At 37.2% G+C, this 113736-nt stretch carries 132 protein-coding genes, 2 pseudogenes and 2 riboswitches (1 of these 136 only partly in view); of the genes and pseudogenes, 37 read left to right on the top strand and 97 right to left on the bottom strand.

All coding sequences use genetic code 11. The features are described 5' to 3' along the window. Positions 1-494, top strand: partial view of a copper amine oxidase N-terminal domain-containing protein gene (locus GJU32_RS06195; RefSeq protein WP_155591066.1) — the 3' portion only. The gene continues 352 nt to the left of window position 1, outside the view; 494 of the gene's 846 nt are visible here — the last part of the coding sequence; its start codon lies beyond the left edge, outside the window; the stop codon is at positions 492-494. A gap of 94 nt (positions 495-588) precedes the next feature. Further along, positions 589-762 (top strand): hypothetical protein, encoded by a 174-nt coding sequence (locus tag GJU32_RS23110; RefSeq protein ID WP_196426612.1) that lies wholly within the window; start codon positions 589-591, stop codon positions 760-762. Between the two features lie 52 nt (positions 763-814). On the opposite strand, the gene GJU32_RS06190 is transcribed toward GJU32_RS23110, so the two are convergent. Together GJU32_RS06190 and GJU32_RS06185 are read right to left on the bottom strand one after the other, a co-directional pair. Further along, positions 815-1198, bottom strand: coding sequence for a VOC family protein (locus tag GJU32_RS06190; protein ID WP_155591065.1), 384 nt, complete (start codon positions 1196-1198; stop codon positions 815-817). 124 nt (positions 1199-1322) lie between these two features. Next, positions 1323-1793, bottom strand: a complete 471-nt coding sequence (locus GJU32_RS06185) for an Lrp/AsnC family transcriptional regulator (RefSeq protein ID WP_155591064.1) — start codon at positions 1791-1793, stop codon at positions 1323-1325. 214 nt (positions 1794-2007) lie between these two features. Between GJU32_RS06185 and GJU32_RS06180 the strand changes: the two genes are divergently transcribed. After that, positions 2008-2874 carry a DMT family transporter gene (locus GJU32_RS06180; RefSeq protein ID WP_196426632.1) on the top strand — a complete coding sequence of 289 codons (867 nt, stop codon included), beginning with the start codon at positions 2008-2010 and terminating at the stop codon, positions 2872-2874. Positions 2875-2962: 88 nt separating this feature from the next. Here GJU32_RS06180 and GJU32_RS06175 read toward each other — a convergent pair whose 3' ends face one another. From GJU32_RS06175 to GJU32_RS06160, 4 genes are all read right to left on the bottom strand, one after another. Next, complete coding sequence (locus GJU32_RS06175) at positions 2963-6034, bottom strand: hybrid sensor histidine kinase/response regulator (protein ID WP_155591062.1); 3072 nt, start codon at positions 6032-6034, stop codon at positions 2963-2965. A 316-nt stretch (positions 6035-6350) separates the two neighbouring features. After that, positions 6351-6689 (bottom strand): hypothetical protein, encoded by a 339-nt coding sequence (locus tag GJU32_RS06170; RefSeq protein WP_155591061.1) that lies wholly within the window; start codon positions 6687-6689, stop codon positions 6351-6353. Between the two features lie 270 nt (positions 6690-6959). Further along, positions 6960-7571: a histidine phosphatase family protein gene (locus GJU32_RS06165; RefSeq protein ID WP_155591060.1), complete on the bottom strand. Its 612-nt coding sequence runs from the start codon at positions 7569-7571 to the stop codon at positions 6960-6962. A gap of 11 nt (positions 7572-7582) precedes the next feature. Beyond that, positions 7583-7939: a hypothetical protein gene (locus GJU32_RS06160; RefSeq protein ID WP_155591059.1), complete on the bottom strand. Its 357-nt coding sequence runs from the start codon at positions 7937-7939 to the stop codon at positions 7583-7585. Between the two features lie 106 nt (positions 7940-8045). Here GJU32_RS06160 and GJU32_RS06155 point away from each other — a divergent pair. Together GJU32_RS06155 and GJU32_RS06150 are read left to right on the top strand one after the other, a co-directional pair. Beyond that, positions 8046-8375: pseudogene (locus GJU32_RS06155) on the top strand (DUF6176 family protein). Positions 8376-8510: 135 nt separating this feature from the next. After that, a complete protein-coding gene (locus GJU32_RS06150) occupies positions 8511-8921 on the top strand; it encodes a DUF4275 family protein (RefSeq protein WP_155591058.1) in 411 nt (136 codons plus the stop codon). A gap of 50 nt (positions 8922-8971) precedes the next feature. On the opposite strand, the gene GJU32_RS06145 is transcribed toward GJU32_RS06150, so the two are convergent. After that, positions 8972-9175, bottom strand: coding sequence for a transcription initiation factor TFIIIB (locus GJU32_RS06145; protein WP_155591057.1), 204 nt, complete (start codon positions 9173-9175; stop codon positions 8972-8974). 66 nt (positions 9176-9241) lie between these two features. Continuing rightward, complete coding sequence (locus tag GJU32_RS06140; RefSeq protein WP_155591056.1) at positions 9242-9712, bottom strand: hypothetical protein; 471 nt, start codon at positions 9710-9712, stop codon at positions 9242-9244. 131 nt (positions 9713-9843) lie between these two features. On the opposite strand from GJU32_RS06140, the gene GJU32_RS06135 reads away from it, so the two are divergent. Both GJU32_RS06135 and GJU32_RS06130 read left to right on the top strand, forming a co-directional pair. Further along, positions 9844-10323: a DUF6530 family protein gene (locus GJU32_RS06135; RefSeq protein ID WP_155591055.1), complete on the top strand. Its 480-nt coding sequence runs from the start codon at positions 9844-9846 to the stop codon at positions 10321-10323. A 20-nt stretch (positions 10324-10343) separates the two neighbouring features. Beyond that, on the top strand, positions 10344-11720 hold the full coding sequence (locus GJU32_RS06130) for an MATE family efflux transporter (protein ID WP_155591054.1): 1377 nt from the start codon (positions 10344-10346) through the stop codon (positions 11718-11720). Positions 11721-11931: 211 nt separating this feature from the next. Here GJU32_RS06130 and GJU32_RS06125 read toward each other — a convergent pair whose 3' ends face one another. The 4 genes from GJU32_RS06125 to GJU32_RS06110 all read right to left on the bottom strand — a co-directional run bounded on the left by GJU32_RS06125 (position 11932) and on the right by GJU32_RS06110 (position 15220). Then, a complete protein-coding gene (locus tag GJU32_RS06125) occupies positions 11932-12207 on the bottom strand; it encodes a hypothetical protein (RefSeq protein WP_155591053.1) in 276 nt (91 codons plus the stop codon). Between the two features lie 101 nt (positions 12208-12308). Then, the gene (locus tag GJU32_RS06120; protein WP_155591052.1) at positions 12309-13106 is read right to left on the bottom strand and encodes a PhzF family phenazine biosynthesis protein; all 798 of its coding nucleotides are present in this window, start codon (positions 13104-13106) and stop codon (positions 12309-12311) included. Between the two features lie 282 nt (positions 13107-13388). Next, positions 13389-13913, bottom strand: a complete 525-nt coding sequence (locus tag GJU32_RS06115; RefSeq protein ID WP_155591051.1) for a GNAT family N-acetyltransferase — start codon at positions 13911-13913, stop codon at positions 13389-13391. A gap of 269 nt (positions 13914-14182) precedes the next feature. Continuing rightward, positions 14183-15220, bottom strand: a complete 1038-nt coding sequence (locus tag GJU32_RS06110; RefSeq protein WP_155591050.1) for a serine hydrolase domain-containing protein — start codon at positions 15218-15220, stop codon at positions 14183-14185. 173 nt (positions 15221-15393) lie between these two features. On the opposite strand from GJU32_RS06110, the gene GJU32_RS06105 reads away from it, so the two are divergent. Further along, positions 15394-16095, top strand: a complete 702-nt coding sequence (locus GJU32_RS06105; RefSeq protein ID WP_155591049.1) for a DUF421 domain-containing protein — start codon at positions 15394-15396, stop codon at positions 16093-16095. A gap of 97 nt (positions 16096-16192) precedes the next feature. Here GJU32_RS06105 and GJU32_RS06100 read toward each other — a convergent pair whose 3' ends face one another. From GJU32_RS06100 to GJU32_RS06085, 4 genes are all read right to left on the bottom strand, one after another. Beyond that, complete coding sequence (locus GJU32_RS06100; protein WP_155591048.1) at positions 16193-16843, bottom strand: DUF2306 domain-containing protein; 651 nt, start codon at positions 16841-16843, stop codon at positions 16193-16195. A gap of 92 nt (positions 16844-16935) precedes the next feature. Then, positions 16936-17364, bottom strand: coding sequence for a GNAT family N-acetyltransferase (locus tag GJU32_RS06095; RefSeq protein ID WP_155591047.1), 429 nt, complete (start codon positions 17362-17364; stop codon positions 16936-16938). 195 nt (positions 17365-17559) lie between these two features. After that, positions 17560-18060: an NUDIX hydrolase gene (locus GJU32_RS06090; protein WP_155591046.1), complete on the bottom strand. Its 501-nt coding sequence runs from the start codon at positions 18058-18060 to the stop codon at positions 17560-17562. A gap of 15 nt (positions 18061-18075) precedes the next feature. Then, entirely contained in the window at positions 18076-18462 is a 387-nt protein-coding gene (locus GJU32_RS06085) for a hypothetical protein (protein ID WP_155591045.1), read from the bottom strand. Between the two features lie 87 nt (positions 18463-18549). Here GJU32_RS06085 and GJU32_RS06080 point away from each other — a divergent pair, with 87 nt between their 5' ends. Beyond that, entirely contained in the window at positions 18550-18801 is a 252-nt protein-coding gene (locus GJU32_RS06080) for a DUF3923 family protein (RefSeq protein WP_155591044.1), read from the top strand. 161 nt (positions 18802-18962) lie between these two features. Here GJU32_RS06080 and GJU32_RS06075 read toward each other — a convergent pair whose 3' ends face one another. The 3 genes from GJU32_RS06075 to GJU32_RS06065 all read right to left on the bottom strand — a co-directional run bounded on the left by GJU32_RS06075 (position 18963) and on the right by GJU32_RS06065 (position 22461). Then, a complete protein-coding gene (locus GJU32_RS06075) occupies positions 18963-19610 on the bottom strand; it encodes a hypothetical protein (RefSeq protein ID WP_230874958.1) in 648 nt (215 codons plus the stop codon). Between the two features lie 165 nt (positions 19611-19775). Further along, positions 19776-20744, bottom strand: coding sequence for an ABC transporter substrate-binding protein (locus GJU32_RS06070; RefSeq protein WP_155591043.1), 969 nt, complete (start codon positions 20742-20744; stop codon positions 19776-19778). 118 nt (positions 20745-20862) lie between these two features. Next, positions 20863-22461, bottom strand: coding sequence for a helix-turn-helix domain-containing protein (locus GJU32_RS06065; RefSeq protein WP_155591042.1), 1599 nt, complete (start codon positions 22459-22461; stop codon positions 20863-20865). A gap of 340 nt (positions 22462-22801) precedes the next feature. Here GJU32_RS06065 and GJU32_RS23105 point away from each other — a divergent pair, with 340 nt between their 5' ends. Continuing rightward, the gene (locus GJU32_RS23105) at positions 22802-23032 is read left to right on the top strand and encodes a hypothetical protein (protein ID WP_230874957.1); all 231 of its coding nucleotides are present in this window, start codon (positions 22802-22804) and stop codon (positions 23030-23032) included. 73 nt (positions 23033-23105) lie between these two features. Here the strand turns inward: GJU32_RS23105 and GJU32_RS06060 are convergent, their stop codons facing one another. Next, complete coding sequence (locus GJU32_RS06060; protein ID WP_155591041.1) at positions 23106-23654, bottom strand: GNAT family N-acetyltransferase; 549 nt, start codon at positions 23652-23654, stop codon at positions 23106-23108. A gap of 145 nt (positions 23655-23799) precedes the next feature. Next, positions 23800-24693, bottom strand: a complete 894-nt coding sequence (locus GJU32_RS06055) for a TetR/AcrR family transcriptional regulator (RefSeq protein ID WP_155591040.1) — start codon at positions 24691-24693, stop codon at positions 23800-23802. 441 nt (positions 24694-25134) lie between these two features. Between GJU32_RS06055 and GJU32_RS06050 the strand changes: the two genes are divergently transcribed. Together GJU32_RS06050 and GJU32_RS06045 are read left to right on the top strand one after the other, a co-directional pair. Continuing rightward, on the top strand, positions 25135-26175 hold the full coding sequence (locus GJU32_RS06050) for a beta-propeller fold lactonase family protein (RefSeq protein WP_420798368.1): 1041 nt from the start codon (positions 25135-25137) through the stop codon (positions 26173-26175). Between the two features lie 269 nt (positions 26176-26444). After that, positions 26445-26927 carry a DUF4279 domain-containing protein gene (locus GJU32_RS06045; RefSeq protein WP_230874956.1) on the top strand — a complete coding sequence of 161 codons (483 nt, stop codon included), beginning with the start codon at positions 26445-26447 and terminating at the stop codon, positions 26925-26927. A 114-nt stretch (positions 26928-27041) separates the two neighbouring features. Here GJU32_RS06045 and deoD read toward each other — a convergent pair whose 3' ends face one another. After that, entirely contained in the window at positions 27042-27749 is a 708-nt protein-coding gene (deoD, locus tag GJU32_RS06040) for a purine-nucleoside phosphorylase (RefSeq protein WP_155591038.1), read from the bottom strand. A gap of 192 nt (positions 27750-27941) precedes the next feature. Then, entirely contained in the window at positions 27942-28160 is a 219-nt protein-coding gene (locus GJU32_RS06035) for a YozE family protein (protein ID WP_155591037.1), read from the bottom strand. Between the two features lie 251 nt (positions 28161-28411). Here GJU32_RS06035 and GJU32_RS06030 point away from each other — a divergent pair, with 251 nt between their 5' ends. Further along, the gene (locus GJU32_RS06030) at positions 28412-30253 is read left to right on the top strand and encodes a methyl-accepting chemotaxis protein (protein ID WP_155591036.1); all 1842 of its coding nucleotides are present in this window, start codon (positions 28412-28414) and stop codon (positions 30251-30253) included. A gap of 401 nt (positions 30254-30654) precedes the next feature. On the opposite strand, the gene GJU32_RS06025 is transcribed toward GJU32_RS06030, so the two are convergent. The 6 genes from GJU32_RS06025 to GJU32_RS06000 all read right to left on the bottom strand — a co-directional run bounded on the left by GJU32_RS06025 (position 30655) and on the right by GJU32_RS06000 (position 34489). After that, the gene (locus GJU32_RS06025) at positions 30655-30831 is read right to left on the bottom strand and encodes a hypothetical protein (RefSeq protein ID WP_196426610.1); all 177 of its coding nucleotides are present in this window, start codon (positions 30829-30831) and stop codon (positions 30655-30657) included. Positions 30832-30882: 51 nt separating this feature from the next. Then, a complete protein-coding gene (gene msrB, locus GJU32_RS06020) occupies positions 30883-31311 on the bottom strand; it encodes a peptide-methionine (R)-S-oxide reductase MsrB (RefSeq protein WP_155591034.1) in 429 nt (142 codons plus the stop codon). Beyond that, a complete protein-coding gene (gene msrA, locus GJU32_RS06015; protein WP_155591033.1) occupies positions 31304-31837 on the bottom strand; it encodes a peptide-methionine (S)-S-oxide reductase MsrA in 534 nt (177 codons plus the stop codon). Before msrA ends, msrB begins: the two co-directional genes overlap by 8 nt. Before the next feature lie 12 nt (positions 31838-31849). Beyond that, positions 31850-32431, bottom strand: coding sequence for a YpmS family protein (locus GJU32_RS06010; protein ID WP_155591032.1), 582 nt, complete (start codon positions 32429-32431; stop codon positions 31850-31852). 4 nt (positions 32432-32435) lie between these two features. Then, positions 32436-33347, bottom strand: a complete 912-nt coding sequence (locus GJU32_RS06005; protein WP_230874955.1) for a GDSL-type esterase/lipase family protein — start codon at positions 33345-33347, stop codon at positions 32436-32438. A gap of 299 nt (positions 33348-33646) precedes the next feature. Beyond that, positions 33647-34489, bottom strand: coding sequence for a DegV family protein (locus tag GJU32_RS06000; protein ID WP_155591030.1), 843 nt, complete (start codon positions 34487-34489; stop codon positions 33647-33649). Between the two features lie 273 nt (positions 34490-34762). Between GJU32_RS06000 and trhA the strand changes: the two genes are divergently transcribed. Further along, positions 34763-35398, top strand: a complete 636-nt coding sequence (trhA, locus tag GJU32_RS05995) for a PAQR family membrane homeostasis protein TrhA (protein ID WP_155591029.1) — start codon at positions 34763-34765, stop codon at positions 35396-35398. Between the two features lie 44 nt (positions 35399-35442). On the opposite strand, the gene GJU32_RS05990 is transcribed toward trhA, so the two are convergent. Both GJU32_RS05990 and GJU32_RS05985 read right to left on the bottom strand, forming a co-directional pair. Then, positions 35443-35925 carry an HIT family protein gene (locus GJU32_RS05990; RefSeq protein ID WP_155591028.1) on the bottom strand — a complete coding sequence of 161 codons (483 nt, stop codon included), beginning with the start codon at positions 35923-35925 and terminating at the stop codon, positions 35443-35445. Positions 35926-35981: 56 nt separating this feature from the next. Next, complete coding sequence (locus GJU32_RS05985; RefSeq protein WP_155591027.1) at positions 35982-36461, bottom strand: dihydrofolate reductase; 480 nt, start codon at positions 36459-36461, stop codon at positions 35982-35984. A 160-nt stretch (positions 36462-36621) separates the two neighbouring features. Between GJU32_RS05985 and GJU32_RS05980 the strand changes: the two genes are divergently transcribed. Continuing rightward, positions 36622-37539 carry an alpha/beta hydrolase gene (locus tag GJU32_RS05980; RefSeq protein WP_155591026.1) on the top strand — a complete coding sequence of 306 codons (918 nt, stop codon included), beginning with the start codon at positions 36622-36624 and terminating at the stop codon, positions 37537-37539. Between the two features lie 62 nt (positions 37540-37601). Next, complete coding sequence (locus GJU32_RS05975; RefSeq protein WP_155591025.1) at positions 37602-38798, top strand: class I SAM-dependent rRNA methyltransferase; 1197 nt, start codon at positions 37602-37604, stop codon at positions 38796-38798. Positions 38799-38934: 136 nt separating this feature from the next. On the opposite strand, the gene GJU32_RS05970 is transcribed toward GJU32_RS05975, so the two are convergent. The 3 genes from GJU32_RS05970 to GJU32_RS05960 all read right to left on the bottom strand — a co-directional run bounded on the left by GJU32_RS05970 (position 38935) and on the right by GJU32_RS05960 (position 42809). Then, complete coding sequence (locus GJU32_RS05970; RefSeq protein WP_155591024.1) at positions 38935-40923, bottom strand: S9 family peptidase; 1989 nt, start codon at positions 40921-40923, stop codon at positions 38935-38937. A 70-nt stretch (positions 40924-40993) separates the two neighbouring features. Next, on the bottom strand, positions 40994-41671 hold the full coding sequence (locus GJU32_RS05965) for an NAD(P)/FAD-dependent oxidoreductase (protein WP_155591023.1): 678 nt from the start codon (positions 41669-41671) through the stop codon (positions 40994-40996). A gap of 145 nt (positions 41672-41816) precedes the next feature. Then, on the bottom strand, positions 41817-42809 hold the full coding sequence (locus GJU32_RS05960) for an ABC transporter substrate-binding protein (protein WP_155591022.1): 993 nt from the start codon (positions 42807-42809) through the stop codon (positions 41817-41819). 165 nt (positions 42810-42974) lie between these two features. Next, a riboswitch (cobalamin riboswitch) is annotated at positions 42975-43161 on the bottom strand. Between the two features lie 182 nt (positions 43162-43343). Here GJU32_RS05960 and GJU32_RS05955 point away from each other — a divergent pair. Next, the gene (locus GJU32_RS05955) at positions 43344-45281 is read left to right on the top strand and encodes an elongation factor G (RefSeq protein WP_155591021.1); all 1938 of its coding nucleotides are present in this window, start codon (positions 43344-43346) and stop codon (positions 45279-45281) included. A 307-nt stretch (positions 45282-45588) separates the two neighbouring features. Here the strand turns inward: GJU32_RS05955 and GJU32_RS05950 are convergent, their stop codons facing one another. Both GJU32_RS05950 and GJU32_RS05945 read right to left on the bottom strand, forming a co-directional pair. Next, positions 45589-46317: a hypothetical protein gene (locus GJU32_RS05950; RefSeq protein ID WP_155591020.1), complete on the bottom strand. Its 729-nt coding sequence runs from the start codon at positions 46315-46317 to the stop codon at positions 45589-45591. Positions 46318-46546: 229 nt separating this feature from the next. Continuing rightward, a riboswitch (cobalamin riboswitch) is annotated at positions 46547-46730 on the bottom strand. Between the two features lie 292 nt (positions 46731-47022). Then, a complete protein-coding gene (locus tag GJU32_RS05945; protein WP_155591019.1) occupies positions 47023-47403 on the bottom strand; it encodes a PH domain-containing protein in 381 nt (126 codons plus the stop codon). A 98-nt stretch (positions 47404-47501) separates the two neighbouring features. Between GJU32_RS05945 and GJU32_RS05940 the strand changes: the two genes are divergently transcribed. Next, positions 47502-47906, top strand: coding sequence for a YhfM domain-containing protein (locus GJU32_RS05940; protein WP_155591018.1), 405 nt, complete (start codon positions 47502-47504; stop codon positions 47904-47906). 48 nt (positions 47907-47954) lie between these two features. Here GJU32_RS05940 and GJU32_RS05935 read toward each other — a convergent pair whose 3' ends face one another. From GJU32_RS05935 to GJU32_RS05835, 21 genes are all read right to left on the bottom strand, one after another. Further along, a complete protein-coding gene (locus GJU32_RS05935; RefSeq protein WP_155591017.1) occupies positions 47955-49424 on the bottom strand; it encodes an amidase family protein in 1470 nt (489 codons plus the stop codon). A 70-nt stretch (positions 49425-49494) separates the two neighbouring features. After that, a complete protein-coding gene (locus tag GJU32_RS05930; RefSeq protein WP_155591016.1) occupies positions 49495-50223 on the bottom strand; it encodes an ABC transporter ATP-binding protein in 729 nt (242 codons plus the stop codon). A gap of 12 nt (positions 50224-50235) precedes the next feature. Beyond that, a complete protein-coding gene (locus GJU32_RS05925) occupies positions 50236-50985 on the bottom strand; it encodes an ATP-binding cassette domain-containing protein (RefSeq protein WP_155591015.1) in 750 nt (249 codons plus the stop codon). After that, entirely contained in the window at positions 50978-51796 is an 819-nt protein-coding gene (locus GJU32_RS05920; protein ID WP_155591014.1) for an ABC transporter permease, read from the bottom strand. The genes GJU32_RS05925 and GJU32_RS05920 overlap by 8 nt, the downstream gene beginning before the upstream one ends. Then, positions 51793-52761 carry an ABC transporter permease gene (locus tag GJU32_RS05915; protein WP_155591013.1) on the bottom strand — a complete coding sequence of 323 codons (969 nt, stop codon included), beginning with the start codon at positions 52759-52761 and terminating at the stop codon, positions 51793-51795. Before GJU32_RS05915 ends, GJU32_RS05920 begins: the two co-directional genes overlap by 4 nt. Then, a complete protein-coding gene (locus GJU32_RS05910; protein WP_230874954.1) occupies positions 52751-54337 on the bottom strand; it encodes an ABC transporter substrate-binding protein in 1587 nt (528 codons plus the stop codon). The genes GJU32_RS05915 and GJU32_RS05910 overlap by 11 nt, the downstream gene beginning before the upstream one ends. Before the next feature lie 28 nt (positions 54338-54365). Then, positions 54366-55172 carry an urease accessory protein UreD gene (locus GJU32_RS05905; RefSeq protein ID WP_155591355.1) on the bottom strand — a complete coding sequence of 269 codons (807 nt, stop codon included), beginning with the start codon at positions 55170-55172 and terminating at the stop codon, positions 54366-54368. After that, entirely contained in the window at positions 55165-55794 is a 630-nt protein-coding gene (gene ureG, locus GJU32_RS05900) for an urease accessory protein UreG (RefSeq protein ID WP_155591012.1), read from the bottom strand. Before ureG ends, GJU32_RS05905 begins: the two co-directional genes overlap by 8 nt. A 17-nt stretch (positions 55795-55811) precedes the next feature. Next, entirely contained in the window at positions 55812-56552 is a 741-nt protein-coding gene (locus tag GJU32_RS05895) for an urease accessory protein UreF (protein WP_230874953.1), read from the bottom strand. After that, a complete protein-coding gene (locus tag GJU32_RS05890; RefSeq protein ID WP_155591011.1) occupies positions 56494-56940 on the bottom strand; it encodes an urease accessory protein UreE in 447 nt (148 codons plus the stop codon). Before GJU32_RS05890 ends, GJU32_RS05895 begins: the two co-directional genes overlap by 59 nt. A 50-nt stretch (positions 56941-56990) precedes the next feature. Beyond that, positions 56991-58706: an urease subunit alpha gene (ureC, locus tag GJU32_RS05885; RefSeq protein WP_155591010.1), complete on the bottom strand. Its 1716-nt coding sequence runs from the start codon at positions 58704-58706 to the stop codon at positions 56991-56993. Further along, on the bottom strand, positions 58703-59071 hold the full coding sequence (locus GJU32_RS05880; protein ID WP_155591009.1) for an urease subunit beta: 369 nt from the start codon (positions 59069-59071) through the stop codon (positions 58703-58705). Before GJU32_RS05880 ends, ureC begins: the two co-directional genes overlap by 4 nt. Before the next feature lie 14 nt (positions 59072-59085). Next, complete coding sequence (gene ureA, locus GJU32_RS05875; RefSeq protein ID WP_155591008.1) at positions 59086-59388, bottom strand: urease subunit gamma; 303 nt, start codon at positions 59386-59388, stop codon at positions 59086-59088. A 471-nt stretch (positions 59389-59859) separates the two neighbouring features. Continuing rightward, complete coding sequence (locus GJU32_RS05870) at positions 59860-61104, bottom strand: methyl-accepting chemotaxis protein (RefSeq protein ID WP_155591007.1); 1245 nt, start codon at positions 61102-61104, stop codon at positions 59860-59862. A gap of 179 nt (positions 61105-61283) precedes the next feature. Beyond that, positions 61284-62702, bottom strand: a complete 1419-nt coding sequence (aspA, locus tag GJU32_RS05865) for an aspartate ammonia-lyase (protein WP_155591006.1) — start codon at positions 62700-62702, stop codon at positions 61284-61286. A gap of 154 nt (positions 62703-62856) precedes the next feature. Beyond that, positions 62857-63486 carry an NAD(P)-dependent oxidoreductase gene (locus GJU32_RS05860; RefSeq protein WP_155591005.1) on the bottom strand — a complete coding sequence of 210 codons (630 nt, stop codon included), beginning with the start codon at positions 63484-63486 and terminating at the stop codon, positions 62857-62859. 70 nt (positions 63487-63556) lie between these two features. After that, positions 63557-63970, bottom strand: a complete 414-nt coding sequence (locus tag GJU32_RS05855; RefSeq protein ID WP_155591004.1) for an Rrf2 family transcriptional regulator — start codon at positions 63968-63970, stop codon at positions 63557-63559. Between the two features lie 114 nt (positions 63971-64084). After that, positions 64085-64291, bottom strand: coding sequence for a thymidylate synthase (locus GJU32_RS05850; RefSeq protein ID WP_155591003.1), 207 nt, complete (start codon positions 64289-64291; stop codon positions 64085-64087). A 44-nt stretch (positions 64292-64335) separates the two neighbouring features. Then, complete coding sequence (locus GJU32_RS05845; RefSeq protein ID WP_230874977.1) at positions 64336-64584, bottom strand: hypothetical protein; 249 nt, start codon at positions 64582-64584, stop codon at positions 64336-64338. Between the two features lie 121 nt (positions 64585-64705). Next, complete coding sequence (locus GJU32_RS05840) at positions 64706-65683, bottom strand: thymidylate synthase (protein WP_155591002.1); 978 nt, start codon at positions 65681-65683, stop codon at positions 64706-64708. Between the two features lie 84 nt (positions 65684-65767). Then, positions 65768-66685 carry a hypothetical protein gene (locus GJU32_RS05835; RefSeq protein WP_155591001.1) on the bottom strand — a complete coding sequence of 306 codons (918 nt, stop codon included), beginning with the start codon at positions 66683-66685 and terminating at the stop codon, positions 65768-65770. A gap of 189 nt (positions 66686-66874) precedes the next feature. Between GJU32_RS05835 and GJU32_RS05830 the strand changes: the two genes are divergently transcribed. From GJU32_RS05830 to GJU32_RS05820, 3 genes are all read left to right on the top strand, one after another. Beyond that, entirely contained in the window at positions 66875-69067 is a 2193-nt protein-coding gene (locus GJU32_RS05830) for an ATP-binding protein (protein WP_155591000.1), read from the top strand. Further along, on the top strand, positions 69042-69668 hold the full coding sequence (locus GJU32_RS05825; RefSeq protein WP_155590999.1) for a response regulator transcription factor: 627 nt from the start codon (positions 69042-69044) through the stop codon (positions 69666-69668). The genes GJU32_RS05830 and GJU32_RS05825 overlap by 26 nt, the downstream gene beginning before the upstream one ends. 229 nt (positions 69669-69897) lie before the next feature. Next, positions 69898-70098, top strand: a complete 201-nt coding sequence (locus tag GJU32_RS05820) for a cold-shock protein (protein ID WP_155590998.1) — start codon at positions 69898-69900, stop codon at positions 70096-70098. Between the two features lie 69 nt (positions 70099-70167). Here the strand turns inward: GJU32_RS05820 and GJU32_RS05815 are convergent, their stop codons facing one another. From GJU32_RS05815 to GJU32_RS05805, 3 genes are all read right to left on the bottom strand, one after another. Next, positions 70168-70578, bottom strand: coding sequence for a hypothetical protein (locus tag GJU32_RS05815; protein WP_230874952.1), 411 nt, complete (start codon positions 70576-70578; stop codon positions 70168-70170). A gap of 198 nt (positions 70579-70776) precedes the next feature. Beyond that, complete coding sequence (ccsB, locus tag GJU32_RS05810) at positions 70777-71946, bottom strand: c-type cytochrome biogenesis protein CcsB (protein WP_155590997.1); 1170 nt, start codon at positions 71944-71946, stop codon at positions 70777-70779. Between the two features lie 85 nt (positions 71947-72031). Next, positions 72032-72793: a CPBP family intramembrane glutamic endopeptidase gene (locus GJU32_RS05805; RefSeq protein WP_230874951.1), complete on the bottom strand. Its 762-nt coding sequence runs from the start codon at positions 72791-72793 to the stop codon at positions 72032-72034. Between the two features lie 193 nt (positions 72794-72986). On the opposite strand from GJU32_RS05805, the gene GJU32_RS05800 reads away from it, so the two are divergent. Beyond that, positions 72987-73724, top strand: a complete 738-nt coding sequence (locus GJU32_RS05800; protein WP_155590996.1) for a class I SAM-dependent methyltransferase — start codon at positions 72987-72989, stop codon at positions 73722-73724. A 14-nt stretch (positions 73725-73738) separates the two neighbouring features. On the opposite strand, the gene GJU32_RS05795 is transcribed toward GJU32_RS05800, so the two are convergent. Genes GJU32_RS05795 through GJU32_RS05785 form a run of 3 tightly spaced genes read right to left on the bottom strand, consistent with a single transcriptional unit; the run spans position 73739 to position 75242 of the window. Then, on the bottom strand, positions 73739-74173 hold the full coding sequence (locus tag GJU32_RS05795) for a GNAT family N-acetyltransferase (protein ID WP_155590995.1): 435 nt from the start codon (positions 74171-74173) through the stop codon (positions 73739-73741). Next, positions 74161-74658: a GNAT family N-acetyltransferase gene (locus GJU32_RS05790; RefSeq protein ID WP_155590994.1), complete on the bottom strand. Its 498-nt coding sequence runs from the start codon at positions 74656-74658 to the stop codon at positions 74161-74163. Before GJU32_RS05790 ends, GJU32_RS05795 begins: the two co-directional genes overlap by 13 nt. Then, complete coding sequence (locus GJU32_RS05785) at positions 74658-75242, bottom strand: SMI1/KNR4 family protein (protein ID WP_155590993.1); 585 nt, start codon at positions 75240-75242, stop codon at positions 74658-74660. The genes GJU32_RS05790 and GJU32_RS05785 overlap by 1 nt, the downstream gene beginning before the upstream one ends. A gap of 202 nt (positions 75243-75444) precedes the next feature. Between GJU32_RS05785 and GJU32_RS05780 the strand changes: the two genes are divergently transcribed. Next, positions 75445-75996 carry a GNAT family N-acetyltransferase gene (locus GJU32_RS05780; protein ID WP_155590992.1) on the top strand — a complete coding sequence of 184 codons (552 nt, stop codon included), beginning with the start codon at positions 75445-75447 and terminating at the stop codon, positions 75994-75996. Positions 75997-76203: 207 nt separating this feature from the next. Here GJU32_RS05780 and GJU32_RS05775 read toward each other — a convergent pair whose 3' ends face one another. Further along, complete coding sequence (locus GJU32_RS05775) at positions 76204-76767, bottom strand: histidine phosphatase family protein (RefSeq protein WP_155590991.1); 564 nt, start codon at positions 76765-76767, stop codon at positions 76204-76206. A gap of 897 nt (positions 76768-77664) precedes the next feature. Between GJU32_RS05775 and GJU32_RS05770 the strand changes: the two genes are divergently transcribed. Beyond that, positions 77665-77835: an aspartyl-phosphate phosphatase Spo0E family protein gene (locus GJU32_RS05770; RefSeq protein WP_054612178.1), complete on the top strand. Its 171-nt coding sequence runs from the start codon at positions 77665-77667 to the stop codon at positions 77833-77835. 167 nt (positions 77836-78002) lie between these two features. Further along, entirely contained in the window at positions 78003-78473 is a 471-nt protein-coding gene (locus tag GJU32_RS05765; protein ID WP_155590990.1) for a hypothetical protein, read from the top strand. A gap of 108 nt (positions 78474-78581) precedes the next feature. Here the strand turns inward: GJU32_RS05765 and thrS are convergent, their stop codons facing one another. The 9 genes from thrS to GJU32_RS05720 form a co-directional block, all read right to left on the bottom strand. Then, a complete protein-coding gene (thrS, locus tag GJU32_RS05760) occupies positions 78582-80495 on the bottom strand; it encodes a threonine--tRNA ligase (protein WP_155590989.1) in 1914 nt (637 codons plus the stop codon). A 356-nt stretch (positions 80496-80851) separates the two neighbouring features. Then, positions 80852-81082 (bottom strand): hypothetical protein, encoded by a 231-nt coding sequence (locus GJU32_RS05755; RefSeq protein ID WP_155590988.1) that lies wholly within the window; start codon positions 81080-81082, stop codon positions 80852-80854. Between the two features lie 14 nt (positions 81083-81096). Beyond that, complete coding sequence (locus GJU32_RS05750) at positions 81097-81453, bottom strand: hypothetical protein (protein ID WP_155590987.1); 357 nt, start codon at positions 81451-81453, stop codon at positions 81097-81099. A 12-nt stretch (positions 81454-81465) separates the two neighbouring features. Next, positions 81466-82053, bottom strand: a complete 588-nt coding sequence (locus GJU32_RS05745) for a hypothetical protein (RefSeq protein ID WP_155590986.1) — start codon at positions 82051-82053, stop codon at positions 81466-81468. Positions 82054-82173: 120 nt separating this feature from the next. Continuing rightward, positions 82174-82680, bottom strand: coding sequence for a hypothetical protein (locus GJU32_RS05740; protein ID WP_155590985.1), 507 nt, complete (start codon positions 82678-82680; stop codon positions 82174-82176). Positions 82681-82814: 134 nt separating this feature from the next. Then, the gene (locus tag GJU32_RS05735; RefSeq protein WP_155590984.1) at positions 82815-83279 is read right to left on the bottom strand and encodes a hypothetical protein; all 465 of its coding nucleotides are present in this window, start codon (positions 83277-83279) and stop codon (positions 82815-82817) included. 48 nt (positions 83280-83327) lie between these two features. Further along, positions 83328-83813 (bottom strand): GNAT family N-acetyltransferase, encoded by a 486-nt coding sequence (locus GJU32_RS05730; RefSeq protein WP_155590983.1) that lies wholly within the window; start codon positions 83811-83813, stop codon positions 83328-83330. 15 nt (positions 83814-83828) lie between these two features. After that, on the bottom strand, positions 83829-84176 hold the full coding sequence (locus GJU32_RS05725; RefSeq protein WP_155590982.1) for a DUF3147 family protein: 348 nt from the start codon (positions 84174-84176) through the stop codon (positions 83829-83831). After that, positions 84176-84574 (bottom strand): MarR family winged helix-turn-helix transcriptional regulator, encoded by a 399-nt coding sequence (locus tag GJU32_RS05720; RefSeq protein ID WP_155590981.1) that lies wholly within the window; start codon positions 84572-84574, stop codon positions 84176-84178. Before GJU32_RS05720 ends, GJU32_RS05725 begins: the two co-directional genes overlap by 1 nt. A gap of 256 nt (positions 84575-84830) precedes the next feature. Between GJU32_RS05720 and GJU32_RS05715 the strand changes: the two genes are divergently transcribed. Next, positions 84831-85166 (top strand): hypothetical protein, encoded by a 336-nt coding sequence (locus GJU32_RS05715; protein WP_230874950.1) that lies wholly within the window; start codon positions 84831-84833, stop codon positions 85164-85166. A gap of 738 nt (positions 85167-85904) precedes the next feature. On the opposite strand, the gene GJU32_RS05710 is transcribed toward GJU32_RS05715, so the two are convergent. Next, the gene (locus GJU32_RS05710) at positions 85905-86552 is read right to left on the bottom strand and encodes a class I SAM-dependent methyltransferase (RefSeq protein WP_155590980.1); all 648 of its coding nucleotides are present in this window, start codon (positions 86550-86552) and stop codon (positions 85905-85907) included. Positions 86553-86912: 360 nt separating this feature from the next. On the opposite strand from GJU32_RS05710, the gene GJU32_RS05705 reads away from it, so the two are divergent. Next, entirely contained in the window at positions 86913-87566 is a 654-nt protein-coding gene (locus GJU32_RS05705; protein ID WP_155590979.1) for a FusB/FusC family EF-G-binding protein, read from the top strand. Positions 87567-88124: 558 nt separating this feature from the next. Here the strand turns inward: GJU32_RS05705 and GJU32_RS05700 are convergent. The 5 genes from GJU32_RS05700 to GJU32_RS05680 all read right to left on the bottom strand — a co-directional run bounded on the left by GJU32_RS05700 (position 88125) and on the right by GJU32_RS05680 (position 90961). Next, positions 88125-88325: a cold-shock protein gene (locus GJU32_RS05700; RefSeq protein WP_004225195.1), complete on the bottom strand. Its 201-nt coding sequence runs from the start codon at positions 88323-88325 to the stop codon at positions 88125-88127. A 502-nt stretch (positions 88326-88827) separates the two neighbouring features. Beyond that, complete coding sequence (locus GJU32_RS05695; RefSeq protein WP_155590978.1) at positions 88828-89277, bottom strand: HTH domain-containing protein; 450 nt, start codon at positions 89275-89277, stop codon at positions 88828-88830. A gap of 61 nt (positions 89278-89338) precedes the next feature. Next, positions 89339-89542: a hypothetical protein gene (locus GJU32_RS05690; protein ID WP_155590977.1), complete on the bottom strand. Its 204-nt coding sequence runs from the start codon at positions 89540-89542 to the stop codon at positions 89339-89341. Between the two features lie 95 nt (positions 89543-89637). After that, positions 89638-90159 carry a GNAT family N-acetyltransferase gene (locus GJU32_RS05685; protein WP_230874949.1) on the bottom strand — a complete coding sequence of 174 codons (522 nt, stop codon included), beginning with the start codon at positions 90157-90159 and terminating at the stop codon, positions 89638-89640. A 613-nt stretch (positions 90160-90772) separates the two neighbouring features. Continuing rightward, positions 90773-90961 (bottom strand): hypothetical protein, encoded by a 189-nt coding sequence (locus GJU32_RS05680; RefSeq protein WP_155590975.1) that lies wholly within the window; start codon positions 90959-90961, stop codon positions 90773-90775. 438 nt (positions 90962-91399) lie between these two features. On the opposite strand from GJU32_RS05680, the gene GJU32_RS05675 reads away from it, so the two are divergent. Beyond that, positions 91400-92119, top strand: coding sequence for a DUF421 domain-containing protein (locus tag GJU32_RS05675; protein WP_155590974.1), 720 nt, complete (start codon positions 91400-91402; stop codon positions 92117-92119). Positions 92120-92226: 107 nt separating this feature from the next. Here the strand turns inward: GJU32_RS05675 and GJU32_RS05670 are convergent, their stop codons facing one another. The 3 genes from GJU32_RS05670 to GJU32_RS05660 form a co-directional block, all read right to left on the bottom strand. Continuing rightward, positions 92227-92799 carry a histidine phosphatase family protein gene (locus tag GJU32_RS05670; RefSeq protein ID WP_155590973.1) on the bottom strand — a complete coding sequence of 191 codons (573 nt, stop codon included), beginning with the start codon at positions 92797-92799 and terminating at the stop codon, positions 92227-92229. Positions 92800-93049: 250 nt separating this feature from the next. After that, positions 93050-93760: an NAD(P)H-dependent oxidoreductase gene (locus GJU32_RS05665; protein ID WP_155590972.1), complete on the bottom strand. Its 711-nt coding sequence runs from the start codon at positions 93758-93760 to the stop codon at positions 93050-93052. Further along, positions 93757-94635 (bottom strand): DMT family transporter, encoded by an 879-nt coding sequence (locus GJU32_RS05660; RefSeq protein WP_155590971.1) that lies wholly within the window; start codon positions 94633-94635, stop codon positions 93757-93759. The genes GJU32_RS05665 and GJU32_RS05660 overlap by 4 nt, the downstream gene beginning before the upstream one ends. A 119-nt stretch (positions 94636-94754) precedes the next feature. Between GJU32_RS05660 and GJU32_RS05655 the strand changes: the two genes are divergently transcribed. Together GJU32_RS05655 and GJU32_RS05650 are read left to right on the top strand one after the other, a co-directional pair. Continuing rightward, positions 94755-95630, top strand: coding sequence for a LysR family transcriptional regulator (locus tag GJU32_RS05655; protein ID WP_155590970.1), 876 nt, complete (start codon positions 94755-94757; stop codon positions 95628-95630). Between the two features lie 327 nt (positions 95631-95957). Next, on the top strand, positions 95958-96197 hold the full coding sequence (locus GJU32_RS05650; protein WP_155590969.1) for a hypothetical protein: 240 nt from the start codon (positions 95958-95960) through the stop codon (positions 96195-96197). 60 nt (positions 96198-96257) lie between these two features. Here the strand turns inward: GJU32_RS05650 and GJU32_RS05645 are convergent. Then, positions 96258-96639, bottom strand: a pseudogene (locus GJU32_RS05645) (GNAT family N-acetyltransferase). 221 nt (positions 96640-96860) lie between these two features. Between GJU32_RS05645 and GJU32_RS05640 the strand changes: the two are divergent. Then, positions 96861-97406 carry a DUF7010 family protein gene (locus GJU32_RS05640; RefSeq protein WP_155590968.1) on the top strand — a complete coding sequence of 182 codons (546 nt, stop codon included), beginning with the start codon at positions 96861-96863 and terminating at the stop codon, positions 97404-97406. A gap of 164 nt (positions 97407-97570) precedes the next feature. Here the strand turns inward: GJU32_RS05640 and GJU32_RS05635 are convergent, their stop codons facing one another. Continuing rightward, entirely contained in the window at positions 97571-98029 is a 459-nt protein-coding gene (locus GJU32_RS05635) for an SRPBCC domain-containing protein (RefSeq protein WP_155590967.1), read from the bottom strand. Between the two features lie 499 nt (positions 98030-98528). On the opposite strand from GJU32_RS05635, the gene GJU32_RS05630 reads away from it, so the two are divergent. The 3 genes from GJU32_RS05630 (at position 98529) to GJU32_RS05620 (ending at position 100911) form a co-directional block, all read left to right on the top strand. Then, positions 98529-99071 (top strand): hypothetical protein, encoded by a 543-nt coding sequence (locus tag GJU32_RS05630; RefSeq protein ID WP_155590966.1) that lies wholly within the window; start codon positions 98529-98531, stop codon positions 99069-99071. 361 nt (positions 99072-99432) lie between these two features. Further along, complete coding sequence (locus GJU32_RS05625; RefSeq protein ID WP_155590965.1) at positions 99433-99972, top strand: GrpB family protein; 540 nt, start codon at positions 99433-99435, stop codon at positions 99970-99972. A gap of 285 nt (positions 99973-100257) precedes the next feature. After that, positions 100258-100911, top strand: a complete 654-nt coding sequence (locus tag GJU32_RS05620) for a pentapeptide repeat-containing protein (RefSeq protein ID WP_155590964.1) — start codon at positions 100258-100260, stop codon at positions 100909-100911. A 564-nt stretch (positions 100912-101475) separates the two neighbouring features. On the opposite strand, the gene GJU32_RS05615 is transcribed toward GJU32_RS05620, so the two are convergent. Both GJU32_RS05615 and GJU32_RS05610 read right to left on the bottom strand, forming a co-directional pair. After that, entirely contained in the window at positions 101476-102114 is a 639-nt protein-coding gene (locus tag GJU32_RS05615) for a CatB-related O-acetyltransferase (RefSeq protein ID WP_155590963.1), read from the bottom strand. A gap of 188 nt (positions 102115-102302) precedes the next feature. Continuing rightward, entirely contained in the window at positions 102303-102524 is a 222-nt protein-coding gene (locus tag GJU32_RS05610) for a hypothetical protein (protein ID WP_155590962.1), read from the bottom strand. 539 nt (positions 102525-103063) lie between these two features. Between GJU32_RS05610 and GJU32_RS05605 the strand changes: the two genes are divergently transcribed. Further along, positions 103064-103540: a hypothetical protein gene (locus GJU32_RS05605; RefSeq protein WP_155590961.1), complete on the top strand. Its 477-nt coding sequence runs from the start codon at positions 103064-103066 to the stop codon at positions 103538-103540. 457 nt (positions 103541-103997) lie between these two features. On the opposite strand, the gene GJU32_RS05600 is transcribed toward GJU32_RS05605, so the two are convergent. Next, the gene (locus GJU32_RS05600) at positions 103998-104435 is read right to left on the bottom strand and encodes a carboxymuconolactone decarboxylase family protein (protein WP_155590960.1); all 438 of its coding nucleotides are present in this window, start codon (positions 104433-104435) and stop codon (positions 103998-104000) included. A 14-nt stretch (positions 104436-104449) separates the two neighbouring features. Further along, complete coding sequence (locus GJU32_RS05595) at positions 104450-105091, bottom strand: FMN-dependent NADH-azoreductase (RefSeq protein WP_155590959.1); 642 nt, start codon at positions 105089-105091, stop codon at positions 104450-104452. A gap of 171 nt (positions 105092-105262) precedes the next feature. On the opposite strand from GJU32_RS05595, the gene GJU32_RS05590 reads away from it, so the two are divergent. Further along, positions 105263-105766, top strand: a complete 504-nt coding sequence (locus GJU32_RS05590; RefSeq protein ID WP_155590958.1) for an Rrf2 family transcriptional regulator — start codon at positions 105263-105265, stop codon at positions 105764-105766. A gap of 696 nt (positions 105767-106462) precedes the next feature. Here GJU32_RS05590 and GJU32_RS05585 read toward each other — a convergent pair. The 4 genes from GJU32_RS05585 to GJU32_RS05570 all read right to left on the bottom strand — a co-directional run bounded on the left by GJU32_RS05585 (position 106463) and on the right by GJU32_RS05570 (position 109929). After that, complete coding sequence (locus GJU32_RS05585) at positions 106463-107071, bottom strand: YpjP family protein (RefSeq protein ID WP_155590957.1); 609 nt, start codon at positions 107069-107071, stop codon at positions 106463-106465. 273 nt (positions 107072-107344) lie between these two features. Continuing rightward, positions 107345-108148 carry a nucleotidyl transferase AbiEii/AbiGii toxin family protein gene (locus GJU32_RS05580; protein WP_155590956.1) on the bottom strand — a complete coding sequence of 268 codons (804 nt, stop codon included), beginning with the start codon at positions 108146-108148 and terminating at the stop codon, positions 107345-107347. Positions 108149-108721: 573 nt separating this feature from the next. Then, positions 108722-109510, bottom strand: a complete 789-nt coding sequence (locus GJU32_RS05575) for a class I SAM-dependent methyltransferase (protein ID WP_155590955.1) — start codon at positions 109508-109510, stop codon at positions 108722-108724. Beyond that, positions 109498-109929, bottom strand: a complete 432-nt coding sequence (locus GJU32_RS05570) for a BrxA/BrxB family bacilliredoxin (protein WP_155590954.1) — start codon at positions 109927-109929, stop codon at positions 109498-109500. The genes GJU32_RS05575 and GJU32_RS05570 overlap by 13 nt, the downstream gene beginning before the upstream one ends. A 313-nt stretch (positions 109930-110242) precedes the next feature. On the opposite strand from GJU32_RS05570, the gene GJU32_RS05565 reads away from it, so the two are divergent. Next, a complete protein-coding gene (locus GJU32_RS05565; RefSeq protein ID WP_155590953.1) occupies positions 110243-110575 on the top strand; it encodes a hypothetical protein in 333 nt (110 codons plus the stop codon). Positions 110576-110866: 291 nt separating this feature from the next. Here the strand turns inward: GJU32_RS05565 and GJU32_RS05560 are convergent, their stop codons facing one another. The 5 genes from GJU32_RS05560 to GJU32_RS23325 all read right to left on the bottom strand — a co-directional run bounded on the left by GJU32_RS05560 (position 110867) and on the right by GJU32_RS23325 (position 113727). Continuing rightward, positions 110867-111346: a GNAT family N-acetyltransferase gene (locus GJU32_RS05560; protein WP_155590952.1), complete on the bottom strand. Its 480-nt coding sequence runs from the start codon at positions 111344-111346 to the stop codon at positions 110867-110869. 605 nt (positions 111347-111951) lie between these two features. Further along, complete coding sequence (locus GJU32_RS05555) at positions 111952-112512, bottom strand: DUF4256 domain-containing protein (RefSeq protein ID WP_196426609.1); 561 nt, start codon at positions 112510-112512, stop codon at positions 111952-111954. 30 nt (positions 112513-112542) lie between these two features. Then, entirely contained in the window at positions 112543-112830 is a 288-nt protein-coding gene (locus GJU32_RS05550) for an RNA polymerase alpha subunit C-terminal domain-containing protein (RefSeq protein ID WP_155590950.1), read from the bottom strand. 146 nt (positions 112831-112976) lie between these two features. Continuing rightward, positions 112977-113405, bottom strand: coding sequence for a hypothetical protein (locus tag GJU32_RS05545; RefSeq protein WP_230874948.1), 429 nt, complete (start codon positions 113403-113405; stop codon positions 112977-112979). Positions 113406-113547: 142 nt separating this feature from the next. Further along, entirely contained in the window at positions 113548-113727 is a 180-nt protein-coding gene (locus GJU32_RS23325; RefSeq protein ID WP_230874947.1) for a hypothetical protein, read from the bottom strand. Positions 113728-113736 lie beyond the last annotated feature (9 nt).

Below are 113736 nucleotides of genomic sequence, written 5' to 3'. Positions count from 1 at the left end.
TTGGCAGTCAGGTCGATTACAGGCAAGGTACAGTCAGTATCGCTACGGAACCATTGCTACTTGACAACGAGAAAATAAAGGCCCTTCGCTATGAATATCACATGACAATGGGTGGTGTGATTCAAAATATAAAGGGTAATGCATATCACAAAGCCATTTATAATATTTTCCAAGAACAAAAAGGTGACAAAGTAGAGGCTCCTAAAGACTATTTTTGGCACTTTAATTTAGAAACACCTGGGTCTTATTATAAGCTTGGACAATATGATTTTATGAGCCAAGACAATAACAGCGTCAAGCAGTTTGATATTTATACATTAAATCAACCTTTCCCAGAAGAACTATTAGAAGGCTATCATGAGTACCTTCTTCATGATTTTACCGAAAATACTTGGTATATCTTCACGGATAAGGAAGTAAAATCAATTCAACAACTTCTTGATAATGCCTTTAACAATGGCTTTAGCAAAGTTATTAGTAATACCGTAGCGTAGATAAAAATTTTTTTAGTGACCGTTAAGTTCAACATATTCTGTATGAAAATGTGCAAAATATTCATATCAACATTTTTTGATGGAGGTTTGCCACTTGCAGAAATTACTGTCATTAAGTATCGCGCTACTATTTTTCTTATCTGCCTGTTCGGCGGAAGAAGCTCCACCTAGCGAAGAAGCCGAAGCCAAAGAACAGACCGTAAATGCTCAGCCAAAAGAAAATCTACATGCTTTGCAACAATACCAAGGTTTGGCAATTGATGAATAACTAAAAAAGCGTGTTTTGATCAGATGGTATCAAAACACGCTTCTTGAATAAACTACTTTTGTATTATCTGAATAAGGTTTCCACATGTATCATCTAACACAGCTATTGTAACTTCTCCCGCTTTCGTCGGCTCAATCGTAAATCTCACACCTTCCTCCAGTAAACGCGAGTACTCTTTGTCAATATCGTCAACACCAAACATCGTTGCTGGAATCCCTTCAGTAAATATCTTCTTTTGATAGTCCTTTGCGGCAGGATGCTCATCTGGCTCAAGTAACAGTTCAGTACCTTCTTGATCTTCTGGAGATACAAGCGTTAGCCATCTAAATTTCCCTAAAGGAACATCCTCCTTTTTAACAAACCCCAGCTTTTCCGTATAAAACGCCAGTGCCTTCTCTTGATCTTGCACAAAAATACTGTTTACAATGATTTTCATTGTTTTTCCTCCTCTTTGTAGGTGTTACATTTGGCTCTTTGAAATTTAAATCTACCTATCCTTTCAGCAAATCTTTAAGTGGTTCGTTATTAGGATTTTAAATTTCCCCTTCACTTGCTGTTTTTCATATCGGTAGCACGGTAGAATACTTGATTTCCCGTAAAGATAAATTCGTTTGAATTCTAGAAATTCCTAACTTGTTTAATTTTCGGATAAATTGATCCAATTCTTTACGATCTCGAACCACGACCTTTAGCAGATAGTCATACGCACCTGTCAAACAATGACATTCTAATAGTTCTGTCATTGTTTTTAAACTGTTCTCCAATTCCTCTAATTCCTTCGCTTGATGAATATTGGTACTCATAAAAACATAGCACAGTAAATCAAAACCTAGTTTTTCCTGATTTAAAATAGCGACTTGTTGATCAATATATCCTTCATTTTCTAAACGTTTGACTCTTGTATGTGTTGCTGGCGGGGACAAGTTAACCCGTCTGGCCAATTCCGCATTACTGATTTGAACCTCTCGCTGTAAAATATCTAAAATTTGAAGATCCACACTATCGATTGCTTTATTTTTGATATCCTCCACTGATTTCTCCCCCTTTGATTATTTCTAATTAAGTGTATATTGAACACCTTTTCAGAAGATTATTCCGAAACAAACAAATAAACTTAATATTATTTCTAATTTATTTACTTTAACAAAATATTATACAGCCAAATTAACAATAATGCTATGATTCTTAGTATACATATCATCAAAAGGAGTGTTACGAACCTTGGTCAAATTTTATATAGGCTTAATGCTAATCACGAGCTTACTATGGGGTGGAAATTTCGTCGTGGCCAAGACGCTTGTTGCGCATGCCTCTCCTATGACATTAACCATGGTAAGATGGTTAATTGCAGTAATCATTCTTGTGCCATTGGTCTGGTGGAAAGAAAAAAAGATAGTTCCTGCAAAAGAGGCTCTTGTGCCTTTATTTATGATGGGTATTACAGGTGTGGCCTTATTTAATATTTTTCAATTTTTAGCGTTAGAACGTACAACATCAACAAATGCTGGACTTATTTCAACGATGAATACCATGTCGATTGCACTTTTTTCGTTTGCGTTTCTTAAAGAAAAAATAAATGGATTGCAACTTTTGGCGATGATGCTCTCATTTTTTGGTGTGGTCCTCGTCCTTTCCAAAGGAGATGTGCAACTGTTACTCGATTTCCAATTTAATACAGGGGATTTATGGATGGTAGCAGCCGTGTGTGTATGGGGACTTTACTCCGTTTGTAGTAAGTGGGCCATGAAAACAACCTCTCCGTTAATGACTACGTTATATGCAGGATTGTTTGGCATACTCACCCTTGTACCATTCACAAGTACGGATTTTACCTTCTCCAATATCAATTCGTCCTTCATACTCTCCCTTCTTTACACAGGGATTATCTCCACAGTAGTTTGTATGGTTTTTTGGAATATTGGGGTACAGAAATTAGGCGCGACAACCTCTGGTATTTTTCTAAACTTCAATCCTATTTTCACAGCCCTGCTTGCTTTTTTATTTATCGGAGAAAAGTTGTCTTGGCTACAAGGAATTGGAGGGCTGATTGTTATTCTAGGCTGTTATTTATTCACGCATTTTAAAACGAAATTGCCACAAGCTGCGCTATAAATCAATGACGTATTGGCGTCATTTCGTCCACAGGAGACTTCATCTCTCAAAACATTGCTAAATCAAGATAAAAGATGCACTACCTCTCTTAAAATTCTACGAGAGGCAATGCATCTAATTGATTAGTAGGTTTCTTTGCTAGCACAACAAATGAAACGGACGTTCCTTCGTGAAGCTTGCTTGTAAGGTGTAAGCCTTGACCGTAATGCTGTTGCAGCCTTATATGGGTATTTAATAAGCCGATACTTCTGGATGACCGTTTTTTCGGCTGTAGTAAATGCGCCACTTGTTCTTCATTCATGCCAACCCCATCATCCGATACTGTAATTTCGACATGGGTACCGCAATCGATTATACGGATCTGGACGGTTCCTCCCTCCGCACGCTTTAAGATGCCATGCTTTAATGCATTTTCAATCAAAGGTTGGATGGTTAGCGATGGAAGAAGTACATCATTCGCTACATCTATTTCCCAAATGACCTGAACACGTTCACCAAAACGTTCCTGCTGAATATAGAGATAGGCTTGAATTAACCTAAGTTCATTTTCTAATGGAACAAGGGCTTCGATATTTTGGAAATTGTAGGATTCTCTTAAAAAATCACTTAATGCCTCCACTAATTTACTTGTCCGTTCACTATCCAATTCACTCAACGTCAATATGGCATTTAATGTATTAAAAAGGAAATGAGGTTCTATTTGTGCTTGAAGCCAAGCTGCCTCCATTCGATGTCGTTCTTGGATGGATCTTTTCACCTTCGTTAATGCCTCTACGCGAGATCGTAACTCTAAGGCATCTACAGGCTTGATGACGTAATCATTGGCCCCAGCTAAGAATCCATTTTCTATATCATGAGGCTGACTATGTGCTGTCAGCATTAATACGGGTAAATCGGTCATAGAAAATTGCTTACGGATGATGCGTACTAATTCATAGCCAGACATTTTCGGCATCATTACATCTGAAATAACTAAATCCCACTCATGAGATCGTATATATTCAAGCGCCTGTAACCCACTTGTCACCGTTATGATGTCATATTTTTCGTTAGCTAAAATGGCTTCGATAACCCTCAAATTGATTGGCTCATCATCCACTACTAATATCCTTGGTTGATTCCACTCGTCTAGTACGTTGACCATATCTGGTTGGATAACAGGGCTTTCCTGCTTCTTTTTAGCCTGATACTCATTCACTACCTCTTGGACTTCCGCTTCGTCAGACAATGGCAATGTAAAGGTAAAGGTTGACCCTTGTCCGACTACAGATTGCACCTCTAATGTTCCACCATGTAATTCAATAAGTCTCTTACAAATAGAAAGACCTAATCCAAATCCACCTTCTACCATCGTTTTACTGACAGTACCTTGCTCATAAGGCTCAAATAGTCGTTGCATCGTTTCCTCATCTACGCCAATACCTGTATCCGCTATGACAATTTTAGCCATCCTATTATAGGTATTACCTGATATCGTAATAGAGCCTTCATTAGTAAATTTCACAGCATTATGCACTAAATTAAAGACAATTTGAATCACCCTATTTTCATCCGCAAGAACTTTCTTAAAGTCTGCCGGAATATGATGAACGAATTCAACAGGCTTGCCTTCAATCATAAAACGTAGCATATCGAATACAGCCGTAACAATCGTATGGATAGAAACAGTACTTAGTTGCAATTTTTGCGTATTATCCTTTAAGTTCATCACATCGAGTAAATCATTCAACAAAAGTGACATTCGTTGTCCTACAGACAGCACCGTTTCTAAATCACTGATACTTTTATGACGAAGTACATCGGCCTCACGCTCTAATACTGCTTTTGACATATTGATAATACTATGAAGTGGATTACGTAATTCATGGGAGGTGCTTGCCAGAAATTCATCCTTTAGTTTATCTGTTTTTTGCAATTTTTGTGCAAGCTCTTTTGTATCGGCATGCACTTTCGCATAATCTTTAAACCACAATGTGGCTAAACAAGCAATAGTGATAATCATATCAAATGGATAAGAAATCAGCTTGATCCCTGTAATCAATAGCATGACATCCCAAAGAATACTATTTACAAATGCCAGTATCGCTAAAAGAAGAAACACATGATGACGAATATTTTTTATGGTCCTCCCTAGCATCATAAACATGGTGATAACAATTGGGCCGGCTAAAATGACAATATAAATACCTTGCATTGTCACTAAATAACGTGTTGGTAGTATGATGGCCAATAATGATGCACACGCACAAACAAAGGCAAACCCCATTTTATACCGATTAAGTTGTCGTGGTAACCATGGATCGATACATTGTAGCAATGAGTAGCCAATACAAACCATCGAAAGATGAACCAATTTAAAACCCCAATCATAATTGATTGGAAACCAAAAAGAAAGAAGCTTATCATCACTCCCTAATAAATAATAAAACATAATACTAACTGTTAAGACTGCAAAGAACAGTAAACGTCTATCTTTATTTCCAACTAAGTAAAGAATGACAGAATAAATGCCATGTAAGATTAAAACAACGGCAACTAATAGCTGCATTGTGATTGACAATTGGGTCTCACGGTAGATAACATCTTCTTGTCCAAATTTAATAGATCGAACAATACCACCATTACGAGGGTCTTGAAAGTTAGCTACCTGGACAATAATGTCGATTTCGCTTTGACCTTTTGTTTCAAAAGAAGCTGTAAACGGAACATTTTTGGCAATCGTTTGCGCTCGAGTTTCTCCTAGCTCCCCTGCCTTTGCAATGAGACGATGATTCACATATATTTCTGCTGCGCTGCGAATACTTGGAACTCTCAAGCTAAAAGTTTTTGTTTCTTCTGGGTTAACGAGTATTTTCAAATGATAGGAGCCATAGCCGAATGGATCCTCTTGAAAAATTTTATCCCAGCCATCTGGAACCTGTATGTATGTAGCCGAATTTGATGGATAATTGTCCTCCATCAACCATTGAGATGGATAAAACGCCCATTCGCCATCAAGTGTCAATGCACTATGTTGAAAATGAACATCTCGTAAATCAATTTGACCTTTTATCGCATAGGGTTGATCTGGTTGCGTAAATAATTGAAGCCATAACATACGTGAGCTAGTTAATACTAGTAGAAAGAGGATAATGATGACCGCAATCTTTTTCTTTTTCATAAGCGACATCGTCAAAGGTTGTTGTGTTCAGTTGATTCCCACAATCTTCTTTGCCCTTTTCACCTCCTAGATCATGATTAAAGAGTCTTCATATTCTACCAAGAGGACCTCTACAAATTCTGAACAAATCAAAAAGATCAAGCAGCGACTCTTCTGACTTGATCTTTTTCTTATTTATCATGCTAATTGTAGACATAACTTTTCTATCATATGTTTCGCAAAAGTCACTACGTTGTCATTTCTTTAAAACTTTGCCAAGGTATATCAACAGCCTAGCAAATATCTGAACAAAATCTATACAGTTTATTGTCACATATTACATGTTTTGAGGAGGGATAATGCCTGTTACAAGTAATAGAAAGAACACTAAACCAACGAGGAAGAATAGGAGTGAAGCGAAAAATATCGGACCAAGCTTAACCTGGAACCGTTCTCGCTCATGAATGATACCTGTTTGCGCACTAACTTGGGATGCAAAAAGCCTCGACATGGCTCCGCCACTACTGGAAAAGTAGAAAGTCCCTAAAGTAAAAACAATACCTGTGAAAAACATAACTTCTATAAATCTTACCGTGAACATTTGGGCAATCCAATACGTGAGCAATATCTCCACAACAAGTGCAATGACCATAATTAAATAATGTTTTCTACGCATTCTTAAAGCCCCCTTCTTTTTTCTTTACTCCATCTCCGTATCAAAATGGAAAAAGCTTCATTTTTCAGAATAAAATGTACTTTCACTTCATATGCCATTTGCAAAGCATTTGTTATTGCTGTGTATCGTCGTTTAGTGTTCCCTAAACACAAAAAGACCAGGAAGCTCAAAAATATATTGAGTTCTGGTCTCTTTGTGAAAAGTGAAACTTACTAGTTGCTTTAGTTTTTGTATTCTACTATGACAGTAGTCGTATTAGCTCCAAAAAAGTTACAGGGTTTCGAAAGAATTTTGAAAAAAATTTAATTTTTCACCTTCTTGCGTTACTCTGTGTACCTTTTTAAGCTTTGTGCCTACAAAAAATAATTGATAGCTATCGGGTTTAGTCGTACTTTTCCAAAATTCATAACCATATCTTGCATCGAAATAATTCATTATGATGGTCATGATGTTACCATGTGTACCGACCACGATTGTCTTTCCTTGGTATTTTTCTAATAGATCCATTATTTCAGGAATGGCACGATTTTGAACATGCCTAACTGACTCTCCACCGTGCAAATGGAAATCAAAGTCTTCAAAAGATAGTTTAATTGCCTCTTCTCTTTCATCTGCTGGTAATTGATAAGCGCCTTTTAGCTGTCTTTCCCTCAATCCCTCAATGATTTTTATTTCAAGATTACGATAATCCGCCATGCCTTGTATAGTTTGTATTGCTCTCCAATATGGACTTGACACCATCACATCTATTTTAATTGAACGGAAAGCTTCTGTTAATGTTGTCGCGTCCTTTTTACCTTTTTCTGATAATCCTCTTGACCTCTCTTCTCCAAAAATAAATGGAGACGCTGCATGTCTTACTAACAAAATGGATGTTTCCATTTCACGGCCTCTCAATCAGTAAGTTTCTTTTTATTCGCATATCTTCTTGCAAAGGTTGAAGGCTTATAGTGTACGATGTATGTCCCTGCAAGTTCTTCCCTCACTAGCTCCGTTAACTGCATGCCTTGCTGATTAAATTTATCTTCCAATTCAACACCATTGGGGAAAATGGCGGTGTCGTTACCCCAGTCAATCCATTCTCCGTACTGTCGAATCCATGTCTCTAATTGCTGTTTTAATTGATTAGATATTGGGACCTCTTCAATATTCAAATTACAAAAACAGCGATGACACCAAATTGGGTCCGCTCCAATATCTCCTTCAACTCTTAATTGATTTGTAATTTTCGATTGACATCCACATTCCATTGCTAAACAACTCCTTTCAAACATGCATACTAAACATAATCACCTTCCAATAATATACTATTTATGCTACGATTTCTATTATGGTAAAAAAATCAAGAGGTTTATAATGCAAGTAGAATGTACACGTTATCGCGTAAAGCAAGGAAAATCAGTGCAGGTTGATAAGTGGTTAACATTTCTAAATGACAACATGCAGGATGTGTTAGTAACCGTGGAAGGTGAAAAAATGTATGTTGAAACTATTTTTAGAGAAGTTATAAATGAAGATGAATATTTATATTAGTATTGTGTTCATGATATGGAAGAGTCTAGGTATTGGATTGATAAAAAAAATCTAGCATATTGGGATGAGTGCATAGATAAAAGCTATCGACCAGTTGATTTAAAAACGGAAGTCATTATGATTTCTCAAAAAGGTAGAGCTGTAATGAAATAGCTTAAACTAAATACAAATAGCCAAGACACACCGTCTCGATGAGTCCTGGTCATTGTACTCTTACTTATTTCATTGCTAATTGAGACTTAAAATTCAGGCATACATTATCTTATACACAGGAAGGTTTGAATACAAATGGCCTTTAGGGAAGAACTGCAAGTCCAAATCTATCTCCATAAGGGTGTGGAATACCGGGAACTATGGGAAAATACATTCGCACATCATTTATCCGAACGCGACAAAGACAAACTATATTTAGATCATTTTTTATGGCATTTATGTAGCTGGGGTGCAACCGATTGTGTCACAAGAGAAGAAGCCATTCAACAGTTTCATCAACAGCCTAAAAGTAAATGCGTCATTTTTTATCAATTCATTGATGAGGCTTATATTGTAGAAGATGCAACCACCTTAATGATCAATGATTTACCCCATATTCCGTTTGATATGCAGAAGGGCGATTTATATGTAATGTCTATCGAAAGGACATGGTCATTCATGCTCACACATGAAGAATCATGTGGTCCTTACTTTATTCTGCGATAATGTTAGGCTCATGCAACCATCCAATAAAAAGTGGTTTCTTATTATTTTGTTCATTTTATCGTCTTTATAAAACTATGTGGGTCTTCTACATAGCTTCCGAGGACCCAACCACAATCCGTACAGATTAAATGGACCAACGAGCTGCCAAATCCTAATTTCTTATAAGGCGTAACAGTTGAATAACCTGATTGTTTTCCTTTACCAATAGCTGTACCTCCACATTGACTGCAAACTAACTCTTTGTTCAATTCCATCGTAACCCCCGTTTCTTGTACTTAATAGCATATACGATAATTATACCCTTATTTCAGTATATTGGTTTAATTTCCCCATTTTTTACGAACAGATGTGAGCAATACAAAAATCACAATAAATATAGCAATTACCCCTAATGCTTTATACAAAAAAGCGGTATAGTCTTTTGGGCTTTGATATCCATATTCCCCTTCCCTCACTGCTTTAAAATATTGCCCATTGTCCACTTGTATTGCTATCGCAACATCTGTAGGTATGCCCTGGATGGAAAAATATTTTGTCCCTTTTGGGTAGGCATTTGAAAAATTACCCTCTAACTGCTTCATATCTGAATATTTTGTAACTACTCCAATTTCTTTTTCAATTGTTGTCACTTCCTCTTCAATTACTTCATACATATAACCATCCCAAACAACAAAAGGATACGCCCAGCTCGTTGCAAAAGCCTTCATAGGAAATAAGATCATCACTAACATAACTAAAACTATTCGTTTCTGTTTTCTCATGCTAATCCCCCTTTCAACACCTTTTACCATTAGACCTGCCACTAAAAAAAAAAGTTACATGCTCCAACTATTTCGATTGACTTATTTTTACATCAATGATAAATTTACTAAAGCAGTAATTTACTAAATTACTAAATCTGAATAACAAGGAGTACTTACACATGAAAATCCCAACACATTTAAAACATAAACCTGTAATCGTTGCAGAAAACTATGCAAATATTGATGGGCGTACAGCTTATCAAACAGACGCACAAGGGCTTTCACTTGGCTTGGCGCAATGGAATGATAGAGGAAAAGTTGATATTTCAGCGAAGGTGTGGCGACATACTGGTGGGAAATGGTCACGTCAATCAGAGGAACTTCCATTGCATCGCGTTCTTGACCTGGCCATTTTAGTGTGTGAAACGCAACTTTATTTTAAGGAGGCATACCGCCACGAGCATTTATATGATGAACAAAACCCAGTTATTAATCGTGTAGGCTTACAGGGAGATGCAATGACTGTAGAAGTTTGTACAGAAAATGAACAGATAAAAGAGGATATACAGCTCTTTCAACAGGCTTTAACTAATGATGGTGAGTTAATGGGTGAACGCCTAAGCACATTATCACGAATCTTAAAAGAAATGGGTTATTAAAACCCAAGAGGATCTTACCTATGAATGAACAGATGTTACAGGATGATAAAAAGCTTCGAAAAGCATTTTTTAGTTTCTTAATTCCGGTTATGCTAGCAAACGTGCTACAATCCGTCGGCCAAGTTTTTGCTATGTTTATCGTCGGGCGCAATTTAGGTGTCGACGCTTTAGCTGCGATTTCAGCCTTCTTCCCATTTTTCTTCTTTTTAATGGCCTTTGCAATTGGTATTGGCTCTGGTAGCTCCATTTTAGTTGGGCAAACATTTGGGGCAGGTAATCATGCAAAGATGAAAGAGGTTGTTGGGGTAACCTTAGCCTTCACAACGATTTTATCCATTATCGTTGCAATCTTCGGTGGTTTTTTCATTGAGTGGATTTTACGCTTTATGCAAACACCCGCAAATATTTTAGACATGAGTATTAGCTATGCACAAATTTTATTCTTCACGTTACCGATCATGTTTTGGTATATGGTCTATACAACCTTTATGCGTGGAGTAGGTGATTCAAAAACACCTTTTCTATTTTTAGTCATCAGTGTCGTTTTAAATATCGCTTTCCTTCCGCCTTTAGTATTTGGTTGGCTCGGACTACCAGCATTTGGTTTAAATGGTGCTGCCTATGCTTCTGTCTTATCAAACTTAGTGACAATGATTTTGTTATTGGCTTATTTGCATAAAACAAAGCATTTACTTCGTTTAGACAAATCTATCTTACAGCATTTTAAATTAAAGAAAGATATATTAGCATCCTTATTAAAGCTAGCGATTCCAGCAAGTATTAGTATGGTTGCCATCTCTGTTGCAGAAATTGCTGTGATTGGTTTTGTGAACGTCTATGGATCTAATGCCACTGCTGCATATGGCGTTGTCAATCAGGTGGCTAGCTATGCGCAAGTGCCAGCAATGAGTATTGCCATTGCCACATCTGTTTTCGTAGCACAGGCTTTAGGTGCGAATTCTACCGAAATGATTAAAAAAATTCGTCAAATGGGTGTGCGTATTAATTATCTTTTAGGTGGAGCAATCATTGTCATTATGTATCTATTTGCGGAGCCAATTTTGGCTTTCTTTATCGATTCACATGATACTGTGCTCATCGCAAAGAATTATTTATATATTGCCTTTTGGAGCTATTTAATTTTCGGACATACACAAACCGTTTCCGCTACTATGCGTGCAACTGGTGTCGTGTTATGGCCAACCATCTTCTTAGTCTTGACAATTTGGGTGGTCGAAGTGCCATTGGCTTTCCTATTATCTCACCATACGTCACTAGAATTAAACGGTGTTTGGTTAGCTTACCCAATTACCTTCTGCGTGCATTTCATTATGCAATATGCTTACTTCAAGCTAGGCTGGCAAAAGCGAACATTAAAAGCGATGCTTAGCGAATAAACGAATGAGGACATGCAACAAGCGCATGTCCTTTTTTCGTACAACAAAATGACCAGGTACTCAGAAATTGAGCCCTGGTCATTTTGTGAAAAGCGAATTTTACTACTAATGCTTTAGTTTTTTGTATTCTACTAATAGAGTAGTCGTTTATCATTTAGAAAGGTTACAGCAAAAAATAAAAAATTTTCCTAGTACTCCCCTGCTGGAAGTGCTAGGCATAGTAAGGCGATAAAAATAACAGCAAATACGTATTTACATTAAAATATGGATGATTAACATGAATGGTTAGACCCGAGGTGATGTCTAAGAGATATTGTTGATCCGCATAGCCGTATCGTTTGATCAACGTTTCTTCTATCACTCCTCTATTTTTTGCAAGCGCCATTCTTTGATAAACAGTACCTGCAATAAGATGAAAGAGGTAAGAACTAGCCCAATGATAATTGAACGTTTCTGTAAAACATAATAGCGAAAAATTCTTTGCCATACCAAAACCATGATGAAAAATATAGGACGAAAACATTTAAACTACTTACAAATAATAATAATTTTGTAACCTTCAAAACATCCTCTCCTCATGAACAGCTTTTAGACGCTTAACTTTCCATTCAATACTAGAATCGCTGAGCCAGCAATTTCAACTGTTTCATGTTTAGGTGTTACATATACGATCCCACCTCGTTTGGAAAGCTGCTTGCTGACAAGTTGATGTTTCGATAATTTTTGACTCCAATAAGGACCTAGTGCACCATGACTAGAACCATTAACATGATCTTCGTCAATTCCTTGTGCTGGAGAAAAAAAGCGAGATACAATATCGATGCCTTCTTCATTCGATTGACTTGTGATACATATCCCTCGTACGGGAAAGTCCTTCATGGCAGAAAAATTGGGTTCGAAGTGTGCAATAAGATCTTCGTTGCTTAACTCTACAATATAATCCAATTCGGTTTTCCCTACATAGATTGGTTTGCTTCCAATCCATTCTTCCAAAGCTTGCGTGCATTCAATTTCATCAATTTGGTATTGTTTAATGGCAATTTCAACTCGACCATGCTCCCACTTCGCATGCAAATGACCACTTGCCGTTTGAAATAGAATCGAGTGATTTCTAGGAACAATGCCCTGCTGCCAAAGCACAAAGGCACTTGCTATCGTTCCGTGACCACATATAGGAATTTCGATTTCTGGTGTAAACCATTTGAGAGAATAAGCATCATCCTTAATTTTTGTAACAAAGGCCGTTGTAGGAACAGGAATCTCCCTAGCAATCTTTTGCATTATCCCCTCCGACATGGCTGAATCTATTAGACATACTGCTGCTGGATTACCTTTATACAGCTCTTTAGTAAATGTGTTAATGATAAAATATGAAATACTAGTCATCGTTCTCCCCCCTTGGCTAATCATACCTTAAACACGCCATTTTTGGTTATGTTTTTCCAAATCCAAATGACGCTCCTAACTCTTTATAAAAAACATCTATTGTCTAAGCTAACACTTTAAAAAATAACTGCAGAGCAATTTGAGTGGAGAAACGATGAAAACAAACTTCAAATTTTAATCATACTATTACAGAAATGAAAAAAGAAATCCAGGTCGAAAAACATGTATAGAAAAAGCAAAAACCAAGTACCACGTTTTGGGGACCTGATTTTTAAGTATGCTTTATTTTATAAGCGAATAAATATATGTATCATGTGGAACATTATTTTGATGCATATATTTTTTTAAAAGGCCTTCTTTTTCAAAGCCTATTTTTTGTAATAGTCGGTTAGAAGCATCATTCTCAGTAAAAACGATCGCACCGATACGTAATAGTTCCATCTCTTCAAAGCCATATGAAATGACACAGTTAACAGCTTCCATTGCATAGCCTTTACCCCAGTACTCAGGAAAAAGTGCGTAGCTGATTTCAGCTTTTTTATGTTCAGTTGACCATTCTTGAAAACCAATTGTGCCAATAATCTCTTCCTGTCCCTTTAATGTAATACCCCATTTAATTCCACATTTTTCTATAAAATTGTTTGAAAAAATTTTTATGATTTGTTGTACTTGTCCTAAACTGGTTAATGGCTGTTGCCCATAATGACGCAAAACCTCTGGGTTCGAAAAACAAGTGAGAAGAGCTTGTGCATCATTACCTGACAATTCTCTTAATACTAATCGTTCCGTTAGTAAAATAGGAAACATATCTTACCTCTTCTATAATTTTTTTAATAATCAAATTTTACAGTTGGAAATGGCTGATGACAATATTAATTTGCATTATTGATAAAAGAAGTTGAAAGGGGGAACGCCGTGCATGTTCATTTGTTTGCGCATTCTGGACTTGAATAGATTACCCCACTTTCCTATGGGCTGGTTTTATGGATAAGCAGCAATTGGTAGTTACGCTTCATTAAAAACATCTTATATTAAACAAAAGTACACCGCTCCTTAGGTTGATTTAATTCCGATTTTTACAAGTTTTGCATTCTTGCTAATTCCTCCTCTATTCCTTTCATTATGTCAAAAGCTCCATTTGATTTATTTGAGCAAACAACAACTTTGATGGAGGAGTCTGGATAATACGCTGAGTGGAAGCACACACCGGGATCGTACCCCATCACATGATATTTTAGAATAGATTGCTCGCTGTTTTTCTTCATCCATACACCATACCCGTAACAACCACTTTCATTCACTTCTACTTGAGGCAATAGCAGTTGATTTGTTAAAACTTCATTTAACAGTTCAAAGTTCATCAATGCATGCCATAACTTGGCCATATCATTCACTGTTACAAATGCTCCCCCATCAGAACCACCCTTTACAGGTAATGAATAGATATTTGTTTTCCATGTCCCATCTTGGTTGTCTATGTAACCTAGTGCCGTATTAGATGGAAGAGAGTCCAATGAGAAATAGCCAGATTCTGTCATATTAGCTTGATCAAATATATATCGTTGAATGTAATCGGAAAATAACATACCAGAAGCATGTTCGACAATTAACCCCAATAAAATATACCCAGCATTGTTATAATGAAATTGATTGCCTACTTTATATTTCATTGCACGATTCTGAAATAACGGCAAGAAATCACTCAATTTCCGAAGCTGATACATCGGATTGTCAATCCATAACTCTTCAAAATTTTCCATTTCCTCCTCATCAAAATAATCCGGTATTCCCGAAGTATGCGTTAACAAATGAAAAATCGTTACTTGCTCATCAAATTGTTTAAAATGATGATTCAGGCATTCACTTAATTTAGTGTCTAAAGTAAGCTTTCCTTTTTCTATAAGCTGACAAATGGCAATAGCCGTAAAGAGTTTACAGCCAGAGGCAATACCAAAACGAGTCTTTGCATTATTCTCGATTTGTTCTGAGCGATTAGCATAACCAAAACTTTGATTGACCAAGGCAACCTTCTCTTGATTTTCCACTAGTACCGTACCTGAGAAATCCATCTTCTGTTGAATTTCCATTACGATATTTTGTAATTTTGTATTCATAGCTATTCTCCTGATTTTCTTAAAATTTCTAAATAATAACTCTTCTATTCTAACAATATCGATTTACTAGCATTTTCACAAGCCTATTTTATTTCCAGTTGTTCGATTTGATCTGAATAGCTGCATAATCGTGTGTGGTAAGGAGACAATAAGAAAAAAGAGGATGTGTCATCGTGGATTTCTTTCACAGTCAAGAATCACTTACTGCCATTCAATGGGTTCTTAGAGCCATTATAGCCTTCTTCTTCTTACTCTTTATGACAAAAATTATGGGGCAGCGTTCTATTTCACAACTAAGTTTACTGGACTTTGCTATGGCCATTACGCTTGGTAATATTATCGCCCATCCCTTATCTGATGAAGGATTAGGCATGAAGGGTTCCATGATTACGATGTCCGTTTTAGTTTTTTTATATCTCATCGGTGTTTTTTTGAGTCTAAAATGGGTATCGTTAAGACATTTTCTAGACTCCCCTCCGATTCCGCTTATTAAAAACGGGAAAATTATTAACGCAAACTTACGGAAAGCTAGGATCTCCGTAGATTTTCTTTTATCCGAATTAAGAAAGGAAAAAATAGAAGAGGTTCAACATGTAGCGCTTGCCTTATGGGAACCAGATGGCTCTATTTCCAGTTTTTTACAGACACAATATCAAACACCAACACGAGCAGACTTGAATGTAAAATCTGAACCCTTTTTTCTACCCACCGTCCTTATAAAAGAAGGAAAAATTGATTACCATGAGTTAAATAAAACGATGTTTGCGGATGATTGGTTGAAAGATCAACTGACATCAACATATAACGTCACTATAGAAGATGTCCTATTAGCAACAATCGATCAACATAATAAATTACAAGTATTTCTTTACTAATATAGGAATTCATCTAACCTCATCTTCATGTGTGTAAAGCTAAATTAGCTTTACACCTCCAAACGTGAAGTCCAACTGAATACTATTTTAGGGCAAGTCATGTAATCTTCGTTAGCCCTCGATCATCTGTAACATGAAGCTTAAGCTGTATATACCATTCAATTACAATTAAATTCGGTACCCAACATAACCAGGCGATGATGGCATAACTATATTGGAAATTTTCAAAACCAAACAATACTGTAAACAAAGGGAGCCACATTCGCAATGTCACAGCTGCAAAGGTTAACGCATAATTTCGAAGCATCCACTTTTGATGACCCTGGATGTTTCTTTGTTTTATTTTAGCCAGTGCCTGAAACATGGTGATGATCCAAAATATAGATAATAAAGCGAAACCTAGTTGTGACACCCATCCCCCGGTTGCGTTGAATGCTAGATAAAGTCCTGCAGCACCACCAAACAAAATACTAACGATATAAACTTTTCCCAACCTTCTATGACGTTTCACATTTTGCTCTCTTAGCTTTGAGGACAAGGTAAATGGACCGATAACTAAAGCTAATACACCAAAGAGTATATGAATATATAGCATGATATACCAAAATGAATTCAATGTGGCACTGAGCATGAGTTTTAATTGAACAAACCCTGCCTGTTGTGCATCGAAAACAAAATATTGAACTATCGAATAGCCTGCTATTAACAATGCCAAGCCGCTTACGATTAACCATATTTTCTTTTTCATTATTGTAGCTCCTTTTTTTCTAGCGTAACATTTAAATTCACCTCATTTTCACATAAAGGACTAAGTGGTCGTAAAATGAAGACAAGTTGATGTTATAGGTCATTGACAGTACTTCGACAGTTTAATAAACAAGCAAAACGCTCTACCCCTGGGTATTTTTCTCCTAAACTCGTAATGTGAAACCCTAAATTTTTATAAAAGATCACAGCATCTTGATCCGTTTCAGCATAAATAGAAGACAATGAATAGTGCTCTTCAATATACCGAATCATGTCACGTCCAATGCCTTGACCGCGGTATTTTAGCGATACAGCAATATGTTTAATTTCACAGTGTTTTGCATCTCCCTTTGCTATTCCGATACACCCGACAACATCTTGATCTATGTAATAGCCATATAACTCTCTATCTGGGGATTCAATATACAATTGATATTCCCTTTCCACTTTCTTTTCTGAAGTGGCGTAGGATAATAATGTTTTCACTTCGGGTTGAATCAAGCTAGTTTGAATCATTTTCATTGAACTCCACCTTTCTATCATTTATTCCCATAAATTGAAATTTCGAGGATTGTTGAAAAATTGTAGCCAAATCAAATCAGTACATAGATTTTTCTTAAAAGGCTAAAAAACTAATTAATCCTATTTCCAATTGCGAGCAATGCTGTCAGTTTGCTACAATTTGTACCCGTTATTTTAATAGACTCATCATCATCATCACGGCATGACCTCATTGTTAAAAATTGATTTAAAATAACTAAGAGTTGGCACTATGTCATTAGTGGTAAACATTTTTTCAATCTCTGACTTTGTTATCCATTTAATATCTATCACTTCGTCCTCTTGAAGAACAGTTTCTGTAATGTCAAAGCTTTGGTCAAATAGCCAAACATCATAAAAATCATGGAACATATCTCTACGCTCACTCTTTAGCAATTTCCCACTTGACCTCAATAAATCTATTCCAATTTCTTCTTTCACTTCACGTATAGCTCCATCAAGGCTACTTTCACCAGCTAATATAGAACCACCTGGACATTCCCATAAATGAGGATAATGCTTATCTTTATGTCTCTTAGTTAACAGAAACTCACCTTTTTTATTGCTGATCCATACGTGAACTACGATATGGTAGTTTCCAGCTGCTAATGCTGTTCCTCTTATATGACGCTTATTTGTTTTATTTCGATTTTTATCATATATATCCCATGCTTCCATAAAACACCTCATTCCTCATGATTGAAATTGAATAGGGACTTTAACAAGAACATATTGCTTTGTCCACATTTCCGTAGTGACAATTAAACGTTCGCCATTCTTTTCAAAAAATAGACCACTTCCTTCTTTCTCAATATATTCCCAACCATTATTTCCAATTAATTGTTTTATGTTATCATCAACCTGTTGTATGCCCACTACTGAAAATTTCGTTATGTACCAAGTTGCGTTACGATCTTTTGAAAGCTCCACTAAATCATGGTTTGATGCATTTATTGTTTGAATTGCTTCCTTTGGGGATATGGAGTCTATTGGGAGAGAAGGATAGTACAATTTATTACTATAAATAAAAATTGTACTAACTGTAAAGAAAGCCATTATTAGTAAGGTTAATTTTTTCATTTTCTCATTTCGCCTTTCTTAAAATTATTCTAAACTAATTAAAATTTTATATAATATGATATTATTGTAATAAATGTAAATTCAATAATGGATAGAAAGAGGGTGTTTAATCTGAAAATTAAAATATGGTGGTTGATAAATATTGTCTGGTTACTCTTATTTGCTGCTAGTGCAGTATTTATTGGTGTAAGGAAAGTCGATGCAGCGGGAGCAGTGCAAACGCCTGAAATTAAAATGCTATCATTTGGCGTTTTAGGTGTTGTATTCCTTTTTGTTGTTATCTTTCAATTAATCCAACTGATTTTTATATATTTTATAAATAGAAAGAGAATTCAATAATGCTCTTACCTGGTTTTTAAACTGGGACTAGCCCAACATTTACTTTCTAGTGGCAGATAGATGTTGGGTTTGCCCCATTAGACATGACTAAAGTGGATCGATAAAGAAATAGCTTTATGTATTGGAACGAATTCAGATGACATTTAAACATACTTAATTCTTTAGAATTCTTCATGATTAACTTCTTCAACAATAACTTCTGTTCCATCTTCCTTTACTGTCTTAACTGTTGCATCTTGAACAGGACTAATGGCGTACCAAAATCGTTTATTATCTTTAATGGAAATGATCTTTGCCAACTCATCACCCGCATAAACCTTTACAATCGATTTGTCATCAATGGTACCGGAATAGATAAAAGGTTCACTATTCATGGAAGACCATTTTACAGGTGAATTCCATTCGGCTCCCCTAGTTTGTTGCCATTCCCACTGATTATTTTCTTTTTCAAAGTAAGCTATATATATTTTTTCTTCTTGATCTTTATATTCTGTGAAAATTGCGATGGCATCTTCTCCATGAACAATATCTAATTCTTTTTGAACAAGGGAATACGAATAATTTTTTTCACCCATATGCATTTCTTTCATTTGTTGTTGAAAAAAATGTTCAAATTTTTCTTCATCTGAACATCCTATAAAAAAACTAGACAGCATAATAAACCTATCATTAAATTTCTTTTCAATTTTTCTTCCCCTTAATCCATTCTCGCTCTCCTTAAAAATCCCATTCAAACTCTCTTGCTTTAAGTACGAAACCTTTAAAACCTTGTATAGCTGAGTTACAACTAAACTTGTGTTAGTGTTCAATATTAAACAAATTTTAAAGAACTACAACTACCACTTATTTCTTTAACTTAATCATACCTCAAATCCAATTTTTAGGATATATTTTCCCGTTTTATTGTATCTAAACGTGTTAAACGTTTTCAAACAACAATGAAGACCACCCTTTACGGAGTGGTCTTCAAAAGATCATTGTTTATTGCTCAGCATTTTAACTACTTCTTTAATTTGCAGCTCTAATGATATTGGGTCATTGCCCCAGAATAATTCTGGGTCAAGCTTGTACACTCGGTCATTCTTCACTGCATCCAGTGACTTCCAAAGTCCTTCGCTCTCACCCCATACTTCTGAAATCAAATCACCCTGATCGATGAAAATATAGTCGCCAGCATACTCAGGGATAACCTCATACGAAATTTGTCGATAGGCCTCTTTGCCAATCATTTCTTTCTCCTGTTTCGCTGGTGGCTTTAGTTGAAGATGTTTATAAATGGCTTCACCGCCCCTATAGCCTCCGTCACCGTAAATATAAAATCCTTTATCTACTACAAAAACGCCCATAAGTGCAAATGTGTCGTCGGGGTTAATAATATCCGCAAGCTGTGCTCGGGCTTCTTCGGCTGTCCTATCCAATTTAGCAATCCATTGCTCCGCTTCATCCTTTTTGTCCAAAGCATCGCCCAAAAGACGCATTGTTTCATAAATATCACCTGTCGAGCTATAAGGGATCGCGAGCGTTGGTGCAATTTTCTCATACTGCTGAAGAATCTTTTCATCACTCACCCAAGTAATGATTAAATCTGGTTTTAGCTGAACAATTGTCTCCAATGATCTCTCTCCAGTTGATTCAATTCCATCAATCTGATCTTTAATTACCTTGTTCTCTAAATCCCATTGTGTGGAACCGATTGGCTTGACACCTAGCACTAGCAGCTCTGGTAAATAGCCATCCGTCACAATACGCTTTGGATGACTTGGCATTTCAAGATCACCACGTTGCGTTTTGATTATTTTTGTAGCTGATTCTGATGTTTCAGCTGTTGTGGAAGCATCCTGATTTGAATTGGATTTAGTGCTGTCATTAGCATTGCCACAAGCCGTAAGTATGGCGATTAAAGCAAGAAATACTATTGGTTTTAAAATCTTATGTAAGTACAAGATTGTACCTCCTTATTTGATAATGATTATCATTCGCGACGATAAGTTCATTATAAAGACAGTCTTGTACAAGGACAACGCCTATAAATTGGATGTTGCATAGGGAAAATTGTTGGATTCAGCTTTGGTCAATTAACAAATTTACCATTACAGATAGTTGAAGCTCCAAGGAGAGGCCATCATCAAACCAAAACTCATGTAGCTTAAGTAAGTGCAGTTGGCAGCCTTGTTCATACACTAATCGTTGCCAAACGGACCGCTGCATCAACTTTGCACGGAAAGATTCCGTATCATCAGTTGGCACAATCAAAAACATGTGATTTGCCGAGTACAGTAGTAAGTCCTGCTCTTTGACTTTAAGATGTTTTCCAGTCTGGAGTACCTCCTGTTGAATGCGTTGAGGTGCCCGAAGTCCCAAAAGCTGATTTAAAGTATATGCGGAGCGAACGGATAAATAAGGAATCAGCCATAAATTATCATGACCTAATTCAAAGATACCTGCTGTAGCGCCCGACTCTAGAATGGGCGTGATGACTTTTCTTGCTTCCATGGCTGATTGCTGTAACTTCGCAATCCAATGCTCAGCCTCTTTTGTTCGCCCAAGCAGTGTACCAAGCAGTCGTACTTCTTCAAGCTTGTCTAAATGCCCCCAAGGAATCGTCAGAACAGGGGCAATTTGTTCGAGTGCTTTCAGTATCTCAGGGTAATTATATAAATAAGTTGGTGCCACAATTAACTCTGGATCTAGGTGTCTTATCACTTCGACTTGATCAAAAGACTCGATCTCCACAATATGCGGCAATCGGTTGTGCAACAGTTGGGATGATTGCAGCAACTCTCGTGTAGTAGCAAGGGGCTGAATTCCCAATGCCAGTAATGCCCCAAGAAATTGTATACTGACAATACGATTAGTATGCCTCCTCTTGCGAAAATTGCTAGGTGAAAGGTGAACATACTTGGTGAACGTTTTCCCTAAATATGAGCCGTCCGCAAATCCTGTTTTCAATGCAATATCATGCAATTTGTCATTTGTTGCGAGGAGCATAAGTTTTGCTTGGTCAATCCGAATTTGATTGACATACTCAGCAAAGCTCCACCCTGTTTCCTTCTTAAACAATGAGGAGAAATAGCTTTCGTTAAAACCAGTCATGTTGGCCATAAATGATCGCGTTAGCGGTGCTTCAAAATGTTGTTTAATATATGTAACAGCCTGCTGTATAGCTTGATCGTTCGTCATAAAACTGATATCGATACTCTTTCGTTCAAAAATAGTATCGAGTAACTCGTGCAGACGCAGATGGAGCTTAGGAGCAGCATTTAGTTTCTGCGTCTGATGAAACTGCTCCATCAAATTTTTCAGCAGCCCTTCCGCATACCGAGGAAATTCCATGATCTGCCCATGCGCAGGCAAATGCGTTGTATCAGCTACGTATAGTAGCGTGTCATTTTCCCGTTTAGCCAACTGATAGCTATTAAATGAAACGCTGTAAACAGGAGCAAATCCTTCGCTATTACTTGGAACCATATAGATGTTGTACTCCGGGTGCAAAAGCAAGACAAATTGTCCTTTTCCTATTCGACAAGTACGTTTTTCTGCTCGGATGGTGATCGGTTGGGTAGGGATGACAATAACAGGAAACGGACCTGTCAGCTTAACAGGGCTAATCGTTCCTTCGTCGGCTAGTAGCCTTGTATCTAGAAGCTCATATGTTAGCATTTACTCGATCCTCCTCTATTTTAAAATTTAGCAAAACAATTTCTTGCTATATCCGTCGTGTTTGAAAATATCTACGATGTTGCTCAAGACAGCAAGTCAGCCTCAAGTTGAATAGTATTTAAAAACAATTAAACTGTAATCTACCATAAAAAACAAAATCAAAAGGCTATTAAAACGGCTCAGCTCTCGTCATACTTGGACATATGCCTTTGACCAAACAGCTTATTCATTTTTGAACTCACCTTTTTAAAGAATGGAGGGTTCCATTGGCTATTGGATTAGTTTTATTTGTATTGTCCCTAGCAGCAACTTTTTTTTAAGTCATGGCAAATCGAATAAAATGAAATACATCATTTGGGGAATAACGATTTTGTTCATCATCTCGCCTTTATTGTCATGGGTTGTTTCTATTCTATATGGGATACATAAAGGCGATGGATTTGCGGCAGTCGCACTATTGATGGTCATGTCCCCGTTTCTATTTCTAGTCGGACTTGTCACTCTTCTACTAGGCGTTTTCAAAAAAGTGAATACTTCCTATGCCCTACCATATAAAACAATAATCAGATAGACTATGTATTTTTCCACATCAAATAAAGACCACCCTTCATGGTATGGTCTTTATAATTTTTAACAAACTTTGCCTACAAAACGTCTTCAGACTCCTTCTTATTCCGTAAAACTGTTATAAAACCATCTAATATATCATGACTAACATAAAATCCTTTACGTTTATAGAATTCCAAGGCATTTTCATTGCCATTGGACACATAGATAAAATGGTCTTCCACATCATCAAATTGTTTCAGCCACTGCATCGACATATTAAAAAGCGTAGAGCCTACCCCATATTGTCTGTACGCTTCTTTGATAAAAAATTGAGATAAGCAGCCTACATTATCTTTGCTAACCGAAGATAAGTTAAAAAAAGTAGCAAAATGATTTGAATATGCTTCTTTAGGAGAAATATTTGAATATGCATAACCAACTACCTTATTATCGTCTTTAGCAACTACAATATAATTGTAAATCGCACTTTCCATAGAAGGAATCATCCGTGTTTCAAAATTCATGGTGTCAAACAGTTCTGGTTTGACAGTTGCTTTTGATTTCTGAAAAATCATCAGTTCATTACATAAATCTTTACAAATTTCAACTTTGTCATCAGGTATCACTTCATATGTTAAATTCATTGTTATATCTCCATTTCCTGATTAATGAACTACAAAACCTCAGTTAAAAAAAGACAAACGTTAGTTAAATTGCTGGTCGAAAGATAGAAAATATTTTCACTATAATTATATAGACAATTGATAAATACTTAAAACATACCTCGAACTATGCTTTGTTTTGCATTTTAATATAGAGCCAGAAAAGATTGGCTATTTCATCTGCTTCATATTTATATCTAGTTTCTAAAAAAGAATGACGAAATGGTTCTATGATGATTTCTAAAACGCTAATTCGCGGGTTTTCCATAGTAACTTCTTCCAAAAGAAATGTGGCTAATTCTACCGATTTTTGTTGAGGTTCAACAACCACTATTTTTTCACAAAAAATCCCCAATTTCTCTTGTATCATTTCTTTTGTTACTATCTTGTACTCTAATTCAATTTCTAACAAGTTCATATATCTGGGTTCCAAAAATACTTCTCCACACTTAATCATTTCAGGAAGAAGATTCTCTACAAACATTAAAGATCTCCAGACTGATTTTTTTATATCTACCATCTTATTTGTTGCGAAATTCCAATAAAAAGTTAAATATTGAAATAAACCAAAAAATATAACAGCACATTCATAATAATAGGGTTTTCCAACCTCCCCAAAAATATCAAAAAATCTATTTTTTAGCCATGCAATTTCATGAAAACGATGATAAGCAAGAATTTTTTGTAACTCTTCATCATTTAAAAAAGCTATTTCTCGAAATAAAGGCATTAAGTTATATTTTTCCTTTACTGTTAGTGAAGCAGTTAATTGTTCAACTAAAACCTCTATATCATTCATTTTCTTGCCAATTAAGATTTCCTCTTTTAAAACATTTCTTTCTTGACGATTTTGTTCTAATACCGCAGTAAGACATTCATTTTTAGATGAAAAATACTTATAAAATGTCCCTTTTGAAATATTTGCATTATCTAAAATATCTTGAACTGATGTATTTTGAAAACCTTTTTCAGTAAATAATTGTATAGTCGATTCTATTACTACTTGTTTACGATCCTTCATACATTTCTCCTAAAATACATTTCATTTAATAATGAACATCGTTTTATATTAATACAATTATACTAGGAAACCTAAATTACTCAATATATACAAAAATATTGAATGAACGTGACATTCATTGTGCATAATCTCACTCTATTACATTATGTAACGTACTATTTCATTCCCTGCGTCATTCTACGGAGATTTTACATAAAAAACTGCTGTTAATATGGAAATTAATATCCACATTTAGCTAATTTCGGACAAGATACTCCCTCTTTTACATTTATCATTTCATAAGAACTCTTGGAAGAATCACCACTTACCCGATAACAATGTTAGGAAATCAGTATAGATAACCACTCGATTCTTTTCAGTACTAGTTGGTTTAGGTAATCGTACAAAAAGCATAATTCTTTACGCATAAAGTATTAATATATGACGGAAAGGATGTCCAGTGTGCGGAAAAAACATTATTATTTTAAGAAGATTAAGTTTAAATCAAATCCAAGTTGTCACTGTCATTGCTGTGGTTTTTGTTGTCCTTGTCGTTGTAAGCTACCATTTATACCTGTACCACCAACGCCAGCTTGTCATTATTTAGTGTACGTTACAGACGCTGGTCAGGAAGCTACTCCTGATAATAGAGTATCCGTGGTTGATACCGCCACAAATACTATTGTCGCTACCATTCCAGTAGGACTTGCTCCTCTTGAAGTAGCGATTACTCCAAACGGAGCGTTTGGCTATGTTCCAGCTCTCTTCTCCGACAATGTAACGGTATTTAGTACTGCAACAAACACTCCGATCGCTACCATTATGGTAGGAGATAGACCTCTCGGTGTAGCCATTTCACCCAATGGAACACTAGCGTATGTATCCAATCATGGATCTAACACTGTATCCGTCATCAATACGGCTACAAATATGGTAACTGCTACTATTTCAGTAGGAATGCAACCTCAGGGGATAGCTTTTACGCCTAATGGCGCATTTGCTTATGTTGCAAACGAAAATTCAGGTGCAGTATCTGTCATAAATACAGCAACTAATTTAGTCGTTGCTACCATCACTGTAGGAACTCGTCCAAGATCAATCGTTTTCACACCAAGCGGACAATTTGCTTACGTTACAAATCAAGATAGTGACAATGTATCTGTCATTAATGCAGCTACGAATATGGTAGTTAATACAATCACTGTGGGAACAGGACCTGTTGGAACGGCAATTACACCTAATGGCGCACTTGTTTATATTGTAAATAAAGGCAGTAATACAGTATCTGTTATAAATACAGCGACTAATACGGTGACTGCTACAATCCCTGTAGGATTATCTCCTGACCAAGTAACCATCTTGCCTGATGGAACACTTGCATATGTCACAAATCAAGCTGACAATACGGTGTCTGTCATCAATATAGCAACCAATATGGTAGTAGCTACAATCCCAGGATTTAACGGCCCAACAGGTATAAAAACCGGAACAATCTGCAATTAAAATTCTAAGGTATTCCCTTCTTAAACTCTTTTAAGAGCATGCTCCCCTATTGGTTTTTAATTTCCTATGGATACTTGATACTTGTCCTATTTCAAGTATCTATAGGTTTTATGTAAGTTACTGCTTATATTAGTCAGCGGTTTGTGCTAATACATAATCTCATCGGTTGTTCATTTACCATTTCTTTACCATCCTACACTGTACTCTGTTATAATCTCTTTATTTAATCACTTTTAATGTTAGATAAGAAAAGAGATGGGGACAAAATGATGAAGACGACACAATATGCATATCTGCTGATTAGTGGTAATGATGATTTTTCATTGGAAGTTGTAACACAACGGTTAGGTATCCTACCGACAGCAACTTGGAAAATTGGTGACAGCGTTCAGCCAAACAATCCAAGGAACCTTTTAGAACATTCTTATACTGGTTGGAAATATGAGTCAGCAGCACTAGAAACCCTCGAAACACAAGAAGTATTACACCCCTTACTTGAGGTCTTTCAATCCAAGATAGATATCATTAACCAATTAAAAGAAGAATTAACTTTAGATGTCCAAATGGAATTAGTTATCCAAATATATGATGGTCATACACCAGGATTAGTTATTTATCCAGCGTTTAGTAAATTTTTATCTGAAATAAACGCTTTTTTAGATATTGATATGTATGCCTATTCATATGATGAACCTTATCGAAACAACACGCATCACATTAAGGGAAGCACAAGTAAGTGTCCTTTTCATTAATTTGAAGTAAATAAAAAAGCCCGTTAGGCTCTGATTTATTCAGTCACCTAACAGGCAAGACATTAAAGGTTAGTCCCTTTGAAATTTATTTCAAACGCCAACCCCTTAACATACTTAGTCTTGAATCGCTGCGTCTAATGCTACCACGATCATGTCATTGAATGTCGTTTGACGTTCTTCTGAAGTTGTTACTTCGCCAGTTAAAATGTGGTCACTTACTGTTAGAACAGCAAGTGCTTTACGGCCGAATTTTGCAGCTAATGTGTAAAGAGCAGCTGCTTCCATTTCTACAGCTAGAACACCGTATTTTGCTAATTTTTCGTTTTGGTGCTCGTCTGAATAGAATAGATCTGCTGTGAAGATATTCCCTACTTGTAAGTTAAGACCCGCATCTTTTCCTGCGTTGTAAGCTTTTAATAATAGGTCAAAGTCAGCGATTGGTGCGAAGTCGATAGCACCGCCCCAAATGATTTGGTTCATACGTGTGTCAGAAGTTGCTGCTTGCGCTAAGATTACGTCACGCACTTTTACGTCTTTTTGAATTGCACCACAAGTTCCAACACGAATTAATTTTTGAACATCATATTCTTGCATTAATTCTGTTGCATAGATGGAAATAGATGGCACACCCATACCAGTTCCTTGTACAGAAATACGTTTGCCTTTATACGTACCTGTATAACCAAACATGTTACGTACTTCGTTATAACAAGTTACATCTTCTAAAAATGTTTCGGCAATGTATTTTGCACGTAGTGGATCTCCTGGAAGTAAAATTGTGTCAGCAATTTCACCTTTTTTTGCATTAATATGAACACTCATACTGCAATCCCTCTTTTCTGTCAGTTATCACTATAAATAATACTGTGTTTCTGTCATTTTCGCAATGCTAGACGTCTAGCAACCTAAAAATTTTTATCTTGATTCAGCGGTTGTCACAAATCAACACGACGGAGGTCAGTTAGCCTTGCCAAAGGACGCGACCCGTCAGCTCGAATGATGATTGTTAAACAATTAAGCTTGATCCTCATAAAGCGCCCACAAAGTATCAAAGACCCCGATTGTTAAGTTTTCCGTAGCGTAGGATTCAATATAGTCAGACAGCTCATTAAAGTCTGAGCTTTGTTTTGGAAAATTATGCTCATGAAACACTTCTTCTGCAAAGCGTACCTTAGCGTCAGACCAATCGCCACCACGAAATGTAAGGACATATAAATAAAAACTTTTTTTCATCAAACAATTTCCCCTTTTTATAACAATTACTTTTCGCTAGTGTATCAAAAAAATTAGTATTCGTCATAATTTCCACTACTAAGATATTTTACCTACTTGTGTTTTTAGAACTATTTCCTTGGACAATCCTGACTTTTGTCACAGTTATTTTTTTCTGAAAAATTTAAATTTTTAGAAATAATAATAGAAATATCTAGTAAAATAAGATAAAATTGAAATCGATTATTCAAAAAAATAGGAAGGTGATGGCGATGAAAAATACTAAAAAAACTCGTAATACAGCGAAAAAACGCCTGTCTCTCTTTACTTTTAGCTTTTTTAAGAGAAAGAAAGCTTCAAAACAAGAGCAACCCAGGAACAATCCCCCTCCTATTAAAGAAAAACGACAACGTTTTTACCATTTAATTCGGGGCAAAGTGCTTATTATGTTTGCACTTCTTATTGTGATTAATGGTATTATGGGTATATTGTCGTACGTCAATATACAGAATTTACAGCGGGAAATGGAAGACTTCACGAAGAAAAACGTCCAAGAGCAACTAACGGTCAATCAACTTGCGTATGAGATTGCCAGACTAACAAATTTAGAGCAATCTTATTTAATTACAGGTAATGGCATTTATTCTACTTCTTATCATTTAAAAATTGATACCATTAATAAAAAGCTGGCTGCATTAAAAGAACAATTTCAGGATCGACAAGTAGAACTTGGTCATATGCAGGCCATCGAACAATATTATAAAAATTACCTTGATTATTCAGATAAGGTCATGACGATGCGAGATGAACTTGGTCTTGAGCAGGCTCGCAAGTTAATGATGGGTGCTACTGGGGAAACAATGAAAACGCACATTGATAATAATATTGAAACCATCAATACGGTAATGGATAAGTCGAATAAAACAAAATTGGACAAGCTTAATCAACAGGTAAATATTTCGATTACTACGTTCTTTATCGTGTCGATCGTCGGCTTTTTAGCTATCGTGATTTTTGGCTATATGCTCTTTAAATCATTAAAACGTAATACACAGGCAATTAATGACTCCATCCTTGATATTGCGCAAGCAGGTGGCGATTTGACGAGACGAGTAAAAGTACGTAATCATGATGAATTTTCGATCATTGCAGCATCTACAAATACCTTAATCGAATCGATTGCTAATTTAATCCGACGTGTAAGTGAACTGGCAGATCATGTGTCAGGCAGTAGTCAGGAGCTGATGTCGTTAGCAGATGAAAATGCTCGTACAATTCAGGATATTGCAGATGCAACAGCTGATATTGCAAGTGATAGTGATAATACGATTTCGAGTATGAATAGCGCCCAGCAAAAAATGAGCGATTTAGAGCATTCTATGCATCAATTAAACGAACAAGCAAGTGCTGTACATCGCGCCTCTGTCGCCATGCAACAAGCAGCCGATGAAGGTAGCCGTTCTGTGGAACAATCCTCACTTGTTATGCAATCCATAGAAGAAACAATGGCTTCCACGACATCAACGGTGGAAGCGTTAGGTCGTAAATCTGCCGACATTACTTCCATTATTGGCACGATCACTGCTATTTCTGAGCAAACGAATCTATTAGCTTTAAACGCAGCCATTGAAGCGGCACGAGCTGGTGAGCATGGACGAGGTTTTGCGGTTGTAGCGGATGAGGTTCGTAAACTAGCTGAGCAATCACAAAGTGCAGCGAAAGAAGTAACAGCCATTGTCACGTCAATCCAAAATGAAGTCACATCGATTATTACCCAAAATCATGAAGGTGTCACGACCGTCATCCGAGGCGTGGAAGTGACAAACGAAACGAACCAATCATTAGCCAATATTTTATCGCATACTGAGGAAACAACAACAATTATCGCAGCCATGGTAGATAAAATATCGACTACCCTTGACTATAGCAACGCAGTAGCCAGTGACTTCGTTCATGTCAATGCCTATGCAGAGCAATCTGCAGCCAACACAGTGACATCAGCCGCAGCTGCAACACAGGGCTCTGCATCCATGCAGGAAATCAATGCAGCCGCTACAGAACTTGCACAACAAGCAGATAGTCTACGAAATCTAGTGAGTGAGTTTAAAGTGTAAACCATTTGAAGGGGGAACCAACATTTTGTTGATTGTTGATTCCTCTTTCATTTTGTGGAGCTCATTTGAAGGTTCGATCACTCAAATGATTCGATTCTCAATTTCGTGGGGCTATCCTTCGCTTTGAGAGTTCTATCCACCACTTTGCTGATTCTATCCTTCAATTTGAGGGTTCTATCCTTCATTCTGCTGATTCTACCCTCTATTTGTAGGGCTATCCTTCGCTTTGTGAGCTCTATCCATCACTTTGTTGATTCTATCCTTCAATTTGAGGGTTCTATCCTTCATTCTACTGATTCTCTCCTCTATTTGTGGGGCTATCCACCACTTTATGAGTTCTATCCATCACTTTGTTGATTCTATCCTTCAATTTGAGAATGCTATCCTACAATCCACTGATTCTACCCTCTATTTGTGGGGCTATCCACCACTTTATGAGTTCTATCCATCGCTTTGTGAGTTCTATCCATCGCTTTGATAGTTCTATCCACCATTTTGTTGATTCTATCCATCACTTTGAGAATTCTATCCACCACTTTATGAGTTCTATCCTTCACTTTGCAAGTTCTATCCGGCACTTCAAGCTTAATCTAAAAATCCTAGCAAGAATTATCCTGCTAGGATTTTTATTATTTAAATAATGACAAATACTCGCCGTAGCCTTCTTTTTCTAAATCTTTTTTTGCTACAAATCGTAGTGCTGCTGAGTTAATGCAGTAGCGTAAGCCTCCTAGATCGCTTGGCCCGTCTGGGAAGACATGTCCTAAGTGGGAATCTGCATCTTTACTGCGTACCTCTACACGACGCATGCCGTGGGATGTATCGAAATGCTCGGTCACTTCTTCTTTTTCAACTGGCTTTGCGAAAGCTGGCCAGCCACAACCTGAGTTGAATTTATCTAAAGAGCTGAATAATGGTTTTCCAGAGACAATATCTACATAGAGGCCCTCTTCAAAATGGTCATCGAACTCATTGCGGAATGGTGGCTCTGTGCCATTTTCCTGTGTCACATAATATTGCATATCTGTTAGTTCTTTTACACGTTGTTCTTTATTCATGTTGGTTCCCCCAGTGATGCTCCTGAAACGCTCTGCGACCTGATCCAATCGAATAGCGTTCATAGTGCATTGGATTTTTCTTATAATAATGTTGATGATAATCCTCAGCCGGATAAAACGTACTAGCTGGTAAGATTTTTACCTTGATTGGTTTATCAAACTTCCCAGACGTTTCTAAATCTGCTTTAGAACGCTCGGCTAACTCGTTTTGTTCTTCGTTATGATAATATATGGCCGTTGTATAAGATTCACCACGATCGTAAAATTGGCCCCCTGCATCTGTTGGGTCAATCAATGTCCAATAAATCGCAAGTAATTGCTCATAGCTATAAAGCTCATCATCATAAATAATTTGTACCGCTTCAACATGCCCTGTTGTTTCAGAGCATACTTGTTCATATGTGGGATTGACAACATGTCCACCTGTATAGCCAGATAGCACAGAGTCAATGCCTGGTGTTTCGTCAAAGGGCTTGACCATACACCAAAAACAACCACCTGCAAATGTTGCGAATTGCTTTGCCATTCATTTCACTCCTTATTCACCAGGAACAATAATTTCTAATAATATTTTATCATTTGGTAAATCCAATTCTTTAGCACGGACACGTGATCCTGAAGCGATGTTAATGCGCGATAAATCAATATAAATTTCCGCTTTATTCGGATTCACTGTAATCCATGAGGGGAATTCCACCGAATCGCGCATAATTTTCATGGTCGTCTCTGGTGGAATGTTTAGTAGCCCTACATTCATTCTAGTCTGCTTTAAAATAATATTGCCCTTGTCATCCACAATCGGTTCAAAATTCATGGAAATCGGAACTTCCGTATAAAATGCCGTAAGTGTGCTTCTTAATTGAATATCATCACCAATTGTAAAATCAAGTGGTAAAGGCGAGCCCTTTGCGGCATCCTTTAAATACTTTTTCGATATCGATTCTAATTCCTTTGTTGTAGTTTGCACCACGAGTACATTCCCTTTGCTTTCACTTTCACCTGCTGAACTCTTTGCAACATCGACTCCATCTACTGGTCTAGTTGCTAAAAAAACGACGAGGAGGATTGCAAAAAGCACTGTGCCTGCTAAGGCGAAAAACGCTACTTTCCATTTATTCATTTTGTCACTCCTCGAAGCCTATTGCCTTGTTAATCTTTTTTTCCATTCCACACTGCTCCATCGCTGCTAATATACGCTCTGTCATTTTTTCATATCCCTTTGCATTCGGGTGGAAAAAATCTGTATGATAGACGAGCTCTTCATTTGAATCAAATAAATCTTCTACTGATACATAGCAAGCATTCGAATCCTTGCTCGCTACTTCTTCAATGACATTATTCCATTCTGTGATAATCGTATCAAATTCATTCGCCTCATTGGTTACGATTGAGAATGGATTATAAAAACCAATGAGCAATACGGGCGCTGTCGGATTTTTTGCACGAATGCCTTCTACGATTTTGCTGTAACGTTCTTGATAAGCTCGCAATTCTTTGTCAAAAGCGTCACGCTTCAAATTAAACAAATCCTGCTTGACGACCTTCATGACATCATTGCCACCCATTGTTAATGAAATAAGCTGCGCTTCTTGCAGCTCTTCATCATAATGCCCTTTCTTCACTAATTTTAGTAGTTGATCACTGCGTCTACCACGTTTGCCACGATTGTCGACATCTACCTCCGAAATCGAGGGCCACGAAAGCAATGAATCTGCTAATCTTCCAACATAACCGTCTTGACTATACTCATCACCGACACCATCTGTTAACGAATCCCCCAGTGCCAAGTAATGTAGTTGCTTTGCTTGTTCTTCATCAATTTGCGATAAATCCTCTTTTGATGGCTCAAAAAAATGTTCAAAAATTTGCGTCAACATATTCCTAGAGGGTTTTTCCTCATCCTCTGTTTGTTGCTCATCCTGCGTCATATCTTGCTCCGTTCCTACTTGCTCACCGTCAGGCTCTGCTTGTGGATTCGGTTCATCGATTGATATTGCACAACCACTTAGTACTAAGACGGTCAAACATGACAACATAAATCGCCAAATGTCCATTTGACCACCTTCCATCCCTTTCTATTACTTCTATTATAGAATAGTTCATGCCGCAATGAAAAGTGACTTACCCTTAGTTCTCCATAATTTTGTGTTCTTACCAAAATTTCCACTCACGTTGATGATGGTAAAGTGGTCTAAATGAGAGATTCTGCTCCATTATGGCGGCTGTGGCATATTGGGAACAAAACCGCACAACAAGGATTTCGCCTCCAATAATACCAAAAAGGTAAAAATATGAAAAAAGCCACTACAATTACTTATGTAGTAGCTTCTCACTATTATTCTGCAAAATAAATAAAACCGATTGCCCCTGGACCTGTATGTGTTGAGATGATTGGGGATGTAAAAGCAATTTCCACACCATTAAAGCCAGTGCCTTCGATTAACGCTTTTAATGGATTACCCATCGTTGTTAAACCATCTGCATGGGAAATGCCCACTGCCTTGACAGTCTTGCCAGCCGTGTCTGCTTGGAATTGCTTGAATAAATAATTGACTACCTGCTTATGGCTACGTACCTTTGACACAGGATTGTAAACACCACCTTCAAGGTTAGCAATAACCTTGATGTTTAAAAGTGAACCGATAAAGCCCGTTCCTTTACCAATTCGACCACCTTTAATTAAGTTTTCTAGCGTATCCACAATGACATACAAATGAGTGTTTTCACGTACCTTTTCAAGACGTGCCACAATGTCTTCAACCGTTGCGCCTGCATCTCGCATTTTGATGGCCTCACGTAGCTGGATCGCAAGTCCGATAGCGATAAAACGTGAGTCAATTACCGTAACATCCGCATCTGTCATTTGTGCGGCTTGTCGTGCAGATTCCACCGTGCCACTCATGCCACCAGTCATATGGATGGAGATAATTTGATCACCATCTTTACCAAGCTCATCATACAATTCTTTAAATTTCCCTGGGGCTGGTTGTGAGCTTTTTGGTAAATTTTTAGCATTTTTCATTAAGCCTAAAAAAGGTTGTGGCTCTAAATCCACACCATCTATATATGTTTCACCATCAATTTGAATAGTTAAAGGCACGATATGTATTTCATGTTGTGCTACTTCTTCTTTTGTTAAATCACAAGTTGAGTCCGTTACTATATGAATTCGTCCCACTTCGACACATCCTTTTACTTCATTAAAATTATTATATAGACTAATGAATCATTATGTAAACATGACATTTGTCATTAGGTAAACCCTGTCCTATCTGAATTGTAAACGCTACCTTGGATACTATAGCCTTTTCTCCTACCTCTTGTCTAACAAAGCCCCTCAAAGATTATGACAGCCTTATGACATTTTTGATATGAAATATATGACAAATGTAAATGTTCATGAATAAATTATTGGGGTATAGTAAATGTATGAACGAAAGGAGTGTTTCAAATGGTTGATTCATTTGACTATAAATCGTGGAAGGAAGAGCTTTGGAATGCCATCACACACGGCATTGGCTTTATTGTCAGTATTCCAGCACTGGTTGTCTTACTGTTAGCAGCGATACAAACAGGAAATGCCCTACATATTACAACCTTTAGCATTTTTGGTGCGTCTGTTATCATTTTGTTTTTAATGTCTACATTGCTACACAGTATGCCAGAAAAATATAAACACTTTTTCGCTATTTTAGATCACTCGTCCATTTATATTTTAATTGCCGGCACCTATACGCCGTTTTTATTGATTGCCGTTGGTGGCACAGTTGGATTGACTTTATTATGTATTATTTGGTCGCTCGCTGTGCTAGGTGTTCTTTTTAAATGTTTCTTTATTAATCGTTTTGAAATACTTTCATTAATATTTTATATTGGGATGGGCTGGTTAATTATTTTCGCCATTAAGCCCGTTTATCTCTACTTAGGATTTTATGGTTTTGCTTTACTACTAGCAGGTGGGCTATTCTATACAATTGGAGCCATGTTTTATGCTTGGCGTTCTCTACCCTATAATCACGCAATTTGGCATCTCTTTGTGTTAGCTGGCTGTGCCTCTATGTATGCTTGTGTTTACTTTTATCTATAATGAAAAATCGCTCCTTTTACTTCAAAAGCGAGCGATTTTCCTGTTTATTTTAATTCTTCTCTTATAAACGCAATGGCTTGCATTACCTCTTTTTCATTTTCTGCATCATTCAACATATTTCTAGCATGACGTAAGACGGGCCTCAAGGATTCAACAGATCGTCCAAATGCATTCATCCACTCATAGCGCGGCACCATCCAAGTATGGAAATGGTGTGTTGTATCCTCATTGTAAAAGTAATAAACATATTCGATACCCAACACTGTCCTTTGAGCCTTCCTTATTTTCGTTAAGAGATTAATATAGTCGATTTTTTCCTCATCATTTAATTCATCCATACAACGAATATGACGCTTTGAAGCTAGAATGACTAATCCCTTTATTGGATACGCTACATCTTGATGGGCGTGAAAATAATCTGTTTCAATGACAACACCCCCATTTGGTTTCACTTGCCCACTTGTGATTGCACAACTCAAGCAGTCAACATGTACTATTTCTCCACTTGATAACATTATTTTTCTCATTCATATCCCCCAAAAGCGTAGAAAAAGCACGGTCCAATAAAACCGTGCTGATCTGTCTATTTTTTTCGTTCAAAAATTTGATATTGGAATGTATAGCCCTCTGGTGCTTTTTCAGGTTCCTCTGTAGAGACTTGTACAAAATCCTGTTCGTAGTTAGGGAAATACGTATCCCCCTGGAAGGCATGATTGATTTTCGTAATATATAAGAGATCCGCAATCTCCATAACTAAACGGAAAATTTGCTCCCCTCCAATAATCATGATCTCTGGTACATCCCCTGCTAGTGCTAATGCTTTCTCTAAGCTTGTCACTACTTCAATGCCCTCCGCATGATAGTTTTCATCTCGCGTAATGACAATGTTGCGACGTCCTGGAAGCGGTCGTCCAATGGATTCAAATGTTTTACGTCCCATAATCATGGGCTTGCCCATTGTGTTGTTTTTAAAATACTTCAAATCCCCTGGTAAATGCCACGGCATCCCGTTGTCATATCCGATGACATAGTTGTCATCATGTGCCACAATTAAAGAAATCATACTGTCCCTCCAAATATTTCGTCCCTTTTATTATAAACACAATTGGTTTATTTCACCTCATTTATAAAAGAATTTTCTTTTTTCGATCATAAATCCTAGTAAAATTATATGAATAGTTTATAATAAGGATAACAGACGTCACGATAAAGGAATGATGCAGATGACTACTTTAAGAAAAGAAGCTGTTCAATATATTCAAGCCCAGCATACTGGCACACCTTATTACAGAGGTACACCACAGCAAGCAAGAGCGATGCGTGTAGGTACGCAATGGCATTCTCCCAATAAACCAAAACTAGCGTCTATTGAGAATCAACACATTACTGTACGAGATGGTGCACAAATTACGCTGCGAATTTATACACCTGTCATAGGTAAAAAGTTGCCCGTCATTGTTTATTACCATGGTGGTGGCTGGGTCTATGGCAATTTAGAATCTGTCGATGCAGGTTGTCAGCTATTAGCAGACCGAGCGCAAGCTATTGTCGTTTCAGTAGATTATCGTTTAGCACCTGAATACCCCTTCCCAACTCCCCTGCATGATGCCTACGATAGCCTAGAATGGGTGCATGACCATATTGGGGTGTTTGGTGGAGATGCAGCTCGAATAACGGTTGTTGGGGACAGTGCTGGTGGCAATTTAGCAACAGTTGTCGCATACCTAGCCGCAACATTGGGTGGCCCAACGTTACAAGCCCAAGCACTTATCTATCCCGTTACGAATGTAGATTTTACAACGGATTCCTATCAGGCGTATGGTGAAAACTACGGCTTAGATCAACAAGGAATGCTATGGTTCTCTCGACACTATACAGATGAAAGAAATTATACAAATCCGCTTGTGTCCCCCCTTCAGCTTGAAGATGTAAGTAAAATGCCAAAAACAATCATCATAGCGGCAGAGGCAGATGTTCTTTTTGATGAAGGTCTAAGCTATGCACATAAGCTTGCGGCTGCTGGCGTAGTAGCGGAGCATGTCACAATGCCAGGATTAATCCATAGCTATTTTAGTAAAATGAATTATTTTGAAGAAGCAACAATTGAAACGGTGACAAAAATTGCTCATTTCCTGAAATAAGTTTGGCTATCGCGTTCAAACAGTGCGATAATAGAGCAAAACGTTTTTTAAAGGATGACAACATGACACAAACAATTGCATTACAAATAAAACAGCCCTTTTCCGATCAATTAAAAAAAGGCTACCCACTTATTTCGAAGGACGCAGTGGATGCTCGACACTTACCTGCTGAACAAGGAACGCTACTAAAGCTGATGGATCATCATAACCGTTTTATTGGTACAGGTTACTACGGTATCCAAAATAAAGGGATTGGCTGGGTGCTAACGACTGATACGAACGAAACAATTGATACGGCTTTTTTCATTAAAAAATTCAAAAAAGCGGTGGATAACCGTGAAAAGTTTTTCAACGATGAACAGACAACTGCCTTTCGTGTTTTCAATGGTGAGGGAGATGGCATCGGCGGTCTAACAATTGACTTTTTTAATGGCTACTATATGGTGAGTTGGTATAGTGAGGGCATTTACTCATTTAAAGAAGTCGTTTATGAGGCGCTTGCTGAAACGGTCAACTACCAAGCTATTTATGAGAAAAAACGATTTGACAGTAAAGGGCAGTATATTGAACAGGATGATTTTGTGATGGGCACACCAGGTGAATTCCCAATTATGGTGAAGGAAAATGGGATGACCTATGCTGTCCATTTAAACGACGGAGCGATGACAGGGATTTTCCTCGATCAACGTGAGGTGCGATTGGCTATTCGCGAGCGATATGCGAACCATACAAATATGCTGAATACATTCTCTTATACAGGGGCATTCTCTGTGGCTGCCGCTCTAGGTGGTGCGATCAAAACAACGAGTGTGGATGTTGCAAAACGTAGCTTAGCCAAAACAATTGAGCAGTTCAGTGTCAATTCGATTGACTACGAAGCACAGGATATCAAAGTAATGGACGTCTTTCATTATTTTAAATACGCACAGCGTCACGCCTTACAGTTTGACCTTGTCGTATTAGATCCACCTAGCTTTGCACGAACAAAGCAAATGACGTTCTCAACGGCAAAGGACTACCCTAAATTATTGAAGGATACCATTGCGATTACTGCAAAAAACGGCATTATTGTTGCTTCCACAAACAATGCAAGCTTTGGCATGAAAAAATTTAAAGGCTTTATTGACCAAGCATTTAAAGAAACACGTACTCGCTATAAAATTGTAGAAGAATACGGTTTGCCAAAGGATTTCCGTGTATCACGTGAATACCCAGAATTTAATTATTTAAAGGTCGTTTTCATTCAGAAAATCGATTAAATCCTATTCAGACTGAATCACACTTTGTTGTGATTCTTTTTTTAGCTTAAAGGCTTACATGTTGTGAATAAATTTATTAAAGGTGGAAATAGAAAAGTGGCCTAAGAAATTCACTTCTTAAGCCACGCTAAGATTCTTATAAATAGTTCACAAACCAATCACGAATATATTCAAGTCGATTAATCCTTAACGTTGGTTTTCCGCTCCTTGACAGTTCATGATTCGATTCAGGGAAGCGAACAAACTTCGCTTCCTTTTTGCGATGCTTTAAGGCGATAAATAATTGCTCTGCCTGTTCAATCGGACAACGATAGTCTTTTTCAGCATGTAAAATTAACAGCGGTGTTTCGATATTGTTGACATATTTCAATGGTGAATGATGCCAAAGCTTTTCTATATCGTCGAGGCCAGCAAGAATTTGCCAGTCTGTAAAGTAGTAGCCGATATCACTGACACCATAGAAGCTAATCCAATTAGAAATGGAACGTTGCGTTACAGCTGCTTTGAAACGATTCGTATGGCCAACAATCCAGTTGGTCATGAAGCCACCATAGCTCCCACCTGTCACACCTAGACGATCTTCGTCGATAAAATCATAGTGCGCCAATGCGTAGTCCACAGCATCCATCAGGTCTTGATAGTCATTACCGCCATAATCACCACGAACGGCATCAACAAATTTTTGACCATAGCCATGACTGCCACGTGGATTTGTATAGAGCACTGCAAAGCCTTGTGCTGCAAGAATTTGGAATTCATTAAAATAAGTATTGGCATACATCGCATGCGGTCCACCATGGATTTCGAGAACAAGGGGATATTTTTTCCCTTCCTCATAGCCTACTGGCTTCATAATCCAGCCGTGTACCTTCCAGCCTTCTTTTCCTTCATATTCAATGGCCTCTGGAACAGCTAATGTTCTCGACTTTAAAAATTCTTCATTGATTGACGTCAACTGTTCTTTTTCACCCGTTTGTAAGTGGATGTAAAATAAATCCCCAGGATTTGTCGTCGTACTAATGGCTACGACAGCTTTATCATGCTCCGAATCAAGTGAAAAACCATAGACATATTGGTCATCATGAATGGCTGGATATATTTCACCATCTACATTGCCGAAATAAATCGCTGCATTGCCGTGATCGGTTACTTGGAAGTAGAAGCTTTGATTATCATTCATCCATTGGACACGTGGTGCCACGACACCTTGCAGGAAATCACCGATAGCAAAATCACCGACAGGTGTGTCAAATTCGCTTGTTACACATGTCAGAAGATTTTGTTCTAAATCATAGATCCATAACTTTGCATGTGTCGCATTTTCAAATTCTCTTTCACTTCCTATGAAGGAGATGAAGCGGCTGTTTGGAGACCATGATGTTTGATAAAACATGCCTGTTCCTTCTGTTAATTGACGTGCCTGCTTCCTATCTATGTCTAATAAGTAGATATCGCTCTTAAATGAAAAGTCTAGATCCTCTGATAAATTGGCTAAGTAAGTAAGGTATGTTCCATTTGGAGACCACGTACCAAGTTGGAAATGGTGGTTACCTTCTGTTACTTGCTCTAACTCTCCAGATTCCAAATTGACAATGGCAACGTGGGTAAACTGGTCCATATCTAAAAATCCAGCTGCATCAGATTTATGTTTCATCTTGTCTATTTCTAGTGGTTTTAATTCTTTATCTTCTTTCTTATTGTCCTCGAACTGATCATGAATTGTTTCATTTTGACCAAGCTTAACGGAAAAGGCTATTTTCTTTCCGCACGGAGACCATACTGGTGATGTCGCACCATGTTTACAATGTGTAACTTGCTTTGCCTCTCCACCTGCTTTAGAAAGGATATAAATTTGTGGCTTGCCAGTTCTCGTTGACAAGAATGCAATTTGATTGCCATTTGGAGACCAAACTGGTGAATTGGTTTTATCTTCACCAAATGTCCATTGCTGTGGCGTTTTGTCCTCCAAGTTTATGTAAAATAAATTTGATACATAGTCTTTTTTCTTCTCGTCAATACGTGTTTCTACATAGACCACCTCAGTCCCATCAGGTGATAGCTGTGGATCTGCTACTGATTTTAAGTGATAAAGATCTTCTGGTTGAATCCCTTGTTTCGGTGTCATTTATTTGCTCCTTTGAATTATATTTTCTGTGCTCTACTACAATACTTCGACACCCTAAGTAATATTCCTGCTAGTTAATTGAATTTTTCACCAGTTCCCAATATTCGGTTGATTTTGTCCTGCGATAAAATTTATAAAAGGGTTCATTCGGACGTGCATGTTCCTTATAAAAGTTCATCATTTGTAGCAAAAAATCTTCAATGTGCTCGACGTCTACTCTTTTAGCAAATAACGTACCAGCCTGTGCTTTTGCCCCCATCGGTATGGCGCCTAAATAGACATCAAAGCTTTCCTGTTGATAGACAAGTCCAATATCATCATATACGGCATTATAGCAGGCTGACGCACAGCCATTGACGTTGACACGTACTCTCGCAGGTACAGTGATGCCCTCTAAAGTATGATAAAGCTGTTCTGTTATGGGAGCTGCCTCCATTTTTTCACCATCACAAAAATCACAAGCTTTCATCGCAATGATCGATCCTGACGGCGCAATATAAAGACCAACCTCCTGAAGTGCTTGCATAGCTTCCGCAACTTCACTAGTTGGAATCGATAATAAAATGCTATAGGAAGCAGAGTATTTAATGGCTCCCTTTTCCCCCACAATCTCAGCTATTTTTTGAAATTGTGCAGGGGTATAATGCTTATTAATAAGACCAGGGCTGATTGCTAAACGTGTAAATTCACCATGATGGTTGAGTGTTTCAAAAGTTTGATCTGGTACGTTTTTATGAAATGCATTCATTCGTATCGCTCCTTATGAAAAAGGAGCTAGCAAGGTGCTAGCTCGATTTTGATTCAGTAAATTTTTGGTACCAGAAGATCCCCGTTTCTATGGTTGGGAGTTTAAAAAGTCTGGACACTATTACGTCGTGGCTTATTTTATTGTCTTAAAAGTTTTCAGGATAGAAGCCCTTTGCTAAAATTTCAATGGCCTCTGCTGCACGAACTCCTTCAGATGCTGCAGAGAGCGGTAGAATGACAAAGTGATCGTTTTTAACAGCTTCCATTTCCTTCAATGCTGGATCAGTTTTTAAAAATTGGATCTTTTGTTCCGCAGTTGTTTCACCATAATCAATTACGACAACAACCTCTGGATTGCGGTCTACTGCATCTTCCTTCGACACTGTTGTCCAACCTGATTCCACATCTGCAAAGATATTTTGACCGCCAGCAATTGTCACTAGCTCATTCATAAAGTTTTGAGCAGCGGTAAATACTTCCTTTTCACCACTGTCAAACACTAATACACGCAATTTCTCACTATCTTTCGGTAATTTAGCCTGAACTTCCTCTACATCTTTTGTCATTTGTTCAATTAATGCTTCTCCCCGATCTTCCACACGGAAAATCTTCGCGATTTGACGAATATCTGTGAAGATGTCCTCTAATGTTGGCTTTGTCATATTCGAAGCCGTATGTAAATAGGTGTGAATCCCTAATTCCTCTAGCTCTTCTGGTGTGCCAACGCCCTTTTCACCAAAACCACTTTTCCAGCCAGCATATAAGAAATCTGCTTCGGCATCAATGACTTGCTCCTTCGTTGGGTATTGATCAGAAAGCACAGGGACCTTATCATAGGCTTCTTGTAGTGGCTCGTAGATTTTATCATCTAAATAAGCCGTCCCAACCATTGATTCCTCTAAGCCTAGTGCTAGCATAATTTCTGTCACATGCTGATTTAAACTAATCGCTTTTGTTGGTGCTTCCTTATATGTTTGCGTTGTTTCATTATTTTCAATTGTTACTTCTGTTGTTGCCTCAGACGGCTCAACCACTTCACCTTGTGTTGCTGATTCAGGTTTGTCCTTTGCATTACAAGCCCCTAATACAGCGACCAAGGCAATGACCATTATCAGCCATAAACTTTTCCATTTCTTCATGTCCTTTTCTCCTTTGTTGTTTAAAATATAGAAAGAAAGTAGAGTCTTTCTTGCTACCGGGTTGATTTGTAGGGCATAAAAAAAACCCTCTTGTCGCCAAGAGAGTAGCATAGTGAAAAAATGGTATGGTCACCTTTATCACTATCCCCATCCTCGTGGTTCTTAGTCAAAAAACACATACTGGCAGGTATCCTGGCTTAGGTTCATTGTCTATACGCCTTCCCATAGTTACACTACAGTGGCATACTGTATAGACTCCCCATTTACAGTTGCGGGACAGCATCGGAATTGCACCGATTTCCCTTTTAAGCAAATGACAAATGCCATTTGCACCAATACGTTCTATAATTGTCAATACTATTGATAGACTAGCAGATGAAAATTTATAGCGCAATCAGTAGGTTGACGCTAAATACATAATCATCACTATATTAGCACTATTTCGACAAAAATACGAACTATTTTACAAGAAATATATGTACTAGTATTCTGTTACAATAAAAAGATAGCGATAGATAGAAACGAGGATTTGTTATGTACAAAACAATTGGTGTACTTGCGCATGTGGATGCAGGGAAAACAACCTTCTCCGAGCAAGTGCTTTTTCATACAAATAGTATTCAAGCCCGTGGCCGTGTCGATCATCAGGATACCTTTCTCGATAATCATGAGGTTGAGCGCAAGCGTGGCATTACGATATTTGCCGAGCAAGGTCGCATGCACATAGGCGATGATACATACACATTGATTGATACACCAGGGCATGTCGATTTTTCCCCTGAGATGGAGCGCGCCATTCGTGTTATGGATTACGCCATTATTATCATCAGTGCGGTTGAAGGTGTACAAGGCCATACAGAAACGGTGTGGCAGCTTTTACGCAAATACCATGTCCCAACGTTCTTTTTTATCAATAAAATCGACCGTGAAGGAGCCAATGTAGAGGCTGTTATGACCCAGCTACGTAAGGATTGCTCTCAGGATGTGTTGTTCATCGATGAACCGCTTCGAGCTGATTGTATTTCGAGTAGCATTACGGAATGGGTGGCGGAGCGTGATGAAGCACTTCTTGATGCCTTTTTGAATGAATCATTGGATCATGGACAGTGTCTTGCTCAGTTACAAGCAATGATTAAAAGTGAATGTGCCTTCCCCTGCTTTTCAGGCTCCGCGTTAAAGGATGAGGGCATTCAGGGATTCATTGCACAGCTCCCACTATTAACGGACACCCAGTTTGAAGTGAATGCACCGTTTGAAGGAGAGGTCTTTAAAATTCGCCATGACGGTCACCAACGTTTAACATTTATCAAGGCTGTAAAGGGATCCTTACATGTTCGTGATGAATTTTCATTTGGCGAAGTGACGGAAAAAGTAACAGAAATTCGCCTTTATAACGGCAGTCGCTTTGAAACAGTTCAACAGGTTGAAGCTGGCGAGATTTTTGCTGTCAAAGGGCTTAGTCAAGCAACTATCGGGGATCGCATCGGCACTACTATCCTGTCACAGCCCTATGAGCTTGTCCCAACACTACAGGCAAAGGTTCAATATGAAGGTGACCAGCATATTAAGGAAGTTCTACAATTTTTTCGTTTATTAGAAGCGGAAGAGCCTTCTTTGCGAGTTGTTTGGCAGGAAAAGTTCCAGGAAATCCATGTGCATATTATGGGCGTTATTCAGTTGGAGGTACTTGTCGAGGTATTAATGAAGCGTTTTTCATTAGCCGTCTCCTTTGGCGAGCCTCAAATTTTATATATGGAAACAATTGCGACGACAGTAACAGGCTATGGCCATTTCGAGCCACTCAAGCATTATGCAGAAGTCCATTTATTAATGGAGCCGAATGCACGCGGTACAGGCAATACCTTTAGCAATGCCTGTCATGCGGATAATTTATCAGTTGGCAACCAACGCCTTGTTGAAAAGCACCTGTTTGAGCGTGATCATCATGGCTTACTCACTGGCTTTCCCGTGACAGATGTTCATTTCACACTACTAACCGGTCGTGGACATAATGAGCATACCTCGGGCGGTGATTTCCGAGAAGCTAGTTTCCGTGCACTGCGTCAAGGACTTGAGCAAGCACAGAACGTCCTACTTGAACCATATTATCGCTTTAAAATGAAGGCATCAAATGATTTTATCGGTCGCATGATGACCGACATTCAGCAAGCATCAGGCACATTCGATGACCCGATTTTAACGGAAACAAACGTTGTGCTAACAGGACGTGCGCCCGTTGCCACACTTATGAGCTATAGCACGACCTTTGCCGCTTATACAAATGGAAAGGGCGCACTCATACTCCAATTTGATGGCTATGATGTGTGCCATAATGCAGAGGAAGTTATGGCGCAGATTGGCTACGAAAAAAATGCTGACCCTGAATATAGTTCTTCGAGCATATTTTGTGCGAAAGGCAAAGGATACACCGTTCCTTGGCATGAAGCCCAGGCAGCTATGCATTGTCAGTAAGATGGGAGCTGGGGGGAGATCTGTGTTCAACTATGAGTTTTTCTCTTGCTTCCGCGGGTATTTCTTGCTCAAGCGAGAGTATTTCCTGCTTCCGCGGGTATTCCTTGCTCAAGCGCTGGTATTTCTCCTGCTTCCGCGGGTATTCCCTGCTCAAGCGAGAGTATTTCTCTTGCTTGAGCGGGTATTTCTTGCTCAAGCGCGGGTATTTCTCCTGCTTCCGCGGGTATTCTCTGCTCAAGCTCGTATATTCACCTGCACCCTTCAATTAAACGAAACCAAGCCCCCCATTTTCTGGAGGGCTTGGTTTTTATATTGCACCAACAGCTTTCTTTGTTGGCTTGTACACCAGATAAGCAGGTTCGACAATAACGTAGCCTTGCGTGTTCGTGAAATCAATTAACACCTTACCTGGATGACTTTTCAAAATTTGTAGATGATCGATTAATTTCAGCAATTGCTCATGGCCGTTACCGCGTGGATGCCAGTTGAAATGGTAATCATTTAATTCTTGAACGGCTTCGATAAATTGCGTATATTCCTGTTGAACAAAGGCTATTAACTTTTCATTATGATGAATTTGCGCTAAATCGTGTAGATAGGTTTCATAAAAACGCATGACAATCGAGCATACTACATCATTGACACGCGCGGCACTTAAGACGGGTTTGGGCTCCAAAGATAGTCGGTCAAGGTTGGGCTTCGCTCGTGTTGAATCAATGCGTGTAATTAAATGATACTGCTCCCCATTTACCTCATAAACGATTGGATTCGTTGGCATATACATCATAAAGCTATTCGTCTTTGTTTTCAGTTGATCGGTTAACGCTGCCTTTGCAAAAAGATGCCCGTCCACATCCCCATTTTGTATCCAAATAATATCCTTATTATATAAGATTTGCTCGAAGAAACGATCATTCCGTATCAGCTTCGTTGCCAATAATTGATCGATCAATGATTCGACCACCATTCTTGTTTTCGCTTTCTTGGCAACTTCTGTGCGTAGCTGCTTACAAATGTTCATATCTAAATAAGTCATACATGCATCCCCTTTGCGTACATATTTTCAAAACAAAAAGGACTCCCTACTATTTTGAGGAAATCCTTTACTTTATCTTCTTTCATCACACAATGCCAAACTAACCCTAAGTATGTGTGAATGAGCTCGATTAAGAACCCTTTCATTCACTTTGGGCGTTTGACGTACTGTGACGAACAGATCATTCTGTTTTGTCAACATGCCACCTCCTATTCCTCGTAGGTTTATGGTGTGTACTCGTAACTAGGCAGGTATCCTGACTCATGGTCATTGCTTCTTTTCTCCTTCCCGTCCAAAGACAGTGGTTGCTGAAAAGTCGCTCACATTTACAGTTGCGGGACAGTGTCGGAATCGCACCGACTTCCCTTTTAAGCAAATTGCACGCAATTTACACCTATTACTACACGGTATTCAGTTGGTAAGGAAATTTGTGAAAATTCTATATTCCTTAGCTATTCATTGTAAAGTAATGTATGTGCAAAGTCAATTTATGCTAAAATATACCAATTTCGCTTGAAATCTAACGATAAAATCCCGACATGTTTAGCCAACATTGAAGCATCTATAGTTTTGGTCGCTCATGCTGTTTGTTACTCTCTAAGAGCTAAAAGCATTTGTGCCTCTTTTTTATGTTCTTCATCCCTTCTCCGTGATAGGAACTCGACCACAAAAAAAAGCCACACATAAGTGGGCTTTCATCAATCATCACGACCCTAAAACATACTGCGCTAAAACACTCTGCACTTTATAAATATTGGTCGCCTTATTAAAGTTTTTTTGAATGGGTAATGGCGTGCTTGACACCCAGATTTTGAGCTCTGCATCTAAATCAAATGTTCCGGCTGTTTCCACAGAAAAATGAACGATATTTTTATAGGGAATGGAATGGTATTCGGTTTTCTTGCCAGTCACCCCCTGTTTATCAATAAGGATTAAACGTTTATCAGTAAAAATAAACGTATCTCTAATAATTTTATAGGCATTTTTAATTGTTTCATGTGGAATCAATAAATCTTTGACCTCCTCCTGTAATTTTTCCAGATTCACCTCGCTTGCATTGCCGATTAATCCATCAAATAAGCCCATTGCATGACCCCTTTCACTCTTGTTTATTTAATGTATTACAAAGTAGATAGAGCTACGACAGCAAATAATGGTATTATTTAGTCTATAGGGGTGAGGCATTGCGCAAAATCATAGTTTCTTTTTTGTCGATACTAACAATTGTATTTATAGGCTGTAATGAAGAGAGGCTACCTGATGGCGAGCTGTCTATGGTCAGCATTTCGAATGCCACAGAATTCGGTCAAGTGAATACCGATTTTTTTAAGGAGTATGAGGAAAAGGAATCGCTCGAATTATTTCAAAAAGCTAGAACAACTGCTGTAAAAAACGAAGGTATCGTGGATATGGCTTCACCTGAATTTGATCTACGAGTTGTCGATACAGATGGAAAGAAGCAGGATTATCATTTATGGTTAGGTGAAGTAGGTCAAAATAGTGGCATCATGGATGTGAATGATACGCACACTCTTTATTACATCTCAGAGGATTTCACAGAGCAGCTAATTGCGTTGATTAGGGAATAAAAAAACACTTTCCATCTATTTTCAAGGAAAGTGTTTTTATTTGATCCACTAGCGCCATTGTGGGGCTTTTCGTAGTTTTGTTGCTTGTTCAAAAGAATAGGCGAGTTTTATTAATTTGGCTTCACTAAACGCAGTACTAGCAAAAGTGATGCCAAAGGGTCTGCCACTTTCCATATAGCCAGCAGGAACAGCGATTGTTGGGTAACCTGCTTTGGCACTAATGGTAGAGCCTATATAGGACGGGAAAACAATCGCATCTAGGTCATATTTTTTTAAGGCATAATCAATCCCCTGGTCCTGAGAAAAATAAATGTCCTCTAATTTAGCATGTATATACTCAGGATTCCTCAATGTATTGGCTAAACTCTCCCGCATCTCTAGCTTGTCTTGACCATATTTTAATGATTGTACTTTACGCTGCTGATTGAATAGAATCAGCTCTTTCATTGAATGTACTTGGAAATGCGCAGGTAAACCCATTAAGAAATTATCCAAGCTATGCTTCAATTCATATAGCATGACCCCTTTTTTCCAATCTCGATGAAATGAAGGAATATCAATGTCATCCACGATGATCGCACCTTGCTCTTTCATAGCCTCAATAGCTTGTTTAAATAGTACTTCATCATATTCACCAGAATCATAATACTCGTTTGACGCACGATGATATATACCTACTCTCGCACCCTTCAACCCTTTACTATCTAGAAAGCTTGTGTAATCCTCATGACTTCTTCTTTCACACTTATATGTAGCACTGTCTTCCTTATCTACACCCGCTAATGTGCCTAATAAAATGGCTGCGTCTGTCACCGTTCTTGCAAATGGTCCAGCGGTATCCTGTGTGTAGGTAAACGGGATAATACCACTACGACTAATGAGTCCAACAGTTGGTTTAATACCAACAACTGAATTTTGAATAGCTGGGCTCAAAATAGAGGCATCTGTTTCCGTTCCGATAGCTAAAACTGAAAAATTGGCAGCTACCGCTACGGCTGATCCTGTACTTGAACCGCCCACAAAGAGTGTTGGGTCCCCATAAGGATTTAATGTTTGACCGCCTCTGGCACTATAGCCTGCCCACATCGTACTGGACATGGCATTTGCTAATTCGGTCATATTAGCCTTTCCTAAAATGATCGCTCCCGCTTCACGAAGTTTTTTAACTAGAAATGCCTCTTCTTTCGCTACATAATTTTCTAAAGCAATCGTTCCCGCACTTGTATGCATAAAATCCTTTGTTTCAATACTGTCTTTTAGCACAATCGGAATACCATGCAGTGCGCCTCTTGCTCCTCTCGTTTTTCTTTCTTCATCTAATGCTTCTGCAATAAATAGTGCCTCTGGGTTGATCTCTAGCATTGAATTGATCTTAGGTCCATCTTGATCATACATAGCTATGCGATGTAAGTAATACATGATTAGTTCTTTGGATGTTACTTCTCCTTGTTCCAATGCTTTTTGAATGTCATAGATGGACATTTCTTCTCTTAAAATGCTATTAAATTTTATCTCCATGTATGTTCTCCTAGCTGTTTTTCTTATATTATAACAATAATGTTAAAATTAAGAAAATACAGAAAAACACTTATTCATCGTGAATTGCCTGGAACAGCATTTGTGCATAGCTGTCAGTGAAAGTAAAGCCCTCTTTTTCTTTGTAGCTCTCATCGACAATTACTCCAGCCTTCATAACATAAATGCGGTCGCATAAATAGGAAACTGCCCTTAAATCGTGCGAGATGAACAAAATGGACATGCCTCTTTCTTTATTTAAGTTGATCAATAAATCAATAATCTCCCGCTGTATGAGGCGATCTAGGCTCGAAACAATTTCATCACACACCAATAATTGTGGCTCAACTAAAATGGATCGTAGTAAATTGATCCGTTGTCTTTCCCCACCACTAAGCTCAGAAGGCAAGGCATGTAAGATATCTGTTGGTAGCATGACCTTCTCTAACATTGATTGTAAATAAGTGTCCGTCACCGTTTTTTGATGCTGTAATGGCTCTCTTAACAGTTCCCTCACTGTCCATACAGGGTTTAAGGCTCCAGTCGCATTTTGAAAAATGATTTGGCATTTTTCATAAAAAGCTGTGCGATTACGCTTGGTAATTGGTTGTTGTTGAAAAAACACTGCCCCTTTTTCAGGTTCTTCTAATTGCATAATCACTTTGGCCAATGTACTTTTGCCACTGCCACTTTCGCCAACGAGACCTACGATTTCACTTTTTTCAACAGTAAGGTTAATATTGTTTAATACTTGCTGTCCCTTTCGATAGGTTTTACAAATATTATCAACTTGAAGCAACAAAATGAACGCCTCCTAAAAATGATTAGCTACAAGCCGTTTTGTGTACAGATGCTTTGGCTGCTCAAAAATTTCCGCTACTTGCCCACGTTCCACAATTTCACCGTTTTTCATAACAAGTATAAAATCAGCGATGGAAGCGGCAACGCCTAAATCATGTGTAATCAATAGTACTGTTGTTCCTAGTTGGGTATGAAGCTTTTTCAATCGTTTGATAAACTCCTGTTGATGGAGCATATCCAACGCAGAGGTTGGTTCATCCGCCATTAAGACGTCTGGTTCATTATATAAAGCACAGGCGAGCATACACCTTTGTAGCATCCCACCTGAAAGTTCAAAGGGATAGCTTTCTAACACATCTTCAGATAGGTTTAAGTCCTTTAAAATCACCTTGATTTTAGCTAAAAACGCCTCATTTTTATGCCCCAGCCGTAAAGCTGTTAACGAATATAATTGCTGCTTCATTTTTAAAGTGGGAGAAAAGCTATTGGTTGCATCCTGAAAAATGGTAAAGAAATGCTTTTTACGAAGAGCCAATCTCTCATCTCTCGATAAATCTATTAAATCTCTTCCATTAAAAAAGATAGTTCCTTCCAGAGTCGCTTGGGCTGGAAGGATGCCAAGAAGTGCAGAAATGGTTGTACTTTTGCCACTTCCACTTTCACCGATGATAGCGGTAATCTGACCTTTAGGCACAGTAAATGTCATACCCTTTATTAAATATTTATCGTTTATTCGTACAGTCAAATTTTCAATATTAAACATGTGACCGTCCTCCTCCCTGCTTGAAAGTGCCACCAATCGCTTGCACACATAATAGCGTTACAAAGATTATCATCCCTGGGAAAAGCCCCATCCACCATGCCCCTACAAGTAAGTCATTTTGTGCCGTATAGAGCATTGTTCCCCATGATGGAATAGCTGGAGGGACACCAATTCCTAAAAAGCTTAAGGACACTTCGGTAAAAATTGCCCCAGCAAAATTAAAAATTGTCACGACAAAGATGGCAGGAAAACTATTGCGTAATAAATGACTAAAAAGAATTTTCCACAATGGTGTGCGGAACATCGTAGCCATTTGCACGAATTCTAATTCCTTCAAACGAATAAATTCAGAACGCACAATACGAGCTGTGACAAACCAACCAGTGATCCCCATAATGATCGCCATACGCCACACACTTCCCTGCATAATAGCTTGAAGAGCTAGGACAATGACTAAGGTAGGAATCGTTAATAGTGCTTCTAGAATACGCATCATCACTGCATCGATGGTACCGCCAAAATAGCCGCTTAATCCGCCGTAAATGATGCCGATTATGCTTGACAGAACAACCGAAAAAACCGCAATGAAAAGGGTCACCTTCCCACCAACAAGTAAGCGTGAAAGGACATCTCTGCCCAGCTGATCCGTTCCCAGTAAATGTGTGCCATTAGGTGCTTCATAAATATGATTCATATCCATCGCATTTGGTTCAAAAGGGGCGAGGATTGAGGACAAAATAGTCAAACCAAAAATCAGAGCAAGCAGCACGAACCAAATGATGGGCATCTTCCGCTGTGTTCCTCTTCTCATACAATACCTCCTCTTCTTAACCGTGGATTGAGACAAATCATCAGTACATCAATCATAAATAAACAGATGACCACCACCACACCAATGATTAAAATGGCTCCCATCAAAACTGGAAAATCCTTTACCATGACTGATTTCACTAAAAGTTGACCTAAGCCTGACCAGCCAAATAGTGTTTCAACTACAATGGACCCTCCGAAAAATGAAGGAATGGTCATTCCGATATAATTGATATAGGGAATGACAGCATTTCGGAAAACCATTGTCCGAATTTCTCGTTCTGGTACGCCATTAGCAAACGCAACTTGCACATAATAGCTTCGATTTTCCGCTTTCACACTATCCTGTAAAAAACGAGCAAATATGCCGACATGTGAAATAACAAGGACGGTTAAAGGAAGGACGATATGATATAAACGATCCACTAGCCCCCCTTCTCCTCGTACATCGTTCATGCCCGATGTAGGAAACCAACCGAGCTGTACAGAAAACACCATAATGAATAAGATGCCTAGCCAAAATGGTGGAATGGCTGAGCTGGCAATACTAAACATAGATAGCACGCGATCTACTATTGAGCCCTCTTTCATTCCTGCCAACAGACCGAGCCAAGTGGAGGCTATCGCTACGATCAATAAAGTCAGAACAACAAGTTGTAATGTAGTTGGTAAACGTTCTTGTAAAATCGCCGCTACTGGTCTGCCCTCTTTTGCCGAATACCCAAGATTCCCTTGTAGTGCTTCACGAAGCCAAGTACCATATTGATACAGTACGGGTTCATCGAGACCAAAAGCTTTTTCAATGCGTTCTTTCTCTGCCGTCGATAATGTTTGTGCGTTCCCACCATAATAAGCCGCTGCTGGGTTGCCAGGCGCTGCATGCATGATGAAAAAAGAGAGGAAGCTCACGATAATGAGGACGATTGTCCCCATTATCACTCGCTTCCCGATCCATTTAGCGATCATTCCATTCCCACTCCTCGACATTCCATAAGAAGCCTGCACCGTGGTGACCTAAAATGCGCTCTTTGACACCACTAATCTGGTGATTGATACCATAAACAGCATCCACATAAGCAAAGTAGGCGAACGGTGGGTCTTGTGCTAACTCCTCTTGTAATGCCATATAGACTTCCTTACGTTTTTCTGGATCGACGGTTGTACGCCCTTCCTCTAGCAAAGCATCTACTGTAGCATTGGCATAGCTACCGTAATTGTAGCCGGCACTTGTGAGACTTGATTCACCAGAATGGAATAAGCTATACGTATGGTGGTCAGCATCATAGGGACTTCCCCAGCCAACCATAAACGCTTCGGTTTCTTCAATAACAATATTGCTCCAATCTAAGGCAGCTACTTCCACATCTGCCCCTACCGCTTTATAGCCTTCTGCCACATAATTGGCCATATTAACACGCACTGTATCTGTAATCGGAGCAGTGATGGTAAACGCTAATTTTTCGCCATCCTTATAGCGAAAACCATCATCTGCTAATTGCCAGTCAGCTTGTTCAAGTAGCTCATTTGCTTTATCGATGTCGTAAGTATACTGTTCAATGTTGTTGTTCACAAAGGTATGTTTTTGAAGTGGCGAATAGGCTTCTGTGCCGTAACCATGTAAAATGCCTTTCACAATGCCCGCACGATCTGTCGAATAGCTAATTGCCTTTCGAATCGTAACATCCTGCCAAAGAGGATACTTCATATTAAATAAAACACCGCGATAATCGGCTGATTCAACCTCGTACATTTTTAAATGCTCGACTTTCGATAGCTCCTCCACCTGATTCGGATCAAGTAATGCAATATCGACTTCGCCAGATTTTAGCTGTAAAGCACGAACATTGCTATCTGGGATAAATTTAAAAATAACTTTTTCAATCGAAGCTTTCGTGCCAAAGAATGAAGGATAAGCTTTTAGTGTCAAGCTGTTTCCTTTATCCCATTGCTCGAACTTATAAGGACCAGCCCCAATGGGTTGTTGATTAAACGTAGCTGTTCGTATCTCTTGCCCTTCGAAGGCATGCTTTGGCAAAATAGGCACTGTTAATTTATCGAGCATCGGCGTAAATGGCTCGTCTAATTGAATGGTCATTGTAGTATCATCGACCTTTTTCATTGAGGCCACATGAATAAAATCAGACTTTAAAAAAGAGCCATTTGCATCATCAAGAATACTGTCAATGGTAAAGATCATATCGTCCACCGTTAAGGTTTGCCCATCATGAAATGTCACATCATTACGAATAGTAATCGTATAAGTCATCTGGTCATCTGATATTTTAATACTTTCGGCTATATCATTAACAGGAATGTTATGTTCATCAAAGCGCATCAGACCTCTAAATAAAAAGGCATCTAAATTGGTTTCCTCCAGAATTGGATTTAAACCTGCAAACTCAGACTCTGAGGCGAAAATAAGCTCATTTGACTGAGAGGATGACGTAGCAGATGGCAGTTTCTTCTCGCCTTGACTAGAAGTACAGCCCACAAGACTTAGTGCTAGTATCATCATAAGTATAAATACGAAAAACTTTTTCAATTTACTATCTCCTTTATTACAACAAAAATTACAGGTATGCCGATATATGCTCAAACATACAGTTTATTTCTTTAATAAGAATTCTCTGCTCTTTTGCGAGCCATCTACAATGAATCGCCTGATCTGTCAGCTTAGTCACACTTGCCTGAAGGGATTTCTCCTGTTGAATCATATCCTGCAAATCTCTTATTGGGAGATTTTTAACAAGCGGTGACACAATCCATAATGAGCCAACATAAAGTGCCTGTTCAAGCAAGCCAATCGTTGAAAAATTCATCTCCTGAGGCTTGAAATGAAAGGAATCGAAAGCAATGAGTGTACCCTCTACATAGAGTTTATATTTAGATTGGAATGTTTGATAATCAAAGATTTCGCCTCGCATTTCTCTCCCTGGAGCGACAATCTCTCCCCAAATCAACGTGGAGCTCTCTTTCATATGAATCGTTGTATCTACCTGAAATTTCGCTCGTTCAAATGGGATGGTCACCTCAGGAAGCCATTCTAGTCTAGCCTCTTCTTCGAGCTCCACCGTAATAGCCTGTGTACAAACCTCGCCTGTGTGAGATGGGTAGATTTTTAAGGCTGATTGTTGCTTTAACCTCACCTGACTCTCTGGCGCAAGCTTGATGGAAATTTCATTGCGATCACCAGCTACCATACCACCTGAGGATTCCATGATAAAAACCGTAGCTGTCGGATTATTGCCTTCATACAGTTCCCGACTAGCCTTTAACGGTGGCTGCTGGTATACATGAACAAGTCGTGTATAGCCTCGTCTAACCTCAAAGCCCATCTCCAACTTGCCGAAATGATTGACTTTTCCTAGATTAAGCATTCTCTTCAACTGCTTCGGCACCTTCAAGTAACATATGGTGCTGAATCCATTCAATCACTTTATCTACATTCGTTTGTGATCGAACATCTGCAAAAATATATGGACGTCCATTGCGCATTTTTTTCACATCCTGATCCATAAGCTCTAAATCAACACCAACATGAGGCGCCAGGGATGTTTTATTAATCAATAATAAATCTGAACGTGTTAACGCAGGGCCACCTTTACGTGGGATATCCTGTCCTTCTGCTACATCAATGACATAAATATAGCCATGTACTAGCTCAGGGCTAAATGTTGCTGATAAATTATCGCCACCGCTTTCAATAAAAATAATATCTAAATCTGCAAAGCGTTTATTCAAATCATCAATCGCAGCAAAATTCATCGACGCATCTTCTCGAATAGCTGTATGAGGGCAACCACCTGTTTCCACCCCAATAATACGCTCTTCTGCTAAAACACCGTTCGTTATTAAATATTGAGCATCTTCTCTTGTATAAATATCGTTCGTGATAACCGCTACATTGTAGTGCTCATGCATCACACGTGTTAATTGATCTACTAAAGATGTTTTCCCTGATCCTACTGGACCACCAATGCCAATTCGTATTGGTTTCATTGTTATCCTCTCGCTTTCTATGAAATAAATAATCTTGCAAATAAAAATTCATGTTTCATGGATGCCAGTTCGATCCCTAGCGCATTATTAGCTAGATCATCCATTGTTAACGTCATCACTGTTGTCGCAGCTTCCTCCACAAAAACAAGTAACTCATGTAATGCTTGGACACCTGTATTTTGACCAAACGGCACAGCACGGACCGCATTTTGTACTAAGCCACTAATCGAAGCATACATAAAGGTCATGACCGCATGAAAGACATTGACACCTAGTGCCTCACAATAAATGCCATAAAGGACTGCGTAATGACCCTTCACTTCCTCACGGTCAATCTTCTCTTTCCATTGCAATAAAAAAGGGCTCTCCATAAGAGGTGCCACTGTTCGCATAAACTGCTTTCCTACATTGACACTTGCCTCTCTTGATTCCTTCGCTAGCTTTATGGCCCCACATAGTTCATCGAGCTCTGTGAGACGAGCAACATCTCTTCTTTTGGCTGCATGGAACGCTTCTTGAATCAAGAGGGCGTCCCCATGTACTAAATTATGAAATAAATACACTTTACAAAAATTCACCAATTGTTCCTTTGTGCGAATGACATCTTCCTGAATATACGTTTCCATGCCATAGGAATGTGTATAGGAACCGATAGGAAATGCGGAATCATGGACTTGCAATAATCTTAACAAGGATAAATTAGTGAGAGTGTCCACGGTATTTGAATGGCTGCTTGAAACGTCGTTCAGTTGTTTCATAGTGTACCCCTATTTCATCTAGTAACGGATTAATCGTATGATCTGCTCGTACGATGATTTCATTTTTTTCGATTAAGCAAGGTGTATGACGATTGCCTAGTTCAAATGCCGATTTCCCCATTTCGTTCATGTCTTTTGGCGTAATGACAATCACAGGCTCCAATTTAGTGCGAATCGCAATTCGACGGTCATCATCCTCAAATAATAAGTCACCATACTTAAGTGGTTCTTCTCCCTCTAAACGTAATGCAACATCTGTCCCCTTATCCGTTTCTGTGCGAAGAATTCGTTTGCTTAATTCCTCCCACTCTAACTCAATCCATTCTGTTGCCTTCTCTTGATGTTGTTCTTCGTTGGCAATATTACCAATAATTTTTTCAATTAACATATAGTCAGCACCTCATCTTATTTTTTTGCTGTTACACTCACTTTAATCTTTTAGAATAGGAAATATCGCTGTGCCATTGGTAGTACGTCCACTGGCTCACATGTCGCTAACTCACCATCAATTTTCACTTCATACGTTTCTGGATTCACATCAATTTTTGGTGTAGCATCGTTAAGCTTCATATCAGTTTTACGAATATTTCGGCAATTAGAGACCGTACCAATCATTCGTTTTAGGCCTAGTTTTTCTGGTAAGCCTTCTTCGACAGCAATTTTCGGTAAAAATGTCATGCCACAATTTTGCGGACCTTGTCCATAGAAGCCATATGTTTGACGTCCCTTCATCGGTTGTGGTGTAGGGATCGATGCATTTGGATCACCAGTTATGCCATACACTGCAATACCCGCTTTGATGACAACTTCAGCCTTCACACCAAAGAAAGCTGGCTCCCAAAGGACAATATCGGCTAACTTCCCTTCCTCAAGCGAGCCTACCTCATGGCTAATACCATGGGCAATGGCTGGATTTATATTGAGTTTTGCTATATAACGCTTGACGCGATAATTATCGTGATCCTTGCCTTCATCCTGCGATAGTGGGCCTCGTTGCTTTTTCATTTTGTCAGCTGTTTGGAACGTTCGTAATGTGACTTCACCGACACGCCCCATCGCTTGCGAATCCGAGGACATGATGCTCAAAATACCTAAATCTTGCATAATATCTTCCGCTGCAATCGTTTCTGGTCGAATGCGCGAATCCGCAAATGCCACATCTTCTGGTACATCATGCTTTAAGTGATGGCACACCATCAGCATATCTAAATGCTCGTCAATCGTGTTAGTTGTAAACGGTTTGGTAGGATTCGTAGATGCTGGCAAAATATTAGGTAATGATGCCATGATTAGCTGGTCTGGCGCATGTCCTCCACCAGCCCCTTCTGTATGGAAAATATGAATCACACGACCATCAATGGCATTAATCGTATCTTCCACAAACCCCGCTTCATTCAAAGTATCAGAGTGTAGCGCAACTTGAATATCGTAATCATCTGCGACTGATAGGCTTTGATCAAGTGCTGCTGGTGTTGCGCCCCAGTCCTCATGAATTTTCAAACCGATTGCTCCTGCACGAACTTGTTCAATGATTGGTGCTGGGTCAGAAGCACTACCCTTTCCAAGTAAGCCAACATTGATTGGGAAGCCTTCTACAGCCTGAAGCATGCGATGCAAATGCCATTCACCTGCTGTTAAGCTCGTCGCCTTCGAGCCAGCTGCTGGACCTGTGCCACCGCCAATAAAAGTCGTTGTACCTGCTAGTAATGCTGTTTCCACTTGATCAGGGCTGATGAAATGGATATGTGTGTCGATAGCTCCTGCCGTTGCAATAAGCCCTTCGCCTGCATATACCTCTGTCCCTACGCCAATAATCATATCTTGATCGACACCATCCATGCTATTCGGATTACCTGCTTTACCTATGCCGATAATGCGCCCATCTTTTATGCCGATATCCGCTTTAACGATACCTGTATAATCGACTATCATGACATTAGTAATGACTGTATCAAGCACACCTTCATTGCGTGTATTTTTGCCGTTTTGTCCCATAGAGACACGTAATGATTTGCCACCACCAAAGACACCTTCATCTCCGTAAGATGTATAATCTTTCTCGATTTCAATCCACAGGTCCGTATCGGCTAAACGAACTTTATCGCCAACTGTGGGACCAAACATTTTCGCGTAAGCTTCATGTGTTACCTTCATTTTTCTTCCGCTCCTTTAAAGCCACCTTCAATTGCCTTGTCTAAAATTTCGTCTTTATGGTGGGTAGAGCCTTCTGTTAACATATTTAAGCCAAAGACATGTTGTTTACCACCAAACTCAACAAGCTCCACCTCTTTTTCTTCACCAGGTTCAAAGCGCACCGCTGTTCCCGATGGAATATTTAAATGCATCCCGATGGCATCTTGACGATTAAATTCTAGAAATCTATTAACCTCGATAAAATGAAAATGTGAGCCTACTTGTATTGGTCGGTCTCCTGTATTCGCAACTAAAACCTTTTTTGTTTCTCTGCCCACATTGATTTCAATGACACCGTTTTTCGGTCTGATTTCTCCAGGAATCATATGCAAACACTCCTTTACTGAATTGGACGGTGAACCGTGACAAGTTTCGTCCCATCTGGGAATGTACATTCAACCTGCACATCTGGAATCATGTCCCCGACACCATCCATCACATCTTCCGCTGTGAGTACATGTTTGGCTTCACTCATAAGCTGTGCCACCGTTTTACCATCTCTAGCACCTTCCATAATAAAACTACTAATCAGTGCAACAGCTTCTGGATAATTTAGCTTTAAGCCACGAGCTTTTCTTTTCAGCGCAAGTTCTCCTGCCACATGGAGGAGTAATTTTTCTTGTTCTACTGGTGATAGCTTCAATCCAATCTCTCTCTTTCCTATATTCAGAATTATCTTTCAATAATATTCTTTTGTGGCATAACTTCCTTTCAGCTTCATTTTTAATGTTCTTACCATTCAGTTTTAACTGCATTTAGTTGTTGTCTTACAAATTATGATTTCGCAAGGGATATGCGAAGAGAAATAGAAATGACTTGTTGACCCGGCGAATGCGGGTTGCATTAGTTGAAGTGAGTAATAGAGGTAACAGCTAGTCCATTATAAGAAACTAAATTAAAAAATTCAACATTTTTATTTATCTGTGAATTTACAAGTTTTATAAATAAAAAAATAAAAAAGAGGCATATTTTACAGAAAATTGGTCATCTGTAAAAAAGCCTCTTAATCCTCCCAGTGAAACGGAGCAAAAAATTATACTAAAAAACTTGTAAATTTATTGTTGAGAGATTCTTATTTCAGGGCTAAAAACCCTTGAAAATCTCCTTTTCTTATCTAAACATGGAATTGATTTGTTAATTTTTGCAAGTTATCAGCTTGGACACTTAAGTCCTGTGTGACATGATTGACAGCTTGCATGGAGGCTGTTTGCTCATCCATTGAATGTAAAACGGCTTCTGTATAATTCGATAATCTACCCATGCCATCTGCAATCGTCGTAACCGTTGATGCCACTTCATTGGCACTACTAGAAAGTTGTCCAGCTGTCGTCGAAATATCTTCAAGCTGATTAGTCATTCGACTAACATGCTGTGAAATGGTACCGAATGACTTTGTCGCTTCCTCAATGACATACACACCTTGTTGAACATTTTTCAAATCATCGCCTACCGCTGATGCTACCTGTTTTGTGTCACTTTCAATACCAACGACTAAATCCACAATTTGCGTAGCAGAGTGCTTTGATTGCTCTGCTAATTTACGCACTTCTTCTGCCACGACTGCGAAGCCTTTACCATGCTCCCCAGCACGCGCTGCTTCAATAGCCGCATTCAATGCTAATAGATTCGTTTGATCCGTGATAGCTGTAATCATAGCTGTCATCGATCTAATATCCGACATTTTATTGGATAATTGTTGCATGAGATCACTCGTTTTTTCTGTTGAAGATGAAATAAATTGCATTTGTTCTTTCGCCACATGTAAAATGTTTGCACCATTCCCTGCAATCTCGTTGGCATCTTTTGCATGATCAAAAACATCTTGTGTTGCCACTGTAATACGCTCGATTCCAGTGACTGTTTCTTGCATCGCATTGGCACTATGATTGGCCGATTGTGCTGCTTGTTTTAAGCCCTCTGTCGTTTTCTCCATCTGTTGATCCACTACTTCAACAGCCTGTGTAATTTCATTCGTACTTGCCGATAACTCCTCGATGCTAGCTGATAGATCGGTAGAGTTGTTGGCAATTTCTTGTGTCATTGTTCGTAATTGTTCCTTCATCTCCAAAAAGGATTGAGCTAGCTGAGAAATTTCACTCTTGTCATGAACCTCGATTACAACTGAATCTAGATGGCCTGCAGAAATCCCTTGTGCAGCCTCAGTTAACTGTTTAATTGGCTGAATGACTTTGTAGTGGACATACACCGTGTAAGAGAGCGTAATAGCGATTCCTACGATGGTTAATATGGTAGAAAGCCATTCTAAAGTTGTTACATTGGTCAAATCAATCAATAAAATAATAATCATTAAAACATTTAATAATGAAAAGCCAAGTAAACTCTTTTTTCGTAAACTCATAACAAATTCCCCCAACTAAAATATTACTTCCATACCAGTATTATAGTTGAATAATCCTGAAAATCATAAGAATACGCTCTGTTTTTATAAGAATAAAGACACAGCAAGTTGATCTTGGTCGCAAAAAAAAGACTATAGACAGCCCAAAAAGCATGTCTACAGTCTATAATGTTCTTGATTTATTTTAATTTCATGATACTAGAGCCAGCAATACCTGGATGTGTCATTTCATATGGATCTAAAATTAAATCTAATTGCTCTTTTGTTAAGACACCTTCTTCAATACAAAGCTCACGAATAGAACGACCTGTTAGAATTGCTTCGCGGGCAAGACGAGCAGCTACTTCATAGCCGACATGAGGGTTTACTGCTGTTAATACCCCAACACTTTTCTCTACATATTCTTTCATACGTGCTTCATTTGCTTCGATGTCTTTTAAGCAATTTTCCGTAAACGCATGGAATACATTATTCATAATGCTAATGGATTGGATTAAGTTAAAGACTAATACAGGCTCCATTACGTTTAATTCTAATTGTCCAGCTTCAGATGCTAGAGAAATGGTATGGTCATTACCAATCACTTGGAAGGCTACTTGGTTCAGTACTTCTGGCATAACAGGGTTAACTTTACCTGGCATAATAGAAGATCCTGGTTGACGAGCTGGTAAAAGGATTTCTCCTAAGCCTGCACGTGGACCAGAAGCCATTAAGCGCAAGTCATTGGCAATTTTAGACATATTAATCATACAGATTTTTAATGCGCCAGATACTTCTGTATAAGCATCTGTATTTTGTGTAGCATCCACTAAATGTGTTGCACCTTTTAATGGTAAACCAGAAATGTCAGCAAGATGCTCATCAACCGATTTAATGTAATCTGGGAAGGCATTTAAACCTGTCCCTACAGCTGTTGCACCCATATTCACATCATATAAATTTGGACGTGTTTGACGAATGCGTACGATATCACGGTTGAGTACGCGGCAATATGCTTCAAACTCTTGTCCTAAACGAATTGGTACTGCATCCTGTAAATGCGTACGACCCATTTTAATGACATGTGCAAATTGCTCTGCTTTTTGATGGAAGACAGATTGCATATAATCCATCGTCACTAATAATTCATCTATTAAATTTAACACAGCAATATGAATAGCTGTTGGGAAAGCATCATTTGTTGATTGTGACATATTTACATGACTGTTTGGACTTACTGTATGATAGTCACCTTTTTCTTTCCCTAAAATCTCTAGGGCGCGATTGGCGATGACTTCATTGGCATTCATATTGATTGATGTACCTGCTCCACCTTGGATTGGGTCTACAATAAATTCCGCATCCCATTTGCCATCAATCACTTCTTGTGCTGCTTCGACAATTGCCTCACCAATTTCTTTTGATAATAGGTGTACTTCCATATTACTTAATGCAGCTGCTTTTTTCACGATCCCCATTGCTTTAATGAGTGAAGAGTGAATTGTGTAGCCTGTAATTGGGAAGTTTTCCGTTGCACGTAGTGTTTGAATTCCGTAATAAGCTTCTGCTGGTAATACGCGCTCACCTAAAAAATCTTTTTCTATACGTTGTGTTGACATCATTGTCGTCTCCTTTTATGTAATACTCACACTTGATAGTAGCTAATAAAAGTCGTATTGTAAACAGTCATTTTTCAGCAAACGAAAAAATTTCTTCAAAAATGCAAAGAAATCGATAAAAACCGAGCGCATTTCCTACGCTCGGTTACGTTTATTATTTATTTGATGTCACTGTAAAACGGCCATTTACATGTTGTGGGTTTTCTAGTTCATCTAAGACAGCAACTGCATAATCGGCATAGCTGACATAACTTTCCCCAGCGTCATTTACTAATAGATGGTCTAGACCTGCTGTATAGTTACCTGTACGAGCTCCTTCTGGATCAAAAAAGGCAGATGGACTTAAAAATGTCCATTGAATGGATGATTGTTGTAAATCCTGCAGGTTCTGACCTTGATTTTGTGCAGTCGCTAAGTACATTGCTGGGAAATCTGGTGTTTCCATGACACGCACCTTTTTCTCTGGATCCACAAATAAACTACCTGCACCACCTACGACAAATAATTTTGTTTGACTATCTTTAAAAATGGCAATTAAATGATGACCAGCTTTTACGTGTAAATCCTCTTGACCTGCTGGCGCACCAAATGCATTCACAACGACATCAAAACCTTTCACATCATCTTGTGTTAAATCGAACACATCTTTTTCAATAACTGGAATAGAGGCTGTCACTTTTGCTGCTGAACGAACGATGGCTGTTACGTCATGACCACGTTGTAGCGCTTCCTCTACTATTTTTTGTCCCGCTTTCCCTGTTGCTCCAATTACTGCAATTTTCATTGTTTATTCCTCCTACATTTTAGTTGTAACCAATTTAGTTACAGGTTGGATACAAGAAGACCATCTCCGTCTAAATACGAAGTTGATCTAGCACATCCTGTAGCGTCTGCGCTTGTAATTGCTCCACCATTGCATGCCAAACAGATGTATAAACACCTTCCAGTGTATGCTGGATTTTTCGACCTACTGCACACGCTGGATTTGGCTGATCATGAATCGCAAACAGCTGCTCTGGCCCATCAATCGCTTGATAGATAGCTAAAAGTGTTAAATCCTTTGGTTCCACTAATAGCTCATAGCCAGCAAGCCCAGATTGTGATGATAGTAAGCCTGCTTTTTTTAGAACACCAATCATACGTCTTACGACAACAGGATTGGTATTTACACTTCCAGCAATAAAGTCAGATGTTAGTATGCTTCTATCAGATGTTGTTGCAATGAGCGAAAGAATATGGATCGCCACCGAAAATCGACTGTTCACCATATGTATCACCACCCGTTGTAACCATTATAGTTACAGGTGTAGAAAAAAGCAAGCACTTTTGCCTTTTTTGTCACCTGTATGTATTGTTTCCGTTATTCTACGTCTGATGCATCCTTATATTTTCTTCACATAAATCACTAATTCTTGACGTACTTGACCATTGTCCTCATAAAAATCTAAATTGTGAAATTCATATTTAAAGTGACCTACTGGAAACGTCACACTCTCTCCCTGTGCTGCTGCTAAAATACCTGCCACATCCTGTGACATCATATGCAACAATTCTTCCCCAGAGAATGAATCGATAAAAATTACGTTCATAAAAAACACCTCCACAGCTAGTATAGCTTAGAAGGCGCTTACATTTATAGTGTTACTTTATAGCCTTTCAAACGAATCTCTTCAATGACTTCCATCATTTCATGAATTTGCTGCTGTGACAATTTTGTCGTGTGATTGGGAACTGCTCGTTGCTCTAATCCAATTTTTTGTTCTAGATGACTGGGCTGTCGTTCACTTTCTTCTACTTGAAGGACCATTGAATTTTTCACAACTTTCACCTCTACACTATAATTGACTGACATCGTCGTTCCAAATAATGCTAATAATACCATAATCACTATAATCGACTTCTCTTCATCCAGTCATCCAACTACTTGCCTATTTAGCAAAACAAATAATTAGACCTACTTGCAAGTTTTAAAAAAACAGCAACCAAAACGGCTGCTGCTAGTATTATACGGCAATCGGTGCTTTAATGGTAGGATGTGGATCATACCCTTCAATGGATAAATCCTCAAGCTCTATATCAAAGATCGATGATTTAGTTGAGTTGATGTGCAATGTTGGTAGTTCCTTTGGCTCTCGTGATAGCTGTTCTTTTACTTGCTCCACATGGTTCGCATAAATATGAGCATCCCCAATGCTATGAATAAATTCCCCAACCTCTAAACCACATTCATGCGCAATCAGATGTGTTAATAGTGCGTAAGAAGCGATATTGAACGGACAGCCTAATAATGTGTCTAAGCTCCGTTGCATTAACTGACAGCTTAATTTACCATCTGCTACATAAAATTGGAACATAACATGACATGGCGGTAGTGCGGCCTTGCTGCCCTTTGCTCCCGCATTAATGACATCTTCAGGATTCCACGCATTCACAATGATACGTCGTGAATCCGGATTATGTTTAATTTGATGAATGACATCTTGAAGCTGGTCAAGGCTCTCTCCATCAGAAGTTGTCCAATGACGCCATTGCTTGCCATAGACATTGCCAAGATCTCCGTATTGTTGCGCAAAGTCATCGTCAGTTAAAATACGTTCACAAAATGATGCTAGCTCTTTTTGGTATAGTGCATTAAACGACTCGTCCACTAAACAACGACGACCAAAATCTGTCATATCAGGTCCTGTATAGTCGTTCGATTCCACCCATTTTTTAAATGCCCATTCATCCCATATGTGATTATTATGCTGCAATAGATAACGTATATTTGTATCCCCTTTAATGAACCATAACAATTCACTCGCTACAAGCTTAAAAGGTACACGTTTTGTTGTTAAAAGTGGAAATCCTTTGCTTAAATCAAAGCGCATTTGGTAACCAAAGACACTATATGTACCTGTCCCTGTACGATCCTCTTTTTTCGTGCCATTATCTAATATATGTTGTAGTAAATTTAAGTACGCCATTTCTGGATGCGTCATTTTTCTTCAACAGCTCCTTCCAGTTTACTGTTGTCCATTATACCATTTCACAACGTATTTTCGTACGTTGAAATTATTCCATTATCAGCCCGAATGGTAGGAATTGTTGTTAAGTTCCCGTGAAATTTCACTTTCCGTTGTGACGAAAAAAGTGGGAAGCAAAATAATATTCAATAAAATAGGTCCAACGATGACTAATAAATCAATGCCAGGACTAAAGTAAAGACCGAATGCTGTGATCAGACCAGAAAGCACAAGGAAGATGATTTGAGCCACAATAATTAATATCGGCAATAATTGATACATGTAGTTAAGTTTACGGAACTGATGCAAATTGTCTGGATTCTCGATAATCTTCCTTTTCAGTTGTCGAGACAAAATGATACAAGCAAGCAGTTGAGCACCCATAAAACTAAAGTAAATGACACTGTATAGGAACAATTGTCGTTTCTGTATCGTGCCATCAAAGTGACCGACCCTTTGGTTTAACAGATCGTTGACCGCTCCCTCATAAACATATTCACGTTCACTTAAAAAAGTAAAAGGTTCCATAAAACCAAGCGCTGCCCAATCCTTTGTATTGACAGTCCAATTGGATAATTTACTCGCTAAAATACGCAATTGAATGGGGTCTTGCTCTCCAAACATTCCTACTAAAATACTATAGGGAATCGCTACTTTCAGCTGACCACCTTGCTTTTCTTGAAATAAATCATGAATGTAAAAGGTATAGGCAACATCTGATTTATTTGCCTCGTAATGAGCATCTTCAATCTTCCAATGACTTGCTAAGGAATCTTGAATTCCATTTCTCATTTCCGTATAGGGTATATCCTTATGTAAACGCTTTGGAATCTTGTAGACAAAGTGATGATCACTGCCGATAAGAAAAATCTCCACTTCGACCTTATCTTGATCAATGGTTTTGGCCATTGTGGTCAATGGAATGGTGATGATGGTGATAAGAAAAAAAAGAATGAGTGTTAAAATACCTTTTTTCACGCAATTGTCCCCCTGTTCGTCACAATTATTAAATTTACCCTACCATAGCCATGTCCGAAAAAACTATTTCGTTATTCCGAAAAAGCAATAGTGGTTTTCCGAAAGACATTATTTCGGTATTCCAAATTTATCAATTATTAGCGATAATATATAGGAGATTATTATCATGAGGGAATTTGAGGTTTACAAATGAAAAAATGGACTTATAGTATTTTTCTTACATATTTAATACTTGGGATTTATGTATTAGTGGTTACAATCAAGTCGCCCTTTGTCAGTCTTAGCCTTGATACGACAAACGGGCAAGCCATCATAGTAGATAGCTACTACCCTCATTGGGCTAAGCAAAAAAATATCGAAAAAGGCGATATTGTTATAGCCATTGATGGAGAGCCAGCCCTGGATAATCGCTTTGTTCAGCATGATTCAATTATTAGAAGTGCCAATACATTAACCATTGAAAAGTCTGATAAAACCATTCAAACCATTGAAGTGAAGCACAGGGATATGCCAGAAGAATTATATTTGCAGATACTGTTTCCTCTATTTTATTTTATCTTAGCTTTCGTGGTGGCATTTTATTTATGTCAACGCAATAAACATAATCTGTCAACATTTCTATTGATCCTATTTTTATTGACTTGTTCCATGGCCTACATCAGTACAGGGGCATCAGCAAGAGGTAATATGATTGGTAAGGTTGTCATTGGTATTTGTATCATTTTATGTATGGTTCTCTTCATTCACTTTTTACAGCATTTTTTCAAGTACCTACAAATCAGATGGACCTATATTCATAGTAAATGGCTTTATTTTCTACCGCTTATCATCCCTGGCTGCTATGTTTTTGAAGGATTTGTGCCAACGTTCCGGGAGATTACACCTCTCTTGAACTTGAGTTTATTTGCTGTACTCGTGCTATATGCTATTTATATTTTATTAACAAGTTATTTACGTACAAAATTGGCTAAAATTCGTTTGATTGCCCTCGCTTTTATCGTTCCATTTTTACCATTTTTACTATTTTTCGTAACACCTGAAATATTAGGACATAAGCCATTACTACATGCTGAGATAGCCGCGTTATTTTTATTATTTATTCCTTTTTCCTTTTTGTTCATTCAGGTGAACGAACGATTATTCGATATTGAATACCAATTATCACGTTTACGCTATTACTCAACGCTGGCCTTTTTCAGTTCCCTTCTATTGACAGCTGGGATTGCACTATTGTTTATGGGACAGCTATCCATTGTTCATTTCACAAGTATTTTTTTACTTGTTTTCATGGTATTCATTGCTAGCTTCTATATAAAGGAACGCATGGATTTTAAGTATAGAAAAATTATCTTTTCTTCTACTGGAAATTATGTACATAATTTATATGCAGCTGTTCAGCGCATGGGTAAAGCGAAAAACCAACAAGAATTATTGGAACGCTTTAAATATGAAATCACCGAAAAACTGGGGACGACAGCCTTTCATATCTGTACGATAACAGATGATTGCACACAGCATACAAACCATCATACGCAGCTGCTGTTACATGATGCTGGCGAGGAAAAAATCATTTTAGAAATTCGACATGCTCTCCAAAGGGAAGAACTTCTTTGGTTAGAATTACTCGCGCTGTATGTGTCAATGTTTATAAATAATTTACAGCAAATTGAGGATTTAGTTCGTGAAATTCAGCATATGAAAAACACCAGTGATACACCACTTCCTTGGCTCGATAAACTGTTATGGAATATTATCGAAAAAGAAAAGAGTATTTTAGCACAAGAATTACACGATACCATTTTACAGGAGCAGCTCCATTTAGCCAGAGAGCTAGACGTCCTTGCTTGCTCCCCTACTATTAGTAAAGAAACCGTCTTAGATATTCGTGAACAGCTATTAAATGCCACGAAGGACTTACGGGAATATTGCGAGAACTTAAGCCCTCCACTACTAGATACGTTTGGTTTACAGATGGCCTTAAAGAAACTGATTCAAAAGGTAAAAATTCGTGCTGACTTTTTATTAAGCGCTCAAATAGCTCGGGTCCACTTCCAGGATGTCACCCTCCATCTAGTGGTCTATCGTCTAGTTCAGGAGCTTCTAAATAATGCCATTAAACATGCTGAAGCAACGGAGGTTTCGCTACAATTACAAGCCATTCCTCAGGGCTTTATTCTACAATATGATGATAATGGGATAGGCTGTGACATTGACGATTTAATTCAGTCCTCTGCTTCAATGGGCATTAATGGAATTCGTGAACGTGTCCGTGCCTTTAATGGTGACATTACCATCCAATCTAGCCACAATGAAGGCATGCATATTTTTATACAAATACAAGAGGACGTGGATTTATATGATGAACATACTTATTATAGATGACCATCCTGTCGTTTTAGATGGTACAAAAACATTGTTACAGGATTTAGCCAATGTCCAAATCGAAACCGAGCAGGATAGTGCAGCAGTTTTACCAAGAATGGATACAGCAACCTTTCAGTTATTCCTGATCGACATTAATATGAAGCCAATTAACGGCATCCAACTAGCAGAAATGATTAGGAAAAAACAACCAGAGGCACTTATTATACTTTATACAGGCTACGAGCTTTCCGATTATTACGAGCTGTTGATTGAGAAAAAAATTGATGGCCTATTATCAAAGCTCGCGACAAAGGAACAAGTTATCCAAACAATTCAAGCAGCCCTTCGAGGAGAGATTTTACTTGCGGCGGATTTCTTAGATTTTATCCAGCAACGCTCCAACATGCCAAATGTCCAACAGGAGGTATTACTGAGCGATAAAGAACAGGAAATTTTACAGCTCGTTGCGCAAGGCTGTACGAATAAAGCCATTGCCTCCGCAATAGGCGTCACACAGCGCACAGTAGAGAATTATTTATCAAAACTGTTCGTTAAGCTAAACGTAGAATCACGAGCTGAAGCTGTCATTGTAGCCAAGGAAAGGGCCTGGATTGACTAATGGTCAGTCATAAATAGATTACTACTAGATTACAAATGTAAATTTTTCCTTACTAAAAACGGAATTTACTGGATATACAAACAATTCTGTACTATAATAAAGCTAATAATTACATTACTTCATTACTATGATTAAAAACGCGTATTCAAAAGTAATACGAGCTTTTGAATACGTTTTTTATATGTGATCGAAGAAATTGATTGTTGAATTTTTTTGGGAGGGTGTTTACATGACACAAGGGACAGTTAAATGGTTTAACGCAGAAAAAGGTTTTGGCTTCATCGCAGTTGAAGGTGGCAACGATGTATTCGTACATTTCTCAGCTATCCAATCTGATGGCTTCAAAACGTTAGAAGAGGGCCAAAAAGTTGAATTCGGCGTAGAAGAAGGAAACCGTGGACCTCAAGCAACGAATGTAGTGAAACTATAATCTTCACCTAACATAGACGTGCATATAGAAAGAGACATCCATTTCAGGATGTCTCTTTTTTGGCATGATTCATGTCCTACCAACAATACTAATCATCCAAATATACAACGGATACCCTACAAGCATGACCAAGAGGATAAGTCCTTGCACAGGCGCTGGCATATCCCCGCGATTTTCAATAGGAAATAGACGAGCAAATACCATTGTAAAAATCACTGTATAAGGCAGCCAAAGTATCATTGTTCCATAAACAAAACGACTGTGACCAAGCCATGCAGTAACGAGCTTATACATAAACATCGTCGCTACAATAAGCCCCACTAGCTGAACAAGAAGTAAGAAAATATCCAAAAAGCCCCCCTCCCAGCCAGTAAGTCTTAGCATACGATAATAATTGACCTGTAACTCCATGGATAGAAAGAACATCAGACCATACAACAGACTAACGCTATTTAATTTGAGGAAATAGGACATGGTCATAGGATTTTTCCTCCTTTCATTGTTGTTGAGTGGGGTTTTCTGTAAGTTTGGTTGCCTGGCACTTTCTTTCAAGCAGGGTCCTATTAGTTTGATCACTTCTCACTCACTTTGTAGCAATCTCAGCGTTCCCCGTCCAAAAGATTTATTCATTCTCACCACACAAATGAGTGAAGTACCCACTAAATCATCATAAGTAGCCTACGCATAAGAATGTAATCCTGCAATAACTAAATTGACAAATACTTGGTTGAACACGATGATGCCGAAGCCGATGATGGCTAACCAGGCTGTCTTCTCCCCTTCCCAGCCTTTCGATAAGCGGAAATGAAGAAAGGCTGCATAGAATAAAAAGGTAATCAATGCCCAAACCTCTTTGGGATCCCAGCCCCAATAGCGACTCCAAGCGATTTGCGCCCAAATCATGGCAAATAATAGACCACCTAATGCAAATAATGGGAAACCGATAACGACAGCGCGATAAGATATTTCGTCCATTAATTGTGGCTGAACACGGCTTGTCCACGGCTTCAATAAGGCACTAATCGATTTTCTTGTCATTAATCGAATGACACCATATAAAATAGTGCCAACCATAAACGCCCAGACAATCGAATTTAATTTTTTGGCATCAATTTTGTTCGTTATTTCTACAAAACCTACCGCCTCACCACTCTCTTTAACCGCACCTTTATTAACAATTAAGGGCATCATTGAGTAGCTTGCTTGTTCTTGCTGTCCCTGTGCATTATCAAAACGTACTTGTACATCATCAGCCGCTACGCTGAAAAAGGTCGATGCGCCAATAAAGCCAATTACTACAATTAAACAATACAAGACAAACTCTAAACTATATGTACTGATGGATTTTTTAGTGATATCTAACGTTCTTAATAAATAAATTAACCCAGTGGCAAAAGACACCGATAAAACAGCACTGGAAAAAGCAACTGTCATGACGTGGATCGTTAACCAGTGACTTTGCAGAGAAGGAACGAGTGGTGATACTTCCTTGGCGAAAACGCTTCCATAGCCAAGGATGATTAATGACACAGGGATTGTAAATAAACCGACAACAATCTGCTTATATAAGAAATGGATAATTAAATAACTCCCTGTGAGCATAATGCCAAAGAATGTCATAAATTCGTACATATTACTGACAGGTGCATGGTCTACAGCCACCCATCGCACGACAAAATAAACGAGCTGCAGTGCAAATGCTACATAAGTGAGAAATAGCCCTAGCTTGCCAAACATTTTCCCCTTTGATTTGACTGCAAGCCCTAATGGTACAATGGCGATAAGCAGTAGAATAAAGGCAATAAATAAGGCGTTGCTACTAATAGATAATAATGTTTCTTGATTCAATAGAATACCTCCAGCGTCTCTTTTTCGGAATTTGCTTCCAAATTATAAGAACGTTCTCGTTTGCAAGAAGTGCCAGCTTTTCCCTTTAAATATTTTTATTTTTAGGAATTGTTACAAACCTATGACACAAAAGGAAAAAAACAACTGTCAGCATGAGACATTTTATCAACTCTTGTTTTTCTATGGAAACGGTCATGTGCTGTCCTTCGCTTAAGTAAAAGACATTCATCATACCATGGAAAATCGCAACGGGTATAATGGATTGACCATATTCCCGAACGATTGAAAGCACAAGTGATAACACAAAAAGTAGTACTAAATAGGAAGGTATCCCCACGCCAGGCAAGATGTATAGTTTATATATCAAAGCAATAGGTAAATGCCAGAATGACCATAACACACCGATTATGAATGCTGTGGAACCGAAACTGAAACGTTGACGCAAAGAAACATGATAATTACCGCGCCAGACAATTTCTTCTAAAAAAGCGGAGCCAGTACTAATGGTTAATCCTATTACAGATAAAAAAATCAGTTGGAAAGGTGTCTTGATGAGAAAAGAGTCGTGGTGGGTAACATAAAAATAAAAATGCAGTATGATCCCTAACGAAAAAGGGATGAAGATGCTAGCTAGGAGCCATGGCCATGTTGGTTTAGATATAGAAAAAGTAGGCAAAATGGACATTTTGGCGAAAATCTTTTGAACAAGGACAACGGATACGAGTGGGATCACCATTGTTACACCAAGGAATGCCCTACCATTCTCTAGGAAAGTTAAAAAATAATGCGTCACGAGTGTGAGGCTGTATAGGCACAGCGTTGTTGTGAGTAGAAAATAATTTTTCATTAGTTTCCTCCTCAATAAATAAACCATCTATCTGTTAATAGATGGAAATTAATCATATTCAAAAAAATGACATGCCTCTATCTACATCTTACAAAAAATTGTAATAAAAGTCTATTTCTTTTTTGGTCACCATGGGACAATAAGGATGCGCACAATTGACATAACGTTATGTTTCACTAAATGGAGGTTACTATTGAAACAAAATATCTATGACAATCCTATTTTTTTTAATCAATACAAAGCTTTAAGGCAAAAGCAATATAATTATAATCGTCTCTTGGAGCAGCCCACAATGAAGTCTTTATTGCCACCGTTGGCGAATTTACAAATACTCGATATTGGCTGTGGCATGGGCGAATTCGCCAACTACTGTATCGACCATCATGCCAAACATGTAACAGCATTAGATGTTTCCAGCAATATGTTGGCCATCGCCAAACAGGAACATAGCCATCCACAAATTGACTATCAGCTGCAAGCAATAGAGGATTATGAAGTAGCTTCGAATAGCTTTGATTGTATAACAAGTTCGCTTTCCCTACACTATGTGAAAGATTTTGATGCAGTCATTCGTCAAATTGCTCAAAAGCTTCGTCCAAATGGTATTTTTATTTTCTCTGTGGAGCACCCGATTGCTACAGCTCGTCACACATTGGATGATAATTGGATTTATGACGAAAACAATAATCGTCTTCATTATGCCGTGGATCACTATCAGGAAGAAGGCTTACGTGAGCAAACTTGGTTGGTAGACGGTGTAGTCAAATATCATCGCACGATTGCTACAATGGTAAATACATTAATTACCCATGGCTTAACGATTGAAAAAATAGTTGAGCCTATCCCAGGCAAGGAAGCCATTCAACAGCTTCCTTCTATTGAGAAGGAGCTACGCCGTCCGTCCTTTTTATTCATAAAAGCAAAAAAATAAATGAAAGCCTCACCCTACTCCTGCGGTGAGGCTTTCTTGTGTACATAAATAATTTCAGGATCACCCTCATCTAAGTTGTCAATAAAGCCACTTTTGACAAACCCTAAGGTCGGAAATACTCGTTGCATGTTCGTGTTGGATTGATTAGTAGAAGAAAAAACTTTTGTCGTTTTGGCTCTGTTTACATAAGCATGTATTAACGCAGAAGCGACTCCTTTTCTCCGTTCTGATAGTTTAACAATAACTAAGGAAATGAAGCAATGCCCAAAAAAGTCATCAGTAAACAGCAGAAAACCTGCAATGCCTTTAGCTGATTGATAGAGCAGACAACGTTTTTCCTCAATAGCTTTCCTAATTTCGTCACCTCTTGATTGATCACCAATAACTTCTTGATCTATTGTACAAAGTGTTTGTAAATGTTCGAACGTTGCTTCTATTATTTGCCCCAATTTCCATCATCCTTTATGGTATAGCTCATTACCTTTATCTCATCCCGAAGCCCTTTTACAAGTCTACCCTCATCCACAAATCCGCACTTCTTATATAGCGCTTGCGCTGCTATATTTGGCACATTCACCCCTAGCACCAGTTCATTAATATGCGAGAAATGCTTGCGAACAAAGTCAGGTAACAATTGGAGTACTTTCTTGGCATAGCCTTTTCCTTGTTCAAAATAATCGGTAGAAAAAGCCCTGATTAATAGTGCCTGCTCATTGGAGGAATAGGGCTTAACCCCTTCTTTTTCATGGAGCACAAAAAAAGTAACAAGCTTGTCACCGTCCATCGCTAAAATTGCATGTCGACTAGTATCCTGCATAGCCAGTTCGATACTATCTTGTGGAGATATTGTATAGCGGAGCTGTTCTTCAGTTATTGTATACCGATCTATTAATTTTTGTGCTTTTTCTTCATAGAACATTAACATGATGGCCATCAGAACTCCTCCTCATATAGTGCAGTAAATTCGTAGTCCCCTTCCATTAGCTGCTGTAAATAGTCATCAAAGGATGAGGCTATCACCTCAAAGCTATCAGGATCATGTACATAACGTACCACCTGTCCAACTTGTCCACCCTCATTAGGAGAAAAATCGATATAAAGGCTAGATGTTCCACCGTTATTCATGCAATCTGCAAAGCATAACCGCTCGTTCAATGGCACATGCATAGTAATCTTTTCATTTACTTCTACATAATCTAAAAAATCTTGATATCGTTCAAAAATCGTTTCACGCTTATTATGATAATCTGCTATTATTTGCTCAACCGACTTTAGATAGTACGGATAGTCCCCTAAATCGGAGCCTAAAACAAGGACACTGATCGTTTCTTGGCCATGTTTACAATAATAAGTACCATTAACATCCTGTAATAACTCTATCAAGGATTGTGGGCAATTCGGAAAAACTTCCAGTAAAGCTTTAATTTGTCCGTCTGTTGCACCGATAGCCTGTTGCAATTGTTGTTGTTCCTCTTCAGGTAAGTATTGTAATAAATTATTAAAATAAGCTGTGCGCATTGAAATCCCTCACTCTCTACTAGACTATTACATATTTTAACATAAAAATCTTTCGCGCTATAGGTTCGTCATGCTACTATGTAAGTATTCACAACAAAGGAGATGTGCCTATGAGTGCTAGAATTGCAGTAGACGTAAAGGTTATATCTACAATCGTAGGGTTGTAACGCTACTTGCAGCCCTTAAAAGGGAGAATAAAATAATGGAAAATTATATAAAAACATTTTTAGCTGGTCATTCTATCACTTTACAGCAAATGGCTCTTGCTGACTTAGAAGCCTTTGTAGCCATCGAAAGTGAAAACACGTCATTGCTACTCGCTAATGATGAGATTCCCTTCCCACATACTGTCGAGGATCACACTGCATTCTTTCACGGTATTAGTGGAAAAAAGGAGGAATTCATTTTTGGCATCTATGAAAAAACAACCAATGACCTGATTGGCTCCTGTGGTGTTTATTCAGTAAATTGGCAAAACAGCACTTGCGCTGTGGGCATTTCAATCGGCCAGCAGTGGCACGGTCATGGCTATGGCACGGATGCGATGAGAACGCTTATTGACTTTATTTTTGATTACATGGCTGTCCAGAAAATTAAGCTACAGGTTTTCAGCTTCAACAAAGCAGCCATTCGCTCCTATGAAAAATGCGGCTTCACTAAAGAAGGTATTTTACGGCAAGAACTTTTCCGCTTCGGCACATTTCATGACGTACTATTATTTGGTTTATTACGTTCTGAATGGCAGCGTGATTAACTCTACAGGACAAGAGATACTAAATAATTAGTATCTCTTGTTCAACATGCCAACTCTTTTCCACTAAACCCTTTCTATTACCTGGCATGAACTCATCCATTTTTACTCATTATTGAAATCTTGCAAGCTAAATTCCCCATCAGGAATATCCAATTTATTATGTAATTATGTAAGTTAAGTAACATTGTCTTCTCCCATAAATCAAATTTATGCTCTGTCTTCCTGCCACACATGCTTTACCTCCCGCAACGATAACCCTTGGAATGTTAGTCGATAAACATCTGGCATGGTTAACTTTTGCCAAAATGCGTAACCATACTGAGGATCAAAATAGTGCATCATTAATACCATAATATTACCATGCGTGCCTATTACGATGGTCTCTTGTGGATGAGCAAGCATAATTGCTTGCAAGCTTTGAACAGCACGGGCCATAGCCTGCTGATTAGACTCCCCACCCTCCCACGCAAAGCTTGGATCACGCCATACTTGTTGAACCGCTGCTTGAAAATCCTCCATCGCACCACTGGAAAGCTGTCGTTCTTTTAAAGCATCCACCGTTTGGATGGGTAGATGACGGGTTTGTGCAATGCCCTCCACTGTTTGAATCGCTCTACGATAAGGGCTAGCATAAACCGCATCGATTTGTTGCTCTTTGAATAAGTACGTGACACGCTCCGCATCTTTCATCCCTTGTACGGATAGTGGACGGTGATATTCATCCACAGAATAATGGGCATGTGCATGTCTTACAAAATAAATTACGGTCATCTGTTTCACCTCAATTTATCCTCTGTCTATTTGAATCCTGATTTTTTGAGAACACTAAAAAAGCTCTCTTTTTTTAACTTGCTTCAGGAAGAGTTTGCGCCAGCTAAATCAAGTTAAATAAATCTTCTACTACCTTTTTGCATTTGGTGTGCAAAGGTTATTAGGTAACGCTGACTTCCCGCAGAAATCTCCAATTGTACAACCTGAATTTCCGTTGTGTTAGCTTCATTAATGACAATGCGATCATACTATCTGATAGGATTCTATTAGTTCATTTGCCAGTAATTGTTTCTTAAACATTTCTATTGTCAAGAACTCATTATTGTTATAGGTAATCGCATATCATTCAGCCATTCATAACAGCAACACAAACTAGCTTTTTCATCATCTCAAATCTCCCACCTATTATTCCATTAATTTCAAAAATTCTCAACATTTCACCAAACAAAATGAAATGTCCTCATTTCTAAACAACATAAAAGTTAATTTGATAAAATGTGACAAGATTTGAATTGCAAGGAAAAATTTCGGAAAATTCAATCATCAACAACAACTTTTTTCATAGTAAAAAAGGTTTATTGCCTTTCATTTTTTCGCTTAATATTTTCTAAATTTAAACAAACTAATAACCCTGCCATTCCAATCAACAGGGTTTTAAGTCTCGTATTTTATTCAATAAAATGGAAATAATAAAGTATTTTTTATCTATTACGATAAAAAATATTCCACATCACCAAGCAGGATGAAGGTCCTTATATAAGACTAAATTACGAATTTAATTAACGATACACAATATGACATTTTTTTTAATATAAGTGATATACAATGAAAAAGTTGAATCGAGGTCACGAGAAATTCATTTCAAGAATAGGGATAAAAAATTAGGAGGAAAATATCTTGGTAAACTTATTGCTTAAACAATTCTTGAAGGCGGAAATTGAGATCAAACGAAGAATTATGTATAAAAAGGCTAAGGATCTTGGTTTCACCCACCCTGTTGTGGTAGATTACAGTCAAGAATTGGATGTCCTACTTAATAGATATTTAAAACAAGCACAAGCTTCCTAATCATTACGAGGCATATAATAGAAGAAAGAATAGATTTTGATAAAGCCAGACAATATTTCTTTGGCTGGTTTTATCTTTGCATGTATTCACCTAGCCAAATCTCTAGATGTATAGAGCACGAAAAAGTAGGCGATGTTTTTGATAAGAAGACATTTGGAGGTTGAATGATGCAAATATTCATCTTAACTTTTATGGTTGTTTCTAAAATATTATTGCCACCTCAACATTCAGTAGACCATACAACACCCACACTATGCACACCAACTGAAATAAATACACTATATCAATATCCAAACAACCAATTTCAATCGTTTCGTGATGAGGACGAATTTTATCAACAACTTAATCGAGCTATTTACGAAGAATATCCCCTTGCTTCATTAAATATTCGTCAAAAAATGGCTTTTAAAGATGTATCAAAGGCAACGCAAAGCTTTTATCTACAAACAAATAGTAAATATGAAATAATAGACCTCTCTCAACATACTTTTATTCATCCCAATCGACAAATTTATTTTTTAGCATCCTTTCAGCACAATTCCGATGAGACCTATCATAAATTCCTTGTCATCGACGCTGAAACACAAGTAGTTTTACTTGGAGATTCACATTTTCAAGAAAGTTCCAAGCACCATTAATACATTGTATGCACATCACGTAGATTCTAGTAGTCATTTCAAAAAAATAGAAATTATTTTTTGAAGAGCTTGCCTTGAATGTTAGTGATTCAAAGCAAGCTCTCTTTTTTATAGACTTTTTTGTTGAATGGCTGCTGTTATTTCATCTATTAATTGCTGCAGAGATTTTTCAACTGAATCTTGCTGACTATGTCTACGAACAGTCACACTTTGGTTGGCAACCTCTCGATCACCAATCACAATGATATAAGGTATTTTTTGCAATTGTGCTTCTCGTATCTTTTTACCTAACTTTTCTTGACGATCATCTAATTGCACACGAATCTGTTCATTTTGTAGTTCTTCCACTACTTGCTTAGCATAAGCTTGGTGCGCATCTGCTACACCAATTACTTGCACTTGTTGAGGTGCAAGCCAAGTTGGGAACGCCCCGCCAAAATGTTCAATTAAAATACCTAAGAAGCGATCAATCGACCCGAATACTGCTCGATGAATGACAACAGGTCTTATTTTTTCATTGAGTTCATTTATATATGTTAAATCAAATTTCTCAGGTAGTTGGAAATCTAGCTGAACCGTTGCACATTGATGACTTCGCTGAATCGCATCTTTAATATGAATGTCAATTTTCGGTCCATAGAAAGCGCCATCGCCCTTATTAATTGTATAGGCCACGCCTAAATTCTTCAGTACATTTTCGAGTGCCGCTTCCGCTTGATCCCACAATCCTAAATCACCCATATAATCATCTGGTCGAGTCGATAATTCAATAGCATACTGGAATCCAAATACGTTATACACCTCGTCAATAATTTTTAACGCGAGCGCAATTTCATCCTCAATTTGCTGTGGTGTCACAAAAATATGTGCATCATCCTGGCAAAATGACCGTACACGTAACAGACCATTCAAGGCTCCACTAAATTCATGTCGATGTACTTGCCCAAATTCTGCCATACGAATCGGTAAATCCCTGTAGGAATGTAGGCTATTTTTAAAAATCAGCATATGACCTGGACAGTTCATTGGCTTTAAGGCAAAGCTTTGGTCATCCACCTGTGTAAAATACATATTATCCTTATAGTGATCCCAATGCCCTGACTGCTCCCATAAGCGCTGATTCATCATCAGTGGCGTTCGCACTTCCTTATAGTCATATTTCGCTTGTAAATTTCGCAAATACGATTCTAGCTCATTACGTAAGATTTGCCCGTTTGCTAAATAAAATGGCATACCCGGTGCTTCCTCTGAAAACATAAATAACGACAGCTCTTTGCCTAGCTTGCGATGATTACGCTTTTCCGCTTCCTCCAGAAAGATGAAGTGATTGTGCAGCTCTTCTTTTGTTGCGAAAGCTACACCATAAATACGCTGGAGCATTTGATTGTTGCTATCCCCTCGCCAATAAGCACCCGATACATGCATTAGTTTAAAGTGCTGTAACTTTCCAGTAGAAGGGACATGTGGGCCGCGACATAAATCATAAAACTCTCCCTGCTCATAAATCGTTACGGACTCATCAGCCGGAATTGCATCCAATAATTCTAGCTTTAACGCATCATGAGCAAATAATTGCTTGGCATCTTCGCGTGACACTTCACGTCTGTGGATTGGTACATTTTCTTGCGTAATTTGTTTCATCTTTTTCTCAATTTGTTGCAAATCATTCGGTGTCAGCGTATCCGCAATCTCAATATCATAATAAAACCCGTTTTCGATTACTGGACCTACTCCAAATTGAGCATGTGGGTATAGTCGCTTTATGGCCTGTGCTAATAAATGGGCCGTTGAGTGACGAATGACTTCGATCCCTTCCTTCGAGCTTGCATCGTACAATGTAATTTGAGCATCTTCCATAATCGGGCGCGTCAAATCAACGATGGTTCCATTAACACTCCCTGCCACTGCCTTTTTGCGAAGCTCAGGACGAATCGCTTGTGCAATATCGGTTAGTGTCACGCCTTTTGTAAATGTTTGCTGTTGACCATCTGGAAATTGAATGTGAATATCTTGATTTGACATGTTCTCTACTCCTTTATTTTAAAAAATGAAGATAAAATAAAAAAACACATATTCGCCCCTACAAAGGGACGAGTATGTGTTGTTTACCCGTGGTTCCACCCAAATTCCCACTAGTTTACGTGCTAGTGGCTCATTGACTTTGCTGTAACGTTGCAAAAAACGGTGCAAGTTTCCAAGCACAGCTCCAAGGTAGTAAGATGGGATCACGTCATTAGGAAGCTTGCAGCTAATGCCTCCCTCTCTGAAAATGGTTGATCGAATCTCTTGTCCTTTTCATTGCCCATTTCATCATTACATGAAATTGTTAATTACTATAACGAATGCTGGATATTTTGTCAAACATTGAATGAAATCAATTATCCATGGGATTTTAATGGGGGTTTTGGCCTTTGTACACAGTAGCTACAATGCGGATCATCACATGCCTCCTCTAGCCACTCATTACAGCTTGCACAAAAATAACTATCGAACGTGTCGTCATAAATGATAGGACTTTGGCAAGTGGAGCATTTTTGGTTTTTTTGAATAGATCCACTGATCTCTAGTCCATTAATGACCACGACATCATCACGTTGCTCAATCCGCATATTCTTGTCATCTCCTAATGATTTTTCACATCTAAAGTCTCAACTTCAGACTGCCATTGCATATGAATCATTGGTTTGGCATCACGTTTAAAGATTCTCTCACTTTCTTTTTTTGTGAAGGAATAATACCCATCTTTGTTTAACTGAATGTCATCTAAAGTTTGACTTTCTTTATTCCCTTCAATTGTCAGTTGTAACGGCCCCAAATCATCGTTATCCCCTAAATAAAATAAGCGTAAGCCCTCCTCGGCATTACTATGATAAATCGCTTTCCAATGTTCACTTTTAGCGATATAGTGCACCTCTTGTTCAGGACTTCGACAGGCCGCTAATAGGATGACTAAAACCAATGGAACAATCCATTTTTTCATTGAACATTCCCCCTAACAATGAATGGTAACAGCAAATCCCGTTGGCTTTTCTTCAAAGACATCTTCATATTGTGTAAAAACAAAATCAAGCCCCTTGATGTCATCTGGCAATGGTGGTGTCACAATAAATTTAGTGCATTCATGTCCATCTGAGCCACTTGTACCATTATAGCGGCATTCATATGGCCCTTCGATGAATAGGCCAACATGTTTTCGATCCAATTTTTTGCGAATATCATGATAGGGTTCTTGCTGTTCATCCCAATCAACCAATAACTGCACAACACTCGCATTTTCGTATTGGCGAATGTAGGAAACCGTATACAACCGCTCACCCACTCCCACCGTTTGTAAGACAGGAATATAGTGACGAAAGCCAGATGGTTCTACTTTTGATTTATAATATTTTTCTGTTTTCATTAAGTGAAAGAACGTGGCTAAAAATGTATCATCAAAGCCATATTTCTGCGCCCATTCCGAGATTGTTTCATCTGAGGGAAAACCTGGGGTAAGACTGGATAGTTCTTTCCGTTGCTGCAAGAGTGCACATATTTGCTCATCTATGGCGATTCGTTTTAAGTCCATGTTTTTTTCGGACATCTTATTCTCCTCCATCCTACAAGTCCTTCTTCTTTCTATACGATATTCCCACCATTTGGTTCCATAAAAATCCTAATTTTACTTTTGAGCACCAAAAAAGCTACCCAATTCATTGGATAGCTAATTCACCACAACATCATTGTGCCAGCTTGTTGAGTCTGATAATTGATACGTTACCATATTGGCCGTAACAGCAAGGACGACACCTGCTCTGGATATGGTAGATGGATTCGGCTTTTCCAGTACAAGAACAACATAGCCCTCTCCTCGCCCTTGCTCATCAATGGCATTTATCGCATTGATTTCAAAGGTAGAATAAGACTGCTCAGTCGTTGCATACAAAAGTCGTTCCTCATAATAAACACCATTCTCTTTTAAGTTATAGCTAACAGGCATCCAACCTTCAGACCATTCTATACTCCCTATGATTTCTCGTCTCCTTCTGGCAAGTCTGCCAATGGAATACGTAAAATATATTCTCATAATCGCTTGATTGTCTTCATTTCTCCCTTCACAGGTAGCTACAACTTCAAGCATAATATCATTTTTTGAAAACTTCCTCATAAACACTAAAGCCACAGTGATAACACAGATAATTAGTACTATACCAAAGAAGATAAATGCCATTAGGTCCCTCCTAGTATCACGATTGCTGTTACTAAAATATTACCATGATTTAGGATAGATAGGTGCTTTTCATCAAACAATCTAAGGAATTGACACAGGCATAAAGGATAAGACAAAATATGCCTCATATTTGATTAGTTGTTTGCTTGTAGCTCAGCAGTTAACGTAAAAGGTATTTTTAAATACTCATATTGAATTGTTACTTTTTTTATTTCAGATGCTTGCAGTTGAACAGCATAATGCTGGGGCTGCTTGCCAATGGCTTGTTGATCTATGTATCGTGTAGGTAAAATTGTTCGCTGTGATAATTTATGAAAAGACATATGACTGTTTCCCTCTAGCTTTGTTTCAGCCTCAAATGGTTCTGACTTACTAATCACAAGCTGCGCGCTGTCAGGGAGCTTATCGTTGACGAGTAGTTGCTTAAGCTTAATTTCTCGCAGGCCTTTATTGTTAAGCGCAATGATTTTTACTGCCTCATTGTTCTGTTTGCTCGTATAGCTTTGAATGACAAGCGGTGGATTACTTTTGAGATAAATCATAAAAATCGCTCCAACTACAAGAACACTCAGTAATAAAATAAATAGTAGTTTTTTCATACTTTCCCTCTCTTTCCTCTTTACCAGTATAACAAAAAACAACCTGACTTACTGGAAGTCAAGTTGTTTTTGTAAGCGTATTTCATCTCGTATCGGAATGCCGTCATCACCGATTAATGGGATAGAAGGCTTATACGCCCTTGCTTTTTCGACTGCATTGCGAAGTATTTCTATTAAACAATACGCTCGTTTTTGGTAAAATTTCAAGGCATATAAATTATCATTCGTCGTAATAAGGGAAATGCTTGTACAGCCCTGTTCAAAAGCTTCATGCTCTACTGCTTTCACTAGAGCTGAACCAATCCCTTTGCCCTCTACTGTACTATCCAATGAAATGATTTCACAGTCATTTTCCCGAATGACATAGGTTATAAGACCTGTAATATCCTGTTGCTCATTCACAAAAGCAAAGCCCTCTAATTGACTACAGTCATAGATTCCACTAGAAATAACCATTTCTGTACTTCCCCAATGTTCTTTAAAAAATTGCAGCACAGCTTGTTGGGGTACCTGTTGTATCGCAATAATTGTCATGTTTGAACTCCTTCTTTAAATCGAAATATGAAAAACACCTGCAATCGCCTTCTGGATGCCTAAGAACACAGCCCATGAAAGTACACCTAAACCAATGGCAGGTACAATATGAAGCGAGGATTTCATTGCCATGTAAATAACGAAAAGCATACACATCGTTGCTGGCAAGCCCACAATTACGCCCACTGTAAAGCGCTGAATATGCTCACTCGACTCACTTTGCACGGTTAGCCAAATAATACTTAAAATACTTACCAATGGTAATGCGGCAATAACCCCTCCATACGTAGGAAATCTTCGTGCCACCTCTGTCACAATACCAATGATCGCTGCTGAGCTAAGAATTTTAAAGAATGTATACATTATTTCGCCACCTCACTTAAACGTCTGAATGCCTGTAAAATAGCTTGCTGTTCCTGTTCAGTCAGCTGATTAAGTGCGTTCTGTAGCTTATCATCATCTAATTCCGAGTTTTTCTTCAACACTTGTAACCCTTCTGCCGTTAAATGCAGAATAACTTTGCGTTGATCATCACTCGCACGTTCCTTCGTCACCCAACCATGGCGTTCCAGCTTTTTAACATGCTCTGACGCTGTATTATGAGAAATATTTAATAATCCTGCAATATCGCGCACCGTTACTTCTGCTTCCTTTTGAATCATCTGTAAAATACGTACGCTTTGATGGGAAATGACATCTTCATGTGTTGTATGTAGATGATAGAAAATCGTTGTAAAATAGTCATTTATATCTTTAATCATCGAATTAACTCCTTTAATATATCGCTTCTTACGATTATATCGTAAAACACGATATATTAATAGCTACCTAGATAAAGTTTATATTTTCAGATATTTTTTTAAGCACAACGCTATTCATCCTTTCAAAAATATTCTATCTATTTTTCATAATCATCTATCTTTCTGCGCATCTTGCTAAATATGATAAATAGGTACTTGTAGACACTTTAATTCTACAGTATTATTACTCTATTCTGAATTTAATTGAGGGCATCGCATGCTATACTTTCTCTATTTTTTAGTAGGCGGCACGATCATGGTGTTAGCGCTACTATTAAGTCAATCGAAATATTTATTTTTGTCAGGCATTATTACAGCCTTGCCGATTCTAACGCTCATTAATATGGGCATGCAGATAAAAAATATGAAAGAAGATACCTTTCATACGGTCTTACAAAACACGGTTTTTGGAGCAGTGGGCATGCTGTTATTTACTGTACTTGCCTTTCTTTTAACAAGCTGGTTTAAACCAGGCATTTCTGTAATGAGTGCGCTCGCTGTCTATGCTGTATTTATGCTATCTGGCAAATATATTTTATCCATGTTCGCTTAACAGTGAAAAGGAGCTGTCCTTTGACAGCCCCTTAGACCATAGACAAACTCAAAAAATTTGAGAGTTTACCTACAGTCTTTTTACTTTTACAATGAAATAAAGTAAAGCCGTTGATTTCCACTACGGGCGGACGCTTTCCGCGGGCGGGGTCGAGCTGCTTCCCTCGCTCCACTCAATCCAGGATCTCGACTTTCCCGCTTTTCCTGCAGGAGTCGCCGCCCTTCGTTCCAATCAACTTCTACATAAAGAACGCCTTATTCATATATTGATAAAAAGTATACTTTCGAGGTGATGAACCATGATGATGAAGAATCAAATCAATGAACGTGAACAATTAGAAATGTTAACGATTGATCAATTAGTACAAAAACTAGAGTCCATGTAGGTTATGCTTACTTTCGCTGCCATGGATTTAAAGAAACTGGCTACTTTGACATAATAGGCAGCTTAAAAGCTTGAAGAGTATGTTTAAATGGGTAGTAAATCACCATTTTTAAATATATTCATAGAAGAAAAAAAGACAAAAGGAATAATCGAGTGTGAACTTCTCGATTCTTTTTGTCTACAGTCTTAGGAGCTGTCCTTTGACAGCCCCTTTCTTTTATTTATCAAGAAAGTTGAGAATTTATCCCCTAACTTTTGATGATTTTTACATGAACACCTTTTTCAAACTCGTCAATCGCATCAGTATTCATTCTTTTTACAATGTTAGATAAATCACTCGCCTTTAAAAAGCATTTATGCAGGATCCTTAGGTAGCCCCGAAATTACAAATACTCCACCACAATGCGATAACGGGTAAAATGTTAGCTGACAAATATCCTGCAATAAGGATTTTAGCTCCTCATGCACAAAGTAAAATTCATCATCATCCCAATACCCCCTGCTATCATAACGGCATTTTTCTAGCTGCTCTCTTGTCTCAAAGGCAACATCACCAATTAAAATTTTACCATTTGGCGTTAGGTGCTGTAATAATTGTGAAATATACTCACCCTTCTGCTCATCTGTAAAATGATGCAGAGCATACGTACTAATAATGGCATCGTACTGTTGCTGCAACAATGCTGGTGGCAACCCCTTTGTTAAATCCCATTCGATTAAGTTTGCTTGTGGCATTTTTCCCTTCGCAATAGCGATCATGTTGGATGAAAAATCAAAGCCACTAATAGGATGTCCATGTTCATAAAGTTTAGCTGTTAAAACGCCTGTCCCAAAGCCAATATCTAAAACAGTTGAAGCAGGATTTTCCATTACTTCGTTAAAAATTTTATTTAAAATCGCTTTATAACCTGCAAATGGATATTGATTATTTTCTTCACTTAGTTGAACAGTTTGATCATAACCATCTGCCCATAAATCAAAACCTTGTTTATTTAGTATCATAGTGCCTCCTACAATTTATCATTTTTCCAAGTCATCATTGTTTTAAATTCAGTAGTCTGTTTCATAAAAATTTCCCCTTTCATAACCAATTCATACTATTATAGCATTTTTTGTATATCTAACAATTCAGAAAATAAAGGCAACTTTATCATTTATCAAATTGTCAAAAGATGTTATAATAAGGGTAGTTTTCTTTCAAGGAGGAATCGACATGAACGCATTCACTTGTAATGCTTGCTCTAGAACGACTTCTTTAGGTCAAAGAGGTCTAGATTAAGTTATACAAATAACATAATATTGAATGATCTCTTTAGGCCAAATTCTCTTAAAAAATAGCCTAATAAACAGGAGAGATTTCAAATGGAAAAACAAACAATACAGCCGTTTTTAACGGTGGCAAATTATCATTTACTTGAACAGCAATTAAGCAAAATTTTACATGCCCTAACGACAACGAAGGATAAAAATGTAATCTTGGCAGTCCGTGGTCTAGTCGATACCGAGATTACGTTAAAATTAGCGCTTTCCGCTGAAGAGTCAATGCTTGTTGAACAGCTTTTGACTGTAACCGATCGTGCGCAAGGGGATGCAATTTTAGAACAATTAAAACCATATGTTATTCCTTTCAAGCCAGTGACAGCTAGCACGCTCAAAGCTTTATTTAAAAAGGAAAAAAAGCTAAAGCTGCCAAATCTAGAAGGATTCAATTTTCAGCAAATTTGTTATCTGGCTTGGGATGATCCAGGTACACATCGAAAATACGTCATCCTTGAGCAAAATGGTGAACTAAAAGGCATCAAGGGCACATTTGCCAACAACACCATTCGCGGCATTTGCGCCATCTGTAATCGCCATTCAGATGTTGGCTTATATACAACATCTATCAAAGGGCAAATCGTTGGTACATTTACCAGCCATAGCAATTACATTTGTGCGGATAGTCAAACATGTAATGAGCATGTCACAGATATGGACAGAACACGCGAATTTTTCCAGCGCATTACGAAAAAATAGCAAATTAATAAAGGCAGAAATGTTGTGCATGCAACGTTTCTGCCTTTTTTTCGCAAGGATCCCTGTTTATGTAGAGCAACAGACCTGAAAATCCACCCTCTATATCCCATAAGATAAATGGTCGCTTGATCTATTGTTTCTTTCTCGGTGAAAAAATCATCATTGTGATTCTCTTGACACAGCAAACTTTGATCTGTTTACCTAATGTAGTGACTATTTTCTTAAAGAACCACTTTTATTCCTCACCCTCTATATAGAGAGTTATAAGTCTGAATTTTCAATTATTTCCCGAGCAATATATTTTAATTCACACTCTCCATACAGAGAGCGACTGCAAAAAACATTATTAAGAAGAAATTTTTAATTACAATCATTAGTTACTAACCTTTATACGACAGATCTCTTTAGGTTCGCTAGTGACTCCAAGAAAAAAAACGACTAAAGGCAAAATTAAAAGGCATGAGTCCGATAGTATATCGAACTCATGCCCAAACCGCTACCTAATGAAATAACAATTGGAAGTCACTTCAATTAAGCTTGATTTTTTTTAATTAAAAATTAAAGTTTTACGATGTTAGCAGCTTGAGGTCCACGTTGACCTTCTTCTACTGTGAATTCAACTTTTTGGCCTTCTTCAAGTGATTTGAAACCTTCACCTTGGATAGCTGAGAAGTGAGCGAATACGTCTTGTCCGCCTTCAACTTCGATGAAGCCAAAACCTTTTTCTGCGTTAAACCATTTTACTGTACCTTGTGTCATTTAAATGACCTCCATTAATCTTATTAAATAAAATCATATTACTTGAAAAAAAAAGACACACATCGCAAAAAGCATCTATCAATACACGATTACTTTTTGTAATATGTGAATTCATGGTTTCTTTTACGAACGATTTTATTAAATTTATTATATAACAAAAAATCTTCTTTGTCTAGTGCAAAAGTAAACCAATTTTTCATCTACATTCTTCTATCATTAATTAAGATAAATTTTGAAGAAAAAGCTTACATTATCGGTATAGTTGACCTGCATACTTCGAATATGCAATTTACTTTTTTGCGTCTGTTTATAAAGATGACAAAATAATTGTGTATAAAGAGAAACTGTTTATAAAGGTGAATTTAACTGTTGGTCTGGCGAGCAGCGGAAAAGATCCCAACCCGAGATGTAATAAAGTGATAGTCATTAAATCCATTCTGTTGACAATTTTTTTAAATGATACTGCTCAGGATCGGAATAAATTAAGTACCCCCACTTACACTTAGTCATGTAAAACAAAATGAAGCATGATGACATTCACACAGATCTTTAATTCTTCGTTTCTATCCGTTAATAATTTCCCTCGTCTGAAATTGGCAAGTTCTTTTTCTTCTACATGGATAATTTTCGATATACTTTCAGTTGAAAACATGTAATCCGCTATCAAATCATTTAATAGTAATGATACTCTTTCTCTCGCATCAAAACTTTCAAACCCATGATTTAATATAGCTAATTTATTCTCAATCTTCTCTTGTTGTTCAATTGTGATTGTACCTTTACTATTCATAAAATTTTCTATCTCATTTATAGGTAAATCTATTATTTTTGAAAGTTGCTGATAATTAAAATTAAATTTTTCAGCTAATTCTTGAATTTCATCTTTAAGATATTTTAAATGCGGAACGTTTGATACAAAAGATACTGCTACATTATCGTTAAATTCTGCCATAATATTATACCTCTTCTTTTATTAATTACAACAACATACTATTATATACCTTTTTTTGTATTTAATTGAAATTATTTATTTTTCTTTTAACTGATAATGGGCAACAAAAAACACTCTTAAAATAAATGAGTGTTTCAAGTCTTTTATGACAACCACGGGTTTTTCCCAATAAATTTGGTATGATGCTAAAACCATTACGTTTAGTGAGCGCTAGTTCAATATTAACGACATCACCAAGACTAATATGTGCTAAATTACTGTCCATCTATACCACCACCAAATCATAATAGCATGGAAAAACAGCAACATCCCATCGCTGGAATACTAACAGCTTTAAAGTATGACCTCTTCATAATCCTTCTAATAATCACTTTTCAATAACGATAAGATGACAAGATCAACATACTTTCCTTTTTCATATTCATGTTGTCTCAAAACACCTTCTTTACAAAAATTTAATTTTTCCACCAATCTTAAAGATGATTTATTTTCCGGTTCTATTTTCGCCTCGATCTTATTTATTCCCATCGATGAAAAGGCAAAATGTATAATGTTGCTTAAAGCCTCCTGCATAATCCCCTTCCCCCAATATTGGGGGCTTAAATCATACCCAATTTCTATGCGGTTATGTACTTTTTCATAATTCAAATAACCACATGTTCCAATCACTTTTTTTGTCTTAGTTTCTTCGATTACCCATCTTAATCCAATTTGTTCTTTGAAAATTTTATCATACCAATTTATTTCATCCATTGCATCTTCAACTGATTTAAATGATGTTAATGGAAGATACTTAACTACATTCTCATCGGAATAAAGCTCAAAAATATCTTTGCAATCCCCCACTATTCCTTTTCGTAGGATAAAACGTTCTGTTTCCAATTGAGGAAAATCTTTAAATTCGTACTTTATGGTCAAAATAATAACTCCCCTTTTCATCATTTATTAACATTCCATATTTGCATAGTAACATATTATTTTCAGTAAATTCTCAAAAATAGTCAGTTTATATAGTTATGTAAATCAAAAACCCATTCTACCTACTATCGAAATTGAAGTTTGAAACAAGGCTAATTTTTAGTCATCCTTGTCATTTTGAGTTTGTGCGATTCATCTCCATAATGTTGTGCATTTAGTTTCGCTCCCTCAACCAAAGCAATATAGACTCTATAGGTAGCTATTTTAATCCACTAATTAAAACTAAGCGTTGATATATTATGTAATATGTTTTTGTATAATTTTACGGATAATATTATCGGAACATCTAACTCGTCTAGCAGTATGGATTCAATTTATTATGTATTAAATGATGTTCGATTTAATGTAGAGAATTTAGAGCGCAATGTTTCTGGATAAACGTATCAAACTTTTGATTTAATTTAACTGGTGCATTTGTTCATCGTCTCAGTTTAACAAAAGATCAAGATAGTTATATCTATCTTGATCCATAAATTAAAACTATTCATTTTTGTAATTATAAAAATGTAAAATATAACTAATGGTTATCTTCTTCATGATTATTTTGGTTATCGTTTTGACTTTGATCGTTTTGACTTTGCTCATCTTGTTGTTCAGATGGTTCTTCAGTTGGGTCTGGCTCCTGTTCATCATTAGCTGTGCCACATCCAAATAATAACCCTGTAGAAAGAACTGCTGTAAAAGTGCCTAATAGTATTTTCCTCATCTATTCACCTCTTTTCTCTTTTCATCTTTATTATTGTCCAGATTATCTTTACCCATACGATTTTAAGTTGCAGAAAAATTAGGTTAACAAATAGCCAATTATTATTTTTCAATAAATGTTCTTTAAATAAATTATTGTTTAAAATTAACTTACATAGTAAATACTAAAGTTGTAAGGGGGAATCGCTATGAATGACGAGAATTACCCCTTTTTTCCGTCCCCTAGAGTTCATAGCGATTACCGTTCCATTTTATATTTGGATTATTTTTAAGTATCTCAGTCACTTACATAAGTGGCTTCTTTTATTTTTATACATAATAGGAATATAAATTGGTTTATATTCAAAACGCTCCTTTGTCAGTGATCCGTGATTGTTGTATACCCATTAAATTTTTGCACAGGCTATTTTTCGACACCAATTTAAGGGAGGATTTATTTGTGGGAGACTTTATCCATACAGAGTTTTGGGAAATAATACTAAGAGTTATTGTTTCTTTTTTTGTGCTACTTATTTTGACTCGAATCCTCGGAAAAAAACAACTTAGTCAGCTCACTTTTTTTCACTATATAACAGGTATTTCACTTGGTTCGATCGCTGCTCAAATTGCATCACAAGCCCAAACACATTTTTTAGATGCACTCATTGCACTCATTTGGTGGGGGGTTTTAACGTATATAATGACTATTATTACTATTAAATCTAAGAAAGCTCGTGTCCTCCTAGATGATAAACCTACTATAGTTATACAAAAAGGAGTTATTTTAGAATCTGCCTTAAAGAAAAATCGTCTCCATTTGGATGAGTTAACCATGTTGTTACGCGAACAAGCAATTTTCTCTGTACAGGATGTACAATATGCAGTACTTGAAACTGATGGTAAACTCAGTGTTATGCAAAAAACTTCTGAACAAATTGCTACGAAGCAGGATGTTAAAGCAGATGTATCACCTCCCACTTACCTACCAACAGAAGTGGTTTCAGATGGCCAACTAATAAACGAAAACCTAGTAGAACTTGAGTTAACAGAAGAATGGCTAATGAAAAAGTTAAAAAAGCAAAATATACAATCTGTTGAAGATGTCTTTTTTGCTCAGGTTCAAACAAATGGGTCCTTATATATCAGCTTGAAAGATAAAGCTAGGCAATCAAACCCTTAACATCTAACGAATCCATTCCTCAATAACTTGTATGTAATGACAAAAAACCAGGTACTCACTTTCTAATGAGCCCCTGGTAATTTGTCTATATGATTTCCTCTAGTCGTTTATTTCATACTCCATAATCTTTTTACCTCAATCAATTCTTGCCCTTCAAATTCCATTCTGTATATATCTGGTTTTGTTGTATGGAGTAGAAAGTCCAAATCATATTTATTGTCATAATGCCCCATCATTAATGTCATTACAGCCCCATGCGTTCCTATCGCCACTTTCCGACCTTGATATGTGTTTAATAGTTCTTTTAATACTTTTATTGCACGTTTCTGACAGTCTGCATTAGATTCCCCTTCTGCTAAAGCAAAGTTTGGGTCAGCGAATGACTTTTCTAATAGAGGATATAAGTCCTTATCAGCTATTCGCTTATCTCCAGCGATAAAAATTCTTTCTTTAAGGTCTTCAAATACAATTACATCACTTTCTATGTTATCCGCTACTTCCTGCACGGTTAGGATTGAACGATGATATGGGCTTGAGACTACAGTATCAATCTCCTCTTCCTGTAAGATAGCCGTAATTTGATGCACATCTAATCGTCCTTTTTCGGTTAACTCTCTTGTTCTTTCATTTCCATCTTTCGGTGAATCCCCATGCCTCACCATATAAATAAATGTTTTCATGCTATCCCCTCATTATCTCTTTATGATTACATGCATAGTATCAGTAAATATTTTACTATATTTTTCTAAATATTGAACCAAGTAGCACTGCCTAGGTTACAATTTGTTTAGCCAACCTTCCGTTCAATTACATAGTATCAAGGGTTTTCAACTTTTAGCATAGTTGGATTTAATTTTTAATACATATTTTTTCACAAGCAAATTTTATGACCACCCCAGTTGGAGTGGTCATTTTCTACAATATCATTCACTATCTATATTTACTTTTCAATTGATGATTCTCGTCATAATGTGATTGTGGATGATAATTAATTGAAGGGATATCTAAAAGATGATTTAAGCGCCATTTGTATTTTTCTAAGTAAACGTTTCGATCTTCTTCATCATGTGATGGAGTCCATGCGATAAATGGCTCAACAGGCTCTAACCCAGCAAAATAAAGCATCCCATGATTGATATGATAAAGAATTTTCTCATGAATATCTCCATCCATTCCGTGTGGCGTATAGGCATCTTTAGGAGATCCTGTTGTAATAGATAACATTGCTTTTCTTCCTTTTAGGCCCCCTGTGTCATACCGCATATCCCTTGAATAAATAAATCCCGAAGCAAAAACCCTATCAAACCATCCTTTTAATATAGCTGGAGCCGAGTACCACCATAGAGGGAATTGAAAAATTACAAAATCTGCCCATACAAGCTTTTTTTGCTCTTCTTCAATATCTTTTGAAAAGCTATTTGTTTTAACTGCATGTTTTTGTTCTACTGCATACTTTAAGAACTCTTTGTTTTCTCGTTCATTAAAGTCTTCACTATTGGCAACTGCCTTGAAATTCATAGCATACAAATCGGATACTTTGACTTCATGGCCTAAGGTAGTTAATTCTGAAACAGCAAGGTCTTTTAATGCTGCATTAAAAGACTTCGGTTCTGGATGTGCGTAGATAATTAAAATATTCATTCTTTTATCTCCTTCAATTTAATTTGTTTTTTAAATGGCGGATTTGCAATGATTACACCAGCTAGAATTAGCGAAGCACCTAAATATCCTTGCCCACCCATATTTTCATTCAGAACGATAAATGCAAATATGGCTGAAAAAACTGGTTCGAGAGAAAATAAAAAACCTGTACTTTCAGGGGTAGTGTATTTTTGAGCAATTGGCTGCATGACAAACCCATATGCAGAACAAATAATTGCTAACCCGAGGATTGCTAGCCAAGCCTTTGTGTCACTTAGTAAAATAGGTGCTTTAAATATGAAACTTCCTATCGCAGCATAAAGACTGGCAAAGCCGAGTTGGAAAATCCCTAATTGAAAAGCATCAACGTCTTGAACAAAATAATTTGTAACTATAATGTGAACCGCATACAGAAAGGCAGCAGCTAAACATAAAATTGAACCCGAAGCAAATGTAAAATCTTCTTTAATCGTAAGTAGCGATAAACCAATAGCAACAGTGGTTAATCCATATAGAATTTCTTTCCGAGGCAACTTTCGTGTAATTAGTATTTGCAAAATAGGCACTAAAATAACGGTTGTACTTGTTAAAAAGCCTGCTGAAGAAGCAGTTGTTGTTTTCATCCCATACATGAGAGCAATGAAAATTCCGCATAATAATGCGCCAACGATAGCGCTGTACGTTAATGTTTTGACATTCACACTCATTAATTTCTTACTAAATAAAACAAACATAACTAGAAATGCAATCCCAAACCGTAAAGCTACCACTGTAATAGGAGAAACACTATCAGCGAGAAGTTTCATGAAAATATAAGATGTTCCCCATACTAAAGAGACGCTTGCCATTAATAAATTTGCCTGTTTTGGTGTCATTAGTATTCCCCCCTTTCAAACATTTAATAGTGGCTTTATAGTATCATCGGTATTTCCATTAGTAAAACGAATGTTTATAATATAACTATTAGAAAATCTAATACAAAAGGTGATTTAAAATGAATGCTTACCATGCTTTTATTAAAGTAATTGAAACAGGTAATTTTACAAAGGCTGCTGAAGAATTAGGTTACACCCAGTCAGCCATTAGTCAAATGGTAAATTCCTTAGAGAAAGAACTTTCTACCACTCTAATTTTGCGTTCTCGAACTGGTATTACGCTTACACCAGATGGCGAAGAATTTTTACCGTATATTAGAAATATCAGTAATTCTCAATTGGAACTATTGGAAAAACAAAATGAGATGAAGGGGTTGCAAAGAGGGCTTATTCGTATTGGATCATTTTCTAGCGTGGCATGTCATTGGCTACCTGAACTAATAAAAGATTTTAAACAAAAGTACCCAGCTGTTCATTTTAATATATATCAAGGTGAATATACGGTTATTTCTAATTGGGTGAAAGAAGGTTTCGTAGACTTTGGCTTTGTTAATCCTGACGCTGTGTCCAAACTAACTACCATTCCATTGCAAGAAGACGACATGCTTGCCGTATTACCAACAAATCATTACTTAGCATCTGAAAACAAAGTATTATTGAAAGAATTAATCGGTGAACCATATATTCTTTTAGATGAAGGAGAAATAAATGAAACATTAACCGTTTTTAAACAGAATGGCCTTGAACCTAATATACAATTCCGCGTACACGATGATTATGCTATTATGTCTATGATTGAACAAGGTCTTGGAATATCCGTATTACCGAAACTTGTTTTAGATAGATGCCCATATAGTATTGTAACAAAGCCTATCTCGCCTTCTGTCAGACGTACAATAAGCTTGGTATACAAAGATAAAAGGGTATTACCAATAGCAAGTAGATATTTTATTGATTTTCTCATCGAACGTTTTAAAGAAAAGACCAAAAATTGATTACTATAATTCAAAACAGAGAGAAAAAGTAGATTATCACATTCGAGAAGCTTTACGCCGACCGAGTTCAGTTGATTTAAAACCAGGTACTCACTAGAGCGCCTGGTTATTTATAAATATGAGAATCCATAGCCTTTGATTTGAATAACGGAGTACTAAATATATCCCTTTATCTAATTATAAAGCGCTCATACTGTTCCCATTAAGCAACCTATGTAGTACCTCAAGCTCTCGATTCCCATGCACCAATGGAATACGTTTTGGCATGTACAAACGTCACGTCTTTTTTGTGTTATAATTTACCAAAATACATAATGAGGTAATTATATGAACTTATTAACAACATTTTTATCTGGTGGATTAAGTGTGCTATTTATCATTCTTCCAGTGATGCTATTAATGGCTGTTGAAATTGGATGTATCATTATTTTTTCGTCAATCTTTGAAAAATTACTCCCCCATAAAATTTATAAATCCCTTTTAGTTTGCGTAGCTCTTGCTGCTTTTTACATTTGGGCAGTACCGATGAATATGGGATATTCTGAATTTTTTAGAGCGACTTTTTAATCGCTCTTTTTTCGTTTTAATCCTCAAAGGTTCAGTAATTTAATTTTCACAATAGATACATCACTCTAAGTACTCTTGTGCTAGTTTCTGATTTTTATAGATGGCCATACCTGTTTTCAATTTTTTAAATCCTATTTTTTCATAAAAAGAATCTTTACCTGTTGTTGCGATTAAATGAATGCAAGAAACATCCTCTAACTGTGTGATAATGTCTTTTAAAAGAAGTCGAGCAATTCCTCTTCCTTGATAATCTTTATGAACAACAACATCGTAAATAGCAGCATTAAATACGCCATCAAAAAGAGCCCTACAAACACCTACAATTTTGTTGTTATCTTTTAATCCAATAACTTTGTGTGTGCTTGCATTGAAAATTTTTTTATTATGTGTTCGTCATGTTTCATCCCCCCTGCTGATTGATAAATTTCTATTAAAACGGTATATCCTTCTCTTCTAACTCCTAGTTAAGCAAACCATTTTCATTCCACCAACCTTACTACAATCTATTATCCTTCTACTATTTATAACCAAATAATACCATACTAACTAATTCAATAAAGCCACTATATAAACCTCCATTTCTTTAATCACATATAGTAAAAATAGTAAAAAGATGGTATATTATAGTGACATTCTATTGATTTTACGAAAGGTGGTATGTTTATGAATAAAACACTTGATGATTTACAACAACAAATTATATTTGAAGCAAAAAAGGGATACCCAATTTTGTTATCTGGCGCCTTTGTTTTTTTACTTTTCACCCTGATGCCATTCGTTTTCCCATTAGAAGCTGTACGTTTAATTTGGATATTCGGCTTAGGTGTAATTTTTCCTATTGGAATTTTTATTAGTAAAATTCTTGGTGTTAATTTATTCACCACTGACAACCCTTTAGGAACTTTAGGTGGAATAGTTGCAGCTCCTCAAGCTTTTTACATACCTGTATTTATCATTGTGTATATGAAAATACCTGAATACCTTCCCTTCACAATCGGTTTACTTGCAGGCTCACATTTTCTTCCTTACATATGGATTTATAAAAGTAAAGCTTATTTATTTATTACTTTAGGATCCTGTTTTTCTGCTCTAATCTTAGGTAGCTTCTTTATAAATCAAGCTTTCACTCTTGTGCCTTTAGCAATTTCTATTGTGTATGGAATTGGCGTTCTTTTAATTCTAAGAGAACTTAAAGTCAATCTTGATTAATCACCTATTAGTAGGTGATTTTTTTATAGAGATAAAACCAGGTACTCATCCGAGCGCCTGGTTTTTAGTTTGTAGTTTCGGGAACTTTATCAAAATCAATACGACACAACTCTTACAATACATTTTTTAAGAATTTGTACTTCATTACTTCCTTTGTGACGGCTCTATAAACCTTTACCAAAGTCTAGTGTACTTCCTGTTTCTACTAAAGTCTTTGTATTACTTAAAATCATCCACCAGGCCTTGTCGCTGTTCTCGTAAGTGGAATCTCCTTCTTTCCACTGATCTTGAATGACTGTCAATTTTGTGCATGAATCAGCAGGTTCTAAAAGATAAGAAATCCTTGACTCTAATGCACGATTGCCTTTTATATAAGATTTGCCAGGGTAGTGAGTAAATCGAAGTACCTTATTTGGTTCATATTCCAATACGTTTCCGTATACATGCACCGTCTCATCTCCATCCACCCCAGGACCTATATACTCCAAAAGATCACCTACATGAAAGGTAGATTTTATGATGGAGCCATAATAAATTTGTTTTGTACCTTCAGGAGAGATAAGTACTTTCCAAACTTCCTCAGGTGTACCTGCAATATAAAATTGATACTTCAAATCCTTCATGATTTTTATGCCTCCTAAAAATTTAATTTGGAACATGTACATTATAAAAAAACTTCACTGACAAGTACGGTCAGTGAAGTATTTTGATAATGATTGAATTTCTTGTAATAAAGGGTTTTCAATGACTGATTAACCGCAAGCCTACATCATTCCCTGCCGTAGCAACCTGTACATTCACTAAAAAATTCGTCTACAGTCGTCCATCTGTTGTTGTGATAGTTTTCACTCGAGGTTAAAGAAGTCTTGTCGAAGTTCCTTTAGTAATGAATCCATTAATGGAAGTAATTGTTCTTGATTAATCACCAGCTTCTACAAATGATGCTTTTTGTATCTGATCAAAGGTTATACGTTTTATTAATTTAGCTATATTTAATAGTAATTCCTTTTTAATCAGCACCTGTTACCAACCTACTTAAATGTTGACTGTTTTTTGTATGTACAATCAGCTAAATATCAACTAAAATAGGTAACATATTACATTTTAGGAGAAGATTTTACTATGAAGAAATTATTATTTATAGGAATATTGTCAACTGTGCTGTTAGCGGCATGTAGTGAAGAAAAAGCAAAGGAAGATTCTCAACCAGCTGCTCCTGTTGAAGCTGTGAAGGGTAATGAGATTGTTATCGATATGTCTATTGCAAATGATAAAAGCATCCCTTTAGAAGAACGTATTGCCAAGATAGCTACTGATTTATTCGGCACTACTACTATTGATGGAAATGATCGAAATATCACCATTGAAAGCATGGGAGATATCTATTATTTAGAGATGTTGAATGACGATGCAGGAACAAAAAAGAATACTCTAGATTATACTCAACGTAATACAGCTGAATTAATTAAAGTATTAAAAGGTGTAGAGGATATGAGCGATATCCGTATCAATTGGCAAGCTAACTTGAAAGATGCATATGGAAACATTAATCCTGGTTCTGCAATGACTGTGCTGTTTAAAAAGGGAGACTTTGACAAGATTGATTTAGCTAATTTCAAGGCGTCTGATTTAAAAGAGATCGCTACATACTATCATGTTACATAATGATTTAAAGTATTAATTACACCAAAAGTCCCTCAGGTTTGAATTTGTAGTGAACTCCATAAGTTAGACTTTAACTAAAAACTGGTTGAGGTCTAACTTGTTACTTTTTTATACTTACAATATTGTATTTAAATAATAGAATTATTCCTAAATTCATAACAAAATATCTTAAATTCCTTTTTTGTTTGATTCCTTCAACTATCTATACAACCCCTACTTTCCAAAATATTGGTAAATTTAATTGTATTACCCTATCGTTTTGGAAGAATTTAACTTTTTGTTCTCAAAACCACATCAAAACTAGGTCTATTTTAATAATATTCGTAATAGTGTTAAAATTAGCTAAAGGAGGTTGTTTTAAATGATTAATAATAATCCAAATGATTGGCCAATATGGGCGAATGAGACTGTAGAAATAGTAACAGCAAATCCTGATTGGCAAGACCAAGGGCGATCCGAAGAGCAACACCTTTATGATCTTCTTAACCCTTATGGTATAAGCGAGGTAATGCATATTGGTAGCACATCCATACCCGGTCTACCAGCAAAACCTATAATTGATTTAATGGCAGAAACAGACTCATTTGATCGAGTAGAAGAAATCTTAGCTAAATTGGCTAATTATGATTGGCATTATGTTAGCCCAGAATTAGATGAAAGACCTTGGCGAAGGTTCTTTGTAAAGGTTAAAAACAATAAGCGTGTTGCCCACTTACATTTAATGGTTAAAGGAAATGAGCGATGGGAGCAACAACTTTTATTTCGCAACCGTTTACGAGAAAATCCACAATTAGTTTATGAATATTCAATGCTTAAGCAAGGGTTAGCTAAAAGGTTTAACCAAGATAGAGAATCATACACAAAAGCTAAAACAGAATTTATCAAAAAGGTTTTAAAATAATTAATTTTATTACTTACATTAAGTACCTTTATGCAATGTGGGAACCGTTGCTGGTTTACTAGTTCTCACATTGAGATTAAGGTAATCGCATTCGCTTGATTAACCTCCTTTTTAATAACCCCTCATTTTCTTCTTTCTTACTGAACAAAATCTTCATATTGTTCAGTAATGTGATAGAAATTTAAATTTGTGCATACTTTTTCTAAATAAAAAAGTCTTTTCATTCTATTTTTTTTGTTTTAAATTTACGTATAGATTTTACTAACTTTTAAAGGGTGTGCTAATATGTCACGAAGCTTCAAAATTGAATTACCAAAGATCCCCTCAGATTTAGAAAAAGCTAATTTTCAAGATATTTATTATGATGAAGAACCATATTTATCAAATTGTATTATTACTGATACAGCAATTGATAATGATATTGTTGAGAAATTAGTTGTGTCTAAAGTTGTTTTTAAAAATGCAAAATTCATTGATGTTTCTTTTAGCAAAATTGATTTGACTGATGTAATTTTTGAAAACTGCGATTTATCTAATTCAAACTTATGTGAAGGCATTATACATAGAGTCAATTTCAGAAACTGTAAATTATTAGGACTGAATTTTTCTGAGGCTAATCTTGGAAACGTTTCTTTTGAAAATTGCATTGCAAATCTATGCAATTTTTCTGAAACTCGTTTCAAACAAGTAATATTTGACAACTCAACACTACAAGGTGCGAATTTTTATGATTGTTTGCTAAACAAGGTGAAATTTAATGAAAGTGATATTAATGATGCTGATTTTTCTCAAACGTCCTTAAACGGTATCGATATTAGTACGTGTCATTTTGAAAGACTTAATGTAAGCCCAGAAAGTTTGAATGGATGTGAAGTTTCCACTGAACAAGCTATCGGTTTTGCTTCTTTGTTGGGATTAAAGGTAAAGTCAATAAATTAAAAAGGCAAAAGCTGATTGGAATAATCTTTTCAGCTTTTGCTGCACAATAGTCCCAATAAACACATCATTGCAAGGCTATAAGTAGAAATGTATTTAACGCTTATCGCTACCTCCCTTTTCTGTATTACAATAAAAAGTGAAAACTAAATGATTTTCACAATATCTTTGGTATACATTCTAATTAATGAGAGGAAATTAAATATTCATTTCCTTAGCGAAGTACTACATCATTCCCAGCAGTAGCAACCGCATTCAATAGCAACAACACTGTCATTAATAAGCCCCAGCCACCTACTGTTCCAATTATCCACCACGTCCTTTGCCTTTCAGTACAATGTACCGTTGCCCATCTCGATTACTCTCATAACGTATAATAAAAGCCCTCCACAATCGATGTGGAAGGCACATTCCATTCGTTTGGGAAAATAAAAAACACCTTCTATTGAAAGTGTTTAGCAAATCAAAATATTTTATTTCTAATGGATAGCTTCTTTATTTCTATGCTATATACGCCAGTAATAATTGAAATAGCTTTCAATTTTCTTACTGGTGCTTAACAGTTTTTTATTGTGACTTTATCAGTTCCTTTAAAGCACTAATATTATTGCCTGTCAAAACGGGTATGAATTCAGTTATCTTGTCTATATCCCAATCCCACCACTTGATGATATTGAGAATATCAATTGTCTCCTGCTCGAATCTATAGCGTATTAATTTTCCCGGATTCCCTCCTACAATTGAATAAGATGGAACATCTTTTGTTACAACAGTATTTGTCGCTATAATAGCTCCATCACCTATCTTAACACCAGGCATAATGGTAGCATTATAGCCTATCCAAACATCATTTCCTATAACTGTATCACCTTTGAATCCACCACTTAAATTCTCTAAACCTACTTCCCAATCTCCACCAAAGGCACCAAAAGGAAACGTTGTAAAAGAATTTGTGTTATGATTTGCACCATTCATAATAAATTTGACATTGGAAGCAATAGCACAAAACTTTCCGATTTTTAGTTTATCTCCAATAAAGTCAAAATGATAAAGGACATTTTTTTCAAACCCCAAAGGATTATTAGAATCGTCATAGTACGTGTAATCCCCAATTTCAATATTTGGGTTAACCACCACATTTTTTAAAAAACATAAGCTTCTAATATTTTTCATGGGAAAAACACTTTTTATATCTGGACCACTCATTTTGCGACACTCCTAAAAATATTTATTAGCTATTGACTAGGTATTTATAAAGCATTAAGGATTTAAAATAGTATGTTGTTTTATTTAATAATTTCCCCTTTTCATTACTAAATTCAATAATAGGGAATGACCCCCTTCTTTCTTAGTCAATAAGTCAATAAAAATAGCGTAGGCGATCCTAATTTTAATTACCACTTCTCACTATTTTTAAAATTTTTTGAGTAAACGTATTCATCATTTTTAATTTTCTTCCAACCACTAATAGAATTCAAAATAATCAGAAAAATTACAAATAAAACTGAACCCACCATGTAATGACCTAAGAAAAAAATAACAAACGCCGCAACCGGTAATGCTATCATTAACACTATTGCTAAAATTTGTAATTTTTTATTCTTTTTATCATTCATACACTCAACCTCCTATTAAATGATCTTTCCGTGTCTTTTAACATGTTATTATGGTTTATTTTACCACGTTTTAAAATTTTACACAAAAACTATCCCGACATAAATACACAACGATATAATCACTTCTAAGAAAACTAACGATCTTTATAAAACTTTCTTTTGCGCTACATTGTTTTCTCCAATACTCGTAGTTCAGAATGGCACTATTTGGCTTGGTGGCCTTACCTGTTTGTATGCTTTATTGAGAGCTTGCTTTTAAGTAAGGCCTAAGTCAGACATGTACACCATCTGATCACCTTTGTATAGTGCATACTCCCTCATTTTACGCCCCTTCACTAACCATTTTTTCTCTACTAATATCTGAAATGGATATTTTTCATTTTCATAAAACTTAACCGTGTTGATTGGGACATAAATCAAATCTTTTCTTAAGGTTTTTAATTTACTAATAGTATATTTTATACTATTTTTACTTTTTAATTTTAAAATGGTAATATTTTAATGTGATAGAAATAAATATTTCGGAGTTGCATGTAATTATGAAAAAAATTTCAACTATACTAACTGCTGCACTTTTAACAGCGTCTATAGGAGGGGCATCTTCAGCACTTGCAGCTAATAGCACAAGTATTCCATCTATTTCAGTAACCTCTTCTACTGTGACGGAAGTTCCTAATGTTAAATTCATTGATGAAGACAACAATCAAAATAGTATTGTAATTACTCCATATGCCGTAATTCTTGAAACATCTGCTTCCTTCCCAACAGGTCAAGGCTCTCTTAATTTTAGTTATAAAGCACCGGCATCGGGTACTGAAAAAGTTCAAGTTTTTGTTCAAAATAATAGTGCAAAAACTATTAATGTAAAGATGGTTTCCCAGGTGGTACTGCTTGGATCAGCGGATTTACGATTGCACCAGGAAAAACCCTTATTTCTGAACACTATTTCGGGGCTTCTCAACAGGGTTCTTGGACATTGTATTTTGATACTAATGATGGCTCTCCGATTTCAGTAGATGTAAAGGTTAAAGACGGATTGTAAAAAACCGGTAGAATTATCTACCGGTTTTTTTACCCTTCAGAACCTGCTTGCGAGCACTAGGAATGTCTATTGGTATGCCGTTTACGTTGTCTCATGCAATCAACTCCTCTGTTTGTGCTGTGTAGTAAACCCTCGGCTCATATTGGTGGTAAAAACCTTTAGGATTTGGTGAACTACTACAAACATCGATACATCAACGTTTTCGCACAAAAAACACTCGCTATCTAAACGAGTGTTTCGAGTATTTTTATGACAACCACTTTGGTGGTTTGTTTTTCCCAGAGTTCAAATAGACTCCCTTCAATGATACGTGATGATTTATCATATAAACAAATATCCGTCTTTTGTGACATTGCGGATATTTTGGTCATTCTTTCTTAATCAATACAAGTACTAACATGTACTAAAGAAGAAAAATAGCTACCTGTTAATTATTCTGCAACATTACCCATAGCGATAGAAATTCGATTCCAACTATTAATTTGATTAATCAAGATAACCAAATCGACATATGCTTTTTCATCAAAATGTTTGCGAACACGTTCATATAAATCATCAGGAACACGTTTTTCAGAAATAAGAGTAATATGTTCAGTTAATTCTAATGCTACTTTTTCAACTTCTGAATAAAATGTACATTCTCTCCAAGCACTGATACAGTATAAACGCTGTTCAGTCTCTCCCATTTTTTTAGCATCAGCAGTGTGCATGTTGATGCAATATGCACAGCCATTAATTTGAGAAGCTCTGATTTTAATGAGTTCACGAAGTTTTCTATCAACACCACTTTTCTTCGTGTATTTTTCCATTTCCATCATTATCTTCATAGCATCTGGTGCAATTTCATAATAATTCATACGTTGTGTCATTGTTAATACCTCCATTATTTATTCGCTAATTCAAATGATAATTGGTCCGAATTATTAAGTACATTTTGTAAAACATCTTCTGTATTCAATAATGCTGTCCCTTGGGCACGAAGGATTTTAAAATCATCTATTCCAATAAAGTTAAACATCGATTTAAGGTATTTGTAAGAATACTCCACTTCAGTATACCAATCATCATTTGTATAGATTGAACCACTTGCCTGTAATACAATCATGCTTCTTCCATCATTCAACAACCCGACAGAACCATTTTCTGTATATTTGAATGTCTCTCGTGCAATCAGAATGTTATCCATATAATCTTTTAACTTTGAAGGAATATTAAAATTATGCAAAGGCATAACAATCAGATATTTATTTGCGCTTTTAAACTGAACTAAAATTTTATTCATGTGTTCCAAAACTTCATTTTCTTCGTATGTCAAAGGCTCCCCATTTCGTGACTTTTCCCAACCACTTAAAACAACTTTATCTATCATAGGAACAACGTCTTCATATAGATTAATCTGTTCAATAACTTCATTTTCATCTTTATTCTCTTTATATGTTCTTAGAAAATGGTCAAAAACTTGAAGGCTCATAGAAGTCTTTGATTCCACTTCGGGGTGTGCATTAATAACAAGTAGTTTACTCATAAAAAATCCTCCATTATAATAAAGACATTATTAATCGTCGATTAATTTAATCGTTGATTAACTTTGTCTACAATATACTCTTTTAATTATCTTTTGTCAAACTGATTAATTTATGTATTTCTAAAATGTGTTACTATCATGATAAACATATTGTTTTAAGAAGGTGAAATAATGAAATATAGTGTTATGGTTGAATATGCACTACACAGCCTAGTTTATTTAATTGATGTACCACCAAATGAAAGTATTGGAATTAAAGATTTATCAGAATTTCAAGGATTATCAGAGACCTATCTCTCAAAAGTTTTAGGGAAGATGTCCAAGGAAGGGATTGTAAGTTCAGTATCTGGTGTAAAAGGGGGTTATCGACTCAATAAGAAACCAGAAGATATTACATTTTGGGATGTTGTGCGAGCTGTCGAGGGTGAAGACCCGATATTTCAGTGTAAGAATATTAAAGCAAATTTTGCTTATCAAAATACAAACCAAAAGTGTGAATCTTGTTCAGGTCAATCAATCTGTACGATCAATAGTGTAATGCTTGAAGCTGAAGAACAAATGCGGAATTATTTAAGAAGTAAAACAATAGCGTGGTTAGAAGAAGAACTACTACGGACTTTACCAAGGCAGCAAATAGAAGAAGCAAATAATTTTTTTAAAAAAAGGAAGTGTTAATTTTAGAAGTATTATAACGTAGACCTCCTAAGAGAGCGCTTAAGCAGGAAGAGTATGATTGATTTGATAGTTGAACAATTTTGACAAATGACAAAAAGCATCGAGGGTAATAATTCTCGATGCTTTTCAATAGAATCTTTAGCCATTATAGGCTTGCCAAGGCTATTAATAGATGTGTTTTTCCTGAATCTGGTTGTCCTAAATAAGCAGTACTGTTTTGTTTTGTTCAAATTCTGCAAAATATTTAACAGCCAATCTGTGCATGTCCTGAACAACCTTAAGAGCACCTTTGAATAAAAAGTTTTGAAATTTTGCTTTAAATTCTTCTGTGATATCACTAACCTTTATAAGATTGTTAGAGTTTTTACATGTTTCACATTCAAATCAACCCAGATTTGAAACGACTTATCGTAAGTCATACCGGTTTCATCTTCATCGACGTTCATTTCAAATTAGCCCCCAACATCCTTGTACATTCGTATTGTTTGTTATTAATCGAGGCTACCTCTTCATCATAATACATGATACTTACGGTGTACCTTTGCTAGTACTTCTTCCTGTGGCAACTGTTTTTCCCTACCTCCTCTCACTATATTACATTAAAAAGTGACAATTAAGTGATTCACTATAAACATTGATATATCAACGTTTTCGCACAAAAAAACACCCGCTGTATAAACGAGTGTTTCGGGTATTTTATGACAACCACTTAGGTGGTGTGTTTTTTTCCCAATAAATATCGCCTAGGTTGTTGTGTGCCATGAAATCATCCTCAGCACTGTGATAGTGGAAATTGTAATAGTAGCCTTCCTGTGGTCTTTTTTCTGTACGCACATGGAAACGGATAATATCTTTACCGTTTTCATTGTTGATCACGTTAAAAATTTTTTCACCATAATTACCACTTGGCTTTTCAGAGATGGTTAAAGATGCTACGGTTTGCTCGTCAAGATTGGCAACTGTCATCTCGATCGCCTCTTCTATTTTTGGGAAGATGATGCTATCAAATTCATTGCTAATTTTTGGACCAATTTTAGTACCAAACTTTATGTACGATTGCTCTCTCGCTGCATCCACCAGTAAGGCATTATAATCAATCTCTTCCTCTTGAATCTGGACCTGCTCGTCTCTACTATCATCAAGCTCAGCAGCTACAGCAGTGCTTGTCCCTGATGAAGGTCCGATAGATGCGCGATTCGAAGGATTTTGATCGAATGCTTCCCAAATTTCATGTGTAGGCGTTATTAATCCAAATGTTAAAAACGCAACCATGATGACTATACTTTTCTTAACCCACGTCTTCATTTATTATCACCTTCTCTTTATGTACAAATTGGTAATTCTCCTATTATTATATACGTTATCGTCATTAAAAGGTTTCATATTTCTATAATTCATTGTACAATATTTATGAATAATGTGTCGGTTTTTTAAAGGAGGTACAAAGCATGAGCATCGCAATGGGTATTGGTCTTTTATTAATGTTAGGTTACTTATCATCTTTATGTTTCACGGACTAATTTCATTTATATTATGCAGAAACCCGCGAACTATATGATGTTCGCGGGTTTTCTATTGTTATTGCCAAGCTTGATTGGTGACATTCCATTGTTTGAAGAATTCATTCTCGGCCAAAATGACCTCATAAACTGGGCTAAAAAAGTGTTTGAGTACACCTGATATTTCGAGAGTAGGATTCAATTCAATTGTAAAGTGATGTCGATCAAACAATTCTACGATATACGCCTGCAATATACGTCCGTCTATGTTTTGGGTTTGTAACAGCTTATTCACTTCCGCCATTGCACTCGCTGTCTTCTCTAATGCTGGGTATTGGTACATTTCTATAAATTTTTGTGCAATTATGAATTCCATTGGGTATGTATAAAGCACAGCTGCTTTCATGTCTAGCAAGGTTGGAAATACAATGGTTTTAGGTGTCACTCGAACATTTTCTTTAAAATTAATTCTTACTTCTATGTATGATGTGATCTGGGCCAATGCAACTGGTATTGTTAAGTGTATACCGTCATCGGTTAAAGTACTCTCTATCTCCTCTTCGAACCATTCAATATCATCCTCAGGAACTGCAATCGAACAAATTTCTTTAAATGCCTGTTTCACAATCTCGTTTTGATGAACACTTGGTTTAGCTATCAGTAAGATTTCTTTTGAAGGCTTCACCAATCCTTCTGTTAAGGCAAATAATAACAAATCTCCATCTAAGTTAAATTGATCGTCATATGATGATACAGATAGGCGATAAAGAAGCCTTTCTTGACAATAAAGTGATATTAGCTGATCCATACTTTCTTGCCGTGTTTCAGCCATTTCTGTTAATTGTGTGACTACATTCGTGGATTGTGCGTTGACTATTCCCATAGACATCCCTCACCTTTTTGATTTTTCAGTTTTCTAATTTCAGAATTTAGATTATACCTAATATTCTTATTTTTATTATTACTTATTTAAGTATCTGAGTAAACGGTAATGTATTCCAATATAATTTAGTAAATAAAAAATAGCCTGTCGTAGATGACAACGACAGACTAGAAAAATTAGACAAGGGGCAGCCTCGCTTATTGCGAAACCACCCCTTTAGTATTTATAGGTAACATTTTCGTAAATTGTAAAAGTCTCAACCCAATCATCTGGGGAATATTATCTTGAAACAGAATTAGTTTCATTACCGCGGTAAAATTCCACTGTGAGCTTTCTAACTTAAGCAACGCAAACCCTACCATCTTTTGCGTCCTTGCAGCCCCAAAGCATGCGCCAGTGTGAATAAGTATCTACAAAAACAAAAAGCAGAATGCCAGATTACAGAAATATGCCACCTAAAATAGCACGTGAATTATTATAACATCTTATTTTACAAAAGTAAAGGGTAATAAGATATTCTTGATACCCATTCTGAGCAAATAAAATAAAGACTTATTTCAAAAAACAAGCCCCCTAAACCTCAAGCACACCATAATGAAACTTCGCTGTTTCTCTCGTCAATTGCCGGAAATCGTACTGTGCAAACCATTCCGAACGAAAATGTGCCTTTAACACGACACGCTTTCTCGCTACACGCTTGGCTTCATGCACCCATTCATCTGTTAATGTGACATGTTCCCCCGCTAGCCTTAGTGCCTGAAAATTATTGGCCTCTTCAATGATCTCCTCAAACATCGGGTCCATATAGACCACATCAAACGCATTGTCTGGTAAGGATTTTAAATAGCCCACAGCCTCACATTGAACGACCTCGATCTGTCGCATACATGCTGTTAACGGCAATTCGGACGTATCGTAGCTTTGCATTCCTTGTCTAACTATAAACGCGACATTCGAATTCGCTTCCAGTCCTACAACACGGCCCACTTCACCCACTGTATAAGCTGCTAGCATGGCATCTGCTGCTAGCCCTAATGTACAATCAAGCACAGTATCACCCTGCTGAAGCTGTGCCGCTTCTAAAAATGGCTCTGCCTCACCACGTGCAATACGTTTCAAACGAAATGCCGCAGAGTTAGGATGAAAGAAAAACGGCTCCTGTGCCCCGTATGCATAATAGTCATATCGATCTTTCCCCGCCACGATCACATGAGCCTGCAACTCCTGTGAAATTTTACGAACAGAACGCTTTCTCCTCGGTTCAAACGCGGCGCCTAGTTCTTGACACGCAAAAGCAGCGAGCGCCATCGATACATCGTCTGGTCTGCCCGCTGTCGTCACAATTGTTGTTATTGCTCGCATGTTTGTTCTAACACGCCGGTTAAATGGGAGACAATTTGCTCCACAGGGAATCCCTCAATTTGCTCACGTGGAATAAAGTACGCTAACTGCCCATCCTTTAAAATTGCCATCGATGGTGAGCTAGGTGGCACATCGTCAAAATAACCGCGCATTGCTGCAGTTGCCTCTGGATCCTGCCCCGCAAACACCGTCACTAGATTGTCCGGCTTCACCGCTGCAATCGCCTCACGCGCTGCTGGACGTGCAAGTCCTGCCGCACAACCACACACTGAGTTAATCACCACTAACGAAATTCCTTTCGTTTCAGTCATAAATTCATTCACCGCATCAGCCGTTGTCAGCTCAGTAAATCCAGCCTCCACCAGTTCCTCACGCATTGGTTTCACAACTTGCTTCATATATTCATCATAAGCGTTCATTTATTTACCCCTTTTCGTATGTATTCGCAGAGCCTATTATAGCAAGGTTTCGCATGAAAGTACAAAGACATGCTTTTTGCCTGATTTCATGGGTTTTCGGGGGAAATGTAACATTTTCGTGTATGGGAATGAAGGAGCATTTACACAATCATAGTAAATTTATCATGAAAAATAAAAAAGCCCAGAATCAAATTAATTGAGTAAATGGACATATTTGTCTATAAAATATTATCTAAAACTAAATTATTCCATATTTTGTTCGATAACAACAATGGACTCATAATTTATCTAATAGAAAGGAGAAAATTAAATTATGATCACTTCTAAATTTTCAAATATGCAATATTTAATGTCTCGTCGGTCTTCATCTAAGTATTACGGATTAACTAAACGAACTGGCAATGAGGCGAATGGGACATCTAAGGGGAGTCAAGAAAGACTTAACAGCGTTAATAAAATTATTGAAGAAAGCAAAACCTCTAAACTCTCTACTAAACAGTTGGAAACACTTAAAAACGCCGCCAGGGATGGTTTATTAGGCTCTAGTGCTAATAAATTAGGACCATGGGGAAAACACAATCTCCAAAAATTCTTATCAAACACTAAGCACAATTCAACATTAAACGCTTATCGAAAATCAATCTAATATGATTAGCATACAAACACCCTCCAAAAAGTTAGAGGGTGTTTGTAAATTTTAGCATTGTGAAACTATAAAATTGACACTCTTCATCGTGCTGTGATCAAATTTAACCTTGTTGTGAGTAATATCGCATTGTTGATGGAGGCAATATTTCCCCACTTGGTCTATTTTCACACTCACCAATGCCCCCTTCAAAAGCTATGCTCGTTCATTTCACAATTAAAGATGGTATTTTCGTTTTTATTAAACTGATTTTCTAACTTTCAGCCAAACACGTTTGTTCGTCTTCTACTATTATTTTATTAATTGGCTCATAATAATTTCTTCGCCGATACGTCCTTTTAGCCTCTCATTTGTATCTACAAATCCTACTTTTAGATATAGTTTTTGTGCAGGGATGTTATCTTTGTCTACAACTAAAACAATTTCATCGCATTGAGGGAATTCTGTTTTAACAAACTCAACTAGTAATGACATTCCTTGTTTTGCGTAACCTTTTCCTTGCTCTGAATGATTAATTGATAGTGCAGTTAATAACATAGCATTCAAATTAGTAGTGTATTTCTTTACTCTTTCATTTGAATTTAGGAGAAAGAAGCCAACGGGTGTATGATCACTTAAAATAACAATACGATACTGTCCTTCATTAATTTCCTCAAATTTGCTTGGAAGTGCAGAAAATTGCTTTTGTTCTTCTGTCAGTACAAAAGCGTTTAATTCTTTCGTATATTCACTTGAAAAATGCTTTAATTCAACGCTTTTCAATTTCTCCATAACATAATTCTCCATTCTTTTTTCTATACTTTACCACTTAATACAATTTCGGTCATTCATTTTTTTGAAATTTCAAAAATATAATTCCTACGTAAATAGAACTCAATCATTTGTAATAAATTCTCTTTAGTTACTGCTGTTTACCCGTTTAACATAGTGCACCTTATGTAAGGACATAAACCAATTCTGAGCTGTAGCGTCTGCATACACTATGGCTTTTTTCTTTTTCCAAAGGCAATTAACTATAAAACCCCAGTTAACTCAGCATATAAATAGTAGTGTTAAGCGAAACTAGTTTAACAAGTACCTCCCGAATTGTTACTTAGGGTCACTTCCAGTCGAGTGACCCTTAAATAGTTTCTTTCCTCATATAAAAGAAATGGCGATTGATTCAAAATATATAACAAAAATCAATCTATTTATTCACACTCATTTCATTACTAACGATTCTTCTCGACAGATAAATAAATAGAATAGTTACTATTAAGAAGGAATTGTCAGTCTTTATACAAAAAAGCCGATCTCCACATATGGACATCGGCTTTTTTGTGTTCGTCAACTCATCGAACAAATACCTTTTTAGTACATCAATTTAATCTATTTCTTTAGACTCTTAGTGAGCCACGGAAGCCCCTAGCAGCGTAATAGGATTCAGCTCCATTGTGGTACATAAAGACCATGTCGTAGCGACGATCACAGAAGATGGCACCGCCTCGTTCTCTTATGTTTTCAGGTGTTTGTACCCAGCTTGACGTTTTCAAATCGAAATTCCCAAGTTCCTGTAACTCTCGATATTGTTCTTCCGTTAATAGCTGAATGCCCATATCTGTTGCCATATCCATAGCGGTATTTTCTGGTTTGTGATTTTTTCTTGACTCCCATGCTTCTCGGTCGTAACATACACTTCTGCGACCTTTTGGGCTTTCCGCTGAACAATCATAAAAAATATATTCATCCGTCTTTTGATCATAGCCAACAACATCTGGTTCACCACCAGAAGCTTCCATTTCATGGAGCGACCATAGTTTCTCTAGATTAGCTTCAAGCTTAGCTTGTACATTGGCCCATTCAAGCTCTTCATGACGGTTCTTATTTTTCTCAAATCGAACATGCAAAGTACTAATTAGCTCCTCACGCTGTTCCTGTGTTAATTCCTTATTTGTCATATTTATATCTCCTCCACATTGTGTTAAAACTTATTTAAAGGACAACCCTTCTTCTTCCAAGGAGGATCTCATACTTGGTAAAGTGGCAGGTCCAATACCATGAATTTTTAATATATCTTTTTCAGTATATTGGGATAGTTTTTGTAAAGTGTCTATTCCTTCGTGAACTAATGCATTCCTTGCAGGTGAACTGAGTTTTGAAAGGAAGCCGCTGCTAGGTTTATTTTCCTTATCACAGGTAGGGCAACTTCGACAATCTGTGCTTTTATAATACGTATGTCCTTTTTCACAAATCCTTAAACTTTTTTCTGCTGTCAACATCATCCCTCCAAACAAAAGCTATAGTTCATTTTACCATATCTCCTCCTATAAAATTCTCTAAATAAATAGTTGATAGGATGACCATTTTGGACCATATAGCTATTTGGATTGACCTGTACTTTCATTTCTGGAAGACATTCTTTTTACTTACATTCATAATATTTCATGACTGCTTGGCTTGTTAGAGCGACACTAATCAAAGGAGCCAATAATAGTAAAATCGTTTCGTGCTGATTAAATGTCAATCCATCGCTCATTACCAAGCAAAAACCACTCCCCAACACATTGAAGGCAAATAGTAGCCCCCATAAGACCGCTTTGATTCTTTTATATACTTTATCGCCTCTTAAATACCTCAGATAAAAGAAACAAATGACACCTATACTTATGACGAACAGTAATGATTGAGCAAAAGATGATGTCACCATCATCGGCTCTTCTTGTGGCGTATCCACATATAGAAGGTTGCCAAAATGAATCATGTTAAAAATCAATAGACAAATCACGATATAAATAAAGAATAGCCATTCAGCTATATCAAGTAACCTTTTTATTATTGTTGTCCTTACCATCTTATTCTACTATCCTCACTTCCCTTTATTTACTAAATATCTGCAAAAAAGACAATAATGATCTTTCAGAATAAAAATCACATGGTACATTTCAGCCCACTGAATCGAGTCACATTCTACATAAAGATTAGGTAGTAAACCCTTATCTATTAAGACCATCATAAATTCGATTTGACTTCACCAATTCTTTCAAATATGCAATACATTCAGTCGGTTCACTTACTATTTTTGCTTTAGCTTTTCTCGTTGCATCTATCTCCCGCTTCCTTTTCTTACTTCTTTCGCCATGACAAAGCATCACTAAACAAAACTCTTTTGCCATTAAAAGTGA

The organism is Lysinibacillus cavernae (genome assembly GCF_009724685.1).
GTDB lineage: Bacteria > Bacillota > Bacilli > Bacillales_A > Planococcaceae > Lysinibacillus > Lysinibacillus cavernae.
This window is presented reverse-complemented; position numbering and strand designations above follow the sequence as displayed.

Excerpts from the sequence above, each read along its gene's own strand:
- GJU32_RS06190 (WP_155591065.1), bottom strand. The coding sequence starts at position 1,198 with ATGAAAATCATTGTAAACAGTATTTTTGTGCAAGATCAAGAGAAGGCA.
- GJU32_RS06180 (WP_196426632.1), top strand. The coding sequence starts at position 2,008 with ATGCTAATCACGAGCTTACTATGGGGTGGAAATTTCGTCGTGGCCAAG.
- GJU32_RS06175 (WP_155591062.1), bottom strand. The coding sequence starts at position 6,034 with ATGAAAAAGAAAAAGATTGCGGTCATCATTATCCTCTTTCTACTAGTA.
- GJU32_RS06170 (WP_155591061.1), bottom strand. The coding sequence starts at position 6,689 with ATGCGTAGAAAACATTATTTAATTATGGTCATTGCACTTGTTGTGGAG.
- GJU32_RS06165 (WP_155591060.1), bottom strand. The coding sequence starts at position 7,571 with ATGGAAACATCCATTTTGTTAGTAAGACATGCAGCGTCTCCATTTATT.
- GJU32_RS06160 (WP_155591059.1), bottom strand. The coding sequence starts at position 7,939 with ATGGAATGTGGATGTCAATCGAAAATTACAAATCAATTAAGAGTTGAA.
- GJU32_RS06150 (WP_155591058.1), top strand. The coding sequence starts at position 8,511 with ATGGCCTTTAGGGAAGAACTGCAAGTCCAAATCTATCTCCATAAGGGT.
- GJU32_RS06145 (WP_155591057.1), bottom strand. The coding sequence starts at position 9,175 with ATGGAATTGAACAAAGAGTTAGTTTGCAGTCAATGTGGAGGTACAGCT.
- GJU32_RS06140 (WP_155591056.1), bottom strand. The coding sequence starts at position 9,712 with ATGGTAAAAGGTGTTGAAAGGGGGATTAGCATGAGAAAACAGAAACGA.
- GJU32_RS06135 (WP_155591055.1), top strand. The coding sequence starts at position 9,844 with ATGAAAATCCCAACACATTTAAAACATAAACCTGTAATCGTTGCAGAA.
- GJU32_RS06130 (WP_155591054.1), top strand. The coding sequence starts at position 10,344 with ATGAATGAACAGATGTTACAGGATGATAAAAAGCTTCGAAAAGCATTT.
- GJU32_RS06125 (WP_155591053.1), bottom strand. The coding sequence starts at position 12,207 with ATGGCAAAGAATTTTTCGCTATTATGTTTTACAGAAACGTTCAATTAT.
- GJU32_RS06120 (WP_155591052.1), bottom strand. The coding sequence starts at position 13,106 with ATGACTAGTATTTCATATTTTATCATTAACACATTTACTAAAGAGCTG.
- GJU32_RS06115 (WP_155591051.1), bottom strand. The coding sequence starts at position 13,913 with ATGTTTCCTATTTTACTAACGGAACGATTAGTATTAAGAGAATTGTCA.
- GJU32_RS06110 (WP_155591050.1), bottom strand. The coding sequence starts at position 15,220 with ATGAATACAAAATTACAAAATATCGTAATGGAAATTCAACAGAAGATG.
- GJU32_RS06100 (WP_155591048.1), bottom strand. The coding sequence starts at position 16,843 with ATGAAAAAGAAAATATGGTTAATCGTAAGCGGCTTGGCATTGTTAATA.
- GJU32_RS06095 (WP_155591047.1), bottom strand. The coding sequence starts at position 17,364 with ATGAAAATGATTCAAACTAGCTTGATTCAACCCGAAGTGAAAACATTA.
- GJU32_RS06090 (WP_155591046.1), bottom strand. The coding sequence starts at position 18,060 with ATGGAAGCATGGGATATATATGATAAAAATCGAAATAAAACAAATAAG.
- GJU32_RS06085 (WP_155591045.1), bottom strand. The coding sequence starts at position 18,462 with ATGAAAAAATTAACCTTACTAATAATGGCTTTCTTTACAGTTAGTACA.
- GJU32_RS06080 (WP_155591044.1), top strand. The coding sequence starts at position 18,550 with ATGGATAGAAAGAGGGTGTTTAATCTGAAAATTAAAATATGGTGGTTG.
- GJU32_RS06065 (WP_155591042.1), bottom strand. The coding sequence starts at position 22,461 with ATGCTAACATATGAGCTTCTAGATACAAGGCTACTAGCCGACGAAGGA.
- GJU32_RS23105 (WP_230874957.1), top strand. The coding sequence starts at position 22,802 with ATGAAATACATCATTTGGGGAATAACGATTTTGTTCATCATCTCGCCT.
- GJU32_RS06060 (WP_155591041.1), bottom strand. The coding sequence starts at position 23,654 with ATGAATTTAACATATGAAGTGATACCTGATGACAAAGTTGAAATTTGT.
- GJU32_RS06055 (WP_155591040.1), bottom strand. The coding sequence starts at position 24,693 with ATGAAGGATCGTAAACAAGTAGTAATAGAATCGACTATACAATTATTT.
- GJU32_RS06045 (WP_230874956.1), top strand. The coding sequence starts at position 26,445 with ATGAAGACGACACAATATGCATATCTGCTGATTAGTGGTAATGATGAT.
- deoD (WP_155591038.1), bottom strand. The coding sequence starts at position 27,749 with ATGAGTGTTCATATTAATGCAAAAAAAGGTGAAATTGCTGACACAATT.
- GJU32_RS06035 (WP_155591037.1), bottom strand. The coding sequence starts at position 28,160 with ATGAAAAAAAGTTTTTATTTATATGTCCTTACATTTCGTGGTGGCGAT.
- GJU32_RS06030 (WP_155591036.1), top strand. The coding sequence starts at position 28,412 with ATGAAAAATACTAAAAAAACTCGTAATACAGCGAAAAAACGCCTGTCT.
- msrB (WP_155591034.1), bottom strand. The coding sequence starts at position 31,311 with ATGAATAAAGAACAACGTGTAAAAGAACTAACAGATATGCAATATTAT.
- msrA (WP_155591033.1), bottom strand. The coding sequence starts at position 31,837 with ATGGCAAAGCAATTCGCAACATTTGCAGGTGGTTGTTTTTGGTGTATG.
- GJU32_RS06010 (WP_155591032.1), bottom strand. The coding sequence starts at position 32,431 with ATGAATAAATGGAAAGTAGCGTTTTTCGCCTTAGCAGGCACAGTGCTT.
- GJU32_RS06005 (WP_230874955.1), bottom strand. The coding sequence starts at position 33,347 with ATGTTGTCATGTTTGACCGTCTTAGTACTAAGTGGTTGTGCAATATCA.
- trhA (WP_155591029.1), top strand. The coding sequence starts at position 34,763 with ATGGTTGATTCATTTGACTATAAATCGTGGAAGGAAGAGCTTTGGAAT.
- GJU32_RS05990 (WP_155591028.1), bottom strand. The coding sequence starts at position 35,925 with ATGAGAAAAATAATGTTATCAAGTGGAGAAATAGTACATGTTGACTGC.
- GJU32_RS05985 (WP_155591027.1), bottom strand. The coding sequence starts at position 36,461 with ATGATTTCTTTAATTGTGGCACATGATGACAACTATGTCATCGGATAT.
- GJU32_RS05980 (WP_155591026.1), top strand. The coding sequence starts at position 36,622 with ATGACTACTTTAAGAAAAGAAGCTGTTCAATATATTCAAGCCCAGCAT.
- GJU32_RS05975 (WP_155591025.1), top strand. The coding sequence starts at position 37,602 with ATGACACAAACAATTGCATTACAAATAAAACAGCCCTTTTCCGATCAA.
- GJU32_RS05970 (WP_155591024.1), bottom strand. The coding sequence starts at position 40,923 with ATGACACCGAAACAAGGGATTCAACCAGAAGATCTTTATCACTTAAAA.
- GJU32_RS05965 (WP_155591023.1), bottom strand. The coding sequence starts at position 41,671 with ATGAATGCATTTCATAAAAACGTACCAGATCAAACTTTTGAAACACTC.
- GJU32_RS05960 (WP_155591022.1), bottom strand. The coding sequence starts at position 42,809 with ATGAAGAAATGGAAAAGTTTATGGCTGATAATGGTCATTGCCTTGGTC.
- GJU32_RS05955 (WP_155591021.1), top strand. The coding sequence starts at position 43,344 with ATGTACAAAACAATTGGTGTACTTGCGCATGTGGATGCAGGGAAAACA.
- GJU32_RS05950 (WP_155591020.1), bottom strand. The coding sequence starts at position 46,317 with ATGACTTATTTAGATATGAACATTTGTAAGCAGCTACGCACAGAAGTT.
- GJU32_RS05945 (WP_155591019.1), bottom strand. The coding sequence starts at position 47,403 with ATGGGCTTATTTGATGGATTAATCGGCAATGCAAGCGAGGTGAATCTG.
- GJU32_RS05935 (WP_155591017.1), bottom strand. The coding sequence starts at position 49,424 with ATGGAGATAAAATTTAATAGCATTTTAAGAGAAGAAATGTCCATCTAT.
- GJU32_RS05925 (WP_155591015.1), bottom strand. The coding sequence starts at position 50,985 with ATGTTTAATATTGAAAATTTGACTGTACGAATAAACGATAAATATTTA.
- GJU32_RS05920 (WP_155591014.1), bottom strand. The coding sequence starts at position 51,796 with ATGAGAAGAGGAACACAGCGGAAGATGCCCATCATTTGGTTCGTGCTG.
- GJU32_RS05915 (WP_155591013.1), bottom strand. The coding sequence starts at position 52,761 with ATGATCGCTAAATGGATCGGGAAGCGAGTGATAATGGGGACAATCGTC.
- GJU32_RS05905 (WP_155591355.1), bottom strand. The coding sequence starts at position 55,172 with ATGCTTAATCTAGGAAAAGTCAATCATTTCGGCAAGTTGGAGATGGGC.
- ureG (WP_155591012.1), bottom strand. The coding sequence starts at position 55,794 with ATGAAACCAATACGAATTGGCATTGGTGGTCCAGTAGGATCAGGGAAA.
- GJU32_RS05895 (WP_230874953.1), bottom strand. The coding sequence starts at position 56,552 with ATGAAACAACTGAACGACGTTTCAAGCAGCCATTCAAATACCGTGGAC.
- GJU32_RS05890 (WP_155591011.1), bottom strand. The coding sequence starts at position 56,940 with ATGTTAATTGAAAAAATTATTGGTAATATTGCCAACGAAGAACAACAT.
- ureC (WP_155591010.1), bottom strand. The coding sequence starts at position 58,706 with ATGAAGGTAACACATGAAGCTTACGCGAAAATGTTTGGTCCCACAGTT.
- GJU32_RS05880 (WP_155591009.1), bottom strand. The coding sequence starts at position 59,071 with ATGATTCCTGGAGAAATCAGACCGAAAAACGGTGTCATTGAAATCAAT.
- GJU32_RS05870 (WP_155591007.1), bottom strand. The coding sequence starts at position 61,104 with ATGAGTTTACGAAAAAAGAGTTTACTTGGCTTTTCATTATTAAATGTT.
- aspA (WP_155591006.1), bottom strand. The coding sequence starts at position 62,702 with ATGTCAACACAACGTATAGAAAAAGATTTTTTAGGTGAGCGCGTATTA.
- GJU32_RS05860 (WP_155591005.1), bottom strand. The coding sequence starts at position 63,486 with ATGAAAATTGCAGTAATTGGAGCAACAGGGAAAGCGGGACAAAAAATA.
- GJU32_RS05855 (WP_155591004.1), bottom strand. The coding sequence starts at position 63,970 with ATGGTGAACAGTCGATTTTCGGTGGCGATCCATATTCTTTCGCTCATT.
- GJU32_RS05850 (WP_155591003.1), bottom strand. The coding sequence starts at position 64,291 with ATGAACGTAATTTTTATCGATTCATTCTCTGGGGAAGAATTGTTGCAT.
- GJU32_RS05845 (WP_230874977.1), bottom strand. The coding sequence starts at position 64,584 with ATGGTATTATTAGCATTATTTGGAACGACGATGTCAGTCAATTATAGT.
- GJU32_RS05840 (WP_155591002.1), bottom strand. The coding sequence starts at position 65,683 with ATGACGCATCCAGAAATGGCGTACTTAAATTTACTACAACATATATTA.
- GJU32_RS05830 (WP_155591000.1), top strand. The coding sequence starts at position 66,875 with ATGAAAAAATGGACTTATAGTATTTTTCTTACATATTTAATACTTGGG.
- GJU32_RS05825 (WP_155590999.1), top strand. The coding sequence starts at position 69,042 with ATGATGAACATACTTATTATAGATGACCATCCTGTCGTTTTAGATGGT.
- GJU32_RS05820 (WP_155590998.1), top strand. The coding sequence starts at position 69,898 with ATGACACAAGGGACAGTTAAATGGTTTAACGCAGAAAAAGGTTTTGGC.
- GJU32_RS05815 (WP_230874952.1), bottom strand. The coding sequence starts at position 70,578 with ATGACCATGTCCTATTTCCTCAAATTAAATAGCGTTAGTCTGTTGTAT.
- GJU32_RS05805 (WP_230874951.1), bottom strand. The coding sequence starts at position 72,793 with ATGAAAAATTATTTTCTACTCACAACAACGCTGTGCCTATACAGCCTC.
- GJU32_RS05790 (WP_155590994.1), bottom strand. The coding sequence starts at position 74,658 with ATGGCCATCATGTTAATGTTCTATGAAGAAAAAGCACAAAAATTAATA.
- GJU32_RS05785 (WP_155590993.1), bottom strand. The coding sequence starts at position 75,242 with ATGCGCACAGCTTATTTTAATAATTTATTACAATACTTACCTGAAGAG.
- GJU32_RS05780 (WP_155590992.1), top strand. The coding sequence starts at position 75,445 with ATGGAAAATTATATAAAAACATTTTTAGCTGGTCATTCTATCACTTTA.
- GJU32_RS05775 (WP_155590991.1), bottom strand. The coding sequence starts at position 76,767 with ATGACCGTAATTTATTTTGTAAGACATGCACATGCCCATTATTCTGTG.
- GJU32_RS05765 (WP_155590990.1), top strand. The coding sequence starts at position 78,003 with ATGCAAATATTCATCTTAACTTTTATGGTTGTTTCTAAAATATTATTG.
- thrS (WP_155590989.1), bottom strand. The coding sequence starts at position 80,495 with ATGTCAAATCAAGATATTCACATTCAATTTCCAGATGGTCAACAGCAA.
- GJU32_RS05755 (WP_155590988.1), bottom strand. The coding sequence starts at position 81,082 with ATGCGGATTGAGCAACGTGATGATGTCGTGGTCATTAATGGACTAGAG.
- GJU32_RS05750 (WP_155590987.1), bottom strand. The coding sequence starts at position 81,453 with ATGAAAAAATGGATTGTTCCATTGGTTTTAGTCATCCTATTAGCGGCC.
- GJU32_RS05745 (WP_155590986.1), bottom strand. The coding sequence starts at position 82,053 with ATGTCCGAAAAAAACATGGACTTAAAACGAATCGCCATAGATGAGCAA.
- GJU32_RS05740 (WP_155590985.1), bottom strand. The coding sequence starts at position 82,680 with ATGGCATTTATCTTCTTTGGTATAGTACTAATTATCTGTGTTATCACT.
- GJU32_RS05735 (WP_155590984.1), bottom strand. The coding sequence starts at position 83,279 with ATGAAAAAACTACTATTTATTTTATTACTGAGTGTTCTTGTAGTTGGA.
- GJU32_RS05730 (WP_155590983.1), bottom strand. The coding sequence starts at position 83,813 with ATGACAATTATTGCGATACAACAGGTACCCCAACAAGCTGTGCTGCAA.
- GJU32_RS05725 (WP_155590982.1), bottom strand. The coding sequence starts at position 84,176 with ATGTATACATTCTTTAAAATTCTTAGCTCAGCAGCGATCATTGGTATT.
- GJU32_RS05720 (WP_155590981.1), bottom strand. The coding sequence starts at position 84,574 with ATGATTAAAGATATAAATGACTATTTTACAACGATTTTCTATCATCTA.
- GJU32_RS05715 (WP_230874950.1), top strand. The coding sequence starts at position 84,831 with ATGCTATACTTTCTCTATTTTTTAGTAGGCGGCACGATCATGGTGTTA.
- GJU32_RS05710 (WP_155590980.1), bottom strand. The coding sequence starts at position 86,552 with ATGATACTAAATAAACAAGGTTTTGATTTATGGGCAGATGGTTATGAT.
- GJU32_RS05705 (WP_155590979.1), top strand. The coding sequence starts at position 86,913 with ATGGAAAAACAAACAATACAGCCGTTTTTAACGGTGGCAAATTATCAT.
- GJU32_RS05700 (WP_004225195.1), bottom strand. The coding sequence starts at position 88,325 with ATGACACAAGGTACAGTAAAATGGTTTAACGCAGAAAAAGGTTTTGGC.
- GJU32_RS05695 (WP_155590978.1), bottom strand. The coding sequence starts at position 89,277 with ATGGCAGAATTTAACGATAATGTAGCAGTATCTTTTGTATCAAACGTT.
- GJU32_RS05690 (WP_155590977.1), bottom strand. The coding sequence starts at position 89,542 with ATGGACAGTAATTTAGCACATATTAGTCTTGGTGATGTCGTTAATATT.
- GJU32_RS05680 (WP_155590975.1), bottom strand. The coding sequence starts at position 90,961 with ATGAGGAAAATACTATTAGGCACTTTTACAGCAGTTCTTTCTACAGGG.
- GJU32_RS05670 (WP_155590973.1), bottom strand. The coding sequence starts at position 92,799 with ATGAAAACATTTATTTATATGGTGAGGCATGGGGATTCACCGAAAGAT.
- GJU32_RS05665 (WP_155590972.1), bottom strand. The coding sequence starts at position 93,760 with ATGAATATTTTAATTATCTACGCACATCCAGAACCGAAGTCTTTTAAT.
- GJU32_RS05660 (WP_155590971.1), bottom strand. The coding sequence starts at position 94,635 with ATGACACCAAAACAGGCAAATTTATTAATGGCAAGCGTCTCTTTAGTA.
- GJU32_RS05655 (WP_155590970.1), top strand. The coding sequence starts at position 94,755 with ATGAATGCTTACCATGCTTTTATTAAAGTAATTGAAACAGGTAATTTT.
- GJU32_RS05650 (WP_155590969.1), top strand. The coding sequence starts at position 95,958 with ATGAACTTATTAACAACATTTTTATCTGGTGGATTAAGTGTGCTATTT.
- GJU32_RS05640 (WP_155590968.1), top strand. The coding sequence starts at position 96,861 with ATGAATAAAACACTTGATGATTTACAACAACAAATTATATTTGAAGCA.
- GJU32_RS05635 (WP_155590967.1), bottom strand. The coding sequence starts at position 98,029 with ATGAAGGATTTGAAGTATCAATTTTATATTGCAGGTACACCTGAGGAA.
- GJU32_RS05630 (WP_155590966.1), top strand. The coding sequence starts at position 98,529 with ATGAAGAAATTATTATTTATAGGAATATTGTCAACTGTGCTGTTAGCG.
- GJU32_RS05625 (WP_155590965.1), top strand. The coding sequence starts at position 99,433 with ATGATTAATAATAATCCAAATGATTGGCCAATATGGGCGAATGAGACT.
- GJU32_RS05620 (WP_155590964.1), top strand. The coding sequence starts at position 100,258 with ATGTCACGAAGCTTCAAAATTGAATTACCAAAGATCCCCTCAGATTTA.
- GJU32_RS05615 (WP_155590963.1), bottom strand. The coding sequence starts at position 102,114 with ATGAGTGGTCCAGATATAAAAAGTGTTTTTCCCATGAAAAATATTAGA.
- GJU32_RS05610 (WP_155590962.1), bottom strand. The coding sequence starts at position 102,524 with ATGAATGATAAAAAGAATAAAAAATTACAAATTTTAGCAATAGTGTTA.
- GJU32_RS05605 (WP_155590961.1), top strand. The coding sequence starts at position 103,064 with ATGAAAAAAATTTCAACTATACTAACTGCTGCACTTTTAACAGCGTCT.
- GJU32_RS05600 (WP_155590960.1), bottom strand. The coding sequence starts at position 104,435 with ATGACACAACGTATGAATTATTATGAAATTGCACCAGATGCTATGAAG.
- GJU32_RS05595 (WP_155590959.1), bottom strand. The coding sequence starts at position 105,091 with ATGAGTAAACTACTTGTTATTAATGCACACCCCGAAGTGGAATCAAAG.
- GJU32_RS05590 (WP_155590958.1), top strand. The coding sequence starts at position 105,263 with ATGAAATATAGTGTTATGGTTGAATATGCACTACACAGCCTAGTTTAT.
- GJU32_RS05585 (WP_155590957.1), bottom strand. The coding sequence starts at position 107,071 with ATGAAGACGTGGGTTAAGAAAAGTATAGTCATCATGGTTGCGTTTTTA.
- GJU32_RS05580 (WP_155590956.1), bottom strand. The coding sequence starts at position 108,148 with ATGGGAATAGTCAACGCACAATCCACGAATGTAGTCACACAATTAACA.
- GJU32_RS05575 (WP_155590955.1), bottom strand. The coding sequence starts at position 109,510 with ATGCGAGCAATAACAACAATTGTGACGACAGCGGGCAGACCAGACGAT.
- GJU32_RS05570 (WP_155590954.1), bottom strand. The coding sequence starts at position 109,929 with ATGAACGCTTATGATGAATATATGAAGCAAGTTGTGAAACCAATGCGT.
- GJU32_RS05565 (WP_155590953.1), top strand. The coding sequence starts at position 110,243 with ATGATCACTTCTAAATTTTCAAATATGCAATATTTAATGTCTCGTCGG.
- GJU32_RS05560 (WP_155590952.1), bottom strand. The coding sequence starts at position 111,346 with ATGGAGAAATTGAAAAGCGTTGAATTAAAGCATTTTTCAAGTGAATAT.
- GJU32_RS05555 (WP_196426609.1), bottom strand. The coding sequence starts at position 112,512 with ATGACAAATAAGGAATTAACACAGGAACAGCGTGAGGAGCTAATTAGT.
- GJU32_RS05545 (WP_230874948.1), bottom strand. The coding sequence starts at position 113,405 with ATGGTAAGGACAACAATAATAAAAAGGTTACTTGATATAGCTGAATGG.
- GJU32_RS23325 (WP_230874947.1), bottom strand. The coding sequence starts at position 113,727 with ATGGCAAAAGAGTTTTGTTTAGTGATGCTTTGTCATGGCGAAAGAAGT.